Origin of the sequence: Mesorhizobium sp. CA4 (assembly GCF_020165075.1) — a bacterium.
Taxonomy (GTDB): domain Bacteria; phylum Pseudomonadota; class Alphaproteobacteria; order Rhizobiales; family Rhizobiaceae; genus Mesorhizobium.
The window spans coordinates 1-110,414 of sequence record NZ_JAIUHK010000004.1 but is presented as its reverse complement, the minus strand read 5'-3'; the positions used below and the strand labels follow the sequence as shown (position 1 = coordinate 110,414).

At 63.8% G+C, this 110,414-nt stretch carries 113 protein-coding genes, 1 tRNA gene and 2 pseudogenes (1 of these 116 running past the window's edge); 55 read left to right on the top strand and 61 right to left on the bottom strand.

All coding sequences use genetic code 11. From position 1 onward, the window contains the following. The 3 genes from LB528_RS04885 to LB528_RS04875 form a co-directional block, all read right to left on the bottom strand. On the bottom strand, positions 1-168 hold the beginning of the coding sequence (locus LB528_RS04885; RefSeq protein ID WP_224714021.1) for a phage holin family protein. The gene continues 291 nt to the left of window position 1, outside the view; 168 of the gene's 459 nt are visible here — the first part of the coding sequence; it begins with the start codon at positions 166-168; its stop codon lies beyond the left edge, outside the window. Positions 169-174: 6 nt separating this feature from the next. Then, positions 175-501, bottom strand: coding sequence for a YqjD family protein (locus LB528_RS04880; protein ID WP_224714020.1), 327 nt, complete (start codon positions 499-501; stop codon positions 175-177). Between the two features lie 76 nt (positions 502-577). Then, on the bottom strand, positions 578-1,339 hold the full coding sequence (locus tag LB528_RS04875; protein WP_224510985.1) for a Crp/Fnr family transcriptional regulator: 762 nt from the start codon (positions 1,337-1,339) through the stop codon (positions 578-580). Positions 1,340-1,494: 155 nt separating this feature from the next. Here LB528_RS04875 and LB528_RS04870 point away from each other — a divergent pair, with 155 nt between their 5' ends. After that, complete coding sequence (locus LB528_RS04870) at positions 1,495-1,875, top strand: response regulator (protein WP_224510615.1); 381 nt, start codon at positions 1,495-1,497, stop codon at positions 1,873-1,875. A gap of 34 nt (positions 1,876-1,909) precedes the next feature. Here LB528_RS04870 and LB528_RS04865 read toward each other — a convergent pair whose 3' ends face one another. Further along, positions 1,910-2,461: an RNA polymerase sigma factor gene (locus LB528_RS04865; RefSeq protein WP_040985057.1), complete on the bottom strand. Its 552-nt coding sequence runs from the start codon at positions 2,459-2,461 to the stop codon at positions 1,910-1,912. Between the two features lie 3 nt (positions 2,462-2,464). After that, positions 2,465-2,668, bottom strand: a complete 204-nt coding sequence (locus LB528_RS04860; RefSeq protein ID WP_224510616.1) for a NepR family anti-sigma factor — start codon at positions 2,666-2,668, stop codon at positions 2,465-2,467. A gap of 219 nt (positions 2,669-2,887) precedes the next feature. Here LB528_RS04860 and LB528_RS04855 point away from each other — a divergent pair, with 219 nt between their 5' ends. The 5 genes from LB528_RS04855 (at position 2,888) to LB528_RS04835 (ending at position 5,966) form a co-directional block, all read left to right on the top strand. Further along, a complete protein-coding gene (locus LB528_RS04855; protein ID WP_224510618.1) occupies positions 2,888-3,682 on the top strand; it encodes a response regulator in 795 nt (264 codons plus the stop codon). A gap of 167 nt (positions 3,683-3,849) precedes the next feature. Continuing rightward, entirely contained in the window at positions 3,850-4,014 is a 165-nt protein-coding gene (locus tag LB528_RS04850; RefSeq protein ID WP_224510619.1) for a DUF1328 domain-containing protein, read from the top strand. Between the two features lie 174 nt (positions 4,015-4,188). Beyond that, positions 4,189-5,220, top strand: coding sequence for a sensor histidine kinase (locus tag LB528_RS04845; RefSeq protein ID WP_224714019.1), 1,032 nt, complete (start codon positions 4,189-4,191; stop codon positions 5,218-5,220). Positions 5,221-5,354: 134 nt separating this feature from the next. After that, entirely contained in the window at positions 5,355-5,522 is a 168-nt protein-coding gene (locus LB528_RS04840) for a hypothetical protein (protein ID WP_224510623.1), read from the top strand. 198 nt (positions 5,523-5,720) lie between these two features. After that, a complete protein-coding gene (locus LB528_RS04835) occupies positions 5,721-5,966 on the top strand; it encodes a YMGG-like glycine zipper-containing protein (protein ID WP_224714018.1) in 246 nt (81 codons plus the stop codon). A gap of 97 nt (positions 5,967-6,063) precedes the next feature. Here LB528_RS04835 and LB528_RS04830 read toward each other — a convergent pair whose 3' ends face one another. The 4 genes from LB528_RS04830 to xylF all read right to left on the bottom strand — a co-directional run bounded on the left by LB528_RS04830 (position 6,064) and on the right by xylF (position 11,178). After that, entirely contained in the window at positions 6,064-7,686 is a 1,623-nt protein-coding gene (locus tag LB528_RS04830) for a CHASE domain-containing protein (protein ID WP_224714017.1), read from the bottom strand. 131 nt (positions 7,687-7,817) lie between these two features. Further along, on the bottom strand, positions 7,818-8,618 hold the full coding sequence (locus tag LB528_RS04825) for an ATP-binding cassette domain-containing protein (protein ID WP_224714016.1): 801 nt from the start codon (positions 8,616-8,618) through the stop codon (positions 7,818-7,820). A gap of 20 nt (positions 8,619-8,638) precedes the next feature. Beyond that, positions 8,639-9,991 (bottom strand): sugar ABC transporter permease, encoded by a 1,353-nt coding sequence (locus LB528_RS04820; protein ID WP_224714015.1) that lies wholly within the window; start codon positions 9,989-9,991, stop codon positions 8,639-8,641. Positions 9,992-10,137: 146 nt separating this feature from the next. Next, on the bottom strand, positions 10,138-11,178 hold the full coding sequence (xylF, locus tag LB528_RS04815) for a D-xylose ABC transporter substrate-binding protein (RefSeq protein ID WP_224714014.1): 1,041 nt from the start codon (positions 11,176-11,178) through the stop codon (positions 10,138-10,140). A gap of 264 nt (positions 11,179-11,442) precedes the next feature. Here xylF and LB528_RS04810 point away from each other — a divergent pair, with 264 nt between their 5' ends. Beyond that, positions 11,443-12,678, top strand: a complete 1,236-nt coding sequence (locus LB528_RS04810; RefSeq protein WP_224714013.1) for an ROK family protein — start codon at positions 11,443-11,445, stop codon at positions 12,676-12,678. 161 nt (positions 12,679-12,839) lie between these two features. On the opposite strand, the gene phoB is transcribed toward LB528_RS04810, so the two are convergent. The 7 genes from phoB to LB528_RS04775 form a co-directional block, all read right to left on the bottom strand. Next, entirely contained in the window at positions 12,840-13,529 is a 690-nt protein-coding gene (gene phoB / locus LB528_RS04805) for a phosphate regulon transcriptional regulator PhoB (protein ID WP_010911896.1), read from the bottom strand. 16 nt (positions 13,530-13,545) lie between these two features. Beyond that, the gene (gene phoU, locus LB528_RS04800) at positions 13,546-14,253 is read right to left on the bottom strand and encodes a phosphate signaling complex protein PhoU (protein ID WP_224714012.1); all 708 of its coding nucleotides are present in this window, start codon (positions 14,251-14,253) and stop codon (positions 13,546-13,548) included. A 20-nt stretch (positions 14,254-14,273) separates the two neighbouring features. Continuing rightward, entirely contained in the window at positions 14,274-15,077 is an 804-nt protein-coding gene (pstB, locus tag LB528_RS04795) for a phosphate ABC transporter ATP-binding protein PstB (protein ID WP_224714011.1), read from the bottom strand. Further along, on the bottom strand, positions 15,074-15,925 hold the full coding sequence (gene pstA, locus LB528_RS04790; protein ID WP_224714010.1) for a phosphate ABC transporter permease PstA: 852 nt from the start codon (positions 15,923-15,925) through the stop codon (positions 15,074-15,076). Before pstA ends, pstB begins: the two co-directional genes overlap by 4 nt. 3 nt (positions 15,926-15,928) lie before the next feature. Continuing rightward, entirely contained in the window at positions 15,929-16,915 is a 987-nt protein-coding gene (gene pstC, locus LB528_RS04785) for a phosphate ABC transporter permease subunit PstC (RefSeq protein ID WP_224714009.1), read from the bottom strand. A gap of 63 nt (positions 16,916-16,978) precedes the next feature. After that, on the bottom strand, positions 16,979-18,037 hold the full coding sequence (gene pstS / locus LB528_RS04780; RefSeq protein ID WP_224714008.1) for a phosphate ABC transporter substrate-binding protein PstS: 1,059 nt from the start codon (positions 18,035-18,037) through the stop codon (positions 16,979-16,981). A gap of 490 nt (positions 18,038-18,527) precedes the next feature. Continuing rightward, on the bottom strand, positions 18,528-21,884 hold the full coding sequence (locus LB528_RS04775; RefSeq protein ID WP_224714007.1) for a response regulator: 3,357 nt from the start codon (positions 21,882-21,884) through the stop codon (positions 18,528-18,530). A gap of 197 nt (positions 21,885-22,081) precedes the next feature. Between LB528_RS04775 and LB528_RS04770 the strand changes: the two genes are divergently transcribed. Both LB528_RS04770 and LB528_RS04765 read left to right on the top strand, forming a co-directional pair. Continuing rightward, positions 22,082-22,441 (top strand): hypothetical protein, encoded by a 360-nt coding sequence (locus tag LB528_RS04770; protein WP_224714006.1) that lies wholly within the window; start codon positions 22,082-22,084, stop codon positions 22,439-22,441. 185 nt (positions 22,442-22,626) lie between these two features. Beyond that, positions 22,627-22,842: a hypothetical protein gene (locus tag LB528_RS04765; RefSeq protein ID WP_224714005.1), complete on the top strand. Its 216-nt coding sequence runs from the start codon at positions 22,627-22,629 to the stop codon at positions 22,840-22,842. Positions 22,843-23,040: 198 nt separating this feature from the next. Here the strand turns inward: LB528_RS04765 and LB528_RS04760 are convergent, their stop codons facing one another. From LB528_RS04760 to LB528_RS04735, 6 genes are all read right to left on the bottom strand, one after another. After that, complete coding sequence (locus tag LB528_RS04760) at positions 23,041-23,406, bottom strand: hypothetical protein (protein ID WP_224714004.1); 366 nt, start codon at positions 23,404-23,406, stop codon at positions 23,041-23,043. 251 nt (positions 23,407-23,657) lie between these two features. Beyond that, positions 23,658-24,557, bottom strand: a complete 900-nt coding sequence (locus LB528_RS04755) for a glutathione S-transferase family protein (protein WP_224714003.1) — start codon at positions 24,555-24,557, stop codon at positions 23,658-23,660. Positions 24,558-24,580: 23 nt separating this feature from the next. Next, the gene (locus LB528_RS04750) at positions 24,581-25,162 is read right to left on the bottom strand and encodes a VOC family protein (RefSeq protein WP_224714002.1); all 582 of its coding nucleotides are present in this window, start codon (positions 25,160-25,162) and stop codon (positions 24,581-24,583) included. Positions 25,163-25,474: 312 nt separating this feature from the next. Continuing rightward, positions 25,475-25,549, bottom strand: a tRNA-Glu gene (locus LB528_RS04745). Between the two features lie 122 nt (positions 25,550-25,671). Further along, the gene (locus LB528_RS04740) at positions 25,672-26,085 is read right to left on the bottom strand and encodes a VOC family protein (protein ID WP_224714001.1); all 414 of its coding nucleotides are present in this window, start codon (positions 26,083-26,085) and stop codon (positions 25,672-25,674) included. Continuing rightward, positions 26,082-26,459, bottom strand: a complete 378-nt coding sequence (locus LB528_RS04735; RefSeq protein WP_224510657.1) for a fimbrial protein — start codon at positions 26,457-26,459, stop codon at positions 26,082-26,084. Before LB528_RS04735 ends, LB528_RS04740 begins: the two co-directional genes overlap by 4 nt. A gap of 26 nt (positions 26,460-26,485) precedes the next feature. Between LB528_RS04735 and LB528_RS04730 the strand changes: the two genes are divergently transcribed. Both LB528_RS04730 and rpoH read left to right on the top strand, forming a co-directional pair. Continuing rightward, positions 26,486-27,556, top strand: coding sequence for an RluA family pseudouridine synthase (locus tag LB528_RS04730; protein WP_224510659.1), 1,071 nt, complete (start codon positions 26,486-26,488; stop codon positions 27,554-27,556). A 215-nt stretch (positions 27,557-27,771) separates the two neighbouring features. Continuing rightward, positions 27,772-28,683, top strand: a complete 912-nt coding sequence (rpoH, locus tag LB528_RS04725) for an RNA polymerase sigma factor RpoH (protein WP_224510662.1) — start codon at positions 27,772-27,774, stop codon at positions 28,681-28,683. 231 nt (positions 28,684-28,914) lie between these two features. Here rpoH and LB528_RS04720 read toward each other — a convergent pair whose 3' ends face one another. From LB528_RS04720 to LB528_RS04710, 3 genes are all read right to left on the bottom strand, one after another. After that, positions 28,915-29,574 carry a peroxiredoxin gene (locus tag LB528_RS04720; protein WP_224510665.1) on the bottom strand — a complete coding sequence of 220 codons (660 nt, stop codon included), beginning with the start codon at positions 29,572-29,574 and terminating at the stop codon, positions 28,915-28,917. Between the two features lie 197 nt (positions 29,575-29,771). Beyond that, positions 29,772-30,137: a cell division protein ZapA gene (locus tag LB528_RS04715; RefSeq protein ID WP_140755654.1), complete on the bottom strand. Its 366-nt coding sequence runs from the start codon at positions 30,135-30,137 to the stop codon at positions 29,772-29,774. Positions 30,138-30,141: 4 nt separating this feature from the next. Beyond that, entirely contained in the window at positions 30,142-30,414 is a 273-nt protein-coding gene (locus tag LB528_RS04710) for a DUF4164 domain-containing protein (protein ID WP_023763725.1), read from the bottom strand. A gap of 261 nt (positions 30,415-30,675) precedes the next feature. Here LB528_RS04710 and tkt point away from each other — a divergent pair, with 261 nt between their 5' ends. From tkt to LB528_RS04680, 6 genes are all read left to right on the top strand, one after another. After that, the gene (gene tkt, locus LB528_RS04705; RefSeq protein ID WP_224714000.1) at positions 30,676-32,667 is read left to right on the top strand and encodes a transketolase; all 1,992 of its coding nucleotides are present in this window, start codon (positions 30,676-30,678) and stop codon (positions 32,665-32,667) included. A gap of 143 nt (positions 32,668-32,810) precedes the next feature. Next, positions 32,811-33,821, top strand: a complete 1,011-nt coding sequence (gene gap / locus LB528_RS04700; protein ID WP_224510669.1) for a type I glyceraldehyde-3-phosphate dehydrogenase — start codon at positions 32,811-32,813, stop codon at positions 33,819-33,821. A gap of 158 nt (positions 33,822-33,979) precedes the next feature. Continuing rightward, positions 33,980-35,869 carry a potassium/proton antiporter gene (locus LB528_RS04695; protein WP_224510670.1) on the top strand — a complete coding sequence of 630 codons (1,890 nt, stop codon included), beginning with the start codon at positions 33,980-33,982 and terminating at the stop codon, positions 35,867-35,869. Positions 35,870-36,029: 160 nt separating this feature from the next. Then, on the top strand, positions 36,030-37,226 hold the full coding sequence (locus tag LB528_RS04690) for a phosphoglycerate kinase (RefSeq protein WP_224713999.1): 1,197 nt from the start codon (positions 36,030-36,032) through the stop codon (positions 37,224-37,226). A gap of 117 nt (positions 37,227-37,343) precedes the next feature. Next, entirely contained in the window at positions 37,344-38,369 is a 1,026-nt protein-coding gene (locus tag LB528_RS04685) for a class I fructose-bisphosphate aldolase (RefSeq protein WP_224510676.1), read from the top strand. A gap of 257 nt (positions 38,370-38,626) precedes the next feature. Further along, positions 38,627-39,367 (top strand): DUF899 domain-containing protein, encoded by a 741-nt coding sequence (locus LB528_RS04680; RefSeq protein WP_224713998.1) that lies wholly within the window; start codon positions 38,627-38,629, stop codon positions 39,365-39,367. Positions 39,368-39,447: 80 nt separating this feature from the next. On the opposite strand, the gene LB528_RS04675 is transcribed toward LB528_RS04680, so the two are convergent. Continuing rightward, positions 39,448-39,627, bottom strand: a complete 180-nt coding sequence (locus LB528_RS04675; RefSeq protein WP_040985195.1) for a hypothetical protein — start codon at positions 39,625-39,627, stop codon at positions 39,448-39,450. 178 nt (positions 39,628-39,805) lie between these two features. Between LB528_RS04675 and LB528_RS04670 the strand changes: the two genes are divergently transcribed. From LB528_RS04670 to LB528_RS04665, 3 genes are all read left to right on the top strand, one after another. Next, on the top strand, positions 39,806-39,970 hold the full coding sequence (locus LB528_RS04670; protein ID WP_224510681.1) for a hypothetical protein: 165 nt from the start codon (positions 39,806-39,808) through the stop codon (positions 39,968-39,970). Between the two features lie 208 nt (positions 39,971-40,178). After that, positions 40,179-40,304, top strand: a complete 126-nt coding sequence (locus LB528_RS30155) for a hypothetical protein (protein ID WP_263483911.1) — start codon at positions 40,179-40,181, stop codon at positions 40,302-40,304. 18 nt (positions 40,305-40,322) lie between these two features. Further along, positions 40,323-41,042, top strand: a complete 720-nt coding sequence (locus LB528_RS04665) for a helix-turn-helix transcriptional regulator (RefSeq protein WP_224510683.1) — start codon at positions 40,323-40,325, stop codon at positions 41,040-41,042. A gap of 71 nt (positions 41,043-41,113) precedes the next feature. Here the strand turns inward: LB528_RS04665 and LB528_RS04660 are convergent, their stop codons facing one another. From LB528_RS04660 to LB528_RS04650, 3 genes are all read right to left on the bottom strand, one after another. After that, on the bottom strand, positions 41,114-41,812 hold the full coding sequence (locus tag LB528_RS04660; RefSeq protein WP_224713997.1) for a DUF1013 domain-containing protein: 699 nt from the start codon (positions 41,810-41,812) through the stop codon (positions 41,114-41,116). A gap of 255 nt (positions 41,813-42,067) precedes the next feature. Continuing rightward, complete coding sequence (locus LB528_RS04655) at positions 42,068-42,208, bottom strand: DUF1127 domain-containing protein (protein WP_071074868.1); 141 nt, start codon at positions 42,206-42,208, stop codon at positions 42,068-42,070. Between the two features lie 295 nt (positions 42,209-42,503). Then, positions 42,504-43,511, bottom strand: coding sequence for an NAD(P)H-quinone oxidoreductase (locus LB528_RS04650; protein WP_224713996.1), 1,008 nt, complete (start codon positions 43,509-43,511; stop codon positions 42,504-42,506). A gap of 111 nt (positions 43,512-43,622) precedes the next feature. Between LB528_RS04650 and LB528_RS04645 the strand changes: the two genes are divergently transcribed. The 3 genes from LB528_RS04645 (at position 43,623) to LB528_RS04635 (ending at position 45,465) form a co-directional block, all read left to right on the top strand. Next, complete coding sequence (locus tag LB528_RS04645; RefSeq protein ID WP_040998812.1) at positions 43,623-43,817, top strand: DUF1192 domain-containing protein; 195 nt, start codon at positions 43,623-43,625, stop codon at positions 43,815-43,817. 92 nt (positions 43,818-43,909) lie between these two features. Continuing rightward, a complete protein-coding gene (locus LB528_RS04640; protein WP_224713995.1) occupies positions 43,910-45,157 on the top strand; it encodes an MFS transporter in 1,248 nt (415 codons plus the stop codon). Between the two features lie 32 nt (positions 45,158-45,189). Then, positions 45,190-45,465 (top strand): ArsR/SmtB family transcription factor, encoded by a 276-nt coding sequence (locus LB528_RS04635; protein ID WP_040998815.1) that lies wholly within the window; start codon positions 45,190-45,192, stop codon positions 45,463-45,465. A gap of 65 nt (positions 45,466-45,530) precedes the next feature. Here LB528_RS04635 and LB528_RS04630 read toward each other — a convergent pair whose 3' ends face one another. The 4 genes from LB528_RS04630 to LB528_RS04615 form a co-directional block, all read right to left on the bottom strand. Then, positions 45,531-46,025, bottom strand: coding sequence for an SRPBCC family protein (locus LB528_RS04630; protein WP_224713994.1), 495 nt, complete (start codon positions 46,023-46,025; stop codon positions 45,531-45,533). A gap of 11 nt (positions 46,026-46,036) precedes the next feature. Then, positions 46,037-46,372 (bottom strand): ArsR/SmtB family transcription factor, encoded by a 336-nt coding sequence (locus LB528_RS04625; RefSeq protein WP_095767344.1) that lies wholly within the window; start codon positions 46,370-46,372, stop codon positions 46,037-46,039. A gap of 6 nt (positions 46,373-46,378) precedes the next feature. Beyond that, a complete protein-coding gene (locus LB528_RS04620) occupies positions 46,379-47,035 on the bottom strand; it encodes a glutathione S-transferase family protein (RefSeq protein WP_224713993.1) in 657 nt (218 codons plus the stop codon). 98 nt (positions 47,036-47,133) lie between these two features. Next, on the bottom strand, positions 47,134-47,961 hold the full coding sequence (locus LB528_RS04615; protein ID WP_224713992.1) for an alpha/beta fold hydrolase: 828 nt from the start codon (positions 47,959-47,961) through the stop codon (positions 47,134-47,136). Between the two features lie 87 nt (positions 47,962-48,048). On the opposite strand from LB528_RS04615, the gene LB528_RS04610 reads away from it, so the two are divergent. Then, entirely contained in the window at positions 48,049-48,567 is a 519-nt protein-coding gene (locus LB528_RS04610; RefSeq protein WP_224713991.1) for a winged helix-turn-helix transcriptional regulator, read from the top strand. A gap of 169 nt (positions 48,568-48,736) precedes the next feature. Here the strand turns inward: LB528_RS04610 and LB528_RS04605 are convergent, their stop codons facing one another. The 3 genes from LB528_RS04605 to LB528_RS04595 form a co-directional block, all read right to left on the bottom strand. After that, on the bottom strand, positions 48,737-49,138 hold the full coding sequence (locus tag LB528_RS04605) for a hypothetical protein (protein WP_224713990.1): 402 nt from the start codon (positions 49,136-49,138) through the stop codon (positions 48,737-48,739). A 230-nt stretch (positions 49,139-49,368) separates the two neighbouring features. After that, on the bottom strand, positions 49,369-49,551 hold the full coding sequence (rpmF, locus tag LB528_RS04600) for a 50S ribosomal protein L32 (RefSeq protein WP_006203806.1): 183 nt from the start codon (positions 49,549-49,551) through the stop codon (positions 49,369-49,371). Between the two features lie 154 nt (positions 49,552-49,705). Next, positions 49,706-50,413, bottom strand: a complete 708-nt coding sequence (locus LB528_RS04595; protein WP_224510703.1) for a transglycosylase domain-containing protein — start codon at positions 50,411-50,413, stop codon at positions 49,706-49,708. A 128-nt stretch (positions 50,414-50,541) separates the two neighbouring features. Between LB528_RS04595 and LB528_RS04590 the strand changes: the two genes are divergently transcribed. Both LB528_RS04590 and LB528_RS04585 read left to right on the top strand, forming a co-directional pair. Further along, positions 50,542-51,459 (top strand): polyprenyl synthetase family protein, encoded by a 918-nt coding sequence (locus tag LB528_RS04590; protein ID WP_411962097.1) that lies wholly within the window; start codon positions 50,542-50,544, stop codon positions 51,457-51,459. Between the two features lie 263 nt (positions 51,460-51,722). Continuing rightward, the gene (locus LB528_RS04585) at positions 51,723-51,941 is read left to right on the top strand and encodes a tautomerase family protein (protein WP_224713989.1); all 219 of its coding nucleotides are present in this window, start codon (positions 51,723-51,725) and stop codon (positions 51,939-51,941) included. 75 nt (positions 51,942-52,016) lie between these two features. Here LB528_RS04585 and LB528_RS04580 read toward each other — a convergent pair whose 3' ends face one another. Then, positions 52,017-52,991, bottom strand: coding sequence for an alpha/beta fold hydrolase (locus LB528_RS04580; RefSeq protein ID WP_224713988.1), 975 nt, complete (start codon positions 52,989-52,991; stop codon positions 52,017-52,019). A gap of 244 nt (positions 52,992-53,235) precedes the next feature. Here LB528_RS04580 and LB528_RS04575 point away from each other — a divergent pair, with 244 nt between their 5' ends. Further along, positions 53,236-53,808: an HXXEE domain-containing protein gene (locus tag LB528_RS04575; RefSeq protein WP_224713987.1), complete on the top strand. Its 573-nt coding sequence runs from the start codon at positions 53,236-53,238 to the stop codon at positions 53,806-53,808. Positions 53,809-53,825: 17 nt separating this feature from the next. Here LB528_RS04575 and LB528_RS04570 read toward each other — a convergent pair whose 3' ends face one another. Then, positions 53,826-55,829: a PAS domain-containing sensor histidine kinase gene (locus LB528_RS04570; RefSeq protein WP_224713986.1), complete on the bottom strand. Its 2,004-nt coding sequence runs from the start codon at positions 55,827-55,829 to the stop codon at positions 53,826-53,828. A gap of 94 nt (positions 55,830-55,923) precedes the next feature. Between LB528_RS04570 and LB528_RS04565 the strand changes: the two genes are divergently transcribed. The 3 genes from LB528_RS04565 to LB528_RS04555 all read left to right on the top strand — a co-directional run bounded on the left by LB528_RS04565 (position 55,924) and on the right by LB528_RS04555 (position 59,000). Further along, complete coding sequence (locus LB528_RS04565; RefSeq protein WP_224510714.1) at positions 55,924-56,247, top strand: hypothetical protein; 324 nt, start codon at positions 55,924-55,926, stop codon at positions 56,245-56,247. A 14-nt stretch (positions 56,248-56,261) separates the two neighbouring features. After that, complete coding sequence (locus tag LB528_RS04560; protein ID WP_224713985.1) at positions 56,262-56,480, top strand: hypothetical protein; 219 nt, start codon at positions 56,262-56,264, stop codon at positions 56,478-56,480. Positions 56,481-56,666: 186 nt separating this feature from the next. Further along, complete coding sequence (locus tag LB528_RS04555) at positions 56,667-59,000, top strand: response regulator (protein WP_224713984.1); 2,334 nt, start codon at positions 56,667-56,669, stop codon at positions 58,998-59,000. A gap of 100 nt (positions 59,001-59,100) precedes the next feature. Here LB528_RS04555 and LB528_RS04550 read toward each other — a convergent pair whose 3' ends face one another. The 5 genes from LB528_RS04550 to LB528_RS04530 form a co-directional block, all read right to left on the bottom strand. Further along, the gene (locus LB528_RS04550) at positions 59,101-60,237 is read right to left on the bottom strand and encodes a sterol desaturase family protein (protein ID WP_224713983.1); all 1,137 of its coding nucleotides are present in this window, start codon (positions 60,235-60,237) and stop codon (positions 59,101-59,103) included. A gap of 186 nt (positions 60,238-60,423) precedes the next feature. Continuing rightward, complete coding sequence (locus tag LB528_RS04545; protein WP_224713982.1) at positions 60,424-60,717, bottom strand: phosphotransferase-like protein; 294 nt, start codon at positions 60,715-60,717, stop codon at positions 60,424-60,426. Then, positions 60,617-61,459 carry a lytic transglycosylase domain-containing protein gene (locus LB528_RS04540; RefSeq protein ID WP_411962100.1) on the bottom strand — a complete coding sequence of 281 codons (843 nt, stop codon included), beginning with the start codon at positions 61,457-61,459 and terminating at the stop codon, positions 60,617-60,619. The genes LB528_RS04545 and LB528_RS04540 overlap by 101 nt, the downstream gene beginning before the upstream one ends. Before the next feature lie 23 nt (positions 61,460-61,482). Beyond that, positions 61,483-62,733: a flavodoxin-dependent (E)-4-hydroxy-3-methylbut-2-enyl-diphosphate synthase gene (gene ispG / locus LB528_RS04535; RefSeq protein ID WP_224713980.1), complete on the bottom strand. Its 1,251-nt coding sequence runs from the start codon at positions 62,731-62,733 to the stop codon at positions 61,483-61,485. A 242-nt stretch (positions 62,734-62,975) separates the two neighbouring features. Beyond that, entirely contained in the window at positions 62,976-63,155 is a 180-nt protein-coding gene (locus LB528_RS04530; RefSeq protein WP_149791894.1) for a YdcH family protein, read from the bottom strand. 242 nt (positions 63,156-63,397) lie between these two features. Here LB528_RS04530 and LB528_RS04525 point away from each other — a divergent pair, with 242 nt between their 5' ends. Beyond that, entirely contained in the window at positions 63,398-63,601 is a 204-nt protein-coding gene (locus tag LB528_RS04525) for a YdcH family protein (protein WP_126080812.1), read from the top strand. Between the two features lie 19 nt (positions 63,602-63,620). Here the strand turns inward: LB528_RS04525 and LB528_RS04520 are convergent, their stop codons facing one another. Continuing rightward, the gene (locus LB528_RS04520; RefSeq protein ID WP_224713979.1) at positions 63,621-64,421 is read right to left on the bottom strand and encodes an IclR family transcriptional regulator; all 801 of its coding nucleotides are present in this window, start codon (positions 64,419-64,421) and stop codon (positions 63,621-63,623) included. A gap of 122 nt (positions 64,422-64,543) precedes the next feature. On the opposite strand from LB528_RS04520, the gene LB528_RS04515 reads away from it, so the two are divergent. The 8 genes from LB528_RS04515 (at position 64,544) to LB528_RS04480 (ending at position 71,013) form a co-directional block, all read left to right on the top strand. Beyond that, positions 64,544-65,416: a transporter substrate-binding domain-containing protein gene (locus tag LB528_RS04515; RefSeq protein WP_411962096.1), complete on the top strand. Its 873-nt coding sequence runs from the start codon at positions 64,544-64,546 to the stop codon at positions 65,414-65,416. Positions 65,417-65,529: 113 nt separating this feature from the next. Next, positions 65,530-66,195, top strand: a complete 666-nt coding sequence (locus tag LB528_RS04510; RefSeq protein ID WP_224713978.1) for an amino acid ABC transporter permease — start codon at positions 65,530-65,532, stop codon at positions 66,193-66,195. Between the two features lies 1 nt (position 66,196). Next, positions 66,197-66,847 carry an amino acid ABC transporter permease gene (locus LB528_RS04505; RefSeq protein WP_224713977.1) on the top strand — a complete coding sequence of 217 codons (651 nt, stop codon included), beginning with the start codon at positions 66,197-66,199 and terminating at the stop codon, positions 66,845-66,847. Positions 66,848-66,851: 4 nt separating this feature from the next. Beyond that, positions 66,852-67,643 (top strand): amino acid ABC transporter ATP-binding protein, encoded by a 792-nt coding sequence (locus tag LB528_RS04500; protein ID WP_224713976.1) that lies wholly within the window; start codon positions 66,852-66,854, stop codon positions 67,641-67,643. A 36-nt stretch (positions 67,644-67,679) separates the two neighbouring features. Further along, the gene (locus tag LB528_RS04495) at positions 67,680-68,141 is read left to right on the top strand and encodes a RidA family protein (RefSeq protein WP_224510736.1); all 462 of its coding nucleotides are present in this window, start codon (positions 67,680-67,682) and stop codon (positions 68,139-68,141) included. A gap of 19 nt (positions 68,142-68,160) precedes the next feature. Then, entirely contained in the window at positions 68,161-69,366 is a 1,206-nt protein-coding gene (locus tag LB528_RS04490; RefSeq protein WP_224713975.1) for an aminotransferase class V-fold PLP-dependent enzyme, read from the top strand. A gap of 76 nt (positions 69,367-69,442) precedes the next feature. Further along, positions 69,443-69,940, top strand: a complete 498-nt coding sequence (gene purE / locus LB528_RS04485; RefSeq protein ID WP_224627836.1) for a 5-(carboxyamino)imidazole ribonucleotide mutase — start codon at positions 69,443-69,445, stop codon at positions 69,938-69,940. Beyond that, complete coding sequence (locus LB528_RS04480; RefSeq protein WP_224713974.1) at positions 69,937-71,013, top strand: 5-(carboxyamino)imidazole ribonucleotide synthase; 1,077 nt, start codon at positions 69,937-69,939, stop codon at positions 71,011-71,013. Before purE ends, LB528_RS04480 begins: the two co-directional genes overlap by 4 nt. A 4-nt stretch (positions 71,014-71,017) precedes the next feature. On the opposite strand, the gene LB528_RS04475 is transcribed toward LB528_RS04480, so the two are convergent. Beyond that, positions 71,018-71,440 (bottom strand): lysozyme inhibitor LprI family protein, encoded by a 423-nt coding sequence (locus LB528_RS04475; RefSeq protein WP_224713973.1) that lies wholly within the window; start codon positions 71,438-71,440, stop codon positions 71,018-71,020. A 244-nt stretch (positions 71,441-71,684) separates the two neighbouring features. Here LB528_RS04475 and ykgO point away from each other — a divergent pair, with 244 nt between their 5' ends. The 3 genes from ykgO (at position 71,685) to LB528_RS04460 (ending at position 73,791) form a co-directional block, all read left to right on the top strand. Beyond that, complete coding sequence (gene ykgO / locus LB528_RS04470) at positions 71,685-71,810, top strand: type B 50S ribosomal protein L36 (RefSeq protein ID WP_040974291.1); 126 nt, start codon at positions 71,685-71,687, stop codon at positions 71,808-71,810. Between the two features lie 145 nt (positions 71,811-71,955). Further along, a complete protein-coding gene (locus LB528_RS04465) occupies positions 71,956-72,579 on the top strand; it encodes a tetratricopeptide repeat protein (protein WP_224510747.1) in 624 nt (207 codons plus the stop codon). A 150-nt stretch (positions 72,580-72,729) separates the two neighbouring features. Then, positions 72,730-73,791: an alpha/beta fold hydrolase gene (locus LB528_RS04460; protein ID WP_224713972.1), complete on the top strand. Its 1,062-nt coding sequence runs from the start codon at positions 72,730-72,732 to the stop codon at positions 73,789-73,791. 198 nt (positions 73,792-73,989) lie between these two features. Here LB528_RS04460 and pyk read toward each other — a convergent pair whose 3' ends face one another. Then, positions 73,990-75,417, bottom strand: a complete 1,428-nt coding sequence (gene pyk, locus LB528_RS04455; protein WP_224713971.1) for a pyruvate kinase — start codon at positions 75,415-75,417, stop codon at positions 73,990-73,992. Continuing rightward, positions 75,414-75,935, bottom strand: coding sequence for a DUF1036 domain-containing protein (locus LB528_RS04450; RefSeq protein WP_411962099.1), 522 nt, complete (start codon positions 75,933-75,935; stop codon positions 75,414-75,416). The genes pyk and LB528_RS04450 overlap by 4 nt, the downstream gene beginning before the upstream one ends. 201 nt (positions 75,936-76,136) lie before the next feature. Here LB528_RS04450 and LB528_RS04445 point away from each other — a divergent pair, with 201 nt between their 5' ends. From LB528_RS04445 to LB528_RS04435, 3 genes are all read left to right on the top strand, one after another. Then, positions 76,137-76,934: an N-formylglutamate amidohydrolase gene (locus LB528_RS04445; RefSeq protein ID WP_224713969.1), complete on the top strand. Its 798-nt coding sequence runs from the start codon at positions 76,137-76,139 to the stop codon at positions 76,932-76,934. A 26-nt stretch (positions 76,935-76,960) separates the two neighbouring features. Beyond that, positions 76,961-77,269 (top strand): DUF1244 domain-containing protein, encoded by a 309-nt coding sequence (locus LB528_RS04440; RefSeq protein WP_224510754.1) that lies wholly within the window; start codon positions 76,961-76,963, stop codon positions 77,267-77,269. 401 nt (positions 77,270-77,670) lie between these two features. Continuing rightward, positions 77,671-78,879, top strand: a complete 1,209-nt coding sequence (locus LB528_RS04435) for an MFS transporter (protein ID WP_224713968.1) — start codon at positions 77,671-77,673, stop codon at positions 78,877-78,879. 54 nt (positions 78,880-78,933) lie between these two features. On the opposite strand, the pseudogene LB528_RS04430 reads toward LB528_RS04435, so the two are convergent. From LB528_RS04430 to LB528_RS04410, 5 genes and pseudogenes are all read right to left on the bottom strand, one after another. Beyond that, positions 78,934-79,089 (bottom strand): annotated as a pseudogene (locus LB528_RS04430) (LysR family transcriptional regulator); the annotation flags it as partial. A 258-nt stretch (positions 79,090-79,347) separates the two neighbouring features. Further along, complete coding sequence (locus LB528_RS04425) at positions 79,348-79,506, bottom strand: DUF3309 family protein (protein WP_040991775.1); 159 nt, start codon at positions 79,504-79,506, stop codon at positions 79,348-79,350. A gap of 96 nt (positions 79,507-79,602) precedes the next feature. After that, positions 79,603-82,779: an efflux RND transporter permease subunit gene (locus LB528_RS04420; RefSeq protein WP_224713967.1), complete on the bottom strand. Its 3,177-nt coding sequence runs from the start codon at positions 82,777-82,779 to the stop codon at positions 79,603-79,605. A 74-nt stretch (positions 82,780-82,853) separates the two neighbouring features. Then, a complete protein-coding gene (locus LB528_RS04415; RefSeq protein ID WP_224713966.1) occupies positions 82,854-84,041 on the bottom strand; it encodes an efflux RND transporter periplasmic adaptor subunit in 1,188 nt (395 codons plus the stop codon). A 354-nt stretch (positions 84,042-84,395) separates the two neighbouring features. Further along, a complete protein-coding gene (locus LB528_RS04410) occupies positions 84,396-85,817 on the bottom strand; it encodes a coniferyl aldehyde dehydrogenase (protein ID WP_224713965.1) in 1,422 nt (473 codons plus the stop codon). 305 nt (positions 85,818-86,122) lie between these two features. Between LB528_RS04410 and LB528_RS04405 the strand changes: the two are divergent. Next, positions 86,123-87,003: pseudogene (locus tag LB528_RS04405) on the top strand (GyrI-like domain-containing protein). A 95-nt stretch (positions 87,004-87,098) separates the two neighbouring features. On the opposite strand, the gene LB528_RS04400 reads toward LB528_RS04405, so the two are convergent. Both LB528_RS04400 and LB528_RS04395 read right to left on the bottom strand, forming a co-directional pair. Beyond that, the gene (locus tag LB528_RS04400) at positions 87,099-88,229 is read right to left on the bottom strand and encodes a patatin-like phospholipase family protein (protein WP_224713964.1); all 1,131 of its coding nucleotides are present in this window, start codon (positions 88,227-88,229) and stop codon (positions 87,099-87,101) included. Positions 88,230-88,430: 201 nt separating this feature from the next. Beyond that, positions 88,431-89,516: a citrate synthase/methylcitrate synthase gene (locus LB528_RS04395; protein ID WP_224713963.1), complete on the bottom strand. Its 1,086-nt coding sequence runs from the start codon at positions 89,514-89,516 to the stop codon at positions 88,431-88,433. A 90-nt stretch (positions 89,517-89,606) separates the two neighbouring features. Here LB528_RS04395 and LB528_RS04390 point away from each other — a divergent pair, with 90 nt between their 5' ends. Then, positions 89,607-90,773 (top strand): citrate synthase, encoded by a 1,167-nt coding sequence (locus tag LB528_RS04390; protein WP_224713962.1) that lies wholly within the window; start codon positions 89,607-89,609, stop codon positions 90,771-90,773. A gap of 198 nt (positions 90,774-90,971) precedes the next feature. Here LB528_RS04390 and phaR read toward each other — a convergent pair whose 3' ends face one another. Next, complete coding sequence (gene phaR / locus LB528_RS04385) at positions 90,972-91,565, bottom strand: polyhydroxyalkanoate synthesis repressor PhaR (protein ID WP_224713961.1); 594 nt, start codon at positions 91,563-91,565, stop codon at positions 90,972-90,974. Between the two features lie 305 nt (positions 91,566-91,870). Between phaR and LB528_RS04380 the strand changes: the two genes are divergently transcribed. The 6 genes from LB528_RS04380 (at position 91,871) to LB528_RS04355 (ending at position 100,004) form a co-directional block, all read left to right on the top strand. Then, positions 91,871-93,055 carry an acetyl-CoA C-acetyltransferase gene (locus LB528_RS04380; RefSeq protein WP_224510772.1) on the top strand — a complete coding sequence of 395 codons (1,185 nt, stop codon included), beginning with the start codon at positions 91,871-91,873 and terminating at the stop codon, positions 93,053-93,055. A 103-nt stretch (positions 93,056-93,158) separates the two neighbouring features. After that, entirely contained in the window at positions 93,159-93,881 is a 723-nt protein-coding gene (locus LB528_RS04375; RefSeq protein WP_224713960.1) for a beta-ketoacyl-ACP reductase, read from the top strand. Between the two features lie 719 nt (positions 93,882-94,600). Beyond that, complete coding sequence (locus LB528_RS04370) at positions 94,601-97,966, top strand: helicase-related protein (protein WP_224713959.1); 3,366 nt, start codon at positions 94,601-94,603, stop codon at positions 97,964-97,966. A gap of 151 nt (positions 97,967-98,117) precedes the next feature. Next, complete coding sequence (locus tag LB528_RS04365; protein ID WP_224510775.1) at positions 98,118-98,504, top strand: RNA-binding S4 domain-containing protein; 387 nt, start codon at positions 98,118-98,120, stop codon at positions 98,502-98,504. A 205-nt stretch (positions 98,505-98,709) separates the two neighbouring features. Continuing rightward, a complete protein-coding gene (gene fdxA / locus LB528_RS04360; RefSeq protein WP_095767304.1) occupies positions 98,710-99,048 on the top strand; it encodes a ferredoxin FdxA in 339 nt (112 codons plus the stop codon). Positions 99,049-99,422: 374 nt separating this feature from the next. Next, positions 99,423-100,004 carry a CarD family transcriptional regulator gene (locus LB528_RS04355; protein ID WP_040991750.1) on the top strand — a complete coding sequence of 194 codons (582 nt, stop codon included), beginning with the start codon at positions 99,423-99,425 and terminating at the stop codon, positions 100,002-100,004. 257 nt (positions 100,005-100,261) lie between these two features. Here the strand turns inward: LB528_RS04355 and LB528_RS04350 are convergent, their stop codons facing one another. From LB528_RS04350 to LB528_RS04340, 3 genes are all read right to left on the bottom strand, one after another. Further along, complete coding sequence (locus LB528_RS04350; RefSeq protein ID WP_224510777.1) at positions 100,262-101,056, bottom strand: amino acid ABC transporter ATP-binding protein; 795 nt, start codon at positions 101,054-101,056, stop codon at positions 100,262-100,264. Beyond that, positions 101,053-101,733, bottom strand: a complete 681-nt coding sequence (locus LB528_RS04345; protein ID WP_224713958.1) for an ABC transporter permease subunit — start codon at positions 101,731-101,733, stop codon at positions 101,053-101,055. Before LB528_RS04345 ends, LB528_RS04350 begins: the two co-directional genes overlap by 4 nt. A gap of 160 nt (positions 101,734-101,893) precedes the next feature. Then, positions 101,894-102,667, bottom strand: coding sequence for an amino acid ABC transporter substrate-binding protein (locus LB528_RS04340; RefSeq protein WP_224713957.1), 774 nt, complete (start codon positions 102,665-102,667; stop codon positions 101,894-101,896). A 305-nt stretch (positions 102,668-102,972) separates the two neighbouring features. On the opposite strand from LB528_RS04340, the gene LB528_RS04335 reads away from it, so the two are divergent. Together LB528_RS04335 and LB528_RS04330 are read left to right on the top strand one after the other, a co-directional pair. Continuing rightward, positions 102,973-103,836: an RNA polymerase factor sigma-32 gene (locus LB528_RS04335; RefSeq protein WP_224713956.1), complete on the top strand. Its 864-nt coding sequence runs from the start codon at positions 102,973-102,975 to the stop codon at positions 103,834-103,836. A 246-nt stretch (positions 103,837-104,082) separates the two neighbouring features. Continuing rightward, entirely contained in the window at positions 104,083-105,993 is a 1,911-nt protein-coding gene (locus LB528_RS04330) for a caspase family protein (protein WP_318012274.1), read from the top strand. A 164-nt stretch (positions 105,994-106,157) separates the two neighbouring features. Here the strand turns inward: LB528_RS04330 and LB528_RS04325 are convergent, their stop codons facing one another. From LB528_RS04325 to thiP, 3 genes are all read right to left on the bottom strand, one after another. Beyond that, positions 106,158-107,624: a M48 family metalloprotease gene (locus LB528_RS04325; protein WP_224510786.1), complete on the bottom strand. Its 1,467-nt coding sequence runs from the start codon at positions 107,622-107,624 to the stop codon at positions 106,158-106,160. Positions 107,625-107,777: 153 nt separating this feature from the next. Next, complete coding sequence (gene thiQ, locus LB528_RS04320) at positions 107,778-108,566, bottom strand: thiamine ABC transporter ATP-binding protein (RefSeq protein WP_224713954.1); 789 nt, start codon at positions 108,564-108,566, stop codon at positions 107,778-107,780. After that, a complete protein-coding gene (thiP, locus tag LB528_RS04315) occupies positions 108,563-110,179 on the bottom strand; it encodes a thiamine/thiamine pyrophosphate ABC transporter permease (protein WP_224713953.1) in 1,617 nt (538 codons plus the stop codon). Before thiP ends, thiQ begins: the two co-directional genes overlap by 4 nt. Between the last annotated feature and the right edge of the window lie 235 nt (positions 110,180-110,414).

The window sequence follows — 110,414 nt, the reverse complement described above, 5'->3', positions numbered from 1 at the left end:
ATAGCGCGCCGCCAGCCAGATATAGACGGCGCCGATGAGGAAGCCGACAGCGCACAAGGCGAAAACGGCGGCGACTCCGTAGAAGATTGCCGTCGTTTTTGCCTTTTGCAAAGCCGCCATCGCCTCGCCCGAGGCAAGGGCGGAGACCAGCGAGACAAGCATCCCCATCTGAGGTTAGCGGCGGGAAAGCAGGGCGAAGAGGAACCCGACGCCCGCCGCGATGGCCAGCGATGTCACGGGCTTCTCGCGCACCTTGGCTACCAGCTGCGCTTCAATGTCTTCGGCGCTGCTCCGCATGCTCTCGAAGGCTGCTTCACCTTGCGCGCGCAATTGTTCGACGCCCTCCGCAGCGGCATGGCGCGCCGCCCCATAACCGTGTTGACCGGTCTTGGCGAGCTGCTCCGTGAGTTTCTGGATGTCCACTTTCAATTGCTCGATATCGGCCTCTAGGTCGGCGGTGGTCGCTTCATCTGTTGCGGATCTGCCTGCGGCGGTTGCCATCTCTAACTCCCTGGGTTTGCTTGGATTTCAACGTCCGTTCTGTGTCAAAGTTCCCCTTTCAGCGGCTCCAACCGGCCTAGATCAGCGGACGGCGTTCCTCGCCGAGCCCCTCCCAGCGGGCGAGCTTCTTCAGTCCGTCATAGTCGACCACCTCGCAGCCGCCGTCTCGCCATAGGATGAGCTTGCGGTCCATCAGCTTGCGGATCGTCTTGTTGGTATGGACCAGCGAAAGGCCTAGGGTGTCGGCGATATGCTGTTGCGTGATAGGTATCCGCACCGGCGTCTGGCCGTTCACTCCGGCACTGCGCGCCCGGCTGGTGATAAAGGCGATGAGGTAGGCCGCTCGTTCGAGCGCGGTGCGGCGTCCGATGCTGAGCAGGTTCTCGTCCAGCATCCGTTCTTCGCGCGACGCGATCCAGGTGATATCGTAGGCAAGACCCGGATAATTGCGATAAAGTTCCTGCAGCTGTTCGCGCTCGAAGACGCACAACAGCATCGTTGACAAGGCCTCGACGGAATGCTGCATCTCGCCCATCAAGCTTCCCTGCAATCCGATGAGGTCGCCGGGCATGGAAAAATTGAGGATCTGCCGGCGCCCGTCAGGCAAGAGCTTGTAACGGAACGCCCAGCCCGACAGCACAGTGTAGAGATGCGCGCTGTGGCTGCCTTCGACCAGGACTGTCGCCCCCTTGTCGACGGCTAGCTCGCCACGCTTGAAAGTGCTTACGAACGACAGCTCCTGCGTGTCGAACGCGCGAAAGGCGGGCAACGACCGCAACGGACACACTTCGCAAGGATATTGACGACTCGCAGCTGGATGTGCGCTTTGGCTGGACATTTCGACCCCTCTTCGAAATCCCTGCCCTTTGTGGGCGCAGGGAAACGCTTGAGACCGGCAGGGGTTCCGCGAGACCGCGTCCCATGTCTTTTTTAAATGACATGGCAGCGAATTCCGCGCATCAGTGCGGCTCTGCCCCAGGAGAAAACCGAGAAGTGCCAGCATTGCTCGACGGACTGCGTATCCTCGTACTGGAAGATGAGTTCCTGATCGCACTGGACGTCGAGCAGCTTTGCCGCGACCATGGCGCCGCCGAAGTGACGATCGCCCGAGAGATCGCCGACATCGACGGAGAAGCTCTGTCTCCGCGCTTCGACGCGGCGGTGGTCGACCTGATGCTCGCAGGCGTCTCGACCCTGGATTTCGCCGCCCGGCTGCGCAGCGAGGGCCTGCCGTTCGTATTTGCCTCCGGCTATTCCGATTCGGACGAGATCAAGGACGCGTTCCCGGACATCCGCCTGGTCACCAAGCCCTTCTCGGGCGACGATCTTGTCGAAGCCGTGGCCCTGGCCTGCGGCCGGGCCGCCCCGGCCTGAGGTTACCCTTGCAGCCGCAATGGTAGAGATCGGCTCAAGCCGCGTTCGAACCTGTGACCTGCGCCGAGATCGCGTCAGGCCCGAACTCGTCTTCTCCGGAAATCTTGAGGATCTCCTGCAGCCTGGCGCGCGCCCGGCTGACGCGGCTCTTGATCGTGCCGACCGCGCAGCCGCAGATCTCGGCGGCTTCTTCGTAGGAGAAGCCTGAAGCACCGATCAGGATGATGGCTTCGCGCTGGTCCTCGGGCAGTTGCTCGAGCGCGCCGCGGAAATCCTTGAGGTCGAGCTGGCCGTGCTGGGCCGGGTGCACGGCAAGCCTGGCCGTCATGATGCCGTCGCTGTCCTGCACTTCGCGGCCGCGCTTGCGCATCTGCGAATAGAATTCGTTGCGCAGGATGGTGAACAGCCATGCCTTCAAATTGGTGCCGGGCTGGAAGCTTTCATGCTTGTCCCACGCCTTGACCAGCGTTTCCTGGACAAGGTCGTCGGCCCGATCGGCGTTCTGCGTCAGCGACACGGCGAAAGCGCGCAGGCTCGGAATCGCGCCGAGCAGCTCGGTCTTGAAGCTCTGGGATACGGCCGCCATGCCTCAGTCCTTTTTCTGGGCAGGTTCGGCCTGTTCCAGCTGGCTGAGCAACTGAGCGAAACGGTCCGGTACACGGTCCGAGACCAGCTCGTCATAATACTGTTTGAGCTTACGGGCGATTTCGGAGTTTGCCCCCAGCGGGTTGCCATCCCCGTTCCGATGCCTGCTTACGGCATCAGGCATTTGTTTTTTTGACATTTCTTTCATATTAGCCCTAGTTTCCAGCACCCGAACCGCTCTTCAGCTTCAAACCACAACGCAAGCGGAACCCCTCGTCTGGTTGCCCATCCCGAAGTCCCGAAACGCCCGCCTTGTAATTTAGTTCCCAAGCCGGCGGAACTTTTTCCGGAAGCCTGCGTTTGAAATCCGGGGTGCGTAGTCGGTTTAGTCTCGAAAATGCAACGTCATCTGAGGGAGACGTCAATAATGAGTTTGTCAGCTACCATCGCTCCGCATCTTCCGTTCCTGCGCCGCTTCTCGCGGGCAGTAACGGGCTCGCAGGAGAGCGGTGACGCGCTGGTCGCCGCGATGTTAGAAGCCATTATCGCCGACACCAATATCTTCCCCGAAGCCTCGAGTGACCGCATCGCGCTCTACAAGGTCTTCGCCAGATTGTTCACCTCCGTCGCCATCCGCGTGCCGCAGGAACAGGCACAGACCGCCTGGGAGCAGCGGGCTGCGGCCAATCTGAATGCGCTCGCGCCCCGTCCGCGGCAGGCTTTCCTTCTGGTTGCCGTCGAGGGCTTCAGCGAGGACGAGGCGGCTGAAATCCTCGACGTCGAGGAAGAAGAATTCTCGGAGCTGCTGGCCCAGGCAAGCAACGAGATTTCCCGCCAGGTGGCGACCGACGTGCTGATCATCGAGGACGAGCCTCTGATCGCCATGGATATCGAGGAAATGGTCGAAAGTCTTGGCCACCGCGTGGTCGGCACGGCGCGCACCCATGCCGAGGCGGTGGCCTTGTTCGGCAGGACGCGGCCGAAAATGGTCCTGGCCGACATCCAGCTCGCCGACGGCAGCTCGGGTATCGAAGCCGTCAACGAGATTTTGTCCTCGACACCGGTGCCGGTGATCTTCATCACCGCCTTTCCGGAACGCCTCCTGACCGGCGAGCGCCCGGAGCCGGCCTTTCTGGTCACAAAGCCTTTCAATCCGGACATGGTCAAAGCTTTAATCAGCCAAGCTCTGTTCTTCGACCGCCAGGCCAAAGCCGCCGCCTGAGCCTGCGGAAGCTAAGCTCTTGGACCGCCAGGCGAGGCTTTTCGCCGCGTGTGGCGCGTCCCTGTTTGCGACTTGAAAAGCCCTTCAAGGGATCGTCTTTTTCGGCAAATGGTGGAACAAACGAAACCGAGCCACGTTCTTTCCCCGACAGAAGAAGGAGACGCATCATGCTGTACTGGGCGCTCGTATTTCTCGTAGTTGCGATCATCGCTGGTGCGCTTGGGTTCGGCGGCATCGCCGGTACATCGGCGGGCATCGCGCAGATTCTGTTCTTCATTTTCCTCGCTTTCCTGGTGATCTCGCTCATCGCCGCCCTCTTCAGGAGAGCTTGACCGCAACACTGGAAGCCGCACCCCTCAAACGGTTTCCAGCCACCGCCGGGCGGCGCCTCGAAAGAGCACCGTCCGGCGGACCGCTTTTGAAGAGCACTGCGAATTTCGGGAGGTCACTCGGGCGGAACCAGTTTGCGGATTGAGCCGTTCATGGACTAGCGCGGGATGTTTCCAATGCCTTCCGAGGGTTTTACGAAAGACGGCGGCAAGAAGCAGAACGGCGAAGTGATCGCGATGCATTCCTCGGAGAGTGGGATGCAAGTCGGGCGGGCCTTGCTTCATGCTCTGCACAATGCCGGGATCTCGGTTCTCTACCAAGACCGGCAGATGAAGACTGTCTGGGCGCGTAATATGAACGCGCCCTGGGCGTCCGAAACGGCCGACGGCAAGGATTTGCTTTCGCCGGCGCAGGCCGAGCGCATACAAGCCGCCAAACTCGGGGTGATCGAGTCCGGCAATGCGGATCAGCTCGAGCTCAGCATTCCGGGAAGCCATGGCGTCCGCTGGTTCCAGCTTTGGATCGACGCCGACCGCGGGGAAGCCGGCGACGTCCTCGGCGTCGTTACCACGATGGTGGAGACGACGGAGCAGAAACGCCGCGAGCAGACGCTGAAGGCATTGCTGCGCGAAGTCAGCCATCGATCGAAAAATCTCCTGGCCATTATCCAGAGCATCGCCACGCAGACCGGGCGCTATACGGAGACGCTTGGCGACTTCCTGGCGCGGTTCCGCGGCCGCCTGCAATCGCTCGCTTCCTCGCAGGATCTGGTCACTTCCTCCAACTGGCGGGGTGCCGCACTGCGGGAACTCGTATCCGGCCAGGTCGGCCGCTATAGCAGCGATCTGGCTAAAAGCCTGCGGTTCATGGGCGAAAATCCTTATCTCAATCCCAACGCTGCCCTGCATATCGGCCTGGCCATGCATGAGCTGGCCGTGAATTCCGTAAGCTATGGCGCGTTGTCCCGGCCGGAGGGCCATGTCGAGGTGCGCGCCAGGCTCGATCCCGAAAACGGAACCTCGCCTAAGCTTTTGCTGACCTGGACCGAAACGGTCGGCGACGCGCGGCGCAATGAGAAGCGCTTCGGCAGCGTGGCGCTGGAACGCGTCGTGCCGATGTCGCTGAACGGTTCCGCGACGCTGGAAATCGGCGAGGATCGGATCGAATATCGCCTCACCGTTCCGCAAGGGAACTTCGAGACGGATTGATCGTGCCGCCGATGGCGTTCCAGCTTTTCCGGTGACGGGCTTTAACCGGCTGTTCACCATAAAGTTCGATTCTGTACTCCCGGCTACAATGCGCCGGAAACCCGTCCGCGCCGGCGCGACCTGGGAGACTGACGATGGTTCCGGACATGAACAGGCTGGAGCAGGCCGCCCGCATCTCCATGAGCGGCTTCCAGGAAGCCGAGCCGCCACCGGCGCCGCGATCGTCGCATTTTTCGCCCCGCATGGGCGCGTTTGCGCTTCTGGCCGCCATGGCCTTGGTCGCGGCCTGGCAATTGTTCTGACCCGGGCAGGATCAAGACAGAACTTTGAAGCGCTGATCGCATCCCTGGGGGTCTCCGGCGTGCTTGTCGCGTCGGATGGCGCGCGCCCCGAAAAGGCTGCGTTAGGCAACAGTGAAATCTGGCAGGCAAAGCGTGTTTTTTCATGCTAAACGGCTGGTGGCACTGCCGAAAGTGAGGACAAAAGTGAGGAGCAATTCTATGCGGAAGATGATCATTGCCATGGTTGCCGTGGTCGCCGTCAGCGGCTGTACCACGACCGAGCAGGACGTCGTCGGCGGCGGCCTGATCGGCGCTGGTGTGGGCGGCCTGGTCGGCGGCGGCAAGGGTGCGCTGATCGGCGCGGCCGTCGGTGCCGGGTCGGGCCTTCTGGTCCGCAACCTGCGCAACGGCTGGTGCGTGTATCGCCACCGTGACGGCACGACCTACCGGGCTCGCTGCAACTAGTTCAGTACGGAAAGGACCGGAGGCCGGCTGCCGGCCTCCTGTTTTTTCAATTCGAAAACGTCCAGCTAATGATTCGCCCGCTCCGGAATTTTGGCGCTCACACTGCCAGCGGGATCCTGATTTCCACCTTCAGTCCATCGTCGCGGTAGTTACGCGCGATCGTGCCGCGCAATTCGCGTGTGACATTGAGGTCTATCAGCTTGGTGCCGAAGCCGGTCTTGGCCGGTGCTTCCAAGTCCTTCTGGCCCGTTTCGCGCCAATTCAAAAGCAGCGTCCGCTCGCGACCGCGCCCTTCAATGCTCCAGTCGACCTTGAGGGCGCCCACCGAACTGCCGGCTTCGCCATATTTCAGCGCGTTCGTGGCGAGTTCGTGGAAGGTCAGCCCGAGCGCTTGCGTCGTCGTCTCGTCGAGCAGCACCTCAGGCCCCGACAACACCCCTTCGGGAAGATCCTTGCCGAACACCTGCCCAAGTTCAATGCGCAGCAGGTCGCCAAGATCGGCCTTCTGCCAGCGCGAGCGCGTCAGCATGTCCTGTGATGCGGCCATGGCCTGCAGGCGCGCCGAGAACGAAGCCGAAAACTCCTTGACGTCGGTGGCTTGCGAGGCCGTCTGCCGCGCGATCGCCAGCACGCGGGTGATCGAATTCTTGATGCGGTGTTTCATCTCCTGCAGGATCAGGTCCTTTTCCAGCAGGCTCTTTTCGGTCGCCTCGTGCAGCGCCGACTTTGCCTCATAGGCGCGCTCCTGATAGCGCGCCACCAGCGCGATGGCCCCTGCAAGCAAGAGGCCGAACAGCCCGAGCATCACCGGAATGGCGCGCGAGGACGGCGGCTCGAAGGCGCTTGTCGGCCTGAACAGCACGGTCCAGGGCCGGCCCGCGACAACGATATCGCGACGCGCCAGAAGCGTCGCCCCGATGCGTTCTGCCGGCGGCGCCTCCGAACGGAACAAAAGATTGCCGTCCTCGGGCTTGCCGTCATAGACCTCGACATTGACCGGCAGCAGCGGCGAACGGCTGAGCGCGACCTGGAACAGGTCCTGCGCGCGGAAGGCAGCGTAGAGAAAGCCGGCCGTGGAGGAGCGGCTTGCATTGATCACCTCGGGCGCGGTTTCGACGTTCAGTCGCACAAAAACCAGGAACCCGGTGAAGGTCTGCGTCACGCCGGCACCCTGGCCGAGTTGGACAACGCCGCTCGCATGCTGCTGGTCGTCGGCCATCGCCTTTTCGATCGCCGCGCGCCGTACCGGCTCGCTGAACATGTCGAAGCCGATGATCGACTGGTTGGACGTATCGAGCGGCTCGAACAGCACGATTGGCGCGCGCCATGGCTCGGTTGTCGCGGGGTAGATCGGGTGCTCCGACCCCAGGTCGTGCAGGATATCGCGTTCGACCGCCGCCTCGTCGCCGGTCTTTGCCAGTCTCAGGAAGCCGATACCGCGAAGCCCCGCGAAATTGTCGGCTATGTCGAGGGCGGTGAAGAAGGCTTTGAACTCGCCGCGCGTGATGTCGCCGTTGCGGGCATCGAACAGCGCCTGCGTCGATCGCAGCAGCGACAGATGCAGGTCGATGCGGCTTTCGATGCGGTTCAACGCGTCATCGGCGGTGCCCTCGAACTTGATCCGAGCCGCCTCCTGCGTCGCGAAATAAGCGAACCCTGCCATCGTCAGGCTGATCAGCGCGACGGCGACAAAGGCAACGATCGGAAAGAGCTTCTTCAATTCAAAGATGCGGCCCGTGGATGGTCAACGATCTTTATGGGCAAGTCTCCCCGCCAATACAATGGCGCGGTCAAATCATCACCGCGGTTGGTACATCACGTACCGTTAATTAGCCGGCTATCTGTCAGTTTTTATGCCGCGATCTTCAGCGCGCCTGGACCCGGAATGGCGCCCGGCGGGCATTTGCCCAAAATGATCATGCCGAGCACCTCGTCCTGGGTGACATCGGTGGTGCGCGCGGTGCCGACCACTTGGCCGTTCTTCATCACGCAAACCCGGTCGGCGAGATCGAAAACGTCGTGGATGTCGTGGCTGATCAGGAAGATGCCGATGCCTTCAGCCTTGAGCTGCTTGACCAGTTCGCCGACCTGCGCCGTCTCCTGCGGGCCGAGCGCCGCCGTCGGCTCGTCCATGATCAGGATGCGGGCGTTAAACAGGATTGCGCGCGCGATCGCTACCGATTGCCGCTGTCCGCCCGACAGCTTGATGACCGGCTCCTTGAAGCGCTGGAAACGCGGATTGAGCCGGCCCATCACCTTGCGCGCCTCGGCTTCCATGGCGACGTCGTCCAGCGTGCCCCAGCCCGTCATCAGCTCGCGGCCGAGGAAGAGATTGGCCGCGGCATCGACATTGTCGGCCAGCGCCAGCGTCTGGTAGATCGTCTCGACGTCGTATTTTTTGGCGTCGCGCGGATTGGAGATCGAAGCCTCCTCGCCATTGATGAATATCTGCCCGCTGTCGCGCTTATAGGCGCCGGACAGGATCTTGATCAGCGTCGATTTGCCGGCGCCATTGTGGCCGAGCAGCGCCATCACTTCGCCGGGGAAGAGATCGACCGACGCATCGTCGACGGCGCGGATGCCGCCGAACGCGATCGAGATGTTGCGCATGTCAACCAGCGGAACGCCGGCGGGAGCGGTCTTGTCGGCCATGATCCTTTTCCTCCCGTTGCTCACACGCGCTTGCGATAGAGGGTGTCGAGCCAAACCGCCACGACCAGCACGGCGCCCACCACGATGCTCTGCAACGGCGAGTCGACGCCGAGCAGCACCATGCCGGACTGCAGCGACTGCATCAGAAGCGCGCCGAGCATGGCACCGAGCACGGTGCCCGAACCGCCGGCAAGCGAAGTGCCGCCGATGACGGCCGCGGCAATGACCAAAAGTTCGTCCAGCGTTCCGAGCGCATTGGTGGACGAATTCTGCCTGGCGGATGAGATCGCAGCCGCGATCGTCGCCAGCACGCCCATGATCATGAACACCTTCATGGTGATCCAGCGCGTGTTGATGCCGGCGAGGTTGGCCGCTTCCGGATTGCCGCCGATGGCAAAGACATAGCGGCCGAAACGCGTGCGCTTGGTGACGAAGGTCATGATCAGGCCGACGGCAACCGCCATCAGCACCGGAATGGCGATGCCATGCGCGATGAACAGCCCGCCTTCGGGGATGGTGATGTTGTTGGCGGCGGCGTAGCGGTTCACGATGCCGACGGGCCATGGATAGGAGTTGGCGAGCCACACGGCGCCGAGGATGATCGCGCAGGTGACCGTGGCAAGCAGCGTCTCGGCCCAGACCGGGCGCAGCGGGAAGCGGAAGCGCTTGCGCTGCACGCGGCCGTTGAAATGCATGAAAATGACCGCCAGACAGGCGACGATGCCGACGGCCCAGCTCCATTTGGCGCCGATCGAGCCTGCCGGGCCGCCGCCCATCAGCTGGAAGGTGGCGTCGAGCGGCGCAACGGTCTGGCCGCTGGTGACCCACCAGGCGGCGCCCCGCCATACCAGCAACCCCCCCAGCGTGACGATGAAGGCCGGCACTTCGAGATAGGCGATGACGAAGCCCTGGAAGGCGCCGATGATGAGGCCGAGCGCCAGGCCGATCAGTAATGCCAGGACCCAGATCCACGGGTTGCCGAGCTCAAGCCCGACAAAGCGAACCAGGAAATGCACCTGGGCAAAGCCCATGACCATGCCGATCACCCCTTCGGCTGATCCAACGGACAGGTCGATGTTGCGCATGACGATGACCAGCACCATGCCGGAGGCCATGATCGCCACGGCCGACGTCTGCACTGACAGGTTCCAGAGATTGCGCGGCGTGAGGAAGGTGCGGCTGTCGAAGTCGAGCGGGTTGACGCCGAGCCGCAGGCTGGAGATCACATGCAGCCCAACCCAGATCAGGAGCAGCGCGCCGATCATGCCCAGCATGCGGGTGTCGAGCTCGGTCGCCTTCAGGAACCGGGCCACAGTGCCGAATTCCGACGCGCGCGCGGTGTCCGCCGGTTGGGTAGACGTCGTGTCGGTCATGATTTCCTCCCGCCGGCTTGCTGTCTGGGGCGGATGCCGGAACTCAGCCTAGAAGCTAGCCGCCTGAGGCGGAACCGCAATCTTTTGAGAAAACCCCGCGGCTTTCAGGCCGCGGCGCAATTCGTGAGATCGAATGTCGGCAAGGCTTAGTTGCAGACCGTGACGCTGCCGGCGGCAACGCCCGCGCAGACCTCGTCCTTCTTGATCCAGCCGGCGTCGATGACGACGTTGAGATTGTCCTTGGTAATCGCGACCGGCGTCAGGAAGAGCGACTTGACGGTGTTGCCGCCAGGCGTCGTGAAGTCCTTGGCGCCGGCGATGTCGCCCATCTTCTTGCCATCGGCGAGCTGCGAAGCGATCTCGGCGGCGTTCTTGCCGAGCTCGCGCGCGTCTTTCCACACGGACACCGTCTGCGTGCCGAGCGCGATGCGGTTGAGCGCCGCATGGTCGCCGTCCTGGCCGGAGACCGGCACGGTGCCGGCCAGCCCTTGCGCCGTCAGCGCCGCGACGACGCCGCCGGCAGTGCCGTCATTGGCCGCCACGACCGCGTCGACCTTGTTGTCGTTGGCTGTCAGGAATTGTTCCATGTTCTTCTGCGCGTTGGCGGGCAGCCAGCCGTCGGTATAGGCCTCGCCGACATTCTTGATCTTGCCGCTGTCGATCGCGTCCTTCAGCACTTCCATGGAGCCCGCGAAAAGGAAGTCGGCATTCGGATCGGAGCCCGAGCCCTTGATGAAGACGTAGTTGCCTTCCGGCTTCACCTTGAACACCTCGCGGGCCTGCATGCGCCCGACTTCCTTGTTGTCGAAGGTCAGGTAGAACACGTCCTTGTTCTCGATCAGGCGGTCGTAGCCGACGACCGGGATGCCTTCGTCGAGCGCCTTCTGCACCGCCGGACCGATCGCCGAGGCATCCTGCGCCAGGATGATCAGCGCGTTGGCGCCCTGCGAGATCAGGCTTTCGACGTCGGTCAGCTGCTTGCCCGGATTGGACTGCGCGTCGGCCGAAATATACTTGTCGCCGGCGGCCTCGATGGCGGCCTTCATCGCGGCTTCGTCGGTCTTCCAGCGCTCTTCCTGGAAATTCGACCACGACACGCCGATCACCTTGTCCTTCGCCTCGGCGACCGACGCCAGCGTCAGCGACATGGCAACGCCCGCCAGAATGGCGGCTGCGAATTTCTTCATGATATCCTCCCTGCGCCGTGCGGCGCGACCCTGACTGGCCCGAAGGCCGGCACAGAGGCTTTTTTTCGAGCCTCAAAAAAATATTGGTCCAGCAAAACGACCCTGTCAACTGCGATTTTGATGGGTTTTGATGGGTCCAGGCATTTTTTCGACGTCCGCAATAATAATGACATGGACCTTGGCTTCTGCCACAATCCCTAGCGTGTCAGCGACAGGCCATGGCATCATCACAAGGCCGCGATGACCGGGAGGACGTGCAGGACAATGTCGGTCGGAATCCGTCACGACGATTTGCGCCGGCGCAACCGCGCCATGGTGATTTCGGCGGTGCGCCGCGCCGGCCAGCCATCGCGGACGGAGATTGCCGCCACCACCGGGCTCAGCCACTCGACCATTTCGGCGATCTCCGCCGATCTGATCCAGGAGGGCATCCTCGCCGAAAGCAAGGCCAGCGAGCCGACGGCGTTGAAACGCGGCCGGCCGCAGGTCGGCCTGGCGCTGAACCCCGAAGCCGCCGCGGTGCTGACCGTGGTTTTGTCGCTGAACTTCCTGTCGGTTGCCGTCATCGACTATGCCGGCCAGGTGGTTTCCGAGGAGCAGCATCGCCTGGACACGCTCGTCATGCCGCGCGATGAGCTGATCGGCGAATGCATGGCGATTGTCCGGCGCCGGCTGCAGGATCCCGACCTCGACGTGGGCAGCGTCGCCCGCATCGCCATGGGCATTCAGGGCATCACCGATACCCATTCACGCGCCATGCTGTGGTCGCCGATCACGCCGCTGACCGATATCCCCTTTGCCGATCTCCTCGAGAAGGAATTCGGCATCCCGGCCACCACGGAGAACGACTGCAACATGATGGCGGTGGCGCTGCAGTGGCGCGATCCCGAGCGCTATCGCGACGACTTCATCGCCATCCTCTTGTCGCACGGCATCGGCATGGGCCTGGTGTTGAAGGGCGCGCTGTTCACCGGCACGCATTCCTCGGGCGGTGAGTTCGGCCATATGATCCATCGTCCGGGCGGAGCGCTTTGCCGCTGCGGCCGCCGCGGCTGCGTCGAGGCCTATGCCGGCAATTATGCCATCTGGCGCAGCGCCATGGGCATAAGCGAGGATGCCACGCCGACCGATGTCGGCGACGCCGACATGCGCGCGCTTGCCGCAAAGGCGCGTCAGCAGGATGGCCCCGAGCGCGAGGCCTATCGCCGGGCCGGCGAGGCGCTCGGCTTCAGCCTCGGCAGCCTGTTCGCCCTCATCGATCCGGCGCCCGTCGCCATGGTCGGCGTCAGCGCGGCCGCCTTCGACCTGATCGAACCGGCGCTGCGCGAGGCGATCGCCCAGACGGCCGGCGGCCAGCACTCCGAATCGATCTCCTTCGACACTGAGCCGAACGAACTGCCGCTGATCCGCGAAGGCTGCGCCATGCGCGCGCTGACCTTCGTCGACCAGGAGATTTTCGCGCCGGGAGGCCAGGCAAGAGCGGGCAAGCACGTCGAATAGCGGCGAGCCAGATGCCGGGATACGCTGAGATTCAGGTCAGGCCGAGTCGAGAATGGTGGGTTCCGAGAACCGGAACGGAGCGTACCTTAGGCACGTGAGTACCGGAGGCGCAGGAAGTCGCCGTTCGCCGGCCGGCCTCACCTGAATCTCGGCGTATCCCCCTAATCTTCCCTGATCGCGTAACCCGCCCCGCGGATGGTGCGGATGACGTCCGGCATGCGGCCGTTGTTGACGGCCTTGCGCAGGCGTCCGACATGGACGTCCACGGTGCGCTCGTCGATATAGATCGTCTCGCCCCAGACATTGTCGAGCAGCTGGCTGCGCGAGAACACGCGACCGGGGTGGCGCATCATGAATTCGAGCAGGCGGAACTCGGTCGGGCCGAGCCTGATCTCGCTCTTCTTGCGGTAGACGCGGTGCGACTCGCGGTCGAGCACGATGTCGCCGACCTTGAGCACGCTGGACAGCACCTCCGGCTTGGCGCGGCGCAGCAGCGCCTTGACGCGCGCCATGAACTCCGGCGTCGAGAACGGCTTGACCAGATAATCGTCGGCGCCGGTCGAGAGGCCGCGCACGCGGTCGCTTTCTTCTCCGCGCGCCGTCAGCATGATGATCGGCAGCCGCTCGGTCTCGGGCCGCATCCTCAGACGCCGGCAGAGCTCGATGCCGGAAACCGCCGGCACCATCCAGTCGAGCACGAGCAGGTCGGGAACGTTTTCCTGAAGGCGGATTTCGGCCTCGTCGCCGCGGGTCACCACTTCGACCTGGTAACCCTCGGATTCGAGATTGTAGCGGAGCAGCACCCCCAGCGGCTCCTCGTCCTCCACCACCATGATGCGTGGCGCGATCATCTGGCAGTTACCCCTGTCAGGCCGCCGGCGCCGACATTGCCGTCTCGTCCTGCTTGGGGCGGTTGGCGGGCAATTGCGTGCCGGTCAGCACATAGTAGGCGTTCTCGGCGATGTTGGTCACATGATCGCCGATGCGCTCGAGATTCTTGGCGCAGAACAGAAGATGCGTGCAAGCGGTGATGTTGCGCGGATCTTCCATCATGTAGGTCAGGAGCTCGCGGAAGACGGATGTGTATTTGACGTCGATGCGCTCGTCGTCGTTGCGAAGCTTGGCCAGCGCCGTGGCGTCGCCCACCGTATATTCCTGGATCACGGCCTGGACCTGGATCAGCACCATCTGCGCCATGGAATCGATCGAATGCGTGAGGTCGCGCGGCGCGGCGCTGACGCCGACCGAGCCGACGCGCTTGGCGATGTTCTTGGCGAGATCGCCGATGCGTTCGAGGTCACCCGCCATGCGGATCGAGCCGACCACGTTGCGAAGATCATCGGCCATCGGCTGGCGCTTGGCGATCAGCGTAATGGCGCGGTCGTCGAGTTCGCGCTGACGCGCGTCCATGATGGCGTCGTCGGAGACGACGCGCTGCGCCAGCGCATTGTCGGTCTCGAGCAGCGCCCTGGTCGATGCGCCGACCATGGAGGCGGCGAGATCGCCCATGTCATTGATGAGCCGGCTGATCTGCCTCAGATCTTCGTCGAAGGAAGCGACGGTATGTTCGGCCATGATGATGTCCTCGTATGAGCTCAGCCGAAGCGGCCGGTGATGTAGTCCTGGGTGCGCTTCTCGCGGGGCGAGGTGAAGATCTTCTCGGTCCGGTCGAACTCCACCAGCTCACCCAGATACATGAACGCCGTCTGCCGCGACACGCGCGCCGCCTGCTGCATGTTGTGGGTGACGATGACGATCGTGTAGTCGACCTGCAATTCGTCGATCAGTTCCTCGATCTTGGCGGTCGACAGCGGATCCAGCGCCGAGGCCGGCTCGTCGAGCAGGATGACCTCGGGCTTCACTGCCACGGTGCGGGCGATGCACAGGCGCTGCTGCTGGCCGCCCGAGAGGCTGAGGCCGCTGGCGTTGAGCTTGTCCTTGACCTCGTTCCACAGTGCCGCGCGCTTCAGCGCCTGCTCGACGCGGCTGTCCATCTCGGCCTTGCTGATCTTCTCATAGAGCCTGACGCCGAAGGCGATGTTTTCGTAGATCGACATCGGGAACGGCGTCGGCTTCTGGAACACCATGCCGATCTTGGTCCTGAGTAGGTTGAGGTCCTGCGAGCGGTCGAGGATGTTCTTGCCGTCGAGCAGCACCTGGCCCTCGGCGCTCTGCTTCGGATAGAGCTCGTAGATGCGGTTGAGCACCCGCAGCAGCGTCGACTTCCCGCAGCCCGACGGGCCGATGAAGGCCGTCACGCTGCGCTCGGGCAGGGACAGGTTGATGTCCTTCAGCGCTTTCGACTGGCCATAGTAGAAATTGAGGTTCTTGACCTCGATCTTGGCCTTCTCGACGGTCGTCTCGGCTGCGTTCAGGTCGGTGGACAACATCGGTTTCATCTGTCCTCTCTGCGTCCGGTTAGGCTGCGGGCGATGATGCTCAACCCGAGAACCGTCAGGGTGATTATGAGTGCGCCCGTCCAGGCCAGCTGCTGCCATTCCTCGTAAGGGCTGAGAGCGAACTGGAAGATGGTCACCGGCAGGCTGGCCATCGGGGCATTGAGATTGCTCGACCAGAACTGGTTGTTGAGCGCGGTGAAGAGAAGCGGCGCCGTCTCGCCGGAGATGCGGGCGATCGCCAAAAGGATGCCGGTGACGATGCCGGACAGCGCCGCGCGGTAGGCGACCGAGCGGATCACCACCCAGCGCGGCGCGCCGATGGCGGTACCGGCTTCGCGCAGCGCGTTGGGCACGAGATTCAGCATGTCTTCGGTGGTGCGCACCACCACGGGGATCACCAGGATCGACAGGGCGACGGCGCCGGCGATCGCCGAGAAGTGCCCCATCGGCCGCACCAGCAGCTCATAGACGAACAGGCCGATGATGATCGACGGCGCCGACAAGAGGATGTCGTTGATGAAGCGCACGATCGTCGTAAGGCGTGAGAAGCGCCCGTATTCGGCCATGTAGGTGCCGGCCAGCACGCCGATCGGCGTGCCGACGACGATGCCGATGATCGTCATGACGATGCTGCCGTAGATGGCGTTGAGCAGGCCGCCGGCATCGCCGGGCGGCGGCGTCATTTCCGTAAACACGGCCGGCGACACCCCGGAAAGCCCCTTGTAGAGCAGAGCGCCGAGGATCAGCGCCAGCCAGGCCAGGCCGATGCCCGCTGCGGTCACGCACAGCGTCATCATCACGGCATTCTTGCGTTTGCGGCTTTGGTGAAGCGATTGGGCCGTCGACATCGGTCAGGCTCCCGTACGGCTATCGATGCGCAACAGCATGCAGCGTGCGAGCGCGAGGATGATGAAGGTGATGATGAACAGGATCAGGCCGAGCGACACCAGCGAGGATGTGTAGAGGTTGCCATCGGCTTCGGTGAATTCGTTGGCGATAGTCGCCGAGATTGTCGTGCCCGGCGCGAACAGCGAGGCGCTGATGCGGTGCGCGTTGCCGATGACGAAAGTAACGGCCATCGTCTCGCCGAGCGCGCGGCCGAGGCCCAGCATGACGCCGCCCATGATGCCGACGCGGGTATAGGGAATGGTCACGCGCCGGGTCACTTCCCAGGTTGTGCAGCCGATGCCGTAGGCCGATTCCTTCAGCACCGCCGGCACCGTGTCGAACACGTCCTTGGTGATTGAGGTGATGAAGGGCAGCACCATGATGGCAAGGATCAGCGACGAAGTCAGCAGGCCGATGCCGTAGGGCGGACCGGCAAAGAGGCTGTTGAGGCCGGGGATGCCTTTGAACAGCCAGATGACCAAGGGCTGGACCGTCGTCTGCAGGAACGGCGCGAAGACGAACAGGCCCCAGATGCCGTAGATGATCGAGGGAATGCCGGCGAGCAGTTCGACCGCAATGCCGATCGGTCGCCTGAGCGGGCGCGGGCAAAGCTCGGTCAGGAAGACGGCGATGCCGATGCCGATCGGCACGGCGATGAGTATGGCGATGGCCGAGGTGACGATGGTGCCGTAGATGGGCGCAAGCGCGCCGAAATTCTCGGTGACCGGGTTCCAGGCTTCTGTGGTCAGGAAGGAGAATCCGAACTTCGACAGCGCCTCCCACGAACCGGCGATCAGCGAGATCGCGACGCCGCCGAGGAGAACCAGCACGAGGATGGCGGAAAGGCGCGTGGCCGTCCGGAAGAGCATGTCGGTGAGGGCGAAGCGGCGCACCGTCGCTTCCCTGGTCCGCATGGCGGATGATGTCGCAGCTTCGGAAACGGCCGTCATTAGCCCCTCGCATTTCGAAAGAGACAGGAGGGCGCCAAAGACGCCCTCCTTATTCCGCGATAATTACATGCCGGAGTAGAGCGGCTTGCCGTTCGCGTCGACGATGTCCTTGCTCCACATCTCTTCGACGCTCTTCACGACCGCGTCCGGCATCGGAACGTAGTCCAGGCTGGAGGCCAGTTCGTCGCCCTTGGCATAGGACCAGGCGAAGAATTTGAGCGCTTCGGTCATGGCCGCCGCGTCGTCGGGTTTCTTGTAGACGAGGATCCAGGTGGCGGAGGTCATCGGCCAGGATTCGGCACCGGCCTGGTTGGCCAGGATGACGCCATAGCCCGGCTGCGAGCTCCAGTCGGCATTGGCCGCGGCCGCCGAGAAAGCGGCGGCGGTCGGCTCGACCTTCTTGCCGTCCTTGTTGATCAAGTCGGTGTAGGTCAGCTTGTTCTGCTTGGCATAGGCATATTCGACATAGCCGATCGCGCCGCCGGTCTGCGAGACGTTGTTGGCGACGCCTTCATTGCCCTTGGCGCCGATGCCCACCGGCCATTCGAGCGCGGTGTTGACACCGACCTTCGACTTCCAGTCGGCGCTGACGTCGGCCAGGTAGTAGCTGAAGTTGAAGGTGGTGCCGGAGCCGTCCGAACGGTGCACGACCGCGATCGCCTGGTCGGGCAGCTTGACGTCGGGGTTGAGCTTCTTGATCGCTTCGTCGTTCCAGTTGGTGATCTTGCCGGCGAAGATGTTGGCCAGGGTCGGACCGTCGAGCACCAGCTCGCCCGGCTTGACGCCTTCGAGGTTGACGACCGGAACGATGCCGCCCATCACCATCGGGAACTGCGCGAGCCCGGTGGCGTCGAGATCCTGGCCCTTCAGCGGCGCGTCGGAGGCGCCGAAGGTGACGGTCTTGGCCTTGATTTGCTTGATGCCGCCGCCGGAGCCGATCGACTGGTAGTTGAGACCGATGCCGGTCTCCTTCTTGTAGGCGTCGGCCCACTTCGCGTAGATCGGATAGGGGAAGGTGGCGCCGGCGCCGGAAATGTCGGCTGCCATCGCGGCGGCCATGCTAAGGGTTGATGCCGCAGCCATTGCAATCGCAACGGCCGCCGAGCGGATGAAATGTCTCATGTGGCCTGCTCCTGTTCGGAAGATGGTCTTTCGGCACCCGTTCTATCGGCGCCCGTGAGCGCAATAGCCCTCGATTATTACAGTCGCATGACAGTTTCGTGTCAGCCCCGTAACGTCTGAAAGGGGATGTCTGGGGAAGTCGGCGGCGGCCCCGAAGGACCGGCCGGAGTTTGCCGTGGAAATCAGCGACTTGTCTGGCTTCTGAAGCAAAATTTATCCCGGCGGCCGGATCGCGGCCGCCGGGAAATAAAATCCGGACGAGAGCGCGTTGCCTGAGCACCAGAGCGGATCATGGCGTGGCCATCGCCGAAAACAGGGTCCGTTGGGGTAGAGTCGACGCTGTTTCTTGTTGGCGGTCGCTGCTCCCGCCCGTAACCGAAGAGCGGAATCAATGCCAACATTGTCCGAGCTTGGCGTTTGCTTTGGTATGGTGCGATCGCGCCATACGCGTGCGTCAGCCTCTTGCCGCCGTCCTGCCGTCAAATTCGTTCTAACCGGCGTTGCGCCGAGTCTCGACGTCCGGTCCCAGCCAGCGCTCGAGCTTTTCGAGCAGCGCCCGCGGGCTGATCGGCTTCGGCAGGTAATCGTTCATCCCGGCTTCCAGGCAGCGTTCGCGGTCGCCCTTCAGCGCATGCGCCGTGACGCCGACGATCGGCACATGCGTGCCCATGTCCTCCTCGAGCCGGCGGATGGCGCCCGTCGCCTCCAGCCCGTTCATTTCCGGCATCGATACATCCATCAGGATCATGCGCGGATTGAGCCTGCCGAAGGCGTCGAGCGCCTTGCGGCCGTTGCCGACGATCTCGAAGCGGTAACCGGTCTCGCCTAGGATCTGCGTGAACACCATCTGGTTCACCTCATTGTCCTCCGCGACTAGGATGTCGAGCCCGCGCTCCGCCTCGGCTGGGCGTGGACGCGCCCGCACCGGCGGCGGCTGCAGCATGGCGCGGTCCGATGCCGCCGCCTGCGCCGGCGCGGCTTGCGGGGGGCTGCTGCCTGCGGCGGGTTGCGCCGCGGCGCTGCTGTGGCGATGGCGCTGGATGGTCGCAACCAGCGTTTCCAGGAGAATGGAGGAGCGCGCCGGCTTGATAAGCTGCGCATCGATGCCGAGGTCGCGATAGGTGGTGTTGGCAAGCGACTGGTCGACCGAGGTCAGCATGATGATGGGTGTATGCGCCAGGCCCGCCGTGCTGCGCATGATACGCGCCATCTCGGCGCCGTTCATGCCGGGCATCTGGTAGTCAAGCACCACGCAGTCGACCGGCACGCCATAGGCGGCGGCGGCAATCAGCACCTTCAACCCCTCGGCGCCGCTTTCGGCCGCGCAGGAATCGAACGTCCACGACGCCATCTGCTCGCTCAGGATCGAGCGGTTGACGGCGTTGTCGTCGACAATGAGCACGCGTGCGCCGGTGACGTCGACCGGCATGATGCGCTGTCCGCCCTGCTCGGCCCTGGGCAGCGTGACCGTGAACCAGAAGGTCGAGCCCTTGCCCTCGGCGCTGTCGACGCCGATCTCGCCGCCCATCATCTCGACCAGCCGGGAGGTGATGGCAAGGCCAAGTCCGGTGCCTTCGTGCCGCCTGGTCGAGGACGTATCGACCTGGCTGAATTTTTCGAACACCAGCTTCAGCTTCTCTTCCGGAATGCCGATGCCGGTGTCGGTGACCGAGATGGTGAGCCTTGTTCCCGCCGGAGCCCGCTCGCCCGTGACGTCGACCAGCACATGGCCCTTGTCGGTGAACTTCACCGCGTTGCCGAGCAGGTTGGTGACGATCTGCCTGACGCGGCCGACATCGCCGACGAATTGGCCGTCGAGCCCCGGCTGGATGCGGACGATGAGCTCGAGGTCCTTCTCCTTGGCGCGCGTCGATACCAGCGTCGCCACATCCTCGATCGCCTCGGCGAGATTGAAGGGCGCCGGATCGAGCACCAGCTGACCGGCGTCGATCTTGGAGAAGTCGAGAATGTCGTTGATGATGGTGAGCAGCGCGTTGCCGGATTTGACGATGATGTCGGTGAATGTCTTCTGCTTCGGATCGAGGTCCGACTTCGCCAGCAGTTCCGCCATTCCAAGGACCCCGTTCATCGGCGTGCGGATCTCGTGGCTCATATTGGCGAGGAATTCCGATTTGGCCCGGTCGGCTAGCACGGCGCGCCGGCGTGCTTCGCTCAGCTCGGCCTCGCGCTGCTTGAGCTCGGTGATGTCGGTGGTGGAGCCGATGAGGTAGAGCGAGCCGTCCGAGGCGATCATCGCGCCCTTGCGCGCGAACTGGTGCCTGACGGTGCCGTCCGGCATCGTCACCGTCTCCTCGATCTCCTGCGTTTCGCCGGTGCGCAGCACAGCAAGATCGCCGGCGACGAAAGCTTCGCCGTCAGCGCCGAAGATCTCGACATCGGTCCTGCCGACCGCTTCTTCCCTGCTGAAGCCGGTGAGATCGCACCAGCCCTTGTTGACGTAGAATTGCCTGAGGTCCGAACGCTTGGCGTAGATCGACACCGGCACATTGTCGATGAGGCTGCGGAACACCTCGTTCTCGCTCATGCTTTGCCGCAGCGCCTGTTCGCGCGCCTTGACGTCGGTGATGTCGGTGCTGGAGCCGACCAGATGCACGGAGCCGTCGATCGCCACCAGCCGGCTCTTGCGCGTCATCAGCTGCCGCACCGTGCCGTCGCGATGGGTGACGGCCTCCTCGACCTCGCGCCCCACACCGGTCGCTACGACTTCGGCGTCGTCATTGCTGAAACCATCCGCCTCTTCCGTCGCGAAAAGCTCGCGATCGGTCTTGCCGAGGACCTCGTCCTTGGCGAGGCCGGTCAGCGCGCACCAGGCCTTGTTGACGAATTCGATGCTGAGGTCGTCCGCCTTGATGAAGGCGGCCACGGGCAGCTCGTCCATCACATGCCGATAGAGGTCGATCTGGCGCATGGAGTCGCGCAACGCCTTCTCGCGCGCCTTGATGTCGGTGATATCGACACGCACGCCGATGAACGTTCCGTCGTCGGTGCGCATGTCATAGACCTGGTACCAGCGCCCGTCGGCGTTGAGGCGTTCGTAGGCCGAGCTCGGCAAACGGTAGCGCTCGAGCATTGCGTCGAGCCAGCGCTCGGTGTCGACGCCATGCAGGCCGTCGATTTCGGTGTCGCCGCTCGAGCGGAAGTAGCCGACCGAATGGCCGAGAGCCAATGCCTCGCGGAATGTGCGGCCCGGCTGCCAGACCGGCTTCAGCGCCGGCAGCGTATCTTGCAGCTTGCCGTTGGCGAAAACGAAGCGGTTGTCCCGATCGTAGATGATGACCCCCGCGGGCAGCGACTCCAGCACGGTGGCGAGGTTCTTGCGCGCGTCCTCCGCCTCGGTCTCGCGCTGTTTCATATCGGTGATGTCGACATAGGAGATCAGTTTTTTGCCGCCGGGAAGAGGCGCCAGCGAGGCGATCAGCGTGCGGCCGTCCTTGCGCGACAATTGCCTGGAGCCTGCGTCGCCAGCCCGGATTTCGGCTTCGCGGTCGGCCACATGGCTTTGCCATGCCTGTTCCTCGCCGCCGAACGGGTCGGCGTCACGGCTGGCTTCCATCAGGTCGCGAAAGCGGCTGCCGGCCGGAGCGCGCCGCGGGTCGATCTGCCAGAAGTCGTAGAATGCCCGGTTGACCACCTCCGCCCGCAATTCGGCATCGAGAACGATGACGCCGATCGGCATCGAGTCGACCATCAGGCTGAGATTGGCGAGCGCTTCCGAGGTTCCGGCCATATTGTGGACGTCACCGAGAACGGCGCCGGTGCCGTGCATATCCGCCTTGCTCGAATCCCGCGCGCTGTCCGCCTCGACAGTTCCGTTCGTATCCGCCATTCCTACCCCCAAGGCCGAACCGTGCCCGTTCGTCGGTGGAATGTGCCCGACAAGCATTAACGATCCGATAACCATAATGATTGCAACGCCTGCCGCCCGGTGCCGTTGAGGCAGATCCGATCCTGGCGCCGGCTGCGTTAATCCGCCCGTTGGCGATCCCGGCAACGAAGCATTATAAGGTGCCTGAGGTGTTGCTAATGTTTCGTCGAATCATGGCTTTTGTCCTGTGCCCGGCGCTGCTTGCGGCGGGTGGCTGCGCGCGCAGCGACGATGGCACGGTGATCGTTCCGAGCCGGATGGACGTCAGGCGTGTCTGGGACAAGGCGCCGCCGGGAACGACCGCGTCGCGGCAGATCGCGTCGGACGTGTTTCCCTTGCCTCCGAGCCCGCCACAGGGCCTGCCGCAGAGCCCCGCTGCGCGGCGCCATTCCAGGTCCGCTCCGGCGAGGCCTTCCTACAACCAGGGTCTGCCTGATCAGTCTTCCGGCAAGCAGACCCCCCTCACCTGCAGGAATGTCGGCGAAAGCGGCAAGCGCTACCGCGTCGTCTGCGAGTAACTTTGCCTCAATCCGCCGGCCGATGCCGGCTGGATCCGCTGACCGGATTGAGAAAGACAAACCGACTGGTTCAGGCGGGCGGTGGCCGAATACTCGACGCAATCACGCATCGCTGATGAAACCTTGGCCGGCGCCGGGCGTTGTTGGCTTTGATGCGATCCGCGCAGCGCAGAGGGAGACCGAAGATGTCCTTGCACTTCACCGTCTCTGGCCTGACCAGGAACCTGATTCATTCACTTGGGCTGGATCATGAGCACGCGCTGAGACCCCTTACCCCCGAACAAAGCCTTCTGCTGGATTGTTACCTGGCCGGGCAGATCCCGGACTCCGCCTGGAGCGACTATGTCTTCGAGATGCCGGAACTGGAAAAGCACGCCCAGGTCAGGCGCGGTTTGACCTGAGAGCAATTCCGGAAAAGCGCGACCACGGTTAAAGCATGTCTCCCGAAAGTGGGAACCGGTTTCGGGATAGAGACATGTGCAAATCAAGAACCTGAAGCGCATGGAGCGAATCTGAAGATCGCGACGTGCTCAAGGCTCGGCGCTTTTGCCGTGACCTTCCTCCGGAATTTGCCCAAAACAAATAGTCAGGCCGGCCGCCTACTTCTTCGGCGAGTTGAACTGCAGTGTGAAGACGTTTCCGGCAATGCCTTGCGCCAGCGAGGGCGAAAGGCTGAGCGGCAGACAATCGTTCAGGGCCTTGGTCGCAGCGTCGACATACGCCTTACGCGCCTTGTCGTCGCCGCTGACATGGATAGCGGTTGTTTTCGGCGGCCCGATCAGCGTGCCGTCGCGTTTGAAGCTGAAGCTGAGCGTGACTGAGGAATTGTCGGAATTGGCCGGCGGCGTCCAGCAGGCGAGCAGGGCGGCGCCGACCTCGTTCATACCATTGAGCGGTGCGGCGGCCGATGGAAAAGGCACAACCGACAGCGCGCCCGCTATCATCAGAAATCTTGCTGTGTTCATCGCAGGTCCTCGTCGCCGTCGCTTCGCCCCCTGGCGGTATCGTACGATCCAGGACGAAGATGACAATAGCATTTCGGCCCGCCCATCGGCGTACCGTCGTGATTGCGGCGCGATGGCCCGCGAAAAAGCAAAAGGCCGGCACGCAGCCGACCTTTCCCTTGCCTCGTCATGGCGCCAGTACATCCGTGGTCGCGGCGAGGACTGGAACCAGTAGACAGGCCTTAGGTAAATGAAACCTTAACGCCGAGGACTTACTGCGCTGTGGCCTGCGATTTCACATGCGCGATGTAGCCGCGCACGTCGCCGGCCGGCTCCGAATAAGCCTTGCCGAGCTTCTTCTCCATGGCCGCCATGTATTCCTTCGCCCAGCTGGGCAGCGCGTAGTCGACCACCGCCAGGAATTCGAGCGTTGCCGCCAGCCTTATATCGGCGATCGACGGGTTGTTGCCGCCGATGAACGGTTTGCCGTTGCGGAAGAAGGAGTGAAACACCTCGAGCGGCTCGGCGATCGCGGCCATAGCCGCCTTCTGCGCTTCCGATTTCTTGTCGGGATGGGCGTCGCTGTGGCCGACCTCGCCGGCATACTGCGGAAAGCCGAGCGCCGGATATGTCGCGCGCGCGACATAGGGATAAAGCGTGCCGACAAGGTAGAACATCGCGCTGTCGATCATCGCCCGCTTTGCCGGCGCCTTCGGATAGAACTTATCCAGCCCGTGCTTGTTGGCGAGATACTGCATGATGGCGCAGCTTTCCCACAGCACGCCGCGCGGCAGGCCCTTGTCCTCGATCATCGGCGTCAGATGCGCCGGATTGCGCGCCAGGAATTCGGGCGAACGGGTAAGGCCCCAGGCATCGGTCTCTGCCGGATCGAGTCCGGCCGCGCGCGCGAACACCCGCACCGCCATGTTGTTGACGCTCGGCCGCAGCATGCTGAGCTTCACGCCGGGCATCCTGGCCGGCTTCGCTTTGGCCTTGGGCGCGGGCTTCGCCGTCGCGCTGGTCGCGGCCTTTGCCGTCGCGGCGTTTGCTGTCGCTTTAGGCGCAGCTTTTGCTGTCGCCTTCGGCGCGGCTTTCGTATTCACCTTCCCGGCCGTTTTTGCCGCGGCCTTAGCCGCGGGTTTCTTCGCGCTCCTCGTTGCAGCCTTTGCCATATTGGTCCCTCCCTTTGACCCGGTTAATAAGGATTTTTCGGCGTCCTGCTTTCGGACAATGTTTCGCGTGACCGCTCGACCAGCGCCTGGATGGCATCGGCCAGATGCAGTTCGGCGATGTTGTAGTCGCCGCGCGCCACACGGATCTTGTGCGCTTCCATCAGCACGTCGGCATGGGTGAAGCCGGCCGGCGGCTCGAAGCGGTAGGAAGCAAGCTCGATCAAAAGTCCCAGCGGATCCTCGAAATAGATCGAGTCCATGAAGCCGCGGTCCTTGACGCCGCTGTGCTTGATGCCGCGCTCGTCGAGCCGCGCGACCGCCTGCAGGAAGGTGACCCGCGACACCGAAAACGCGATGTGGTGGACGCAGCCGATATCGGTCGGTGTCCGCCGCTTGACCGGGGTGCGGCTCTCGTCGGTGAAGACGGTGATCAGCCGCCCGTCGCCGGGATCGAAGTAGAGATGGCTTTCGCTCGCCTTGTCGAGATTAGGCTGCTCGAAGATGAAAGGCATGCCGAGCACGCCCTCCCAGAAGTCGATCGAGGTCTGGCGCCCGGCGCCGACCAGCGTCATGTGATGAACGCCTTGCGACTGCAGCTTCCGCATTGCTCCTCCCCGCCTGCGCTCGCTTGCCGGCTGACGAATTAAATGCCCAGCCGCCCTGAATCAGCGCTTGGCACGCGACCGCCGCCCGGTTCGCGGATCGCGGTCGGAGGCCGATGAGTGGATGCTAATTCAATCCGAGGCGCTGCGCCAGAAGCACGGACCTTCACTGCACTTCCGAGGCATCGCCGTCTTCGGCGATAATGCGAGCCATGATGGCGAGCCGTCCGGCGACCGCTCAGGACTGACGCTCGCGAACATACGCACGCCGCATGACGCTTGGCGTTCGTGTGACATGGCGACGTATTAGAAGCTTGGTACGCCCAAGGGGAATCGAACCCCTGTTCCCGCCGTGAGAGGGCGGTGTCCTGACCGCTAGACGATGGGCGCGCTCAAGAACCGGCTACATAGGCTGGCGGCCGCGAAAAAGCAACCAAGCAGATTCCGGAAAAGTGTCGTACGGTTTTCCGACAAGAATCTGCGACAAAACAAAAAGGCCTAAGCGGGTGCGGTCAGCCCTTTTGTTTCGGCTCGATCAGGTCCCAAAGATTGCCGTAGAGATCGGCAAAGACAGCCACCGTGCCGTAGGCCTCATAGCGCGGCGCCTCGCGGAATTCGACGCCCTGGGCGAGCATCGCCTGATGGTCGCGGGAAAAATTGTCGGTCTCGAGGAACAGGAAGACCCGGCCGCCGGTCTGGTTGCCGATGCGGCTTGCCTGCTCTTCGCCGGATGCTTCCGCCAGGAGTAGCCGCGCTCCTTGGCCCTTGGCCGGTGCGACCGTGACCCAGCGCTTGCCGCCGCCGAGATCGACATCCTCGCTCAGCACGAAGCCGAGCCGTTCGACATACCAAGCGATCGCCTCGTCGTAATTGGCCACGACGAGCGCGACGGTCGCGACGCTGCGGCCGTCGGCAAAACCGCTCATTTGTTGCGGATCGCGAATTGGCCGATCATGCGGCGCTCGGCGATCTCGTAGACGAAGATCGAATGGCTGCCATCGGTAAGCTCGGCATCGATCGACAGGCGGTTGCCGGAGAGCGACTGGCTGATCACCTTGGCGCCGACCGGCAGCACGATGTCGCCGGAGAGCGGCGCACCGGCCGGAGCCTGGACATCGCTGGCGGGCGCCGCCACCGGCGCATTGCGGGCTTTGTAGACAAGCGCCCCGATCACCACCATAAGGGCGAGGAACAGAAGGCCGAGATTGACGATCATGAAACGGACGAGCTTGCGGCGCACATTCTCGGCCGCGGGATCGAGCGGCTTTTCCTCATCTTCTTCGGCGATCGGCCGGGCCATGGCTAAACAATCCGCAACGGGTTTCGATGAGCGCTCATAACGAAGAGACCCCGATATTGATAGAGGACGAATTGGCGGACGAGGAATCGGCTGCCGGCGACGCTGTCGCGCTGGAAGCCGGCGCCGATGCCGCCGGCCAGCGTCTCGACCAATGGCTTGCCGCCAAGCTCGGTCCGGAGCTCTCGCGCAGCCGCGTGCAGGCTCTGATCAAGCAAGGCGCGGTCTCCATCGCCGGCAAGGCGGTGCTGGAAGCCAAGCGCAAGCTGACGGCCGGCGAGCAGATCGAAATTCTGGTACCCGCGCCCGAACCAGCCGAGCCGCAGGGCGAGGACATTCCCCTCGACATCCTCTACGAGGACGACGAACTGATCGTCATCAACAAGCCGGCGGGACTGGTCGTCCATCCCGGCGCCGGCAACTGGACCGGCACGCTGGTCAACGCGCTGATCCATCATTGCGGCGACAGCCTGTCCGGCATAGGCGGCGTCAGGCGGCCGGGCATCGTCCACCGGCTGGACAAGGAAACCAGCGGCGTCATGGTCGTGGCCAAGACCGACCGGGCGCACAAAGCCCTGTCGGAGGCCTTTGCCGACCACGGCCGCACCGGCGATCTCGAACGCGCCTATCTGGCGCTGGTCTGGGGCATCCCGCAACGACCGACCGGCACCATCGACGCCACCCTGGGTCGCGCCGCCGACCGGGTGCGCCGCGCGGTGGTGCCGGAAGGCCGCGACGACGCCCGCCATGCCGTCACCCATTTCAGCGTCGTCGAGCGCTTCGGCGAAGCACAGCAGGCTTTTGCCGCCGCAAGCCTCGTCGAATGCCGGCTGGAGACCGGGCGCACCCACCAGATCCGCGTCCACATGGCCCATATCGGCCACCCGGTGGTCGGTGACCCGGATTACGGGCAGGCCTTCCGCACCAAGGCCAACCGGCTGCCGGAACCCTTGAAAACCAAGGTCAAAGCCTTTCCCCGGCAGGCCCTGCACGCCTGGCTCCTTGAATTCCGGCACCCGACCACCCATCTGACGATGAGGTTCGAAGCGCCGATACCGGGAGATATGGAGGAACTCGTCGGCGACTTCCGAAAACTTTGAACCGGCCCGCCACGAACAAGCTGCAAACCAGCCATCAAAAAACCTGACCGGCGTTGTTCACTTCAGCGTGACAGACTGTTTAACGTTGAACAAATGCCTGTCTTTTCTGGTTTTGTTCCTATATATACAGGTTGTCGCGGATGAGCCTTTGGCATCCGTGACGCGTGCCCGCCGCGTTTAGGGGGCATTCACTCCAAAGAGAGAGGGGCGCTATCATGGCCCAATCATTACCCAGTATCGTTTCCGGTGAAGGCGGTCTCGCCCGTTACCTGGAAGAAATCCGCCGCTTTCCGATGCTTCAGCCGCAGGAAGAGTACATGCTCGCCAAGCGTTATGCCGAGCATCAGGACACGTCGGCTGCCCACAAGCTCGTCACCAGCCATTTGCGGCTCGTCGCCAAGATCGCCATGGGCTATCGCGGCTACGGCCTGCCGATTGGCGAGGTGATCTCGGAAGGCAATGTCGGCCTCATGCAGGCCGTGAAGAAATTCGAACCGGAGCGTGGCTTCCGGCTCGCCACCTATGCCATGTGGTGGATCAAGGCCTCGATCCAGGAATACATCCTGCGCTCCTGGAGCCTGGTCAAGATGGGCACCACCGCCAACCAGAAGCGTCTGTTCTTCAACCTGCGCAAGGTGAAGGGCAAGATCCAGGCGCTCGACGAAGGCGATCTGAAGCCCGAGCAGATCAGCGAGATCGCCACGCGCCTCAATGTTTCCGAGGCCGAGGTGGTGTCCATGAACCGCCGCCTGTCGGGCGACGCTTCGCTCAATGCCCCGATCCGGGCGAGCGAAGGCGAGTCCGGCGAATGGCAGGACTGGCTGGTCGACGACCATGAAAGCCAGGAAGAGATGCTGATCGAGCAGGACGAGCTGGAAAACCGGCGCTCCATGCTGTCGGGCGCTCTGTCAGTGCTCAACGATCGCGAGCGGCGCATCTTCGAGGCGCGTCGCCTGGCCGAAGAGCCGTTGACCTTGGAAGAGCTGTCGGCCGAGTTCGACATCAGCCGCGAGCGCGTGCGCCAGATCGAGGTGCGCGCCTTCGAGAAGGTGCAGGACGCGGTCAAGGCCGCCGCCAAGCGCCAGACCCAGGCGCTGCGCACCATCGAGGCGCAGCCGGCGGCGTAACAAGCTCGAAATCGAAAGAAAGAGGCGGCGCATTGGCGTCGCCTTTTTTTATTTGGCGAAAGCGGCGACCAGCCCCTTTCTCCGCGGGGAGAAATGTCCGGCAGGACAATGAGGGGCAGCGCCGACGCTGCAAGGTTGTGGTTCAGGCAACAATCGCTTCAAAGGGCCGGCGCGCCGCCCCTCGTCCGCCCTTCGGCACCTTCTCCCCGTGGAACGGGGAGAAGGAAAGGCTCAGGCCGTCGGCTGCTTGGTCTTCCTGAGGTAAGGAAGAACCGTCTCATACGCCCCGAAACGCTTGATCGCATCCTCATTGGAGACGGCGGCGGTGATGATGACGTCGTCGCCCTGCTTCCAGTTGGCCGGCGTCGCCACCTGGTGCTTGGCAGTCAGCTGGATGGAATCGATGACGCGCAGGATCTCGTCGAAGTTGCGGCCCGTGGTCATCGGATAGGTCAGCGCCAGCTTGATCTTCTTGTCCGGGCCGATGACATAGACCGAGCGCACGGTGGCGTTGTCGGCCGGCGTGCGGCCCTCCGAGCTGTCGCCGGCGCCCGCCGGCAGCATCTCGTAAAGCTTGGCGACCTTGAGGTCTTTATCGCCGATCAAAGGATAGTTCACCGTCTGGCCGGTAGCGGTCTTGATGTCGGCCTGCCACTTCTCGTGGCTCGACACCGGATCGACGGAAATGCCGATGATCTTGACGTTGCGCTTTTTGAACTCGCCTTCCAGCCCTGCCATCGTGCCGAGCTCGGTCGTGCAGACCGGCGTGAAGTTCTTCGGGTGGCTGAACAGCACCGCCCAGCCGTCGCCGATCCATTCATGGAAATTGATCGTCCCTTGCGTGGTCTCGGCCGTGAAGTCCGGCGCAATATCGTTGATACGAAGGCTCATGACGTGTTCCCTACCCTTGTGACATGCCGCCGGCATGGGCCAACCCCATCGGCGGCTTAGCCTTCTATACCGCCGCACGGTCCAGTTCAAAAGACTTGTGTCTGTCAGCGTGATCGAGGGAGCGGAAAAATTTCGTCTTTTCCTGGAAATGACACGCGGAATTTCCGCGACGATGCTGGGAGGCTGGATGAAGCGGCTTAAGCCTTCTTTATCGCCAGCGTTGCCGTGAGGTCTTCCATGCGCTGCGCAAGCGCCGCGAGCGCGGTGGTGAGCACGCTGTCGCTCTTGTCGGCCTTAGTCAGCGCCTCGTCGCGCGTCTTGCGCAAGGTGAGCACCTCGCTCTCCATGCCCTTGACGCGCTTGGTGAGCTCAGAGAGCTCGTCCATAACCATGATACCTGCCATGACGGTAAGCCTCTGGTCGCCGATCTCGCCGAAGGAATCCTTCAGGTGCGAGACATAGCGGTCGAAGCGCTCGGCAAGGTCGATCAGATGCTCTTCCTGGCCCTCGTCGCAGGCCATCCGGTACTGTTTGCCGTCGATGGAAACGGTGACCTGTGCCATTGCCTTACCTGTCCAGAACCGCGCGGATGGTTTCCATGGCGGTCACCAGCCGCCGCGACACTTCCTTGTTGGCATCTTCCAGCCGCTCGGCGCGCGCTTCGGAATTGTCGAGCTCCTGCGCCAGGCGCGAACGGTCGGCGTTCATGCGCTGCACCTCGGCCTCGGCTTCCGAATAATCACGCTCATGCTCTAGCTTCGCCGCAACGGCGTTTTCCAGCCCTTCCATGGCCTTGCCCAGCCTGGCGATGACTTCCTTGAGGGTCGTTTCCCCGGTCATGGCCTTCGTCCTATGCCCTGCCCATCACCGAATCGCACGCGTTCAGAACGCGTTACCTCGGAAAGATTAGGCCCCGGGTGAAGGGCGCGTCAACAAAGCTCTCGCGACTGTCCCCCGCTATCGCTAATGTAGACGCTCGATGCCATCACAAGCCCGGCAAAATCCGTCCCGATTTGTTGACTAAAAGGCCGCGCCTGCTATGTGTCGCGGCATCCTTTTCCAAGGGTTCTCCCCAGGCTCCAACTCACTTCCGGAGGAAGCATGACCTCGCGTGAACAACATGATCGGATGGCCAACGCGATCCGTTTCCTTTCCATGGACGCCGTCGAGAAGGCGAATTCCGGTCACCCTGGCCTGCCGATGGGCTGCGCCGACATCGCCACGGTGCTGTTCAGCCGATTCCTGAAATTCGACGCCAAGGCGCCGCATTGGGCCGACCGCGACCGCTTCATCCTGTCGGCAGGCCACGGCTCGATGCTGCTCTATTCGCTCCTCTACCTCACCGGCTATGAGGACATGACGATCGACCAGATCAAGAGTTTCCGCCAGCTCGGCTCCAAGACCGCCGGCCATCCCGAATACGGCCATGCCGCCGGCATCGAGACCACCACCGGCCCGCTCGGCCAGGGCCTTGCCAACTCGGTCGGCTTCGCGCTCGGCGAGCGCATCATGAACGCCGCCTTCGGCAACGAACTCGTCAACCATTATACCTATGTGCTGGCCGGGGACGGCTGCCTGATGGAAGGCGTCTCCCAGGAAGCCATCGCGCTGGCCGGGCATTTGAAGCTCAACAAGCTGATCGTCTTCTGGGACAACAACAACATCTCGATCGACGGCCCGGTCTCGCTGGCGGACAACACCGACCAGGTCGCCCGCTTCCAGGCCTCGGGCTGGAACGCCAGCCACATCGACGGCACCGATCCGGAAGCGATCGCCTATGCTATCGAGGCGGCGCGCCATTCCGACAAGCCGACGATGATCGCCTGCAGGACCACCATCGGCTTCGGCGCCCCGACCAAGGCCGGCACCAACAAGGCGCATGGCTCGCCGCTGGGCGCCGAGGAAATCGCGGGCGCGCGCAAATTCTTCAACTGGGACTCGCCGCCCTTCGAAATTCCGGCCGACATCCTCGAGGCCTGGCGCGCCATCGGCAAGAACGGCGCCAAGGCGCGCGCCGACTGGGAAGGCCGCCTGGCCACGGCCGAGCCGAAGCTCAAGGCCGAGTTCGAGCGCCGTCTTGCCGGCAAGCTGCCCTCCAACTTCGACGCCGTCATCGGCGACTACAAAAAGAAGCTGTCGGCCGACAAGCCGAAGGTCGCCACCCGCAAGTCGTCGGAAATGGCACTGGAAGTCATCAACGGCGCGGTGCCGGAAACCATCGGCGGCTCGGCCGACCTCACCGGCTCCAACAACACCAAGACCAGCCAGACCAAGAACATCACGCCCGACGATTACGGCCAGCGCTATGTCCATTACGGCATCCGCGAGCACGGCATGGCGGCTGCGATCAATGGTCTCACGCTGCATGGCGGCCTGATCGCCTATGGCGGCACCTTCCTGTGCTTCTCCGACTATGCCCGCCCGTCGATGCGCCTGGCCTCGCTGATGGGCATCCGCTCGATCTTTGTCATGACGCATGATTCGATCGGCCTCGGCGAGGATGGCCCGACCCACCAGCCGGTCGAGCATCTGGCCGCACTGCGCGCCATCCCGAACCACAATGTCTTCCGTCCGGCCGACGCAGTCGAAACCGCCGAGTGCTGGCAGATCGCGCTCGAATCCGAAAAGACGCCCTCGACCCTGGCGCTGACCCGCCAGAACCTGCCGACCGTGCGCACCGAGCATTCGGCAAGGAACCTCTCCAGCCAGGGCGCATACGAGCTTGCCGCCGCCAGCGGCGAGGCCGTGGTGACGATCTTCGCCACAGGCTCCGAGGTCGAGATCGCGCTTGGCGCGCGCGACCTGCTCGAAAAGCACGGCCATCCGACCCGGGTCGTCTCGGTGCCCTGCTTCGAGCTGTTCGACCGGCAGAGCGACGATTACCGCAAGAAGACCATCGGCAACGCCAAGGTGAAGGTCGCGATCGAGGCCGGCATCCGCCAGGGCTGGGATCACCTGATCGGCACCGACGGCATTTTCGTCGGCATGCACGGTTTTGGCGCCTCCGGCTCGATCGAGCAGCTCTATCCTCATTTCGGTATCACTGCCGAGGCCGCGGCCAAGGCGGTGGAAGCCCGCCTGCACGGCAACTAGGAATTGGCTCAGCCCGGATCGTCGATTGACGATTTGCCGGGCTGGACCAACCTAATCGATTTAAATGCGACCTTCTGCGGCTGGATTCTTGCGCCTTCCGCCGTTATGAAACTGCGGACCCATCCGCCCCAAGGGAGAGAACAATGACCGTCAGAGTTGCCATCAACGGATTTGGCCGCATCGGCCGCAACATCCTGCGCGCCATCCATGAATCCGGCCGCAAGGACATCGACGTGGTCGCCGTCAACGACCTCGGCCCGGTCGAGACCAATGCGCACCTCTTGCGCTACGACAGCGTGCATGGCCGCTTCCCGCATGAGGTGACCGTCGACGGCGACCAGATCTCAGTCGGCAAGGAGAAGTTCAAGGTCACCGCGATCAAGGATCCGACCCAACTGCCCTGGAAGGAGCTCGGTGTCGACATCGCGCTCGAATGCACCGGTATCTTCACCGCCCGCGACAAGGCCGCCGCGCATTTGACCGCCGGCGCAAAGCGTGTGCTCGTCTCGGCCCCGGCCGAAGGCGCCGACCTCACCGTCGTCTACGGCATCAACCACGACAAGCTGACCAAGGACCACATCGTCATCTCGAACGCGTCCTGCACCACCAACTGCCTGGCGCCGCTGGCGGCCGTGCTGCACGAGACCGTTGGCATCGAGAAAGGCATGATGACGACGATCCACTCCTACACCGGCGACCAGCCGACGCTGGACACCATGCACAAGGACCTCTACCGCGCCCGCGCCGCGGCGCTGTCGCAGATCCCGACCTCGACGGGTGCCGCCAAGGCGATCGGCCTTGTCCTGCCCGAGCTCAAGGGCAAGCTCGACGGCATTTCGATCCGCGTGCCGACCCCGAACGTCTCGGTCGTCGACTTCAAGTTTATCGCCAAGCGCTCGACCACCGCGCAGGAGATCAACGAAGCGGTCATCGCCGCATCCAATGGCAAGCTGAAGGGTGTTTTGTCGGTCACCCATCACCCGAACGTGTCGATCGACTTCAACCACGACCCGCATTCCTCGATCGTGGCGCTCGACCAGACCAAGGTCATGGACGGCAACTTCGTTTCGGTCCTGTCCTGGTACGATAACGAATGGGGCTTCTCGAACCGCATGGGCGACACCGCCGTCGCTTTCGGCAAGACCATCGCCTGATCCAGGGTTCATTCGGAGTTTTGAAACGCCCGGCTTGGCCGGGCGTTTTTTGTTGGCCGGCTGAGCCAAAAAACATCCTGCTGCCTTGCACTGGTCATGTCTTCGCCCCACTCTCCCGTAAATCGAGAAATGAGAGGGACTTGGAGGGGCAATAGCGGATGGAGCATGCGATATATCTCGTGACGCTGGTCGGCACGGCGCTCATTGTCGCCGCCGCGTTTTCGAGCCTGATCGCCTTCCGCTTCGGCGCTCCTTTGCTGCTCCTCTTCCTCTGCATCGGCCTTGCCACCGGCGTCGACGGGCTCGGCATCGAATTCGACAATGCGCGGCTGGCCTATTTTGCCGGCTCACTGGCCTTGGCCATCATTCTATTCGATTCCGGTTTCGGCACGCCGCTCAACGCGCTGCGCCAGGCGGCCGGGCCGGCGCTGTCGCTGGCCACGATCGGCGTTATCCTCACCACCGGCATCTTCAGCGTCGCCGCTTCGTATTTCCTCAACCTCAGCTGGCTGGAATCCTCTCTACTTGGCGCCGCTGTCGCGTCCACCGATGCGGCCGCCGTGTTCTTCCTGCTGCGCGCCGGCGAAATCCATCTGCGCGAGCGCGTGCGCTCGACCCTCGAAGTGGAATCCGGCACCAACGACCCGATCGCCATCTTTCTCACCATCACGCTGGTCGAGAGTATCGCCGCGCATGCCAACCCGGAAGCCAATGTGCTGGCCACCAACCTTTTGCTCGGTTTCCTCGCCAATATGGGGCTCGGCGCCATTATCGGCGTGCTCGGCGGCTTTGGCATCGTGCGCCTTGTCGAGCGGCTCAATCTCGACCACGGCCTGTTGCCGATCTTCGTGCTGACGCTCTCGCTGATGGTGTTCGCGGCGGCCGGCGCCATCGGCGGCTCGGGCTTCCTCGCCGTCTATCTTGCCGGGCTGATCGCCGGCAATTCCGACATCCGTGCCGTCACCATCCTGAAGCGCTTCCAAGACGGCATGTCGTGGCTGGCGCAGATCATCATGTTCCTGATCCTCGGCCTGTTCGCCACGCCCTCGCAATTCCCCGAAATCCTCGTGCCGGCGGTCCTGCTCGGCCTGTTCCTGATCTTCGTGGCGCGGCCTTTGGCCGTCTGGCTCTGCCTGATCCCGTTTCGCCTGCCGCGTCCCGAAGTCGCCTTCGTCTCGTGGGTCGGCCTGCGCGGCGCGGTCTCGATCCTGCTCGCCATCACGCCGTTGCTTGGCGGGCTCGAGCATGGCCGGCTGATCTTCAATGCCGCCTTCATCATCGTGCTTGTCTCGCTGGTGGTGCAGGGCTGGACGGTCGGGCCGCTGGCGCGGCGCCTCGGCCTGATCGTTCCTGCGCGGCTCGGGCCGCTGGACAAGGTGGAGCTCGAATTGCCGGGCTCGGCGCATCACGAGCTGCTTGCCTATCGCGTCGCCCCCGGCAGCCCGGTGGCGCGCGGCGAGCGCATCCCGCGCTGGGCAAGGCCTTCGCTGGTGCTGCGCGACGGCCGTTCCATGCGCTTCCAGGACATGGGCCGGTTGGCGGCCGGCGATCAGGTCTACATCTTCGTGCCGGACCGCTACCCGCGCCTGCTCGACAAGCTTTTCGCCAGCCGCGCCGTGGTCGATCCGGAGGATGCTGACTTCTTCGGCGCCTTTGCCGTAGATCCCGCTCGATCGGCGGCGGAGCTGGAAGCCGCCTATGCACCGGGGCTGACCGAGGCCGAACAGAAGCTCACCGTCGCCGCGCTCGTCACCGAGCGGCTCGGCGGCCACGCCGAATATGCCGACCGCGTGATGATCGGGCCGATCGAGCTGATCGTGCGCGATGTCGACGAGAAAGGCAGGATCACCGGGCTTGGCCTGTCCTTCGAGCCAACCGCGCCGGTGGCTCGCGTGCCGGTTTTCCTGAGCGCCGGCGAGATCGCCGATCGTATAGCCGCAATGATCCGCGGCTGGCGTAAGCCGGCGGAACAACAGCCGGCCGAGGACGTGCCGAGCGACAGCGTGGCGCCTGGACCGGACGCACAGAAGGCAACCGGCGAAAGCTGATGTCTCACGCCGACATCATTTTTGCGCGCGCGCTGCAACGCGGCCCTTGCATCGTCCCCGGTGCCGGGTAAGGTCGCCGCGTTTTCGCTAAAGCAATTCCAGGAAAAGTGTGGGCGGTTTTCCGTCCGGAATTGCGTCAAGGCACCAGGAAGGAACGACCATGGCCGGCTTCAAGACACTCGATGATATCGGCGCCGTCGGCGGCAAGCGCGTGCTGGTGCGCGTCGACCTCAACGTTCCCGTCGCTGACGGCAAGGTGACCGACGCCACCCGCATCGAGCGCATCGCGCCGACCGTCGCCGAACTCTCGAAAAAAGGCGCCAAGGTTATCCTGCTGGCGCATTTCGGCCGCCCCAAGAATGGACCGTCGGCCGAGTTCTCGCTGGAGCCGATCGCCCGCGCGACGGCGGAAGTGCTTGGCCGCCCTGTCGGCTTTGCCGCCGACTGTATCGGCGACAAGGCTGCCGAGGCCGTCGCCGCCATGAAGGACGGCGACGTGCTGCTGCTCGAGAACACCCGCTTCCACAAAGCCGAGGAAAAGAACGAACCGGCCTTCACCGAAAAGCTCGCCGCCAATGGCGACATCTATGTCAACGACGCCTTTTCGGCCGCGCATCGCGCGCATGCTTCGACCGAAGGCCTGGCGCGCCACTTGCCGGCCTATGCCGGCCGCACCATGCAGGCCGAGCTCGACGCGCTGGAAAAGGGCCTCGGCAATCCGGTACGGCCGGTGGTGGCCATTGTCGGCGGCGCCAAGGTCTCGACCAAGATCGACCTTTTGATGAATCTCGTGAAGAAGGTCGACGCGCTGGTGATCGGCGGCGGTATGGCCAACACCTTCCTGGCCGCGCGCGGCACGGACGTCGGCAAGTCGCTGTGCGAGCATGACCTCGCCGGCACCGCCAAGCAGATCATGATCGAGGCGGCCGAAGCCGGCTGCGCTATCATCCTGCCCACTGACGGCGTGGTCGCCAAGGAATTCAAGACTGGCGCGCCCAGCGAGACCGTCGCCATCTCGGACGTGCCGGCCGACGGCATGATCCTCGACGTCGGCGCAAAGACCGTGCAGAGCGTCAACGACTGGATCGACCGCGCCGCGACGCTGGTCTGGAACGGTCCGCTCGGCGCCTTCGAGATCGAGCCCTTCGACCGCGCGACGGTGGCGGCGGCAAAGCATGCGGCGGCGCGCACCAAGGCAGGCAAGCTTGTCTCGGTCGCCGGCGGCGGCGACACGGTGGCCGCGCTCAACCACGCCGGCGTCGCCGACGACTTCACCTATGTCTCGACCGCCGGCGGCGCCTTCCTCGAATGGATGGAAGGCAAGCCGCTGCCCGGCGTCGAGGTGCTGAAGCGGTAAACAGTCCGAGACCGGGCAAAGCCCGCGCGGCTTTCAATCGATTCTAGCTTTCCGGCGTCATTCCTTTGGCGGTAGTGTTCTGCTAGCGCGGAATAAACGCAGCGTAGGAGAGCACCCATGAGCGAACGTCTCGAAGATATCGCCGCCGCGATGGTGAGCGGTGGCAAGGGCCTTTTGGCCGCCGATGAGAGCTCCGGCACCATCAAGAAGCGTTTCGACGTCATCGGCGTCGAGTCGACCGCCGATAACCGGCGCGACTATCGCGAGATGATGTTCCGCACCAAGGAGGCAATGACGAAATACATCTCCGGCGTCATCCTCTATGACGAGACCATCCGCCAGAAGGCCGCCGACGGCACGCCGCTGGTCGACATCATCAAGGCGTCCGGCGCCATTCCCGGCATCAAGGTCGATCTCGGCGCCAAGCCTCTCGCCGGCTTTCCCGGCGACACTATCACCGAGGGTCTGGACGGGCTGCGCGAGCGGCTCGCCGACTATTACAAGCTCGGCGCCCGCTTCGCCAAATGGCGCGCCGTGATCGACATCGACACCGGCAAGGGCGTGCCCTCGGCCAATTCGATCGCCTCGAACACCCACGCGCTGGCCCGCTATGCCGCGCTCTGCCAGGAAGCCGGCATCGTGCCGATCGTCGAGCCGGAAGTGCTGATGGACGGGGCGCATTCGATCGACACCTGCTACGACGTCTCCAAGGCGACGCTGGTCAAGCTCTATGACGAACTCTACGCGGCACGTGTCGTGCTCGAAGGGTCGATCCTTAAGCCGAACATGGTCATCTCCGGCAAGAAGTCGGGCAAGACCGACGCGCCTGAGGAAATCGCCGAAAAGACGATAAAGCTGTTCCGCGAAGTGGTGCCGGCGGCAGTGCCCGGCATTGCGTTCCTCTCCGGCGGCCAGGAGGACGAGGAGGCGACCGCGAACCTCAACGCCATCAACGCCATCGGACCGCACCCTTGGAAGCTCACCTTCTCCTATGGCCGCGCGCTGCAGGCCGCGCCGCAGAAGGCGTGGAGCGGCAAGGCCTCGAACATCGCCGCCGGCCAGGCCGCCTTCACCCACCGCGCCCATATGAACCATCTGGCGGCGCTCGGGAAATGGCAGCCGGCACTGGAAAAGGCCGCCTGACGCCAGCCTTTCGCATCACACGCAAAGCCCGGGCCAGCGGCCCGGGTTTTGTTTTTTGCCGACAGGATTCCTACCTGATGCAGCGAAACGGCGGCGGCCGATGCATGTCGCCCAAAAGCGCGTGCCGGTTTGGGAATACGACATGCATAAAAACGAAAACATAAAGCGCGTCGCCTGAATTCCTTTCAGCGCGACGGGCTTTATGTCGGATCGCGCCCATGTCGAACGTCCTTGGCAGGAGAGGACAGGAGATGGTCATGCAACGCAATGCCGTGGTTTCGCGCGAAGACTGGTTCGAGGCGCATCGCAAGCATCTGGAACGCGAGAAGGAACTGACAAAGTTCCGCGACCTTATTGCCGCCGAACGGCAGCAACTGCCCTGGTTCAAGCTGCGCAAGGATTATGTCTTCGAGAGCGAGGCGGGGCCGAAACGCTTGGCGGAGCTGTTCGCGGGCAAGAGCCAGCTCATCGTCTATCATTTCATGATGACGCCGGGCTCCGACCACCGCTGCGAGGGCTGCTCGTTCCTCGCCGACCATATCGACGGCGCAAACCAGCACCTGAAGCATCATGATGTTTCATTGGTCGTCGTCTCGCGCGCGCCGTTGGCCGAGATCCTGCCCTATAAGCGGCGCATGGGCTGGAAGTTCGACTGGATGTCGTCCTATGCCTCAGACTTCAACTTCGACCTGCAGGTCTCCTTTACCGACAGGCAGATTGCGGCGCGCGAAACCACCTACAATTTCGAGAAGCGCCCGTTGCGGTCGAAGGACCTGCCCGGCACAAGCATCTTCTATCGCAACGAGTGCGGCGACATCTTCCTCACCTTCATGTCGCGCGCCCGCGGCGGCGACGCGCTGATCGGTGCTTATCATTATCTCGACATGACGCCCAAGGGCCGCAACGAGACCGGCCCCTATCACGGACTGATGGACTGGGTGCGTCTGCACGACGAATACCAGGACAAGGCCAAGAACCGGCCGGACTGCTGTGCGTGACCGCATCGTTCACGTCAGCCCAAACGTGCGCTAGGTCAGGACGCGCCACTCGCGGGCCGTGCTGACCCGAACATGGAGGCCTACGCCCAGTGCCCAAGCACCGCCGCCAGCGAGATCGCTGCCATCGCCAGCAGCGCCAGCTTCCAGAAATCGCCGCGCCGCTTCAGCCCCGGCCAGCCCAGCGGTTTGATGACCTGGATCAGCATGATGCCGATGATGACTAGGGCGAGCAGTTTCGTCATGCCGCCTTTGACCAGCATCGACGGCGGCTGTCAAAGCTGTTCTCAAGGCACACCTCGGTCGGAACAGAAATCGGGTTGATTTGCACCCTTCGAGAGGCGCCACACCGCTTTCTTCGGCACCCTGCCAACCTCCTGACAGACTGCTGTCAGGAGAGGTGTGAGATACTCTTCTCATCAAAAAGAGAGGAGTGAGGTCATGAACGGTTTTACCATTCTGCGTAGCGTGCAGCACTATGTCGGCAGGATCCGCACCGTGCGCAACGAGATCCGCACCCAGCGTTTCCTGAACAACTTGCCGGCGGACATCCGCAAGGACATTGGCTGGCCGGACCTTTACACCGGCCGCATACGCGAAAACTGAAATTTTGCCGCCGCGACTTGGATTGTGGCGCTGCCGCGCCCAGATGTAATGCCGCCTAGTGATGTCGAGTTCAGGGAATGAAGCCTTGTTTGCTGATGGTTTCGCCATAGCCTCCTGACAGTATGTTGTCAGGAGGCCTGCGATAATTAGAACGGCTTCGATCCTGACAACAACGAATATGATCCCGACGATCCGGAGTAATCCGCGTATGGTGAAAAGCTGGAACGACACGCTGAACACGCCGGGCATCAACGGCATCAAGCCGTCGCCGCGACTGTCCTTCGGGACGAAATTCGTTGCCGCGCAGCGCAAGCGCGAAGGGCTGAAGCCATAAACCCCGGGGGAGAAATCGATGCGCCGCGCCGACAGGCTTTTCCAGATCGTGCAGCATTTGCGGGGTGGCCGGCTGGTCACCGCGCAGAAGCTCGGCACGTGGCTCGAGGTTTCCGAGCGCACCATCTACCGCGACATAGCCGACCTGCAGTCGACGGGCGTGCCGATCGATGGCGAAGCGGGCGTCGGCTACATGATGCGGGAGGGTTTCGATCTTCCGCCGCTGATGTTCACGCGTGACGAGATCGTGGCGCTGGTTGCCGGCGCCCGCATGGTGCGCGCCTTCGGCGGCGCCGCGATGGCGAGGGCCGCCGACGAGGCGCTGGTCAAGATCGGCGCCGTGCTGCCCGACTCGGAAAAGGACCGCATCGCCCGCACCGAGATCCACACGCCGATGTGGGTGGTGAGCGACGCCGCGCGGGAAGCGATCGACCTGATCGAGCGCGCCATCGAGAAGCGCCAGGTACTGACCATCGACTATTCGGACGAAGCCGGCCGCGGCACCGCGCGCGATATCAGGCCGTTGGGTCTGTGGTTCTGGGGCAAGGTCTGGACCCTGGTTGCCTGGTGCGAGATGCGCGATGATTTCCGCGCCTTCCGCATCGACCGCATCGCCTCGGTCGTCATTGCCGGCCGCATCTTCAAGCCGGAGCGCGGCAAGCAGCTCGCCGATTTCTACCGCGCCGTCGAGCGCAGCGAGGATTACGGCATGGCGCCCGACCGCGCCGCGCGGACGTGACTTCCTCCCAAGCCACTGTCCAATAAAAAAGCCCGCTTCGAGCGGGCTTTTTTATTTGGACGCCGGGAGGCTTACTCCTGATCGTCGTCTTCGTCCTTGTCCTTCGACTTGAGCGCCGAGAGCTTGGCGAAGACGGCGTTGGCGTCGAGCTCCTGATCCTCGTCCTTCGGCTTCTCGGGCGCGGGCACCAGCCGTTCGGTGAGCGCGGCGGGCAGCAGCGTGTCGCCGGCGGGCTGCGGCTGCTCGCGGCCGCGCGAGGCGCGGTTGACCTCGAGGTCGAGATCGATCTGCGAGGTGAGGCCGAGCGTCACCGGATCCATCGGCTGCAGATTGGCCGAATTCCAGTGCTTGCGTTCGCGGATCTGCTCGATCGTCGACTTGGTGGTGCCCACGAGACGGGCAATTTGCGCGTCCTTGAGCTCGGGGTGGTTGCGCACCAGCCACAGGATGGCGTTCGGCCGGTCCTGGCGCTTCGACAGCGGCGTGTAGCGCGGGCCCTTGCGCTTTGATTCCGGCACCCGCACCTTCGGCTCGGACAGCTTCAGCCGGTAATTGACGTCCTTCTCGCCGCGCGCGATCTCGTCGCGCGTCAGCTGCCCGGTGATGATCGGGTCCATGCCCTTGATGCCCTGCGCCGACTCGCCGTCGGCGATCGCCTTGACCTCGAGCGGATGCAGCCCGCAGAACTGCGCGATCTGCTCGAAGGAGAGCGCGGTGTTGTCGACCAGCCAGACGGCGGTCGCCTTAGGCATCAGCAGCGTATTGGCCATATCAAAAATCCTTCTCGTTCGCCCGCGTTCCCGCGCGGGCGGTGGTTTTAGAGCCACCAAAATGGGAAATTCGCGGCCTGTATAAACGCTCCCTCCAATTTTCGCAATGTTTTTGGGAAGGGCCCGATTCACGGCCCTAAAAAGACAAAGCCCGCTGGACGAGGTCCAGCGGGCTCGGAACCGGAAACGAAGCAAGCGTCTCGACGGCTCTGGCTTGCATGTCCCAGCCCGGCCTTGCGGTCGGGCTGCGTCTGATTACACCGCCTGGCGGGCGATGCGCTCGATGTCGGCACGGTTGATGCCGAGGTCGCTCAGCTGGCGGGCGTTGAGCTTGTTCAGCTCGCGCACGGTCTCGTTGTACATGCGCCACTTACGGAAAGCACGGATCGGGTTCATGATAGTTTCTCCAGTCGTTGGTTAAATCGTTTGATGCCGCGTAAATAGGCATGTCTGCCCACAAATTGAACGGACGCTTTTGCATGGCCGCAATGCGTTTTGTGCATTGCACCATTAAGCCTTTATTCAGTTACCCAAAAGGCACGCGGGCGCCGCAGGATGTGCGGAGATTCAGGTCAGGCCGAGACGAAAATGGCAGCTTCCGAGAACCGGAGCGGAGCGTACTTAAGTACGTGAGCACCGGAAGCTCAGGAAGCTGCCATTTGCAGGCGCCTCACCTGAATGTGCGCACATCCTAGCCGACGTCGAGGACGATCTTGCCTATATGCTCGCCCTCTTCCATCCGCTCATGCGCCCGCCAGGCTTCGGTCAGCGGAAAGATCATATCCATGACGGGGGCCACCTTGCGCGTGCCGAGCAGCGGCCACACCTGAGCCTCGAGCGCGGCCGCGATCGCCGCCTTGAACTCGACGCTACGCGGCCTGAGCGTCGAGCCGGTGTGGGTCAGGCGCTTGACCATGAGCGTTGCGAAATTGGTGCTTGCGACAGCGCCGGCCTGCACGGCGATCTGGACGATGCGCCCCTCGACGGCCGCGGCTTCGTAGTTGCGCGCGACATAGTCGCCGCCGACCATGTCGAGGATGACCTCGGCGCCCTTGCCGCCGGTCGCATCCTTGACCGCGGCGACGAAATCCTCCTCGCGATAGTTGATCGCCCGGCCGGCCCCGAGCTTGAGGCAGGCGTCGCATTTCTCCTTGCTGCCGGCGGTGGTGATCACATAAGCGCAGAATGCCGCGGCGAGTTGGATGGCGGTGGTGCCGATGCCGGACGAGCCGCCATGGACAAGCAGCGTCTCGCCCTTCTTCAGGCCGCCGCGCTCAAACACATTGTGCCAGACGGTAAAATAGTTCTCCGGCACGGCGGCGGCTTCCGAATAGGTGAAGCCGGCCGGGATCGGCAGCACGCTGCCGGCATGAACCCTGACATACTCGGCATAGCCGCCGCCCGGCGTCAGTGCGCAGACCCGGTCGCCGATGCGCCAGCGCGATATCTCGTCGCCGAGCACCGCGATTTCGCCGGCCACTTCGAGGCCGGGCAAGTCCGAAGCGCCGGGTGGCGGCGGATAGGCGCCCTTGCGCTGCTGGACATCCGGCCGGTTGACGCCGGCCGCATGCACGCGGATCACCACCTCGCCTGGACCAGGCGCCGGCACGTCGCGCGTTTCCGGCTTGAGCACTCTTGGCCCACCGGGCTGCGAGATCGCGATGGCTGTCATGGTCGCCGGAATCTTCTGACTTGCCATGGCTTGCCGTCTCCTTATGTCGATCTGTTCTCGGCCGTTTGCATCGGCGCCCCTGCCCTATGTATGCTGATTGCCAAATCAGGCAAATGGCCAAGCAAGGGAGAAGCGACGATGGCGATCTTCGACGACGAACCCAGGAAGAAGCCGCGCCCGCACGAGATCGGCCAGGACCTCTCGCTGCTTTCGGTCGACGAATTGTCCGAGCGCATTGCGATGTTGCGCGACGAGATCGCCCGGCTGGAAGAGGCACGGGCCGCCAAGGGAGCCACCAAATCCGCGGCCGAGGCGCTGTTTCGCAGAGGATAGTTCCGCCGGCGCGCCAGTCCGCCCCGGAAAAGCCTGATTGCGACTGCCAGACGCTGAAACACCTGCGCCCGAAATTCCAGCCGGATCAGCCCATGTTTGCAACCTACAGACCGATCCTCTCGCTGCTGCGCGGCACGGCGTTCCTGCTCGCCGCCTCCGGCCTGCACGGGCTGCTCCTGCCGCTGCGCGGCCAGGTGGAAGGCTTTTCGACTGCATCGCTCGGCCTGATGGGCACGGCCTGGGCCGGCGGCTTCGTCGCCGGCTGTTTCTTCGCGCCCCGCCTTGTTCGCCGTGCCGGCCATGTCAGGGCTTTCGGCGCCTTCGCCGCGTCCGGCGCGATCATCGCGCTGCTCACCGGCCTCATCATCGACGAATATGTCTGGATCCTTTTGCGCGCCTTCACAGGCTTCACCATGGCCGGCGCCTTCATGGTGATTGAGAGCTGGCTCAACGAGAAGGCCACCAACGAGAACCGCGGCACCGTCTTCGGTCTCTACATGATGGTCACCTATGCCTCGATCATGGGCGGTCAGATGATCGTCGCCGGCGGCGATGTGCGCTCAGCCTCGCTGTTCATGATCACCGGCATCCTGTTTTGCCTGTCGCTCATTCCGACCGCCGTGTCGACGCAGTCGCATCCGAAGCCCCTGCAGGACGTCAAGCTCGACGTCAAAGGCCTCTACGCCAATTCGCCGGTGTCGGCGGTGGCCTGCCTCCTGATCGGCATCGCCAACGGCGCCTGGGGCACGCTCGGCGCCGTCTATGGCGCCCGCATCGGCATCTCCACCGCCGAGATCGCGCTGATGATGAGCCTTGTGGTCATCGCCGGCGCCGCCATGCAGCTTCCGGCTGGGCGTCTCTCGGACACCACCGACCGCCGCTTCGTGCTGGCCGGCGCAGCCTTCGGCGCGGCGCTGGTCGCGGTGCTGATCTTCCTGTTCGCGCCGCGTTCGGGCGTCTTCGTCATCGTGCTGACCGCCGCCTATGGCGCCTTCGCCTATACGCTCTATTCAATCGCCGTCGCGCATGCCAACGACCACGCGCGCGCCGAGGACTTCGTCAAGGTTTCCGGCGGCCTGTTGCTGCTCTACGGTTTCGGCACGATGATCGGCCCGCTCCTGGCCGCGGCCTTGATGGGTTCGGTGCGTCCGGAGGGCCTTTTCCTTGCAACCGCGCTCGCCCATCTCAGCCTCGCCGGCTACACGCTGCTGCGTATCCGCGCCCGCGCGCCGGTGCCGATCGAAAACCGCGATGCCTTCAAGACGCAACCCGCGGACCGCGCGGTCACGCCCGAGGCAACGCGGCTCGATCCGCGCAGAAAGGTTGAAACCAATGGTTGAGATTCGGAAGACTTTGCCTCACAAATAAAGGCATGATGTTTTCTGACGCCTTCGTGGCGATAGCCGATCCCAATCGGCGCTACCTCTTGGAAGAACTCCGGCGCGGCCCGAAGACGGTGAACGAATTGGCGGCCGGGTTGCCTGTTTCACGCCCGGCGGTCTCCCAGCATCTGAAGGTCCTGCTCGATGCCGGCCTGGTCAACGCCAAGGCCGAAGGCACAAGGCGCGTCTATACCGTCAGCAGCGCCGGCTTCCTCAGGCTCAATATCTGGCTCGACCAGTTCTGGGAAACAGCGCCTGGGGAATAGTCTCTGGCGATTGATGGATGTCGCTCAGAGTGTGCAGCGGTTCTGAGACGAGACAAGGACAGGCATCAAGCCCCAAAGCGCGATGCGCTTTGGCCGGAGCCCTCAGTTCTCAATGCCGTGCCGAGCGCGTCGAGCAATTCGCCGGTGCCGTGCTCGCGGGTGGCCGGTGAGTCGATGTCGTCGAAAAAGGCGCCCTGTTCCGTCAGGATGAGCCGCGTTCCCTTGCCTTCGGCGATGAGCTCGATCGTCGCAAGCGACACGGAGACCCGGGTTTCGCCGAACAAGAGCTCATAGCTGTAGACGATGCGCCGGTTGGGCACGATATCGTGAAAGACCGCGCTGTAGAAATGCATCTGTCCGTCGCTGGGACAGCCGGCATTCACCTCCTTGCCGCCGACCCGAAAATCCATCTCATGCCGGCTGGGCATGGGGTTGTCGGGGTCGAAGAACCAGCGCTTCTTCGCCGTCGGATCGCTCAGTGCGAAATAGACCTTTTCCAGCGCCGTCGGATAGACGCGCTCGATGACGAAGGTGGAATGGACGACGGATCGTTCGCTCATGACAAGACCCTTCAGGTTTCATCTTTCGTTTCAGCGAGGAAATCGCCGAGGCGGTCGAGCCGACGCTCCCAGGCGAGCCGCCGCTCGTTGATCCAGTGCTCGGCCGCCCGAAGCGCCTGTGGCTCGATCCGGCAGGTCCGCACCCGGCCAAGCTTTTCGGTCCGCACCAGGCCGCTTGCCTCGAGCACGTTGAGATGCTGGACGACGGCCGACAACGACATCGCCAACGGTTCAGCCAGCTGGCTGACCGACGCCGGCCCGCGCGACAGACGGTCCACCATCTGCCGCCGCGCCGGGTCGGCTAGCGCCTGGAACATCAGGTCGAGCTGGGCGGGATCGTGGAGCATCTCGCTCTAGCCGTTATTGTACGGAAAGAGCTTGAAGTAAGGTCGCGCTTCCTCGATCACCCGGGCGAAGGACGGGCGCGCGAGCAGCCGGTCGTGGTAGCGTTTCAAGGCCGGGAATTTTTCGCCGAACGGCTCGACCTTGTTGGCGTAGAACAGCGCCGGCGAGGCGGCGCAGTCGGCCATGGTGAAGCTTTCGCCTACGGCCCAGGTTCTTGCCGCCATCTCCTCGTCGACAATGGCGTAGGAGTTGCGCAATTGCGCGCGGGCCTCCTCGACCCCGAACGGATCGGTCTTGTCCGTCGGCCGCAGCCTGTCGCCGACGATCTTCTGCATCGGATGCTGCACGTAGAAATCGTAGAAGCGGTCTGCCTGGCGGACCTGCAGGGCGAGATCGATATCGGCGGGAATGAGCTCGACCGGCCCGGGGTAATGGGCGGCGAGATATTCGACGACGATGGTCGACTCCAGCACCGTGCGGTCCCGCGCATCGTCACGCAGCGCCGGCATCTTGCCGGTCGGCGACACCTTCAGGAAGGCGGCGCGGGAAGCCTCGTCGCCGAGGTCGACAATGACCGGCTCGAACGGCGTGTCGTTCTCGTAGAGCGCGATCAGCGGCTTCCAGCAGAACGAGGCCAGCGGGTGGAAATGCAGCGTCAGGGACATTCCGGTTCTCTTTCGCATTCGGGTAATCGGAGCGATACTGAAGTAATTACTTCACTATTGTTGCGGACGGCTCGAGTCAAGCCGGCGTCTTGCCGGCGCTAGCCGTGTGCGGCGATGGCCTCGATGATCTGCGGCCAGTCGTTGCGGTGCAGTTCGTGGCCACCGCCTTCGACCTTGACCAGTTCTGCGCCGAGAACAGCCTTGGCGAGCGCTTCGCCATGTCCGATCGGGAAGAGCGGATCGGCGCTACCGTGGATGACGAGCAGCGGCACGCGCAGATCCCGCACCGTGCGCTGGGGGCCGCCGCCTTTGAGCAGGAAATGGTTGGTCGCGCTGGCGAGACCGCCGGAGCGGTCGTAATCCTGCTCCATCATCTTGCGCGTCCGCCCCTCATCGAACGGATGGCGAGTGCTGGCAATGGCGCGGGCATCCTTGACCATGAAGTCGAGCACCTGCTCCCGCTTCGACCAGTCGACGTTGCCGCCTTCGGCCGAGTGCTCTTTGTAAGCCTCGGTCGTTCCGGGCAGGGCGGACGTATCGACGCCGAGCGGCGAACAGGAGATCAGGGTGAGCGCGCTGACGCGTTCGGGATATTTCAGCGCCACGCTTTGCGCGAGCATGCCGCCCATCGACATGCCGGCGACATGCACCCTGGCGACGCCATGGTCGTCGAGCACGCGCATGGCGTCGTCCACCATGTCCTCGAACGTGTAGGGCGGCGCGCCCGGTGGATATTTCGTCGACAGGCCGGTGTCGCGGTTGTCATAGCGGATGACGAAGCGGCCGCGCGCGGCAAGTTGCCGGCAGAAGGCTTCCGGCCACCACAGCATCGAGGCCATGGCGCCCATGATCAAGAGGATCACCGGATCTTTCGGGCTACCGAAGCTTTCCGAAACGATGTCGGGGCGCCGCGCCGCGTTGGTCATCTGCTCCTCCTATCCGATTGCATTTTGCAATCAGTTGCACGATAATCAAACCGATATCATAATGCAACTGGTTTTCTGGAGAGTACCATGAGCATCGACCGTCGGTCCGGCTGCCCGATCAATCTGTCGCTCGAAGTCTTTGGCGACCGCTGGAGCCTGATCATCCTGCGCGACATGATCTTCGGCGGCCGGCGCCATTTCCGCGAGTTGCTCAACGGCTCGCTGGAAGGCATCGCCTCCAACATCCTGGCCGACCGGCTGAAACGGCTGATGGAGCTTGGCCTGCTGACCAAGGCCGACGACCCCAGCCACAAGCAGAAGGCGATCTACAGCCTGACCGAGATGGCGATCACCCTGGTGCCCATCATGGCGCAGCTCGGCGCCTGGGGACGCGTCTGGCTGCCGGTCACCGAAGAATTGTCGATCCGCGCCGAGCTGCTCGAAAAAGGCGGTCCGCCGCTATGGGAGCAATTCATGGACGAACTGCGCCATGAGCATCTCGGTGCGCCGTCGAAGACGCCGCCGGGCACGCCAACCGTGCGCCAGCAACTGCGGGCTACCTACGAGGAAGTGGTCGCGCGAAAGGCTGAGGCCGTCACGGCGTGAACACCGCCTATAGCCACAGCGCTGTGGGAGGTGCCGCGATTCAGGTCAGGGCGAGTCGAGAACGATGGCTTCCGAGAACCGGACCGCAGCGTACTTTGAGTACGTGAGCACCGGAAGCGCAGGAAACCGTCGTTCGCAGCCCGGCCTCACCTGAATATCGGCACATCCCTCAGTTTAGGTTTATGTCCCGGCTGGCCGACCGCATCGACACCGAGAAGCCGGCCAGCACGTCGAACAGCGCGATGATCATCAGCGTGAAGAAGACGGAATGCGCCGCGCCCTTCACCAGCAGGAATTCGACCAGAAAGGCGATGAAGACCAGCGTCGACAAAAGATGATCCAGGATCGATGCATTGGTCGTGCGCACCGATTTCGAGATCTCGACGAACAGGAAGATCAGGCCGATCAGCACCATCAGGTCGCCCAGCGTCATCGAGAACACGCCGCCCGACATCATGCGGAAGGAGAACATCTCAGTCATCCACGGATCGTCGCCGCCGCCGAACAATCCCAGCAGGCCGAGATTGTAGAGGACGAAGGGCAGTATCAGCAGCGGAACAGCACCGAACATCTGGGCGACTCCAAGGGAATACCCTTTTGTAAAATCCGCGGCAGGCGCGTCGTCAAGGTTTTTCGCTGGCGCTGGCGAACACGCTATAAGACCTAATGAAATAACGATGTCAGCCGGTTGCCCGATTTTTCTGCAAGGTGCGCAACTCAGGCCTCCATCGACCAGGGCCAGACGCAAAAAGACCGGCCAAAGGCCGGTCTTTTGAAACGTCAGAAACCCTCGGAAGCTTCTCAGCTTTCCTTCGGCTCCAGAACCTGGCGGCCGCGATACATGCCGGTCTTCAAGTCGATGTGATGCGGGCGGCGCATTTCGCCGGAATTCTTGTCCTCGACATATGTCGGGGCCTTGAGGGCGTCGGCCGAGCGGCGCATGCCGCGCTTCGACGGAGAGGTTTTTCTTTTTGGAACGGCCATGGATATGCTCCACTACATGGTCAAAATGCCCCGGCAACCCTCGCGAAAGGGCCGCATCGAGGCCATAATCTGAGAAAGTCGGGTGCCTATACACGCCTTGCGCCGTTTTGGCCAGCGCTGGCCGCGAATTTTTTTGAGCCGGCGACGCTTCGTCCTAGTCCAGGCACCCGACATAGGCGCCTGAGCGACTGGCGCGCCGCTCGATCAGCGAGGCCAGCCGCCGCAATCCCGGACCCGGCCTGGCCGGATTGCGCGCGATCGGATTGGGCAGGCTGACGGCGAGCAGCGCCGCCTGTCTTCGCGACAATTGCTTGGCCGAGACGCCGAAATGGTGCCGGGCGGCGGCCTCGATGCCGTAGATGCCCGGCCCCCATTCGGCGATGTTGAGATAGATCTCCATGATCCGCCGCTTCGACATAACCGCGTCGAAATAGACGGCCAGCGGCAGCTCGACCACCTTGCGCACGCTGCCCAGCGGCCGCGACCACAAAAAAAGGTTCTTGACCGTCTGCATGGTGATGGTGGAGGCGCCGCGCGTCGCCTCGCCGGCCAGCGCGTCGTCAACCACGCCGCGCAATTCGCCGAGATCGACGCCGCGATGAAAGCAGAACTGCCCGTCCTCCGACATGATCACCGAATGCGCCAGCACCGGTGCCACGTCGTCGATCGACACCCAGCGCCGGTCGTAGTCGGAAAAAGTCACGAGGTCCTTGAGCATCAGCGTCGAGACCGGATGCACGAAGGGTGGCAGATAAAGGAAGGTGAGCACGACCGGGATCGCCGCCAGCACGAGCGCGACTACCAGGCAGCGCCGGGCGATGCGCTTCACACCGGCGCGGTTCAGGCGCCGACGTCGCGCCATGTCCAGCCCTTCGCTTCCATGTTCGACGATCGGTTCCGTCAAGCCGTCCCACCCGTGCCTCGCCCCCATCGGCATAAAGGCGCACGCCTGCTTGCGCAATGTCTGAGTGTCGGCTACCGCTCCCGGCCATGAGCAAAGACGACCAGATCGCCTTCGAAACCGCGCTTTTCATGCGCGCCGCGGCTGTCGAGACCGAGCTGCGCCGGATCCTCGACGCGCGTCCGCTTTCCGGCGAGATCGCGCGGCCGGAGCGCCTGATGGCGGCGATGCGCCACGGCGTGCTCAACGGCGGCAAACGGCTGCGGCCTTTTCTGGTCGTGGAAAGCGCAGCTCTTTTCGCCACCGATGGCGAGGCAGCGCTCCGCGTGGCGGCGGCGCTTGAATGCGTGCATTGCTATTCGCTGATCCACGACGATCTGCCTTCCATGGACGACGATGATCTGCGCCGCGGCCAGCCGACGGTGCACAAGGCCTTCGACGAGGCGACCGCGATCCTTGCCGGCGATGCGCTTTTGACTTTGGCCTTCGACATCATCGCCGACGACGCGACGTTGCTGCCGGCGGAGCGCCGCGCCACCCTGGTCCTCGCACTTGCCCGCGCGGCCGGCGCCGGGGGCATGGTCGGCGGCCAGACGCTCGATCTCGAGGCCGAGCGCAAACGGCCGGACGAAGCCGGTATCATCACCTTGCAGGCGATGAAGACCGGCGCGTTGATACGCTTCGCATGCGAGGCCGGCGCGATCCTTGCCGGCGCGCCGCCCGCCGACCGCGAGCGGCTGGCGGAGTTCGGTTCGGCGATCGGCCTTGCCTTCCAGCTCGCCGACGACCTGCTCGACCTGACGGCGGATGCTGTCCAGATGGGCAAGGCCACCAACAAGGATGCCGCCGCCGGCAAGGCAACGCTTGCTTCGCTGCACGGCCTCGACTGGGCGCGCGGCCAGCTCCACGGCCTGATCGAACAGGCGCATGCGCTGCTCGACCCCTATGGCGAAGCGGCTGAGCTGCTCAAGCAAGCGGCGACTTTCGTGGCGACGCGCAGCAACTGAACGGTGGCGCAGGCCGGCGGCCAATGCCGAGCGATGCGCGCTCCAGGAAAGCGTGGCCGCAAAGCGAGCTGCCGGCGCTGCGGGTAGAGCCGGCAAAGGGTCGGATTGTTCGCTCTACCCGAATACTGCTGTCGATGGCCGGGTGATTATCCCGCATCCGCAGCAATCTATATGCGCTCCAGGACAATGAACGGAGATCGGTTCGGTCGACCACGCTTCGCCGGCCATCCAGCCGTGAAATCCAACCTGAAAGGAACCTGGAAATGCCCTTTGCCAACTTCAAGATGCCCGAGGCCGCCCTCACAAGAGCGCAGAAGGAAGACCTCGTCCACAAGACGACGCAGATGTTCGTCGACTGTTTCGGCGAAGGTGTACGCCCCTACACCATGGTGCTGATCGAAGAAGTTCCCGACGGAGGTTACGGCCGCGCCGATGAGGTCTTCATTCTTCCCGACGCCTACCGGGCCGAGGATAGTGCCTGACTTGAACCGGGCGAGTCGCTTGCCGAGCGGCACGCCCAACTTTCCGTGTCGGAGCCGATACTCGTTTCCCTTGGATCAGCCCCGGTTCGGCAAGCTCCGCAGGAAATCGATCATCGCGGCGTTGACCTCGTCCGGGCGCTCCTGCTGGGTCCAATGCCCGCAGCCGGGCAGCATCAGCGTATCACGGATTTGCGGGACGAAGTTCCTGAGATTTGCCAACAGTTGATCCATGCCGGGGAAGGCGACCACAAGGTCACGGTCGCCCGCTGCGTAGAGAGCGGGAACCTTGATCCGCGCGCCGGCAAAGGGCGCCATCAGTTCCCAGTTCCGGTCGATGTTGCGGTACCAGTTGAGACCTCCGGTAAAGCCGGTGCGCTGGAATTCGCCGGCGTAGAAATCGCTGTCGCTTTCACTGAGCCAGTGCGGCAGACTTGCAGGAATCTCGGCGGCTTGCAGGAGGCCTCCGCCGTGCGGGACCATGGCAATTCTGGCGCCGCCGTCCGAAGCGTCTCCCGACAAAGCGGAAAGGATGGCGCGCACCGTGGCTCGCGGGTCTCGTTCCAGCTCCGCCTCGGCAATGCCGGGTTGCTGGAAATAGAGCTGGTAGAACTGGGACTCCGCCGTTCGCGGCATGAGGCTGGTCGGACGCGCTTTGCCGCGCGGCCGGAACGGCACGCTGAGGCCGACGACGGCATGGAAGCGGTCCGGCCGTAGCAGCGCGGCATGCCAGGCCACCACCGCACCCCAGTCGTGGCCGACGATGACGGAGCTGGGGACCTCGAGGGCGTCGAGAAGACCCACCATGTCGCCGACCAGATGAAAGAGCGTGTATTGGTCGATCGCTTCCGGCCGGTCGCTCTTGCCGTAGCCTCGCATGTCGGGGGCGACGGCACGGAAGCCCGCCACTGCGAGCGCGCCCAACTGATGCCGCCAGGAATACCAGGATTCAGGGAAGCCATGGCACAAAAGCACCACCGGCCCTTCGCCCTGCTCCGCGACATTGAGGCGGATGCCGTTGGTCTCAACTATCCGCTGTATAGGTTCGCTCACGGCCGCTTCTCATGCTCGCGTTCCACCTCTGATCAATGGCGAAAGCCACACGCCGCAACGGGTGGCCGAAGCCAGCGGGGTGCCAAGTTTTAGAGGCGCGCATCTTCCATTGACTGTCTCAGGGGCGGTCGCGGCAGTCAATATCCGACATGGTCACGTAGCGCCACGGCGTCCACGCACTTGAATAGTTATGACGATGCGCGTCCATTTGTGCAGGATCGCTGACTGAGGAGGCCGGGAACCGATGCTCAAGCTGCAAGCCTGGCTGGCCGATTATTGGGTCATTGGTGCAGGGTTCATGGCAGCATCGCTTATAGCGGCCGCGCCGGTCGTACCGCTTCCGCTGCCGGTGTTCCTGATTTTCCTGCACAGCCCGTTTTACATGATCCATCAGGTCGAAGAGCACACCGGCGGCCGATTCCGCAAATTCGCGAACGAAAATGTTTTCGGCGGCCGTGACGCCCTTACCGTTGCTTCGGTTCTCGTCATCAACCTGCCGTTTGTCTGGGGCATCAACCTGCTGGCTCTTTATGCGGCGTTCTTGTGGGGACCCGCTTGGGGCCTGGTTGCCCCCTATGTCATGATCGTGAACGCGCTCGCGCACCTCGTCACATCGGCGCGGCTCGGCAAATACAATCCCGGCCTCGTCACCAGCGTCATTTTGTTTTTGCCGCTGAGCGTCGTTACGATCTGGATGATCGGCCGGACGGGAGGTCTTGTCCCGCAATTGGTCGGTGCATCTCTCGCGATCCTGCTTCACCTGGCGATCATTGCGGTGGTGACCCTTCGACACCGCTCTCTCGTCGTCACCTCATAGCATCCGCGGCGACGTCATCAGTCTTGATCGCCGGCAAAACGGCCCTTTGTCCTCAACGGCACCACATTTGCGCTGGCCGGCTGTTCCGGCTCCAGGCTCTGCGCGGCGGCTGCCATATCGGCCCGCGGCAGATAGATCGTCACCGTCGTGCCCTTGCCGACTTCGCTGTCGACCGTGACCGCGCCGCCGGACTGCTGCGCGAAACCGTAGACCTGTGCGAGGCCGAGGCCTGTGCCCTTCTCGGGCCCTTTGGTCGTGAAGAACGGCTCGAAAACCTGCGGAAGCACTTCTGGCGCAATGCCGATGCCTGTGTCGGTCACCCGTAGCGCGACGAACTCACCTTGCAGGCCGGCTGCGTTATCGCCGCTCGACAACAGCATGTTCTCCGCCGTGATCGTTACCAAGCCACCGTCAGGCATGGCGTCCCGCGCGTTGAAGGCAATGTTGACGAGACCAAGCTCCAGTTCGCCGGGATCGACCTTCACCGGCCAGATTTCTGGTCCGACAGCGGCGACCAGTTTCACCGATTTGCGCATGGAGCCGGCTATCATTGCGCGGACGGCTTCCACGCGCTCTGCCAGCGAGACGACCTCGGCGCGGGCAGCCTGCTTGCGCGAGAAGGCCAGCAACTGGCGTGTCAATGCGGCGCCGCGCTGGAGTGCAAGTTCCACGGATTCGGTCGCCCGTTTCATTTCGGGATCGGCGCCGACTTTCTTCCCCAGTCGAACAAAGCTTTCGACCACCGTCAGGAGGTTGTTGAAATCATGCACGATGCTGCCGGTCAGTTGGCCGAGCGCATCCATTTTCTGGGCATGAACGCGTTGCGCTTGCGCCTGCCGCAGTGCGATCTCCGCATCGCGTCGATCGGTAATGTCGCGCGTAATCTTGGCGAACCCGATCAGCTCTCCTCGCTCGTCGCGGATCGGATCGATCACGACATTCGCCCAGAACAGCGTTCCATCCTTGCGGACGCGATGGCCCTCGGTTTCGAAGCGTCCATCCCGTGTTGCCGTATAGAGCGCGCGGCCAGGTAAACCGGCGGCACGGTCATGCTCGGTGTAAAAACGTGAGAAGTGCTGACCGATGATTTCTTCGGCCGCATAGCCCTTGATGCGCTCCGCACCGGCGTTCCAACTGGTCACCAGCCCGTTGGGATCAAGCATGTAAAGCGCATAGTCGGTCACGCCGCTCACCAGAAGGCGGAACTGGCGCTCGCTTTGACGCAAAGCTTCGTGTGCCGCACGGCGTTCGGTGACGTCGCGCGTAACCTTGGCGAATCCTTCGAGCTGGCCTGCGTCGTTATGGATCGGGGTGACGACAACCGATGCCCAGAAACGGCTGCCATCCTTGCGTACGCGCCAACCCTCGCCTTCATACCGCCCGTTCTGCACGGCTGCTTCAAGGACGCGGAGCGGCGTGCCTTTTGCGCGTTCTTCACGAGTATAGAATTTGGAAAAATGCTGGCCCACGATTTCCTCGGCAGCGTAGCCTTTCAGCCGCTCGGCGCCGGCGTTCCAATTGGTGACAATGCCGCTTGGATCGAGCATGTAGATGGCATAGTCGGTCACACCGTCGACAAGGATGCGGAAGCGCCGCTCGCTCTGCAGCAGCGACTGATGCGCGGCCACGCGCTCGGTGATGTCTCGCGTGATCTTTGCGTAGCCGAGAAGAACGCCGTTGCGGTCCAGCACCCGTTGGACAAGGCCGCTCGACCAGAACCTGGTTCCGTCCTTGCGCACCCGCCACCCTTCGGCCTCGTATCTTCCCTCCGCCTTTGCCGCGGCAAGCATCTTGCTCGGGAGGTCCTTCGCCTGATCTTCGGCTGTGAAAAATCGGGAAAAATGTTGCCCCAGGATTTCCGAAGCCGCGTAGCCCTTTATCTTCTCGGCGCCGGCATTCCAGCTGGTGATGAAGCCATCTGCATCGAGAGTGTAGATCGCATAGTCGGCAACAGCGTCGATGAAGAATTCGAGGCGATGGCTGTCGGAAAGATGTTGCGCGTCCGTTGTAGTCAGTGGCATTGTCGAACCCGCATTTTACGCTCGCATTAAGCAGTTCGTCCGGTGACGCTTCAGCATAGGCTCGGCTATCCGGCATAGCAACAAGCTTGGACCAATGGCGACATATTCATCCGCTCTCGCATCCAACCTGACAAACTCGGGCTACTTGTATAGCTTTGCTCCGGAAAATGAGCCCGGAGACGATGAGGAGAACCCCATCGCGCATGGACTCGGCTCTGCCGAGCACGACGAACTGCCCTATAAGGTCGAGTTGTGGAACGCCGCCAAGATTGGCGTCGAACAGGTCCTCGCTGTCACGGCAAATGCCAGCATCGGCTACGCTGCCTATTATGCAGCGACCCGTGAGCATCCGGACCGCTACGTCACCTTGCGGCATAAGAACAATTTCGTTTCGAGATGGAACGGTCCGACGAATTAGGCAGAGGCCTGTCTATGACACGGAGCGCCAACTCTTTCCGTTCGGCCGAAGCGCTGCCCTACCGTATCGAACTCTGGCGCGCCGACAGCCATGAGATCATCGAACGGGTTCTCGCACGCGCCGTTACGGCCCAGCTTGCCCGCGCCATTTTTCAAGCCGCAAGAGACGAGCATCCTCAACGGCGGGTCACGCTGCGCAAGGGAAACCGTATCCTCTCCGATACGACGGATTGACGATCTGCCGTCCGGTTTCAAAGCGCTGTCCGGAAGTCCGGTGCGCTTAACCTGTCTGTCGCGGACAGCGATACGTCGCCTCTGCATCAAAAGCTGCGACAAGGCCAGCCTCTCTCCAACGAAATCTTAATGTAAATCAAGCCTAATCCCGACTGTTAAAATTGTGCGTATGTGTTGGGGTTGCGCATGCCGGAATATTCTTCCTTCCTCCGGTCGATCCGGATCCGTTACATTTCGGGATTGCTTGTCTTCGCGTTGGCGTCGGCTGCCATCATGTTCGCGCTCAATCGTGTGAATTCATACCGTCACGAGGTTGATGCCCTCAGCGGCAATTTCGTCATCTTCGCCCGAGACCTGCGCAACGCCACCAATTTCGCCGAGACCACCGGCACCGCCTGGCGCAGCGAGACGCGCGATGCGCTGACGACCGCCGCGCGCGGCCATTCCGAACGCCTGATGGGCGAGATTGGCATCCTGAGCGCCCAGCTTGCCGCGATCAGGCCGCGCCTGTCGAAGAACACCGTCAACGCGCTGGACACCGCTTCGGTCAATGGCGACCTGTTCTGGTCGGCGCGTGACATGGTGCGCAACTTCAACCTGATGGCGGTCGCCCAGAAGGTCGACGAGTGGAACTACCGCGAGATCCGCAACCAGAACGACCTTTTCGCTCAGCCGATGCTGGTGAAGGTGCGCACCGCGCTCGACGAGGAGCGCCGCCTCGGCGATGCTTCCAGCGACCGGCTGCTCCTGTGGGCGAGCGGCCTTTTGTTCGCCGTGCTCGCCATCGCGGCGTTTCTGATCTTCCGGCCGATGGAGAATGCGATCCGGCGCGCCTTCGCCGAGACCGCTGCGTCGTTGTTCAAGGCCGAGGCCGCCGACCGCGCCAAGTCCGAATTCCTCGCCAATATGAGCCATGAGATCCGCACGCCGATGAACGGCGTGCTCGGCATGGCCGAGCTGCTCGCCAAGACGGAGCTTACACCGCGCCAGAAGACCTTCACCGACGTCATCGTCAAATCCGGCAACGCGCTGCTCACCATCATCAACGACATCCTCGATTTCTCGAAGATCAATGCCGGCCAGCTGACGCTCGACCCCGCTCCCTTCCGCCTGGCGGAAGCGGTCGAGGACGTGGCGACGCTGGTGTCGGCGCGCGTTGCCGAAAAGAACCTCGAGCTCATCGTACGCGTCGACCCGCGCCTGCCGGCCTTCGTCGTCGGCGACGCCGGGCGCTTCCGCCAGATCGTCACCAACCTGCTCGGCAACGCCGTGAAGTTCACCGAGAAGGGCCATGTCCTGGTCGATGTCGGCGGCGATGTCGTCGACGGCGTGGTCCAGCTCAAGGTCCGTGTCGAAGATACCGGCATCGGCATCCCGGCCGAGAAACTGCAAAACGTGTTCGAGAAATTCGCCCAGGTCGACGGCTCCTCGACCCGCCGGCACGAGGGCACCGGGCTTGGCCTGGCGATCGCGGCTCGTCTCGTCGATCTGATGGGCGGCAAGATCGGCGTCGAGAGCGAGATCGGCCGCGGTTCCGTGTTCTGGTTCGCCGTGCCGTTGCCGGCGCATGACCAGCAGTCGCGCGACAAGCTCGTGCCGGTCGACGTCACCGGCGCCCGGGTGCTGGTCATTGACGACAATCCGGTCAACCGCGAGATCCTGCTGGAGCAGCTCAGGAGCTGGAGCTTCGACTGCGCGGCCGCAGAAAGCGGCGCCGTCGGCCTCGCCTTCCTCGACCGCGCCTGCCAGCTCGGCGCCTCGGTCGACTGCATCATCCTCGATTACCAGATGCCCGGCATGAACGGCGCCGATGTCGCGCGAGCCATCGCCGCCGACAGCCGGCTTTCCTCCATTCCGGTCGTGCTGCTCACATCGGTCGACCAGGTCGATTTCGGCAGGATGGTCATCGATTTCGGCATCGTCGCCCATCTCACCAAGCCGGCGCGTTCGGCGGTGCTGCTGGGCACCGTGATCTCCGCCATCCAGAAGGCGCGCACGCAAAACGCCAAGGCGCATTTCGTGCGCGAGCCGATCGCGCCGCAGGCGGCCCCGCCGGCTTTGACCGTCATCCGCGGCCCGTCGGTGCCCGTGCCGGCGGCGCCGGAATCGACGGCAGCACCGAGCGGCCCGATCGATATCCTGATCGCCGAGGACAATGACGTGAACCAGCTGGTCTTCGGCCAGATACTCAACGGTTTCGGTCTCAGCTACCGCATTGCCGGCAATGGCCGCACCGCTGTCGAGATGTACCGCTCGCTGCGCCCCCGCCTGGTGCTGATGGACGTCTCCATGCCGGAGATGAACGGCTATGAGGCGACCCGCGCCATCCGCGCCATCGAAGCGCAGAACGGCGATCATACGCCGATCATCGGCGTCACCGCGCATGCGCTGAAGGGCGACCGGGAAAAATGCATCGAGGCCGGCATGGACGACTACCTGCCGAAACCGGTCTCGCCCGACCGCCTCGGCGCCAAGATCGGCACCTGGCTCAGCGAGACGGTGGCGGCGAAGACGGCTTAAGCGCTTTGCCGAACGAGGACGGCTCTCGATAAAGATCGACCTGCCGAGTTCCCGCCAACCCCTCTGTCCCGCCGACTCTGAACCAGCTCTTTCCGAGCCTTCAGCCCCGCCGGAACGGATAGAGGAATTGCCGCCAATATCCTTTCGGCACCGGATGGCCGTGAATGCCGTAGCCCCTCGGCCAGCGGCCCTCGGGCAGATGATAGGCGCCGAACAGCCGGTCGAGCAGCGGGAAATGGATGGCGAAATTGACGTCGATCGCCTCTTTCTCGAGGCCATGATGCCAATGGTGGAAGCGCGGCGACACGAGCACTTTTTCGACCGGACCGAAACTGGTTCCGATGTTGGAATGGATGAAGGACGAATAGACGTAGACGATCAGGATATAGGCTTGGATCGCCGATTCATCGAAGCCGAGCACGAACATCGGCGTCGCCGTCAGGCTGCGAAGGACGATGATTTCCAGGAAATGCATCCGCGCGCCGGCAATCCAGTCCATCGACTTGGCCGAATGATGCACGGCATGAAAATTCCACAGGAACGGGATGCGATGGAAGGCCCGGTGCACCCAATATTGGGCAAGATCGGTCAGGAACATCACCGCCAACAGTTGCACGACCCAGGGCAGATCGTGGACCCAGGCGCGCAGCGAACCGAGACCGGCTTGCCCATTGACGAAATTGGACGGCGCGAGCGTCAGGTAGGTCAATATCTGCACCAGCAGCGACGAGACCAGGTAATAGAACAGGTCCTCGCGCCATTCGTCGCGGAACACGGTCTGGCCTTTGTTGCGGGCAAAAATGCGTTCGAGCGGGACGAACAGCACGCCCATGAACAGGACATTGAGAATGAAGAAATCAAGGCCGAAGAACACGCCGTCGACATGCAACTCGTGACGCACCGGGAGCATGCCGATGAGCGAGGCCGACAGCACCGTGACCATGGCCGCCACGCCGAGCGTCTTTTCCTTGCGCAGCATCATGCTCAGGATGGCCAGGACGTAGCCCGAGATAAGCACGAAATAGAGGACCGGCTTGAAGAACAGCATCTGGTGGATCGGAGCAAGGTCCGGCATCGAGGTCAGCGTCGGGTAGCGCAATACGATGACCATGAGGAGGCCGGTGATCCCGGCAAGCAATGCGATCGAGCCGGACAGCCAGCCGGACCCGAACGGCCGCTTGGTGCGCGGTGCTTCGAGCTCACCGATAACCCTTTTAAGGAAATTCCCCTCCGGCATGATGCTCCCCCTATGTGATCCGAATAAAAACGCGCCGTGGAAATACTGAACCCGCTCTTACTATGGCAAAGCGCATTAAGATTTAACCGCCACCGCCTGGCAAGCGGATTCTCCTCGCAACATTAGCATTGGCTATCGGCGTTGTTGAGGACCGGGAAGCTCGAGCCACAGCAAGAATGCAGGTCGCTACAATTTAAATCGCTGCTGGATGAGGCGGGCGCATTCGGCCGGCATCAACCGGCTGGTGTCGAGCTCAAGATCGTAAGCGACGCCCTTATGCAGGCGTCGAATTGCCAGCGTGCAAATCCGGGCAGTCGGTCTGCACGCCGGCTTTCGCGCGTTTCGAGCACCTCTTGCGGCCCCCTGTCCTGGCGTTGCGTCACCGATTGCGCAACACCACGCAGGCGCCGCCGACGCTTTGCAGCCTGGTGCAGATGCCGTTGGCCTCGCCGCGCGAGTCGGCGCCGATCCTGACCGCATAGATGCCGCGGCGGCCGATCGGCGTGCGCACCCGGCTCACCACCGGATCACGGCTGGCGAGCAAGGCCGGGAACCGGCTTTTGACCCTCAGCCATTGGCCGATCGCTGCCGAGCGGCGGAAGTTGCCCGCCACCTGCACGCCCCACGGCTTGACGTTGATCGAGGCCATGGCGACGGTCCGCGACATGATCACAGGCAGCCGGCGGCAGGCGACCGCGAAACTCATCTTGGGATCGAGCGGCTGGACGGTGCCGGCATAGGATTTGTCGGCAAACTTGTCGACGGGCTCGCCCATGATGTCGAAGACGTAGCTTTCCGTCTCCATCGGCAGGAAGCCGCCCGAGGCGAGCCAGCGCGACACTCGGTTCTCGCCGGCATTATAGGCCGCCGCCGCGAGGCCGAGATTGCCGTAGCTTGCCTTCATCTCGGCGAGATACTTCGCAGAGGCGGGAATAGCCTGCCCGATGTCGAAGGAGTTGGCCAGGCCACGCATCTTGGCGGTGCCCGGCATGAATTGCGCGATGCCTTCGGCGCCGACCGGGCTTACCGCGTTCGGATCGAAGCGGCTCTCCTTCCAGATCAGCCGGGCGAAGAAATCCTTGGGCAGGCCGTTCTGTTGGGCCTGGGTTTCGATCAGATCGCAGACGCGGTTGATCAGCCGTTTCGCAGCCGACTTCGACTGAGGCGGATCGGCCAATGCCGGACCGGCGGCGATCAGCGTGCAAGCGAGAAGCAGCGTCATCTTCACGAAACGCTGCATCCCGCTCATTCCGCGGCGGCTTTGCCGTGTCCGTACCGCTGCTCGATGTAATCGGCGACCATCTTTTCGAAATCCTGCGCGATCGAAGAACCGCGCAGCGTCGCCGCCTTCTTGCCGTCGATGAAGACCGGCGCCGTCGGCGTCTCGCCGGTGCCGGGCAGCGATATGCCGATATCGGCATGCTTGGATTCGCCCGGACCGTTGACGATGCAGCCCATCACCGCGACCTTGAGGCTCTCGACGCCGGGATATTTCTCGCGCCACACCGGCATGTTCTTGCGAATGTCGGCCTGGATGCTCTGGGCAAGTTCCTGGAATACGGTGGACGTGGTGCGCCCGCAACCGGGGCAGGCCGCGACGATCGGCACGAACTGCCGGAAGCCCATGGTCTGCAGAAGTTCCTGCGACACCTGCACCTCGCGGGTGCGGTCGCCATTCGGCTCCGGCGTCAGCGAGATGCGGATCGTGTCGCCGATGCCCTGCTGCAAGAGAATGCCCATCGCTGCCGAAGAGGCGACAATGCCCTTGCTGCCCATGCCGGCCTCGGTGAGGCCAAGATGCAGCGCATGGTCGGAGCGGGTGGCGAGCTCGGTGTAGACGGCGATCAGGTCCTGCACGCCGCTGACCTTGGCCGACAGGATGATCTTGTCGCGGCCAAGTCCGATCTCTTCCGCCATCTCGGCCGACAGGATCGCCGACTGCACGATCGCCTCGCGCGTCACCTCCTGCGCGGTAAGCGGCGAGCCTTGGGCCTGATTGTCGTCCATCAACCGGGTCAGCAATTCCTGGTCGAGCGAGCCCCAGTTAACGCCGATACGCACCGGCTTGTCATGTCTGATCGCCATTTCGACGATGGCGGCGAACTGGCGGTCCTTCTTTTCCTTGAAGCCGACATTGCCGGGATTGATGCGGTACTTCGCCAGCACCTCGGCGCAGGCCGGATGATCGGCGAGCAGCTTGTGGCCGATATAGTGGAAGTCGCCGACCAGCGGCACGTCGATGCCGAGCCGCAGCAGCCGCTCATAGATGCGCGGAACCGCGGCCGCGCTCTCGTCGCGGTCGACCGTGATGCGCACGATTTCCGAGCCGGCGCGGTGCAGCGCCGCGACCTGGGCGACCGTCTGGTCGACATCGGCCGTATCGGTGTTGGTCATCGATTGCACGACGACCGGGGCGCCGCCGCCGACGATCACGCCGCCGACCGAGACGCCGACCGACATTCGCCGCGGGAAGGGTGAGGAAAAATATCCGGTCATGCCGGCCGCCTTCATCTGAAAGTTCCGGGCATGAGGTGGCGGAGCAAAGATGGCTTGTCAATGGCAACCGGCAGGCAACGCCGGCAAATCCGCCGCTCCCGATCGGCCGCCATGCGGCTCAAAGGCCACAAGATGCACGCCCAAACGGTCAGCAGATTCAGTGTAAAGCACCGAGCCGGCGGCATTCTTGCCACCGGGAAGGTGCACCGCGGCGGGAGCGGTGATGGTGTCTAAAAGGAGCTTCAGTGTGCGGTCGGTTTCGCCTTCAGCTTTTCAATCTCGTCCTTGATTGCCAACTTGCGCCGCTTGAGAGTGGCGATCTCGAGGTCGTCTACCGAAGGATGGTTCATCGCATCGACAAGTTCACGCTCGATATCGCCGTGCTTTCGCTGCAGCTCATCAAGATGGGATGCAAGAGACATGATTGGTTCTCCCTTTCATGGTTTCCTCGATTGCAGCCGTCGCAGGCTCGTCCACCGCAGGTTGCGACTGTGACGGCATGATGACAGTTTGCCACCAACCGATCTCGATGTCGAATGCCACGTGGTAGCATTCCACGACAAAGTGAAATGTGATATCAGCGGCGCGCCGGTCACAAACAGACAGATCCGACCGGCCCCGCCCAGACAGCCCGATTGGGCGATGCATACGCAGACGGTAGATAATGTCCGAACAGGAACAGGCTGAAATACGCCTCGAATATTCCCGGCTCAAACAAGAACACGCCGATTTCGACGCCGCCATAAACGCGATGATCGCCACGGGCTGCGACCCGCTTCAGATCCAGCGCATGAAGAAGAAGAAGCTGATCCTGAAAGACCGGCTGTCGGCGCTGGAAGACCGTATCATCCCGGACATCATCGCCTGAGCGGATCGCCTCGGCACCGTCAAGAGATCGATAGCAGCGCCGCGCGCTCGCGCAGCAGCGCAAGAAGTTCGCCGGTCCGTTCTTCGGACGTGTCGATCGGCACGACAAGGCACATCGTCGCCTCGACCTTGCCTGGCGCAGAGAACACTGGTGCCGCAAGGCATTTGGTGTAAGCGTCGACCAGGCCTGACGTGACGCAATAGCCGGTGACGCGCGCCCGCGCGATATCGTCGATGAAATCATCGAGTTCGAGTTTGCGGCCGTCCGGCAGCACGAGATCGTCTTCAGTGACCATCGCTTCGATCCCGCCGCGATCGAGGCCGGCAAGCAGCAACCGGCCGGAAGCTGTCCAAGGCAGCGGGATCTGCAGGCCGGTGGCCGAACTGATGCGGAACGGCCTGGTGCCCGGGCTCGAATGGACGATCGTGTAGCGGCCGCTCTGCAGCATGCAGAGCTCGGACGTCTCGCCGGTCTCGCGCGACAGCATGTCGACCTCCTGGCGCCCGCGCCTGAGCAGGTCGTTGCCGCGCATATAGGCCATTCCATAGAGATAGAGCTTCTTGCCGAAATAGACGCGGTTGCCGTCGCCGGCCATTTCCAAGAGCCCGGCTTCGACCAATTCGCGCACCAGTGTGTAGGTCGTCGAGCGCGGCGCGTCGAGCCCCTTGGCCAGGTCGCCGATGCCGATCGCGCGCTGGTTGGCGTGCAGGAATTCCAAGATGTTCAGGGCCCTGTTGAGGCCCTTCTCGCGCGAGCCCGCCGGCCGCTCTTCATCCGCACCCTCGCTCGGCCACTCGGTCAGCATTTCACCATCTTGCATTGTCGATTCCTGATGCTAGTATCTGTCCTGTACAGGATACACATGTCTCTTGTAAGAGACAATCGCCGATTGCGATGCGTATCTCTGCTGCATTGGGGAACAAACCATCAAAGGAGGTCGCCGTGAACGACACATCCGGTAGACGTGATTTTCTGAAACTGGGAATGGCGGGCCTAGCCACCGCCGGCGCGCTCACCGCCATCAGCGCAGAGAAGGCGGCGGCGCAAGCCGCATCCGACAGCGTGCTGCGCACTGCGCTCGATCGCGGCAAGCTGATCGTCGGCACCGGCAGCACCAATGCGCCGTGGCATTTCGAGAACGATGCCGGCGAGCTGGTCGGCATGGACATCACCATGGGCCGCATCCTTGCCAAGGGCCTCTTCGACGACCCGACCAAGGTCGAGTTCGTCATGCAGGACCCCGCCCAGCGTATTCCGAACGTGACGACCAACAAGGTCGACATCACCATCCAGTTCATGACCATGACGGCGCAGCGCTCGCAGCTGATCCACTTCTCGCGGCCCTACTATGTCGAAGGCGTCGCGCTGCTCACGCTGCCCGGCTCCGAAAACAAGACCTTCGACAAGCTCTTGGCGAACGGCGCCAACACCCGCGTCTCGATCCTGCAGAATGTCGACGCCGAAAGTTCGGTGCATTTTGCCTTGCCGCAGGCGCAGGTGCTGCAGATCGACACCCAGGCGAACGTTCTGCAGGCGCTGGAATCCAAGCGCGCCGATGCCGCCGCCGTCGATCTGTCGACCGTGCGCTGGCTGGCCTCGCGCAATCCCGACAAGTATTTCGACGCCGGCAAGAGCTGGTATTCGATGCTTTACGGCGCCGCGGTCCGGCAAGGCGACCTCGATTGGCTGACCTTCGTCAACCAGACCTTCACCATCGCCATGTTCGGCCATGAAACGGCGCTCTACGATGCCGCCTTCAAGGAATATTTCGGCCAGGAGCCGCCGCCGCGCCATCCGGGCTTCCCGGTCATCTGACGCGCCACACGATCAAGCCGGCGGAAGGACCGGTCCTTCCGCCTGTTTTTCCTCGACCCCGGCGCGAGGGCGGCGAATCCTATCCGTCGCACCGCGGCCATTGAGACGGACGCATGGGCTATACGCTCAATTTCAACCTGATCTGGCGGCATTTCGACAAGCTATGGGGCGGCCTGCTGCTCAGCCTCGAGCTTGCCGTGATCTCGATCGCCATCGGCATCGTCATCGGCCTGGTGCTGGCCGTCTGGTATGTCTCGGCCGGACGCGTGGTGCGCGCCACCATCGCGGCCTATGTCGAATTCATCCGCAACGTACCGCTGATCCTGCTGGTCTATTTGGTCTTTTACGGCCTGCCGACGGTCGTCGATCTTGCCTACAGCGCCCCCACCTCCTTTGTCCTGACCCTATCGGTCTATAGCGGCGCCTATCTCGTCGAGGTGTTCCGCTCAGGCTTGGAAGCGGTGCCCCGCGGCCAGCTCGACGCTGGCAAGGCGATCGGCCTTACCCCATGGCAGCGCCTGATCCACGTACGCCTGCCGACGATGCTGCGCATCACGCTGCCGGCGCTGTCCAACACCTTCATCTCGCTGTTCAAGGACACCTCGATCGCGTCGGTGATCTCGGTGCCCGAGCTCACCTACGGCGCCCAATGGATCAACTTCAACACGTTCCGCATCGTCGAGGTCTATCTGGTGACGACGGCGATGTATCTGGTGACCGGCTATACCTTGCTGTTTGCGCTGCGGCTGGTCGAACGCCGTTTCAGGGCGGCGCGCTGAGATGCTGAGCCAGATCCTCTACGCGCTGCCGTTCCTTGCCGAAGGCTTCGCCGTGACCTTATGGGTCTCGCTGCTGGTCGTGGTCCTGTCCTTGGTCGCCGGGGTCCTGCTGGGCGTCGGCCTTGTCTATGGGCCAGCGCCGCTGCGTTGGGCGGTGCGCATCTTTTCGGACACCATCCGCGGCATCCCGATCCTGGTGCTGATGTTCTTCGTCTATTACGGCCTGCCCGCTGTCGGCGTGCACCTTCAGTCCTTCTGGGCGGCGGTGCTGGCGCTGACCTTGTTCAAGACGGCGCAGGTCGTCGAGTATGTGCGCGGCGCCGTCGCATCGATCCCGAAAGGCCAGTCGGAAGCGGCGATGGCGATCGGCCTGACCTTTCGCCAGCGTCTCACCTCGGTGATTTTCCCGCAGGCTTTCCGCCGCTTCCTGCCACCCTGGATCAACGGCGTCACCGATGCCGTGAAGGGCAGCGCACTGGTTTCGCTGCTCGGCATCACCGATCTGATGCAGGCGATCAACCAGATCATCGGCCGCACCTATGAGGCGATGCCTCTCTATATCCTTGGCGCCCTCATCTATTTCGCCGTCAACTATGCGCTTTCCTATGCCAGCCGGCGGCTGGAACGGCGCTTCGCTTTCATCCGGGATTAACGCGATGGCCAGTTCGAACGACAACCCAGCGCTTCTCGATATTGCCGAGGTTTCGAAATCCTTCGGCTCGGTCAGCGTGCTGCGCTCGGTCAGCTTGCAAGTGGCCAAGGGCGAGGTTGTGACCATCATCGGCCCTTCGGGCAGCGGCAAGACCACGCTGCTGCGCTGCGTGAATTTCCTGGAAAGCTATGACAGCGGCTCGATCCGCATCGACGGCAAGGAAGTCGGCTTTCGCGACGGCGGCGCGCGCCAGCGGCGCAGCGAACGCGATTTGGCAACCATGCGCGCCGAGACCGGCATGGTGTTCCAGAGCTTCAACCTCTTCCCGCATCTGAGCGCCGCCGGTAACATCATGCTCGGACTGACCAAGGTGCGCGGCAAGAGCAAGACGGAGGCGCGCTCGATCGCCGAGCATTGGCTGGGTCGCGTCGGCCTCGCCCACAAGGCGGACAGCCTGCCCGCCGAACTTTCGGGTGGCCAGCAGCAGCGCGTCGGCATTGCCCGCGCCGTCGCTATGGAGCCCAAGATCCTGCTGCTCGACGAGATCACCTCGGCGCTCGACCCGGAGCTCGTCGGCGAGGTGCTGGCGGTGGTGCGCAGCCTTGCGGAGGATGGCATGACCATGGTGATGGTGACGCACGAGATGGCCTTCGCCCGCGATGCCTCCAGCCGCATCGTCTTTATGGCCGATGGCGGCGTCTCGGCCGTCGGGCCGCCGAAAGAAGTGCTCGCGGCGGAGACGACCAACGAGCGCCTCCGCACATTTCTGGCGCGTTTCCGCGCCTCGCATTTCTGAAGCGGATGGCTTTGGCCATCCAGGGAGTACCCTTTCATGTCGCCTTACACACGGCTCGCCGAACTCGGCCTGACGCTGCCCGAGCCGCCCACGCCCATCGCCAATTTCGTCACCCATGCCGAGAGCGGCCGGCTGATCTTTCTTTCGGGGCAGGGGCCGCTGCGTGCCGACGGCACGCTTTGCACCGGCAAGGTCGGCGACGACGTGACCGTCGAGCAGGCCTATGAGCATGCCCGCCTCACCGGCCTCAATCTGCTCGCCGTCATGCATGCCGCGGCGGGCGACCTCGGCCGCATCGTGCGAGTGGTGAAGCTGCTCGGCTTCGTCAACGCCACGCCGACCTTCAGCGACCACCCCAAAGTGGTCAATGGCTGCTCGGATCTCTTCGCCGATGTCTTCGACAAGACCGGCGGCCATGCGCGCTCGGCGATCGGCGTCGGCTCGCTGCCACGTAACATCACTGTCGAAATCGAAGCGGTCGTCGAGATCGCCGCCTGATTTAACGGAGTCCACTCGCATGAAAACCTATTCCGACGCCGGCTCCAACACCACCATCCGCGAGCGGCTGGGCTTGAGGCCAATCATCAATGTCTCGGGCACGATGACGGCGCTGGGTGCCTCGATCATCGTTCCCGAAGCGATCAGCGCCATGGCCGAGATCGCCTCGCAATGGGTGGAGATGGATGATTTGCAGCGCGCCGCGAGCGCGGTGGTCGCGCGCCTCACCGGCGGCGAGGCCGGCTTCATCACCGCCTGCTGCGCCTCGGGCATCACCATGGCCATCGCCGGCGCGATGACAGGCACCAACCTTCTCGCGATCGAACGCCTGCCGGACGACACCGAAGGGCTGAAGTCCGAGGTCGTCATCCAGCTCGGCCACATCGTCAACTATGGCGCGCCCATCGACCAGTCGATCCGCGTCGCCGGCGCCAAGGTCATTCCGGCGGGCACCGTCAGCGTCACCCAGGACTACCATGTGCGCGAGGCAATCAATGAGCGGACGGCGGCGGCTCTCTACGTCGTCGCCCACCATACGGTGCAGTACGGCATGCTTTCGCTGGAGGAATTCTGCGAGATTTGCCACGCCAAGGGCGTTCCGGTGATCGTTGACGCCGCGTCCGAATATGACCTGCGCAGCTTCCTGGGGCGCGGCGCCGACATCGTCGTCTATAGCGGCCACAAATTCCTCAGCGGTCCGACCAGCGGCATCGTCACCGGCCGCAAGGACCTGGTACGCGCCGCCTATCTGCAGAACCGCGGCGTTGCGCGCGCCATGAAGGTCGGCAAGGAAAGCATCGCCGGCACAATGGCGGCGCTCGACGCCTGGGAGAAGCGCGACCATGCCGGCATCCGCCGGCGCGAGGAGGCGGCGCTCAATCTGTGGAAGGATTCACTTCAAGGCATCCCCGGCATCGGTGCTGAGATCATTCCCGACCCGACCAACAATCCGCTCGACCGCCTGCAGGTCTTCGTGCGTCCGGAAAGCCGCTTCACCGCCGCTGGCCTCGCTTCCGCTTTGGCTGCCGGCTCGCCGCAGGTGATCGTGCGCAATCACGAAGTCGAACGCGGCCATTTCTTCCTCGACCCGTGCAACCTGCATCCCGGCGAAGCCGAGATCGTCGCCGAGCAGTTGCGCGCCGTGCTGACGGCCAACGAGCGTCCGGCCGATGCGATGAAGGTGGCGCGCAAGGACTCTTCGGGCTCCCTGCGCTGGCCGGATTAGCTCGGTGCGCATCGACAATCTTGCGGCTATCGGCGAATTCCGCTAAGGCGCGCCTTTGCCGCCGGGGAGCGAAGCCTTGACCGATCAGCGTGCCGACGTCGCCATCATCATGGGCAGCCAGTCCGACTGGGCGACGATGCGTCAGGCCGCGGAAACGCTGGAGGCGCTGGGCATCCCGCACAGGAGGCTGATCGTCTCCGCGCACCGCACCCCCGACCGCCTCTATGAATTCGCCAAAGGCGCCAAGGCGGCCGGCTACAAGGTGATCATCGCCGGCGCCGGCGGAGCGGCGCATCTGCCCGGCATGACGGCGGCGATGACGCCGCTGCCCGTCTTCGGCGTTCCGGTGGAATCCAAAGCTCTGTCGGGCCAGGATTCACTGCTCTCCATCGTGCAGATGCCGGCCGGCATTCCGGTCGGCACGCTGGCGATCGGAAAGGCGGGCGCCGCCAACGCCGCCCTTCTCGCCGCTGCGGTCCTGGCGCTCAACGACGACAAGCTCGCTGCCCGGCTCGACGCCTGGCGCGCGGCGCAGACCGCCAAGGTCGCCGCCGAGCCGACGGACACGCCGTGAGCCTGGCGCCCGGATCGACCATTGGCATCATCGGCGGCGGCCAGCTTGGCCGCATGCTGGCGATGGCCGCGGCGCGGCTCGGCTACCGTATCATTGTGCTGGAACCGCAGGCCGACTGCCCGGCCGCGCAGGTCGCCAACCGCCAGATCGTCGCCGCCTATGACGATCCGGCGGCGCTCGCCGATCTGGCCAGCGCCAGCGCGGTCATCACCTATGAATTCGAGAACGTCCCGGTCAGCGCGGCGGAAACGCTGGCTGCAACGGTCCCGGTCTATCCGCCGGCCCGCGCGCTCGAAGTCGCGCAGGATCGCCTCACCGAGAAAAGCTTTCTCAACAGCATCGGCATCCCGACGGCGGAGTTCTGTCCGGTCGACAATGACGACCAGCTGACCGAGGCCTTGAGGAAGTTCGACGGCAGCGGCGTGCTGAAAACCCGTCGCATGGGCTATGATGGCAAGGGCCAGCGCGTCTTTCGCAACATGCAGACCGGCGGCTTTGCCGGGGTCTGCGAGGCGATGGGCAATGTGCCGCTGATCCTGGAATCGCTGGTCGCTTTCGAGCGCGAGATTTCGGTGATCGCCGCGCGTGGGCTGGACGGCTCGGTCGCGGCTTACGATCCGGCCGAGAATGTCCACCGCGAAGGCATCCTGCGGACCTCGACCTTGCCGGCCGCCATCCGCCCGGAAACGGCCGCCGCCGCCAAGGATGCCGCCGCGAAAATCCTTTCCGCGCTCGGCTATGTCGGCGTCATCGGCGTCGAGTTCTTCGTGCTGGCCGACGGCGCGCTTCTGGCCAACGAGCTGGCGCCGCGCGTGCACAATTCCGGCCACTGGACGGAGGCTGCCTGCGTCGTCTCGCAGTTCGAGCAGCATATCCGCGCCGTCGCCGGGCTGCCGCTGGGTTCGCCCGCCAGGCATTTTGACTGCGTGATGGAAAACCTGATCGGCGACGACATGCTGAAAGTGCCGGCGCTGGTGGCTGAGCCCGACCTGATGTTGCATCTCTACGGCAAGGCCGAGTCGCGCCCCGGCCGCAAAATGGGCCATTTTACGCGCCTCATCAGGTCGCGATAACGCCCTATTGCATATCCTGGTTGTCGCCCGCTTCCGAGCCGGCGCAGCTCGGATCGCTCAGCTTGCAGCTGGCGTCGGAGGTGAGCTGCTTTATGCGCTCGTTGGTGAGCTTCGTCAGGCACTGCGAAACCTCCATCGGGTGAATGGAGCCGCCCGCGCTGTCGGCGGTCGAATAGGCGCATTCGGCATCGCGAAAGGCGATCCAGGCGCGTTGCGCCGTCTGCAACAGCTTGTTCGAGGCCTGATCGTTGCTGCCGACGATATTCTTATAGGCTGCGTTGAGCTTGGCGTCGGCCGCCTGGTGGTCGGCATCGGCGCAGATGTTCAGCATCGACTGGCTGTCGTCGTTGCGGTCGCATTCCTGCGCCCGGGCGGCCGGTGCCGTCGCAAGCAAGACCAGACAGGCAGGCAGAAGCAGGCGGCGCATGTGCAATCTCCGGTCGTTCGCGCAGACCGCACCATTCCAGCCGCCTTTGAGTCGCGCAATGCAGCTTCGCCGGGATGGCGAATATTTGATATGCCGCGCCACTTGCGGCATTCGGACACGCGCATGTGGTTGACACGGGCAAGCCTCCTCGTTTATGAGCCACGCAAGTTCAAAAGGGCGCGCTTTTTCCGGGCGCGCCTTTAAAATTCGGCCCGGGACGGGCCCTGACCGAACAGGCAAGACCATGAAGATCAAGAATTCGCTCAAGGCGCTCAAGGCGCGTCACCGCGACAACCGGTTGGTTCGCCGCAAGGGACGCATCTACATCATCAACAAGACCGCTCCGCGCTACAAGGCGCGCCAGGGCTGAGCCTTGCGCGCGGCCTGATGCATGTCGCCCGAAAAGGAAGCGACATGCAAAGAGACCAGGCCGCGCTGATGTCGAATGCCGGTTCGCCGGCGCTCTCACGCTAAAATCACTTTGACGATCCGCCGTCCGGGACTAGATTCCGGCGATGCGGATTCTTTTTGCATTTTTCACCGCCTTTTTGCTTTCCGGCACGGCTTTGCCTGCAGGAGCTGAAGAGGTGCCCGGCGCGCTGCCTCCAGATGCCGCGCCGCTAGCCGCCGCTACGCCGCCGCCGGCCGCTCCGACCAAACAGGGCCGCCTCGACCAGCTCTTCACCGAGTTGAAGCGCGAGCGCAATGAAAAGGCGGCCGAGCGCATAGCCGGCCGCATCTGGAACGAGTGGAACCAGTCGGGCAGCGCCTCGATCGACCTGATGATGCAGTGGGCGCAAAAGGCGACGGAAGACCAGAAATTCGACGTCGCACTCGACTTCCTCGACCAGGTCGTGACCTTGCAGCCTGATTATGCCGAAGGCTGGAACCGCCGGGCCACCGTGCATTTCCTGATGAAGAATTACGGGAAGTCGATGGCCGACATCGACCGCACCCTGCAGCTCGAGCCGCGCCATTTCGGCGCGCTCTCTGGCCTCGCCCAGATCATGGCCGAAACCGGCCACAAGCAGTCCGCGTTGGAAGCCTGGCAAAAGGTGCTGGCGATCTACCCGATGATGCGCAGCGCCCAGAACCAGGTTTCGACGCTCTCGGAAGAGTTGGCCGGCGAGGGTATTTGAACTAGGGCAGTAAGGGAGTAGGGCAGTAAGGCAGTAGGAAACGAGCACACCTACTGCCCTACTGCCCTACTGCCCTACTGCCCTACTGCCCTACTGCCCTACTGCCCTACTGCCCTACTGCCCTACTGCCCTCCCTCCGTATCTCTCCGCATGAACCTCGCCTGCGCCACCCTCCTCTTCCTCGTCGCGCTCCTCTTCGCCCTGGCCGGTGTCACCCGCGCCGGCGTCTGGTCGATCGAGCGCCGCAACCCGCCGGACGGGGCGTTCGCCGAGATCAACGGCGCGCGCATCCATTACGTCCATATCCCGGCGCCGGCCGGCGCCGACCTGCCGCCGGTCGTCTTCATCCATGGCGCCAGCGCCAATCTCAGGGACCAGATGCTGCCGCTGAAGTCCTTGCTCGAGGGCCGCGCCGAGATGCTGTTCTTCGACCGCCCGGGTCTCGGCTCGTCGGAGCGCGGCGACAATGAGACGCTTGCCGCGCAGGCGGACACGATCGCCGCGCTGATGGACCGCATCGGCATCGAAAAGGCAGTCGTCGTCGCCCATTCCTTCGGCGGCGCGATCACAACGGCCTTCGCCCGCCAGCATCCTGAGAAGACCCGTGGCCTCGTTTTCCTTGCACCCGCCACGCATCCCTGGCCGGGCGGCGCGACCGCTTGGTACTACAGGCTCACCGCCACGCCGGTGATCGGCTGGCTGTTTTCCGAAACGCTCGCTTATCCGGCGGGCATGCTGCGGATCGGCGATGCCACCGCTTGCGTCTTCTCGCCCAACAAAGTGCCGCAGGGCTATGTGGACGACGCCTCGATCCCGCTGGTGCTGCGGCCGCCCGCCTTCCGCGCCAACGCCCGCGATGTCGCCCAGCTCTACGACTATGTCCGCGTCGCCGCGCCTGCTTACCGCGAGATCAAGGCGCCGGCCGTCGTCATATCGGGCGATCGCGACAAGGTGGTCTATGCCACGATCCACTCCGTCGGCCTGGAGCGCGACATTCCCGGCGCCGAGCTGGTCTGGGTCCGCAATCTCGGTCACAAGCCGGACTGGATCGCACCCGACCTCGTGGCCGGTGCCATTGCGAAAGTGGCCGGCGCGCCGATCGACCTGCAGGCGATGGCCAAGACCGTGGAAGGCCGGATCGCAGGCGATGCGCAAGGCGCCGGTAGATGTCCTGAGCTCCGAGTGCCTGACGCAGAACTCGCGCCGGGCTGAACTCGAAAGTTCAAGCGCCAAGGGCGTGTTGAGATTCCGGTCAGGCCGAGTCGAAAATGCGGGTTCCGAGAACCGGCCTACGCCGGCCGTAGCCTTAACTGCTACGTCACTCTCCTAAATGCATGCTTCGGCCGGCGAAGGCCGGAAGCGCAGGAAGCCGGCATTTGCAGGCCGGCCTCACCCGAATATCAACACGCCCTAATGCGTCTCCGACCCAACATACGCAATGCGCAGCATATTGGTCGAGCCGGGCGTCCGCAGCGGCACGCCGGCGGTGATGATGACGCGGTCGCCCGGCTTGCCAAAGCCTTCTTCCAGCGCGATGCGGCAGGCACGGTCGACCATGTCGTCGAGGTCGGTCGCGTCCGGCGAGACGACGCAATGCGTGCCCCATAAGAGCGACAGCCGGCGCGCCGTGTTGAGGATCGGCGACAGCGCCACGATCGGCACCTGCGGGCGCTCGCGCGCGGCGCGCAGACCGGTGGTGCCCGACGCGGTGTAGGAGATGATCGCCGACAGTTTCAGCGTCTCGGCGATCTCGCGCGCGGCCAGCGAAATGGCGTCGGCCCCGGTGGCCTCGGGCTCCGAGCGCTGCGCGTTGATGATGCCGGCATAGGTCGGGTCGGTTTCGACCTTGGTGGCGATGCGGTTCATCATGGCGACCGCCTCGACCGGATAGGCGCCGGCCGCGGATTCGGCCGAAAGCATGATCGCGTCCGCGCCTTCGAAGACGGCGATCGAGACGTCGGAAACCTCGGCGCGGGTCGGCACAGGTGCCGTGATCATCGATTCCAGCATCTGCGTGGCGATCACCACCGGCTTGCCGGCACGGCGCGCCGCGCGGGTGATCTGCTTCTGGATGCCCGGCACGGCTTCGAGCGGCATCTCGACGCCGAGATCGCCGCGGGCGACCATCAGCGCGTCGGAGAGCTCGATGATCTCGGCAAGCCGCGCCACCGCCTGCGGCTTCTCGATCTTGGCCATGATCAGCGCGCGGCCGCGCGCGATCTTGCGGGCCTCGGCCAGGTCCTCCGGCCGCTGCACGAAGGACAGCGCCACCCAATCGACGCCGGCGGCGAGCACCGCGTCGAGATCGGCCCGGTCCTTCTCGGTCAGCGCGCCGACCGGCAGGTCGGTATCGGGCAGGCTGACGCCCTTCTTGTCGGAAATGCCCGAGCCGGCGACGACCGTGCAGGTGATCGACTTGCCGTCGCTCTTCTGCGCCTTCAGCTCCAGCTTGCCGTCGTCGATCAAAAGTCGGTGACCGGCCTCGACCGAGCTCAGGATTTCGGGGTGCGGCAGATACACCCGCTTCGACGTGCCGGCTTCGGGATTGTCGTCGAGTGTAAAAGTCTGGCCGACAGTCAGCGCTTCCTTGACGTTGGCGAATTTGCCGACCCTGAGCTTCGGCCCCTGCAAATCGGCGAGGATGCCGATCGGCCGGCCGACGGCCGCCTCGACCGCACGGATACGCCCGACCAGCGTGCGCATCAGCTCGTGGTCGGTATGGCTCATATTGATGCGGAAGACATCGGCGCCCGCTTCGAAAAGCTTCTTCAGCATCTCCTCGGAGGAGGAAGCCGGACCGATGGTGGCGAGGATCTTGACCTTGCGGTTACGTCTCATTGACTGTTTGTTCCCGGAGCGGGGGCCGCTGCTGGCGCGCCTCCCGTTGCGGGCTCGTCGGTCAGCTGGACCATCCAGCTGGCCTGCTCGCCCGTGTCATATTCCTGAAAACCGGCGCGCTGGAAGCCCCGGGCGACGCAATCATTCACGCCGGCGATCTTGAACTCTTTTTCGGCCACGCACATGTTGATCGGGCCGTCCCAGCGCCCGCCACGTTCGGCGTCTTCTGCATAAAGATAGTAAAACCTTGATGACAGCGGACCCTCGATCAGCGTCTTGCAGGTCGATCCCTCGATGTGCCACCAGCCTTCGGTGATCCAGCCGGCCTTGGCGCGATAGCCGATGCCGACGCCCACCAGATTTTGCGTCGCGTTGCAAACGCGGAAGTCGGCCCGGGCCGGCGAGGTCGCGGCTATGGCGAAAAATCCCGCGCCGATGATCAGCAACGGCACGGCCAGGCGCATGCGCAACCGGCCGGCAAAACCCATCGCAGATCCCCTTGCGAACCACATTTGCATCTCTCGAAGCCCCTTTTCAGCAAACTCCGGTCGCATGTCAACGCGCCGTTCTGTTGAATTCCAATCGATTTAGAATGGCCCGTCGCGCGAATTCTCCCGCGGCCGGGGATTTTTTGCGGAAACCTTGGCCAAACAACGGCATTGCGCCGGCGTCCTCTTCGTGGAATGACGATACCACAGCCGCCATCCCCTTTTCAGCCGATGACCCGATCCACAGTTTTCACGCCGTTCGACATTGTCGAGGGCGACCGCAAGAAAGGCGTCGTGCTGCTGGCCGACCATGCCCGCCGCGATCTGCCGGAGGAGTATGGCAGTCTCGGTTTGCCGGCGTCCGAATTCGATCGTCACATCGCCTATGACATCGGCGTCGAGACGGTGACGCGCGAACTTGCAGCAGCGCTCGACGCGCCCGCCGTGCTGGCCGGGTTCTCGCGGCTGTTGATCGACCCCAACCGGGGCGAGGACGACCCGACCATGATCCGTCAGCTCTATGACGGCACCGTGGTGCCGGGAAATTATCCGATTGCCCGGGAGGAACGCGAGCGGCGGCTCGGCCGCTTCTACCGACCCTATCACGACGCCGTCGGCGCGATGATCGCCTCCGTGGCGCACGCCTCGGGCAAGGCGCCGTTCATCTTCTCCGTGCATTCCTTCACGCCGGCGATGCAGGGTTTTGTGCGCCCCTGGCATGTCGGCGTGCTGTGGGACCGCGACGACCGCGTAGCGCGGCCGCTGATCGACATGTTGGCGCAGGACAAGTCCCTCGTCGTCGGCGACAACGAACCCTATGACGGCGCGCTGCGCGGCGACACCATGTTCCGCCACGCCATCGTCAACGGCTACGCCCATGCGCTGATCGAGATCCGTCAGGACCTGATCGCCGAACGCGCCGGCGCCCTGGCCTGGGCCGAACGCCTGGCGCCGATCGTTGACGCCATCGACCGGCGCCCCGATATACATCAGGTGAAAATGTTCGGTTCGCGCACCGGACCCGTGTGACGAGACCGACAGCCGGGAGTTCCCCAATGACCGAACTCAGCGACGACCAGAAACGCGATTTCGAGGCAGCCGCTTTCCGCCGGCTGGTGGCGCATCTGCGCGAACGCGGCGACGTCCAGAACATCGACCTGATGAACCTCGCCGGCTTCTGCCGCAACTGCCTGTCCAACTGGTATCGCGAAGCCGCCGACGCCGACGGCGTGACGCTGTCGAAGGACGAGTCGCGCCAGATCATCTACGGCATGCCCTATGCCGAATGGCAGGCGCTCAACCAGACCGAGGCGTCGGAAACCAAGAAAGCCGAGTTCGAAGCAAAGCGGCCGAAGGATCATTGATAGGACAAGCGCCTGCGCGACTTCGTCATTCCAGGGCGGAGCAAGGAGCGAAGCGACGCGCGCAGACCCTGGAATCCATGCCGTTACGCCTGCCGAAGAATGCCGCGGCCCAGAATGACCATGACGGTGCAACGGTCAGAGAACATTCTGCACCGCAGCGGCGCTCTCGGGTAACGGAATGGATCCTCGGGTCTGCGCGCGTCGCTTCGCTCCTTGCTCCGCCCGTGGATGACGAAAGGAGAGGCGCTTTTGCCAAACCTACAAAGCGGCAGCCTGCCACGAACAACGTCGCGCCCTCGGTCGCGCTTCTTGGTCCAAGCACTTCCACAATGCGGTTCTTGACTACAAATTGAATCGATCTAATTTGCCGCGCGAATCCTTTGCATGGCGGATTTCAGACCATGAGCGTGAAAACCACGATGCAGGCCGCGACGCGCGGCCGCTGGGCCGTCGCCGGCATTTTCCTCGCCAATGGTTTCTTGACCGGCAGCTGGGCGCCGCAGATCCCGGTTTTTCTCACCCGGCTCGACATCACCCGATTCACCCTCGGCCTGCTGATCCTCCTGTTCGGCGTCGGCGCTGTGATTTCCATGACTTGGTGCGGGCATCTGATCTCCCGGCATGGCTCGCGCAGCGTGACGCGCTGGTCCGGCGTTTGCGGCAGCTTCGGCCTGCTGATCGTGGCGCTCGCGCCCAACGTTCCCCTGGCGGCCATCGCCATGCTCATCTTCGGCGGGTCGATCGGTGGCATGGATGTCGCGATGAACTCGAATGCCGTCGTGGTCGAAAGAAGGCTTTCGCGGGCGATCATGTCATCGTCGCATGGCTTCTGGAGCCTCGGCGGCTTCGCCGGCGGCGCGCTCGGCGGGTACTCGATCCAGAACTACGGTTATCTTCCCCATGCCGTCGCGGTGACGGTGATCGCCTTTGCCGTGATCGCCTTTGCCATTCGCTACCTCATCGCCGAGGACCGGCCGCAGGCGGTCGAGCACCGGAAATTCACGCTGCCACGGCACACGGCCGTCTATCTGGTCGGGCTGATGGCGCTTCTCACCATGATTTCTGAGGGCGCGGTGCTCGACTGGGCGGCACTCTTCCTGCATCAGGAGCTGGGCGCCGATCTCGCGGTCGCCGGCCTCGCCTATGCCGCCTTCTCCGGCGTCATGGCGCTGATGCGTTTCCTGGGCGACGGCGTGCGCAACCGCTTCGGCGCCGTGGCGACGCTGCGCGGCTCGGCGCTGGTCGCCGCCGCAGGCATGCTGGTCGCCGGGCTTTCGCCCTCGCCTTACCTTGCCATCGCCGCCTTTGCCTTCTGCGGCTTCGGCATCGCCAATATGGTGCCGATCATCTTTTCGGCCGGCGGCAACCAGGAAGGCATGTCGTCGGGCACCGGCATGAGCGTCGTCACCACCATGGGCTATTCCGGCATATTGGTGGCCCCGTCGGCGATCGGCTTCGTCGCCGAGCATTCGAGCTTCGGCCCGATCTTCGTGGCGCTGTCCGCACTGCTGGTCATCGTGCTCTTGATGGCCGGCCTCGCTCACCGGGCCGAATTCGCCCCCGAGCCGGATGATTTCGGGTCGGATCGACCTGAAATCATCCGGCTCTAAGATCAGCAGCATGATGTCGTCCGAAAACCGCTTCACACTTTTCGGCATCATGCTCTAGCCGGCGCCGGCGGAGTAGCTTTTCAGCTCCTCCTGCAGGAAGTCTGCCACGCGGCGGATGCGCATGCTGGTGCGCACGTCGCGATGCATGGCGAGCCAGACCGGCAGAACCGGCGGGGGCAAATCGGGCAACAGCTTTTTCAGGTTCGGATCGGCATGCCCTGGTGGGTGCTGCGCGCAGGCAGCCCGTTCGTGGCCATGTGGCGCAAGATCGTCTCGATATCCTATCTGCAACCGGCTGGTCTCGACGCGGCTGGAGCGGGTCACCGGCGAAATCACACGCCGCTCGACCAAGCGGTGAAGGAGGCTGCAGGACATCGGCATCGCCGTGGGCCGTGGCGCCTCGCCGCCTGATCAAGACAGATCAGAAATGAACCGGCCGGGCTCAAGCCCGGCCGTAACTCGTTTGGATCAGATCCTGCCCATCAACAAGAGGATCAGCAGCACCACCAGGATAACGCCGACAATGCCGGACGGGCCGTAGCCCCAGGATCGCGAATGCGGCCATGCCGGCACGGCGCCGATCAAAATCAGGATCAGGATTATTACGAGAATTGTACCGATCGTCATGAAAAACCCTCGCCGTCTGGTTGAACTACGAGAAAATAATGCAAAAAGCCGCCCGGGAGTTCCCTGGCGGCTTTTGCATTGGGCTCCGAAACGGCTCTATTCCGCGGCCTTCGGGAAGGCGACTTCCGGCTCGGCGCCGGTCTCCTTGGCTGGTTCGTCGGTCGCGATCTTGCCTTTGCCGCGCCGGAACAGGCGACTGAACCAGCCGCGCCGCTGGCCGGGTTTCACCTTGGCACGGGTGAACACCATCAGCATGGACGGCGTCACCACCAGCGTCAGCAGGGTGGCGAAGGACAAGCCGAAGACGATCGCCGAGGACAGCGAAATCCACCATTGCGTCGACGGCGCGTTGATCGTCGTCTCGTGATGGAAGATTTCGAGACCGAGGCCGAAGGCGATCGGCAGCACGCCGAGGATGGCCGACACCGCGGTCAGCACCACCGGACGGGCGCGCTCGCGGCAGGTCTGCAGCACCGCGTCCATCTTGTCCCAGCCTTCCTCGCGCAACCGGTCGTAGGTGTCGATGAGCACGATGTTGTTGTTCACCACCACGCCGGCAAGCGCGATGACACCGATGCCCGACATGACGATGCCGAAGGCCTCACCCGTCAACAGCAATCCGAGGAACACGCCGATCGTCGCCATGACCACGCAGGACAGGACGAGCCACACGCTGGTGAACTTGTTGAACTGCGCAAGCAGCACCAGGAAGATCAGGAAGATCGCGGCGCCAAAGGCCTTGCCGAGGAAGGCGCTGGCTTCCGCGCTGTCCTCGTTGGAGCCGGCGAGCTTCCAGCGGATACCGCTGCCGAGATCCATATCGGCGACCGCCTTGGTGACTTCCGCCTGCACGGCCGCCACCTGCGCGCCGGCGCTGACATTGGCCTGGACGACCACGGTGCGCGCGCCGTCGATGCGGTTCAGGATGCCGACCGTGGGCTCCGGCTTGCGCACGACGAAGTTCGAGATCGGCACCGACCCTTGCGAGGTCTGCACGCGCAACTCGTCGAGCGTCGAGAGCGTGCGGCGGTCTTCCGGCAACCGCAGCCGGATGTCGACCGCGTCGTCGGCGCCGGCCGGCCGGTACTCGCTGAGCTTCAGGCCGTTGGTCACCAGTTGCACCACCGTGCCGACCGAAGTCGGGCTGATGCCGTATTGCGCCGCCTTGGCGCGGTCGACCTCGATCGCCCAGTCGACGCCGGGCGGCGGCAGGCCGTCCGAAATGTCGATGACATTGGGGATCTTGGCGACGCGCGCCGCGACCGCTCGCGCCTTGTCGTCGAGCCCGGCCGGATCGGCGGCGGACAGCCGGATCTGGATCGGCTTGCCGGTCGGCGGGCCGGCTTCCGGCACGCGCACCTCGACATCGACACCGGGAATGCCGGCCATCACGCCGCGCAGATCGTCGAGGATCTGGTTGGCGGACTTGCGCTCGCGCCAGTCGACGAACTCGTACTGGATAACGCCGACCACGTCTTCGGGGATGTCCTGGCCTCCGCCCTGCGTCTTGCCGACGCGCGTGTAGACCGACTTCACGCCGGGCCAGCCGAGCAGGCGGTTTTCCGCCGTCTTGGTCGCCGCGTCCATTTCGGCCAGCGAAAGATTGCCGCGGGCATGAACATAGAGCAGGCCGTAATCCGGCTCGACGCTGGGGAAGAATTCGACGCCCGCGCCATATTTCGAATAGGCCAAGCCGACGCCGACCAGAAGCCCGACGGTGAGCAGGATCACCGTGATCGGGAAGCGCACCGCCTGCTTGACCACGGCCATGTACCAGCCGTCACGGTTGTCTTCCTCGTGATGCTCCGGCGCCTTGGCGAAGATCGCGCCCAAAGTCGGCGCGAAGACCAGCGCATAGAGCATCGAGGCCGACAGCGTCACGATGAGCGTGATCGGCATGTACTTCATGAAGTCGCCGATGATGCCGGGCCAGAAGAGCAGCGGCGAGAAGGCGGCGATGCGCGTCATCGTCGCCGCGATGACCGGGCCGGCCATGCGCTTGGCGGCGAGCGCGAAGGCGTCGGCCTTCGGCATGCCTTCGCTCATGCGCCGTTCCGCGAATTCGGTGACGATGATGGCGTCGTCCACCAGCATGCCGACGGCCAGGATGAGGCTGAACAGCACGATCATGTTGATCGTGTAGCCCATCATGGCGAGCAGCAGGATGCCCATCAGGAACGATGATGGGATGGCAAGGCCGATGAGCAGCGAGGCCCGTCCCGACAGCGCGTAGAGGATGACGATGAACACCAGGATAACGGCGATCATCACATGGTTCTGCAGATCGCCGAGCAGCTGGTTGACGAAGACCGACTTATCCTGCGTGTAGGTGACGTGCATGCCCTCGGGCATCGTCTTGATGAAATTGTCCGACACTTCCCTGACATGGGTCAGCGTGTCGATCAGATTGGCACCGATGCGCTTCTTCACTTCGATCGCGATGGCCGGCCTGCCGTCGAGGCGCGTCACTGTCTCGGCGTCCTTGAAGGTCGAGCGTATGGTTGCGATGTCCTTGGCCTGGACCACGGCATTCGGCGTGGCGACCACCGGCAGGTTGGCGACATCCTCGGGCTTCTCGATCAGCGACGGCACCTTGACCGCGTATTTGCCTTCCGAGCCTTCGAGATTGCCGGCCGCCACGAGACTGTTGGAGGAAGCGACGCCCTGGATCACCTGGTCGAGCTGCAGCCCGTAGGAGGAAAGCTTCACCGGGTCGACGACCACCTCGACAAGGTCGTCGCGCGCGCCCTGCAGCGAGCCTTCGAGCACGCCGGGAACTTCCTCGATACGGTCGCGCAGCTCGCGCGCGGCCGACGTCAGCACGCGCTCCGGCACGTCGCCGGAAAGCGTGACGACGAGAACCGGGAATTCCGAGACATTGACCTCGTTGACCGTCGGCTCCTCGGCGGCCTGCGGCAGGTCGGCCTTGGCGTCCTGCACCTTGCTGCGCGTATCCTGCAGCGCCGTCGCGAGATCCGTCTGCGGCTGGAATTCGACCAGCACATAGCCGCCGCCCTGGAAGGCGGCCGAACGCATCTCCTTGAGCCCCTTGAGGCTCTTGAGCCGGCTTTCCATCGGCCTCAGCAGCAGGCGCTCGGAATCCTCCGGCGAAATGCCCTGATAGATCAGGCTGACATACATCATCGGAATCGGAACGTCGGGCTCCGCTTCCTTGGGCGTCGACTGATAGGCGACCCAGCCCGCGACGACCAGGAACAGCAGCGCCGAAATCGTGAGGCGGGCATTGTTGATGGCGAGTCTGACGATATCCATGACTTCGGCCTGTAATGCTTCGGGGGCTGCGGACTGCCATCGCCGGATTGGTCCGGCGACAGACGCGTCCTGCTTTACTGCGTGCCGGCGGTGGCTTCGCCGATCAGCTTGTTGATGGTCGCCTGGTCGGCCTCGACGGGCTTCACCAGGTCGCCTTCCTTCACCAGCTCCTGGCCGGCGACGATGATGCGCGCATCTTCCGGAATGCCGCCCAGCACCAGGCCGTGCGGCGTGTCGTCGACCAGGTCGATCGGGAAGAACGCCACCTTGTCGTCCTTGCCGACGGCGCGGATGCCGAGGTCGCCTTTGTCGCCCAGCGTCACCACCGAGCGCGGCAGCATGGCCGCATTGGTCGGCTCGGCGCTGAGCGTGATCTCGGCCGTCATGCCGGCGGGAATGGAGCCGTCGGCATTGGGGATCGCCACCTCGACGCAGAAGGTGCGGGTCTGCGCCGAGGCATCGCGGCTGATATAGCGAACCGTGCCGGTGACCTTCTGGTCGTTGACCAGGCGCACATCGGCCTGGTTGCCGATCTTGACGTAGCGCAGGTCGCGCTCACTGATCTCGCCGCGGGCGATCACCGGATCGAGCTTCAGGACCGTCGCCACCTCGCCGCCCTGCATGACCGAGCTGCCGAGCTCGACCGGGATGCGGTCAATGACACCGTCGAACGGCGCCTTGACCTCGTTGCGGTCGAGTTCGGCCTGCGCGGTGTCGAGCTGCGATTGCGCCTGCGTCAGGTTGGAGCGGGCGGTGTCGAGTTGCAGCTTCGGCAGGTTGCCGGTCTTGGCCAGGCGCTCGGCGGCGTCGAGCTCCGCCTTGCGCTGCACCAAGAGCTGCCTGGCGTTCTCGACATTGGAGATCTTCTCCTCGGCCGCGAGCATCAGCACGAGATCGCCGGTCTTGACGCGGTCGCCCTGCTTGACCGGCAGCTTTTCGATGACGCCGGCGACACGCGTCGCGAGCACGGCGCGCTTGTCGGCTTCGGTCAGGCCGGAGATGCGGATCGCTCGCGCATAGGTCTTGCGCGGCGGCGTGACCACCGCGACGGTGCGAGGCGCAGCCTTCGGCTCGGCCTTGTTCGGCTTGGCGGCCTCCGGCTTGCCGGCGTCAGCCTGTTTGTCGGTGGTAAGCGACTTGTCGGTGGTGACCGACTTGTCGGCAGCGCTGCCGACGGACGAAAACTCGCCCGTTCCCATCCAGGCCGCGAAACCGATGAGCACGGCAATGGCTGCAAGCTTGTGAAACCTGATTTTCGGCATCGTCGTTTTTCCGTTGCAGGACCTGGCGAGGTCGGCGCTTTCAAACCCAGGCGCGGCCGATATGGGTGTGCGCGGGGCCTAGTTCAATTTGCCGTGATCGGCAGACGCGCGCTTCTACCTCAAAGTTGCGGCGCAATATAGTCGGAAAAGTTGCAGGAACATTGCGGTGTGCAATCCTGTGCCTCGACAAAGACGGGCTTTTCTGCAAGCCGGCTGGCGCATTTGCGGGCGCGCCGACAGGTTTCCCCAAGGTTACTGGCAGCAGCCGTCAGCATGATGCGAGAAATCTTCCATAAGCGGCGGCAACCACCCGCTTGGAGGCAGTCACGCCGCGCCATGCTCGGGTTGAAGCTGTCAAGTGATGAAGTTGAGCAGCCGGAAGATCCGCTCAAATGTCCTGCCATAGGGCGGGCGCAGCAAGCCGCCTGCGCTGAGCTTCGACTGGATGAAGATCGGCTTTTCCTTACTGAAGGTGCGGAACCCCCATTCGCCGTGATAGGCGCCGGTGCCGCTCTCGCCGACGCCGCCGAAGGGCTGTCGCTCCTGCACCAGATGCAGCATGCAGTCGTTGATCGTGACGCCGCCAGCCACCGTTTCGCGCATCACCCTTTGGCGGTTGGCGCTGTCACTGCCGAACCAGTAGAGCGCCAGCGGCCGCTCGCCCCGGTTGACATGCTCTATGGCCTCGTCGACCGCGCCATATTCGACGATCGGCAGGATCGGCCCGAAAATCTCCTCGCGCATCAGCCGCAGAGTCTCGCCGGCGTTGCGCACCAGCACCGGCGCCATCTTGCGGTCGCTGACGCCGAGCTTCTCGTTGGCCGGGTTGACCTCGATGATGTCTGCGCCGCTGTCGCGCGCCTCCGCGACCATGTCGCTCAGCCGCCGGTGATGCCGCTCGCTGACGATCGCCGTGTAGTCGGGATTGTTGCCAAGGCGCGGATAGAGCTTGGCCATTGCGACCGCGACCTTCGCCGCGATCGCCGCGCCCTTCCCTCGCGGAACCATCAGATAGTCCGGCGCGATGCAGGTCTGGCCGGCATTGAGCAGCTTGCCATAGGCGACGCTGGCAACCGCCGCGGGGAGGTCGCAGGACGGATCGAAGATCGCCGGCGACTTGCCGCCGAGCTCGAGCGTCACCGGCGTCAGATTGGCAGCGGCGGCCAGGGCCACCTGGCGGCCGACGGCGGTCGAGCCGGTGAACAGGAGATGGTCGAAAGGCAGCGACACGAATGCCTTGCCGACCTCCGCGTCCCCGATCATCACGCTGACCTCGTCGGCGGCGAAATATTTTTCGACCAGACTGGCGAGCAGGTCCGAAAATTTCGGCGTCAGTTCCGACGGCTTGATCATAACCCGGTTGCCGGCAGCGAGGGCCGCGGTCGCCGGCGCGACGGCAAGCTGGAACGGGTAATTCCAGGGCGAGACGATGCCGACGACGCCGAGCGGCTGCGGCAAGAGGCGGTTGCGTCCAGGCAGGAAGGGCAGGCTGGTGGCGACGCGGCGCTCGCGCATCCAGGCGCTAAGATGCGACAGCGCGTGCCTGATGCCGGCGCGCACGACGAACAATTCGGCAAGCCGCGTTTCCCCAGCCGAGCGGGCGGAGAAATCGCTGTCGATCGCCGCGCAGATCTCGGCCTCGTGCTTTTCGGTGAGCGCCAGCAGGCGCTTCAGCCGGTCCTTGCGCACGTCCAGCGTCGGGAACGGCTCCTTCTCGAAGGCCCTGCACTGCGCTTCAAACCTGACCCCGAGAGCGTTCTGTCTGGTCTGCAGCACCGCGACCTCCCCTTTACGTTCAGGTAAGCTACATCGCCCCGACAACCGAATCCAGCATTGCCCCGGTTCCGCTGGGGAATGATGAGGCAATCGCCCCATCCAAGCGCCTCAAATATGCCGCTTGGCACCTGTCAACCACATAGGAACGCCGTTGGTCCGCAATCAGCCCTTTTCGCTGTTCATGCATTCATTGGGCGTGCGTAAACGGTCTTTGACGATGGTGCGGCTCGTGACAAAAACCGCAAGATCGGTCGAGCGCCTCATGTCCGCGCGGCTTAGCTGGTGCTGCCACGGAGAATAAAATGATGAAGGCGGCGGTTCATAACCACCATGCCAGGATGCAGCGGGTGCTGGATCACATAGACCGGAATCTGGACGACGATTTGGACCTGGACGCGCTGAGCGGAGTCGCAGCCTATTCGAAATATCATTTCCACCGGCAGTTCACGGCGACCTTCGGACTGTCAGTGCATCGTTACATCCAGCTCGCCCGCATGAAGCGCGCTTCATCCCGGCTGGGCTATGTGGACGCCGAAAGCGTCACGGATATAGCGATGGATGCCGGCTACGACGCACCGGATGCCTTCGCCCGCGCCTTTCGTCAACGGTGCGGGCAATCGCCTTCGTCGTTCCGGAAATCTCCCGACTGGGGGTCGTGGCTGATGGCCTTCGGGCCTCTCGACAACGCCAGGAGAAAGCTCATGCAGATAATCTTTACATCGGAAGACGTGACGATCAGGGACGTGCCTCCCACCCCGGTGGCGATCATGGAACATCGCGGCGATCGGGCGACGCTCGGCGACACGATCCAGCGGTTCATCGCCTGGCGCAAGGCAGCCGGCCTGTGGCCCGAGACAAACCCGACCTTCAACATCTTCCGGTCCGAGAGATGTCCCGCTGTCGCAGCCGACTACAGCATGGACATCTGCGTCGGCACCGACCAGCCGATCGACGCTGGCGACAAGCAGATGAAGGCCGGCGTGATTCCCGGCGGACGCTGCGCCGTGCTGCGCTACCCCGGCAACACCAACAATCTGGAGCCGGCAGCACTCTACCTTTATCGCGAATGGCTCCCGGCCAGCGGCGAGGAAGCACGCGATTTTCCGATCTATTGCCAGCGACGGCTGTCCTTCCGGAGCTCTCGGTGCCCGAGATCGTCGTCGAGCTCTTTCTGCCACTGAAATAGCACCGCCTCTGACAGCGGCCTGTCCCCTGCGATCGCAAGGAACGGACCGGCCGCTGTCCACCCTGTCTCGGCCTCGCAGGTTCAAGACCTTGCAATCAGGCGCGGCGGCGCGCGGATTCCGGCTTGAGGCGCGCTGCCAGGAATTCCTTGACGCGGCGCCCCGGCGCCGGGCCGCGCAGCGGCTTGAAGCCGTCGTCGAGCTCGCCTGAAAGATCGAGCGTGGCATGCTGGCCGACGGCGTCGTAATTCTCTTCCAGCCAGTCGCTGGCCGCGCTGCGGCCGAGGTCGCGCAGATAAGCGATGAAAGCCCATTCGGCATTGATCTTGGACGACGCGGAGAGGTCCTTGAAAGCCTCGTCGGCATCGATGCGGTGCATGCGGATATCGCGATATTCGCCATGCGGCAGGCGTCCGGCCGCGATCAGTTCCTTGACGAAGGCGATCGAGCGGAATTCACGCAGCAGTCCGGCGTTGAAGGTGATCTCGTCGATGCGGTTCTGGATTTCGTTGGCGCTTTTCGGCGTGCCTTCGCGCACGACCGGATTGATCTGCACCATGAGCACGTCCTCTGTCGCCGCCGTCTTGAAGAACGGATAGAGCGCCGGATTGCCGCCATAGCCGCCATCCCAATAGGGCACGCCCTTGATCTCGACGGCGCGGAACAATTGCGGCAGGCAGGCCGAGGCCATCACCGTGTCGAGGTCGATCTCGCCGTCGGAGAAGACGCGCAACTGTCCGGTTTCGACATTGGTCGCCGAAATGAACAGCTCCATCGACTTGCAGGCGTGCACATTGCCGAAGTCGATCTCCTTGGCCACCACATCGCGCAGCGGGTTGAGGCCGAGCGGATTGGCGACATAGGGCGAAAACACCCGCGACATCGTGTCGAAGAAGAAATAGCCGGGCGTATTCTCGATCGACCAGTTGCCCCAGACCACGTCCCACGGCATGCGCTGCACCGGACTGAAACGCCCCTTCGAGGCCACCGCGCGCCAGAAATCGTCGAGCTTCTTGCGCGCGCCTTCCACACCGCCCCGGACATATCCGTCGGCCAGCGCCACCGCGTTCATGGCGCCCGCGCTGGTGCCGGACACCGCCGCGATCTCCAACCGCCCATCCTCCAGCAGCCGGTCGAGCACGCCCCAGGAAAAGGCGCCATGCGAGCCGCCGCCCTGCAGCGCGATGTTGATCTTCTTCTTTTCCTCCGCCTTGCCGTTCTTCGCCATGGCGTTCCTTGTCTCGATGCGCCGGCCTACCGCTGCCTCATTTTGCACGGAGACGGCGCAGTCAGCCTATGTTGCAGTGCAGCATATAGGGGCGGACCAAGGCAAGAACACGAACACACAAGCGTGATCGGATGAAATTTCGGAGAGATCTTTCCTCGCCCTACGAAGTGGGACCGCTTTGCGGGGGCGAAGAACTGCTTCTCAGGCCACGAGATCGGGCACCGGCCCGACATAGCGCGACTGCGGCCGGATGAGCCGTCCGGTCGCCTGCTGCTCGCGGGCGTGCGCGATCCAGCCGGCAACGCGGCCGGCGGCAAAGACGTTGGAGAACGCCTCTTTCGGGAAGCCGACCGCTTCCAGGAGAAGCGCGGTATAGAACTCGACATTGGTCTGGATCGAGCGCTGCGGCTTGGCGATCCTCAGCACCTCAAGCGCCGCCTGCTCCACAGTCTCCGCGAGGGCCAGGCGGCTGCCGGTTTCGCTGCGTGAGCCGAGTTGCCGCACCACCGTCTTCAGCGCGTCGGCGCGCGGGTCGCGCACGCGGTAGACGCGATGGCCGAAACCCATGATGCGCTCGCCATGCGCGATCTCTTTACGCAGCCAGGCCGTGGCGTCGCCGCTGGCCTCGATGGCGTCCAGCATCTCGATCACCGGCCCGGGCGCACCGCCATGCAGCGGCCCTTTCAGTGCGCCGAGCCCGGCCAGGATCGCCGAGGTCAGCCCGGCCTGGGTCGACGCCACTACGCGCGTCGCGAAGGTTGAGGCGTTGAGCCCGTGGTCGCAGACCGTCACCAGATAGCTGTCGAGCGCCTTGGCAAGCGCCGGCGAAGCGGTACCGGAGAGCATCCGTAGCATATCGCCCGCATGATCGGCTTTTTCGTCGGGGACGACCGGCGTCTCGCCCCGGCCAAGCTGCAGCAGCGCCGGCGTCAGCACCGCCGGCGCCGCGATCAGCCTGAGCGCATCGGCAAGACTATCGCCATCCGGCAGGACGGCCATGCCGGCCCTCATGCCGCTGTAGATGTCGAGCGGCGCAAGCTGGGCAAGCATCGGCTGCACGCGATCAAATACTTCAACCCGCGCCTTGCCGATCGCCTTCTCCAGTTCGGCATCGCTCGGAAGGTCGTCGAAGAAGCCGTCGAACAGCAGCCGCACCACCTGCGCGTAGCGCCGGCGGCCGGCGAGTTCCATCAGCGAATGGCCGCGGATGGTGAGGTGCCCGCCCACACCATCGACATCGGAAAGCACTGTCTCTGCCGCCACAACATCGTCGAGCCCATTTGCCATGATCGTCTCCTTGATCTTTTGTGCATGACAATTAATGCTGTGCAATCAATGCATCAATCTTGATCAAGATAATCAATGTAAGGCGGGCAAATGACGGAATGGCTGACGCGGGATGAGGCGCTTGAGCGGCTCAACGTCCGTCCACAGACGCTTTATGCCTATGTCAGCCGCGGCCGCATCGGCATGAAGCCGGACGACGCAGACCCGCGCCGCAGCCAGTACCGCGCCGACGACATCGCCGCGCTCGCCACGCGCCGCGACCGCGGAAGGAGCCCCCAGGCGATCGCCGAAAGCGCCATCGCCTGGGGCGAGCCGGCGATTCCCACGTCAATCTCCACGGTGCTGCATGGCCGTCTCATCTATCGCGGCAAGGATGCGGTGGAGCTTTCGGCGACGGCGACACTCGAGGAGACCGCCGGACTGCTGTGGGCCTCCGACCGTCCGGTATCGTTCGCCTCGCTGACCTCTTCGGCCGCCCGGCAAAGCGGCACGCCGACCGCCTTCGCCAGGCTCTCGGCGCTCGCCGCCGGAGGCTGGTCCTCGCTCGGACGCAGGCCGGCCATGCTGCAGCAGGACGGCGCCGCCGCGACCAGCGCGCTGGCAACCGCGCTCGGCGCGGCGCCGGGTTCCGAACCCGTGCATATCAGGCTGGCGCAGGGCTGGTCGGTGGAAGCCGCCGGCGCCGATCTCATCCGCAAGGCGCTGGTGCTTTTGGCCGATCACGAGCTCAACGCCTCGACCTTCGCCGCCCGCGTCGCGGCCTCCACCGGCGCGCCGGTCGCCGCCTGCCTGCTCGCAGGCCTTGCGACGCTGGCCGGCCCGCGCCATGGCGGCGCCGGCGCGGCGGCGATCACGCTTGTCGAGGATGCCGAGCGGCTGGGTCCGGACGAGGCGATTGCCCGCTGGCTCGCCCATGACCGGCCGCTGCCAAGCTTCGGCCACCCGCTCTATCCGGAAGGCGATCCGCGCGCCCAAGCACTGCTGCCCGACCTGGAGATCGATGACGGGATCGTACATCTTCGCGACGCCGTGCTCGCCGCGACCGGGCTGCATCCGAACATCGATTTTGCGCTGGCCGCGATGACGCGCAGCCTCAGCCTGCCGGCCGATGCACCGTTCCGCCTGTTCGCGCTTGGCCGCAGCGTCGGCTGGACGGCGCATGCCGTCGAACAGGTGACCAGCAACAGGCCGATCAGGCCGCGCGCCTGTTACGACGGGCCGGTCGGGAATAGAGGCAGACCGATAACAAACATTTAGCGCCTCGCCGTCGGGGTGAAGCGCTTGGCGCTTCGCCTTTAGGTGAAACGCGATAGGGTGTGTCGAGATTCAGGTCAGGCCGAGTCGAGAACGATGGCTTCCGAGAACCGGAGCGGAGCGTACTTGAAGTACGTGAGCACCGGAAGCGCAGGAAGCCGCCGTTCGCAGGCCGGCCTCACCTGAATATCGGCACACCCGTCAGGACATCGTGTCCAGCTTGCGCTGCATCGCCGCAATCTGCGCCTTCAATTCCTGCAGATCGTCGGATTTCTCTTCCTTCTTCGGCGGCTCGGCCCGGGCCGCGGAATTGCCGCCGGCGGGCGGGAACGGCGTGAACATACGCATGGCGTTCTGGAACATCTCGACATTGCGGCGCGTCTGTTCCTCGAGCGCCTTGATCGGCGTCTTCATCATGTCGATCGGTGTCTTGCCGAAGGCGCCTTTGAGCTGCTCGCGGAACCGCTCCTGCTCCTTGGAGAAGGCGATCATCGACTGTTCGAGGAAGCTCGGCACGATCATCTGCATCTGATCGCCATAGAAGGAGATGAGCTGGCGCAGGAACGGGATCGGCAGCATGTTCTGCCCGTCCTTGTTCTCCAGCTCGAAGATGATCTGCGTCAGCACCGGATGGGTGATGTCGTCACCTGTCTTTGCGTCCTGGACCGTGAACTCCTCGCCCTTCTTGACCATCTCAGCCAAGTCCTCGAGCGTCACATAGGTGCTCGTGCCGGTATTGTAGAGCCGGCGATTGGCATATTTCTTGATGACGATCGGGTCGTCTTTTGCGGCCATCCGTATCCTCCCCAGGACACCGGCACCTTTAGGAGTAAGCGGCCGGTAACGATTGCGCCCTTTATCGAGGATACGCGCAAAAGCGTCACAATTCCAAGCGGTTTGTGCACTGCGGCATCATTTAATGCTGCATGGCCATGACAAAATCCGCCGCGCGGTCAACGGCATGTTACCGCAACCGGCGCGGACGCTGCTTGCCGCGCATGGCGGCCATGCCCATTTCCGGTTTGACTCGGCTGCTTGAACCGGCAAGAAAGTCTCCAAGGATAGCCTAAAACACGACACCTCGAAGTCTGGAGAAGAAAATGTCCGCTTCCAATTCCATCGTCGTCGCCAGTGCCGCCCGCACCGCGGTCGGATCCTTCAACGGCAGTTTCGCCGCCACGCCGGCGCATGAGCTCGGCGCCGTCGTCATCAGGGAATTGCTGGCGCGCGCGAAGGTCGAGGCGGCGGAAGTCGACGAGGTCATCCTCGGCCAGGTGCTGACCGCCGCGCAAGGCCAGAACCCGGCCCGTCAGGCCTCGATCAATGCCGGCCTGCCGAAGGAGACCACGGCCTGGGGCCTCAATCAGGTTTGCGGCTCGGGCCTGCGCGCCATCGCGCTCGGCATGCAGCAGATCGCCACCGGCGACGCCAAGGTCATCGTCGCCGGCGGCCAGGAATCGATGTCGCTGTCGCCGCATGCCGAGCACCTGCGCGCCGGCGTCAAGATGGGCGACTACAAGATGATCGACACCATGATCAAGGACGGCCTGTGGGATGCCTTCAACGGCTACCACATGGGCAACACCGCCGAGAACGTCGCCCGCCAGTTCCAGATCACCCGCGAAACCCAGGACGAGTTCGCGCTCGCCTCGCAGAACAAGGCGGAAGCCGCGCAGAAGGCCGGCAGGTTCAAGGACGAGATCGTCGCCTTCACGATCAAGGGCAAGAAGGGCGACACCATCGTCGACCAGGACGAGTACATCCGCCATGGCGCGACGCTCGACGCCATGACCAAGCTGAAGCCCGCCTTCGACAAGGACGGCACGGTCACCGCCGCTAATGCTTCCGGCATCAATGACGGCGCCGCCGGCGCGCTGCTGATGACCGAGGCCGAGGCCGCTAGACGCGGCATCACCCCGCTGGTGCGCATCGCCTCCTGGGCGACCGCCGGCGTCGATCCGGCGATCATGGGCACGGGTCCGATCCCGGCTTCGAAGCGGGCGCTGGAAAAGGCCGGCTGGTCGGTCAAGGACCTCGATCTCGTCGAGGCCAACGAGGCCTTCGCCGCGCAGGCTTGCGCCGTCAACAAGGGCATGGGCTGGGATCCCTCGATCGTCAACGTCAATGGCGGCGCCATCGCCATCGGCCATCCGATCGGCGCCTCCGGTGCCCGCGTCTTCAACACGCTGATCTATGAGATGCGCCGCCGCACCGCCAAGAAGGGCCTCGCCACGCTGTGCATCGGCGGCGGCATGGGCGTCGCCATGTGCGTGGAAGCGCTCTGAGAAAAGCGTGAATGGTGAATGGGAAATGGTGAATGGCGGATAGGTTGACCGTCTCGACCATTCACCATTCACTATTGACCATTCACCAGGGAGGAGGAACTTCATGTCCAAAGTAGCAATCGTCACGGGCGGATCACGCGGCATTGGGGCTGCGATATCGGTCGCCTTGAAAAACGCCGGCTATTCGGTCGCGGCCAACTATGCCGGCAATGACGAGGCGGCTCAGAAATTCAAGGCCGAGACCGGCATCCCCGTCTACAAATGGTCCGTCGCCGACTACGAGGCCTGCGCCGCCGGCATCAAGCAGGTCGAAGCCGATCTCGGTCCGGTCTCCGTGCTGGTCAACAATGCCGGCATCACCCGCGACGCCATGTTCCACAAGATGACGCCCGCGCAGTGGAAGGAAGTGATCGACACCAACCTCTCCGGGGTCTTCAACATGACGCATCCTCTGTGGAGCGGCATGCGCGACCGCAAGTTCGGCCGCGTCATCACCATCTCCTCGATCAACGGCCAGAAGGGCCAGATGGGCCAGGTCAATTATTCGGCCTCGAAAGCCGGCGACATCGGCTTCACGAAGGCGCTAGCTCAAGAGGGAGCTCGCGCCGGCATCACCATCAATGTCGTCTGTCCCGGCTACATCGCCACCGACATGGTCATGGCCGTGCCGGAAAAAGTGCGGGAGTCGATCGTCGCTCAAATCCCGGTCGGCCGCCTCGGCGAGCCGCAAGAGATCGCGCGCTGCGTCGTCTTCCTGGCGTCCGACGAGGCCGGCTTCATCACCGGCTCGACGATCACCGCCAATGGCGGCCAGTATTTCGTCTGACGCTCCGGTACTTCGCCCGACACCCCATTGTCGCCAAGGCGGCTCCTGCACCGGAGCCGCCTTTTCTGTCCTTCGGCAAGGCCGGCGCGACACCTTGCCTCAATTCGGCACGCAAAAGTTAACGGCCGAGATCAGCTCTGTGCACAACCCCTCTGACCAGCTGTGAATCCTCGGTGGGCAAGCTGTGGATAACACCATATCTAGCGGCGAACAAACCGGGAAACTTTGTGCATCTCTGATTCGTCGCCGATTCGTTCTGGCTTTGACCGAAAAGTTAATTGCAAAGGCCGAAAACCTCACCCAAATCGTTAAAAGCCGCTAAGAAAGATCAACAATTTCATGATTTTGGCGGCGCCCTCGGGTCCACCGCGACCGCTCGCCGGCAAAGGTAATGACGGCACGGCTTCAGCGGAGGCCACGCATGAATCGGGCCAATCTCCCGATTCAGCATGTGGTGAGACTCATCGTCAAAAAATCCACATGTAGCCGTGAACAAAACCTGAATCAGACCGAGTCACCGATTCGTCGCTGATTCGTTCCAGACTCGTTCCAGCTATTAACGGCAGCCGGTTTTGACCGGCTCGTCCACTCCTGTCAGCTCCCAAAAAGAACATTCCGCTTTCGCTCGGCGCCCTAAATCCCTATGTGTCGGCTGTCACACGCGGCGGCGCCCGGCGCGCCTCCGACCAAAAGCGGCAGAAACACTTATTTCCGAGCCGATGAACATCCAGCCGAAACACTCCCAGCCGCTGATCCTTTCGGGCCGCGACGTGACGGCCGTGTTGGGTCCCACCAATACCGGCAAGACCCATCTCGCCATCGAGCGCATGGTTGCGCATGGGACCGGCATCATCGGCCTGCCGCTGAGGCTGCTCGCCCGTGAGGTCTATGCGCGCGTCTGCGAGAAGGTCGGTGCCCACAAGGTGGCGCTGATTACCGGCGAGGAGAAAATCGTGCCTTCCGGCGCGAAATATTCGGTCTGCACCGTCGAGGCGATGCCGCGCGAGACCGACGCCGCCTTCGTCGCCATCGACGAGGTGCAGCTCGCCGGCGATCTCGAGCGCGGCCATATCTTCACCGACCGCATCCTGCATCTGCGCGGCCGCCAGGAGACGCTGCTCCTGGGCGCCGCCACCATGCACGGCATCCTGCAGAAACTGCTGAAGGGCGTATCCGTGGTGACGCGGCCGCGGCTTTCGCATCTCGCCTATGCCGGCTCGAAGAAGCTCACCCGGCTGCCGCGGCGAACCGCGATCGTCGCCTTCTCGGCCGACGAAGTCTATGCGATCGCCGAGCTGATCCGCCGCCAGCAGGGGGGTGCTGCCGTCGTGCTCGGCGCGCTCTCGCCGCGCACCCGCAACGCGCAGGTCGAGATCTTCCAGTCCGGCGACGTCGACTATCTCGTCGCCACCGACGCCATCGGCATGGGGCTGAACCTCGACCTCGAGCACGTCGCTTTCGCCCAGAACCGCAAGTTCGATGGCTATCAATACCGCAACCTGACCGCCGCCGAGCTCGGCCAGATCGCCGGCCGCGCCGGCCGCCATCTGCGCGACGGCACGTTCGGCGTCACCGGCCAGGTCGATCCGTTCGACGAGGACCTGGTCAAAAAGATCGAGGCGCATGATTTCGACCCGGTGAAGGTGCTGCAATGGCGCACCGCCGATTTCGACTTTTCCAGCCTGGATGCGCTGAAGCGCTCGACCGAGTCCAATGCGCCGGTCGAAGGCTTGACCCGTGCGTTGCCGGCGGTGGATGCCCAGGCCCTGGAGCACCTGTCGCGCGATGGCGACATCCGCGCTTTGGCCACCGGCAAGGAGCGCGTGGCGCTGCTTTGGGAAGCCTGCGCGCTTCCCGACTACCGCAAGATCGCACCGGCGCAGCATGCCGACCTCATCGCCTCCATCTATATGGACCTTGCGCGGCATGGCCATGTCGATGAGAATTACATGGCCGAGCAGGTGCGGCGCGCCGACACGACCGACGGCGATATCGACACCCTGTCGCACAGGATCGCCCAGATCCGCACCTGGACTTTCGTTTCCAACCGGCCGGGCTGGCTGGCCGATCAGCTACACTGGCAGGAAAAGACGCGCGAAATCGAAGACAGATTGTCGGATGCGCTGCATGAGCGGTTGACGAAACGCTTCGTAGACCGCAGGACTTCCGTCCTCATGCGGCGCCTTAGAGAAAATACCATGCCTGAAGCCGAAATCAGCCCTACCGGAACCGTCCTCGTCGAAGGCCACCACGTCGGCGAGTTGCAGGGGTTCTGCTTCACCGCCGACCAGAGCGTCGGCGGCGAGGACGCCAAGGCGGTGCGCACCGCCGCCCAGAAGGCGCTCGCGGCCGAGTTCGACGCGCGCGCCGAACGCTTTGCCGCCTGCGCCAATGGCGACCTGGCGCTCGGCTCCGACGGCGTGTTGCGCTGGATCGGCGCGCCGATCGGCACGCTGGTCGCCGGCGACGAGGCGCTGAAGCCGCGCCTGGTCCTGCTCGCCGACGAGCAGCTGACCAGCCCTGCCCGTGACAAGGTCGCGGCGCGCGCCGCGCGTTTCGTCAATTTCCAGATCGAGTCGCTTTTGAAGCCGCTGGTCGACTTGAAGAACGCCGACCAGATCACCGGCATCGCGCGCGGCATCGCCTTCCAGCTGGTCGAGCATTTCGGCCTGATCAACCGCCGCGACATCGCGGAAGAGATGAAGTCGCTCGACCAGGAAGGCCGTGCCGCATTGCGCCGCCTCGGGGTGCGCTTCGGCGCCTACCATGTCTTCGTTCCTGCGCTGATCAAGCCGGCGCCGGCGGGACTGGTGACGCTGCTCTGGGCGCTCAAGAACGACGGCAAGGACAAGCCGGGCTTCGGCGACGTGGTGCACGCGCTGGCCTCCGGCCGCACCTCTGTGGTCATCGACCCGGCCTTCGACAAGACGTTCTACAAGCTCGCCGGCTACCGCAATCTCGGCCGCCGCGCCGTACGCGTCGATATCCTCGAGCGGCTTGCCGACCTCATCCGCCCGGCGACCAATTGGAAGCCCGGCCTCGGCCAGCGTCCGGACGGCGCCTATGACGGTCACTCCTTCATGGTGACGCCGCCGATGATGTCGATCCTCGGCGCCACGGCCGACGACATGGAGGAGATCCTGAAAGGTCTCGGCTATCGCTCGGAGGCCAAGCCGGCCGCCGAGGTGAAGGCGAAGCTCTACGCGCTGGACGCCGCCGCCCGCGAAGCGGCCGCGGCCAAGCTCGCCGCGGAAGAAGCGACGCGCGCTGCGCAGGCGACGGAGGCGCAAGCCGCGGCAACTGATACGGCCGCGGAGGCAACGGTCGAGGGCTCGGAGCCGGCTGCCGCCGAAGCTCCGGCTGAAGCCACCGCGGAAGTGGCAGCGGAATCTTTCGCGGGAGAGCCGGCAGAAGTTCCGGCCGAGGTTACGGAAGAGGCTCCCGCGGTGGAAGACATCGCAACGGTGGACATTACGGCAGCGCCCGAAAGCGCCGACGCCCTTACCTCCCCCTCGATGGGGGAGGTCGCGGCGCGAAGCGACGCGGGTGGGGGTGATAGCGCCGACCTTCCCCAGGAGGGCGAGGATAGTGCCGGCGAGGCGCCAGCCGAAGCTGAGGAACCAAAACCTGTGCTCCTGTGGCGTCAGGCGCGTTTCGACCATCAGCGTCCGCGTCACCGTCATGACAACCGCCGCGACAATCGTCCGCGCGGTGGCCAGCCCGCACGCGAGGCAGGCGCCGGAGGCGACCAGCCCGGTGACAAGCCGGCGCATGAGGGTCGCGACGGCGCCGGCAAGCCGCGCTTCGACCGCTCGAAGTTCAAGCCGAGGCCGGATGCAGGCGACCGGCGCGAAGGCAGGCCGCAAGGCGAGCGCCCGGATCGCCACGAGGGAGGCCGCCGTGAGGGCCGGCCCGACTGGAAGGGCAACAGGCAGGGCGGCAAGGGTAACGCTCAGAGCGGTAGCAACGCTTCTGGCGGGAAGCCGGCCTTCCAGGGCAAGCCGCGCGAGGAGCGCCCGCAGCGCTTCGATCCGGATTCGCCCTTCGCCAAGCTCGCCGCCTTGCGCGACCAGCTGAAGAAATAGGTTCGAGCATGATCCCAAAAAGTGGGAACCGGTTTTCGGGCAAGATCATGCTCCAACAAAAAGACAGCATGATCCCGAACCGAGCGACCGCATCAGCGAAAAGTGGGAACCGGTTTTCGGATAAGATCATGCTCCAACAAAGCTAGCCGCGATGGTTGGAGAAGGCCGCCAGCGCATCGACAAATGGCTGTTCTTCTCGCGCGCGGTGAAGTCGCGCTCCCTGGCGGCGAAGGTCGTCGTCGCCGGACGCGTGCGGATCAATCGCGACAAAGCAGCGCAGGCCTCGGATCTGGTCAAACCCGGCGACGTGCTCACCATCACGCTCGAGGGCCGTATCCTGGTCTGGAAGGTGGTGAATTGCGGCACGCGACGCGGCCCGGCCGACGAAGCGCGGCTGCTTTACGAGGACATGTCGCCGGCGCCGACACCCAAGGGCGAGGCAGTTCCGGACGCCATTCCGGCGCTGCGCGAGGCCGGTAGCGGCCGCCCGACCAAACGCGAGCGCCGGCAGACCGACCGTCTGCTCGGCGATGATTGAGACATGATCGGCCCGGGTGGCGCGGCCGGAGCAATTCCAGGAAAAACGCGCAAGGGTCAGGCTGGGTGCCCTCAATGTGCCCTTCCGGCCGGAATTCCATTCCGGACCGCCCGGCTCCGCCGGCAATCCCTGCCCTTGCATGCGGCGGGCAAAGGCGTTACCTCAGCCAAAAAGCCCAACAAAATGGGACGTTCCGGAGCCTGCAATGACCTATGTCGTGACCGACAATTGCATCAAATGCAAATATATGGACTGCATCGAGGTCTGTCCGGTCGACTGTTTCTACGAGGGCGAGAACATGCTCGTCATCCATCCCGACGAGTGCATCGACTGCGGCGTGTGCGAGCCCGAATGCCCGGCCGACGCGATCAAGCCGGACACCGAGGGTGGTCTCGACAAATGGTTGCAGATCAACTCGGAATACGCCGAGAAATGGCCCAACATCACCGCCAAGAAAGAGCCGCCGGCCGACGCCAAGACCTTTGACGGCGAGACCGGAAAGTTCGAAAAGTATTTTTCGGCGGAGCCCGGCGAAGGCGATTGATATTGCGGCCAGCAACACCGGCATGACGCGACGTGACGGGACCGATACAATTGCTGCCTTGACAGGCAGCGCTGCCGCTTGCCGTTAGCGAATGCAGCAAAACCTTGATTCTTCCGACTTTTTGTGTTATATCAACCAAACATGCCGGTGACACAACGTCGATTTATGGCGCTAACGCCCCAAATCACTGAAAGGTGAGCTTTTAGATCCGGACCAGAGCGATCTGGGGCAGGCGGTCGCATTCGTGCGATATGCCGGTCCCTGCTTTTCCGGTGGGTTCATCCCTGTTGCGCGGCTATTGGTCGGCTATCGCCGGCCCCATGGGTTTCGAGTCGGCATGATGCCGGCTGCACAACTAAGGAGTTCAGGGCGTAATGGCAACGATCACCCCGCAGAAGAAGTCCAACGCGGCCCGCCACGGGTTCAAGACCGGCGAATTCATCGTCTATCCGGCGCATGGCGTCGGTCAGATCGTGGCGATCGATGAGCAGGAAGTTGCGGGTCACAAGCTGGAACTGTTCGTCATCGATTTCCAGAAGGACAAGATGCGTCTGAAGGTGCCGGTCGCCAAGGCGACCTCGATCGGCATGCGCAAGCTGTCGGAAGAGGACTATGTCGACCGCGCGCTCAAGGTCGTGCAGGGTCGCGCCCGCATCAAGCGCACCATGTGGTCGCGCCGCGCCCAGGAATATGATGCCAAGATCAACTCCGGCGACCTGATCTCGATCTCGGAAGTGGTGCGCGACCTCTATCGCGCCGACAACCAGCCCGAGCAGTCCTATTCCGAGCGTCAGCTCTACGAAGCCGCGCTCGACCGCATGGCCCGCGAGATCGCCGCGGTGAACCGCATGTCGGAGACCGAGGCGGTGCGCCTCATCGAGGTCAACCTCAACAAGGGCCCGAAGCGCGGGGCCAAGGCCGACAACGAGGAAGCCGAGCAGGAAGAAGCTGCCTGAGCCTTTCGCTTTTGAGTTTGCGAAGAACCCGGCCTCGCGCCGGGTTTTTTGTGTCCGGAGCACTGTTAGAAGTCAGCGCCGCCCCTCATGCGCCTGCCGGCACTTTCTCCCCCACAGTGACGGGAAGAAGGGAGATGCTGCAGCCTCGGCGCTCATTCTGCACGTCGAGAGTTGGCAAAATCATTGGTGACGGCGTTTTTCTCCCCGTCACTATACGGCGAGAAAGGCCCGGCAGGGCAATGAGGGGCAGTGCAAATCTACGAAGAAATCGCACCTGATCCCTCGCCGCCGGACTCCTTCTGCGCCTCTTCTTGCCTCAGCGAAGCTATAAATCGCTTGGTCCGCTCGCGCTCCGGATTGTCGAAGACAACCGAAGCCGGGCCCTTCTCCACGATCGAGCCGGCATCGAGGAAGACGACCTCCTGTGCGATCTTGGAGGCGAGCCTCAGATCATGCGTGGCCATCACCATCGTCGTGCCTTCGCGGGCTAGCTGCCCAAGTACGTCGACCACTTCCTGCGCCAGCTCGGGATCGAGCGCCGAGGTCGGCTCGTCGCAGAGCAGCACGCGCGGCGATGGCGCCAACGCGCGGGCGATCGCTACGCGCTGCTGCTGGCCGCCGGACAGCGTCGCCGGCCAGGCGTCGGCCTTGTGCACCATGCCGACCTTTTCGAGAAGCGCCAGCGCCCGCTCGCGCGCTCTCGGCTCGGGCCATTTCAGCACCGTCACCAGCCCTTCCATGACATTCTCGATCGCTGTGCGGTGCGGGAAGAGCTGGAAATTCTGGAAAACCATGCCGGTCTGCAGGCGGATGCGCTGGATATCCTTGGCCGGCACTTTGACGCCCGGATGGAACGCAAGCGTCTCATCGCCGATGCGCAAGGAACCGGAGGTCGGGATTTCCAGCAAGTTGATGCAGCGCAAGAGCGTGCTTTTGCCGCCGCCCGATGGGCCGACCAGCGCCGTAACGCTGCCCTCGTCGAGGCTGACGGTGACGCCTTTTAGAACCAGATTGTCGCCGAAGCGCTTTTCGATGTTGGTGAGGCCGATCATGCGTTGGCCTCCAGGAACCCGCCATAGCGGTTGAGCCGCACTTCGAGCCGCGCCTGCAGTGCCGACAGCACCGAGCTCAACGCGAGATAAAGCGCCGCCGCTTCGACATAGAGGATCAGCGGCTCATAGGTGGTGGCGACGATGCGCTGCGCGGCCTGGAACATCTCGGGCACCGTGATCGCCGCCGCCAGCGAGGTGTCCTTGACCAGCGAGATGAAGGTGTTGGAGAGCGGCGGCACCGCGACGCGGCCGGCCTGCGGCAGAATGGTGCGCCGCATCGCCTGGCTCCAGGTCATGCCGATCGAATAGGACGCCTCCCACTGGCCCTTCGGCACCGAGCCGATAACGGCGCGGATGATCTCGGAGCTGTAGGCGCCGATGTTGAGCGTGAAGCCGATCAGCGCGGCGGGAAAGGCGTCGAGCAGGATGCCGACCGACGGCAGGCCGTAGAAGATCAGGAACAACTGAACGAGCAGTGGCGTGCCGCGAAAAATCCAGACATAGAAACGCACCAGCGCGACCAGCGGCTTCGGACCGAACAGCCGGATCAGCGCCGTCACCAGTCCGGCAATGAGCCCAAGCGCGAAGGACGAAAGCGTCAGCGGCACGGTGAAGATCAGCGCCGCCCATAGCAGCGTCGGCAACGATTCCAGCATCAGTTGCAGCCAGTGCGGCACGGGGCGCTTCTCCCTTCCAGATACGGCGGCGCGTTCCCCCGTATGGACTGACTATCATGCAAAAACCGACAGGCCGTCAAAGACGGCCCCGACAATGTCGTGCAAAAAATGGCAGCCGTCTTAGACGGCCCGCCGGTTTGCGAGCAAAAGGACGATTGCCTTACTTCGAGACGTCCTGACCGAAATATTTATCGGCGATCTTCTGATAGGTGCCGTCGGCCTTGATGTCGGCCAGCGCCTTGTTGATGGCCGCGACCAGCTCCGGATCACCCTTGCGCACGATGACGCCGGAATAATCGGCATTCTCTTCCTGCGCGGCGATCTTCACATTGGCGTCAGGCTTGTGCTTCTTGAAGTCGAGGAAGGACAGGCTGTCGTTGATGGTGGCGTCGGCACGGCCGGTGAGCAGAAGCTGGATAGACTGGTCGAAGCCGTCGGTGCCGACGAGCTCGGCGCCGTTCTTCTCGGCGAGCTTGCCGAAATTCGAGGTCAGCGACTGCGCGGCCTTCTTGCCCTTGAGGTCGGCGAAGGTCTTGATGTCGGTGTTGTCGCCGCGCACGATCAGCACCGCCTTCGAGGCGATATAGGGATCGGAGAAATCATACTTGGCCTTGCGGGCATCGGTGATGCCGACCTCGTTGATGACGGCATCGTAGCGGTTGGCGTCGAGGCCGGCGATCAGGCCGTCCCACTTGCCTTCGAGGAACTGAACCTTGACGCCGAGCTTGTCGCCGATGGCCTTGGCGATCTCGACGTCGAAGCCGACCAGCGCGTTGGACTCATCGTGATAGGTGAAAGGCGCATAGGTGCCTTCAGTGCCGACCTTGAACACGCCGGCCTGCTTGATCTGGTCGAGATTGGCGCCGGCATGGCCGGCGGTGATCGCCAGAACCTGCAGCGTTCCGGCGATAAGAAGCGGTTTGAGCCATTTCATTTTTCTGTGATCCCGTTTTGACCGGTGCCCCGGCGCGATTGTACGAGCCGGAAATTGGCAGATAGGAGGCTGCGAAATAAGGAACCAGATTTCAAAAATCGGCTCAGCCAGAAATCTGGTTCTCAAAACCAGCCAGGAATCCGCCAAGCGGCGTTTCCCGGCAGATAACAAAATGTTTTCGTCGGCACCATCTGCCCCCTCGGGCGGCGGAACCATCCATGCGCCTGACACGTTGCATGGCTGTTGTAGGGCGCGGCGGCATCTTTTCAACCGCCATACGCGCAATCGTCGCAAAAGGAGCCGGCATGATCGAGGACGCGGCAGGACGGACATTGGTCCGGGCGGCAATGAAGGCTCCCTACCTCGAGCGCGACGAGGAGCATGTCCTTGCGCTCCGCTGGAAGGAAGAGAACGACCAGCACGCGCTGCACAGGATCACCGTCGCCCATATGCGGCTGGTCATCTCAATGGCCTCGAAATTCCGCCATTACGGCCTACCGCTCGGCGATTTGATCCAGGAGGGCCATGTCGGCCTGCTCGAGGCAGCGGCCCGCTTCGAGCCCGCGCGCGAAGTGCGCTTCTCGACCTATGCCACCTGGTGGATTCGCGCCTCGATGCAGGACTACATCCTGCGCAACTGGTCGATCGTGCGCGGCGGCACCAGCTCGGCGCAGAAGGCGCTATTCTTCAACCTCAGGCGCTTGCGAGCACGGCTGGCCAACGGCACCGAGCCGCTCTCCAACGCCTCGCTCTATCGCGAGGTCTCGGCGGCGCTCGGCGTGCCGGAAGCCGACGTGGCGATGATGGATTCGCGCCTGTCCTCGCCCGATAGCTCGCTCAATGCGCCTTTGGCCGACGAGAACGGCGTCGCCGAGCGAATGGATTTCCTGGTCTGCGAAGACCCGCTCCCCGACGAGATCGTCGGCGAAAGGATCGATGTCCAGCGCCGGGCCGTCTGGCTGAAGAGCGCGCTCGGCGCGCTCAACGCCCGCGAGCTTCGCATCATCGAGGAGCGCAGGCTGAGCGATGACGGCGCCACGCTGGAATCGCTTGGCGAACAGCTCGGCATCTCCAAGGAGCGCGTCCGCCAGATCGAGGCCCGCGCCATGGAAAAGCTGAAGCTGGCGCTAGTGAAGCAGAATCCGGAATTTCTGGCGGAAGCCGCCTGAAGCTGGCCCGGGCCAAGCTCAAAGGTAAGAAATTTATTAAACAAGAATACATCCGCCATCAAGGCAATTTTCCTCGGGTAATAATGAGGATTGTGAGGTCTTTAACAGACCGTCGCGCCGCAATCGGCTTTTTGACTCCTCCAGATCACAACACATGGGGGATTTGCCATGCTGCGATGCTGCGCGCTCCTTACAGCCTTGATCCTCGTGGGTCTCACGACATTCCAAGCGCATGCCGATCGAAGGGTGGCCCTCGTGATCGGCAATTCGCAATACCGCGAAATCCCGGCCCTCAAGAATCCCGACAAGGACGCCGAGGATGTATCGAAGACATTCCGGCTGGCCGGCTTCGAGGTGTTCGCGGCCAGGGACCTCACCAAGCTTCAGTTCGAAGAGAAGTTCCGCAACTATCTGGCGGCGGCGGACGGCGCCGATCTGGCGGTCGTCTATTATTCCGGCCACGGCTTTCAGATCGGCGGGGAGAATTTCCTGATCCCGGTCGATGCCTCGTTGAAAGATGCAGCCGACATGGAAGTCCAGGCCGTCAAGGTCGACGACATATTGCGGCAGCTGCGCTCGAGATCGAAGGTCCAGATGATCATCCTCGACGCCTGCCGCAACGATCCTTTCCCGCGCAAGGACTATTGGCTGCGCGACCAGTTGATCGTCGCCGGCGGCAGCGGCCTTGCGCAGGTGACAGGCTCGCAGAACACGCTGATCGCCTTTGCCACGGAACCTGGCGCCGTCGCCTATGACGGATCCGGCGACCTCAGCCCGTTTTCATCGTCCTTCTCCCGCCGCGCGCTGGCGCCGAACCAGGAAATACGCGCGGTGATGGCGGCCGTGCGCCGCGATGTGGTCAAGGCGACCAACGGCAAGCAGGTTCCGTGGGAGAACTCCTCGCTGATCGACGACGTCGTATTGATGCGCGGGACGGAGCAACCCGCGCCGCCGCCGGACGCTGAGCAGAACCAACAGGTGACCGAGCGTGGAATCCAAATCGGCGATGTCGCCGAAGCGATTGGAAGTCGCGACATCCCCGTCCCGCTCGGCGTCGGCCCGGTTCCGCTGAACCTGGATTTCCCGGCCAAGGATGCCTCGCTCGGCCTCACGCTTGCGAGCTACCCGGCAACCGGAACGCTGTCCCTGCCGGACCGCGTGCTTTCGCCGCAATCGAGCCTGACGGCCGCCGAGGTCGACAAGCTGCGCTACGAGCCGCAGATCGGCTCGGCCGCTCCCGTGGCCGTCGGCTTTCAGATCCGCGTGGGCAATGCCGCGAGACAGGCGACGGTGAAACTGTCGCCGAACGTCGATCCCTGCGACCAGGCCGCCGGCGAGCCGCTCGACCTGCAGGGCGTCGTCCCGGGCCGCTTGCCGAACGAGATCGGCGGCGGGGCTGTCGAAGCCTGCGAGGCGGCGGTGAAATCCTATCCCGGCATTGCGCGCTTCCGTTACGAGCTCGGACGGGCGCTGCTGGCATCGGGCAGGATCGACGAAGCCAGGCGGGCGATCCAGCAGGCTGCCGACAAGGGACATATCCGCGCCCTGTTCGCACTCGGCTCCATCGCCTCGTCAGGAATCGGGACGGCTGCCGACACATCGGAGGCGAATGGTCTCTATTCGAAAGCGTCCGACAAGGGAGACCTCTACGCCATGGCCGCCTGGGGCCGCGCTTTGTTCAACGGCCTCGGCGTCGAGCGCGATACCGGCAAGGGGCTGGACCTTTTGCTCCAGGCGGCGGCGATGGGGCACATCGATGCCATGAAGGAGCTTGCGGTGATCTTCAAGGAGGGCCGCAACGGCGTGCCTGCCGATCCGGCCCGCGCCCTGGCTTTCCTGAAGGCAGGCATGGAGCGGCAAGACGTGTACTCGATGGGCATCCTGGGTCTTCCCGCGCGAAGCACCCCCGTGGTCATGGCGTGCAAGGCCCCGAAGGTCATCACGAAGATAAAGGTGGTCCGCGTGCCCGTGTCGAAACCGAAGTCCGTCACACCGACGGTTTCGGGAAGACCTGGGATCAAGCCGGCGCCAACGGAAACCGGGAGATCACCTTGGAGTGGCAGTGGCGCCACTCGCACCGGCGGCGACAGTAACGGCGGCGGCAGTACCGGCGGTGGCCAAAGTGAAGGTGGCGTGACCGGTAGCGACGGCTTGTGACGACAACGGCTCCTCGACCCGGGCGATTGTTCAATAGCGGGCGGATCGACTGAACGCGCCAGAGCGTTTCACCGTTTCACGGAAACGGCGAACCGCTCTATCCCCTTTGTTTGCGCAATTCCGGACGGAAAGCCGCTCACACTTTCCTGGAATTGCTCTGGTCCCTACTTGTCGGTGACGATCTTGACCTTGTCGCCGGCCGATACGCTGGCGCCCGGCGACATGGCGTTGAGCACGCGGAACAGATCGAGCTTGCGGTCGACGCCGACCATCTGCGCGGCGAGCGAGCCCATGGTCTGGCCGGCCTGGACGGTGACGACGCGGATATGCAGCGGCTTCAGCGCCGCCTTCTCGGCCGGGCTCAGCACGCGGAAGGAGCCGCTGACCGAGCGCGCCACCGGGTCCAGCGAAGTGCTGGCTGAGGGCGCGGCCGTCAGCAGCCTGTAGACCTGCCCGCCGGCGCGGATCACCGCGATGTCGAACTGCCATCCTTGCGCGCTGGCATGCGCCGTCGCCGCATCGTTGCCGTTGATCGTCTCCTGGCGCACGCTGGCGTCTTCCAGCCCCGCCACCCAGCCGCTGCGGATGTAATCGGTGAGCGAGACCGACTTGTCGATCGCCACGCCGTCGAAGCGGATGGCGATGTCGCCAGGCCCGGTCGCGGTGACGGCGGCCGCCGAATTGTCGATGACGAAGCCGTCCGGCACGGTGAAGGAGACGCCGAGATTGGGATGCATGAAGGTCTGGCCGCGCACATAGCCTTCTTCTGGCGTGTCGCCGTAAAGCAGGCCGTCTATGCCGGCCAGAAATGCGTCGCGGTCGCGCGTGCCGACGCCGGGCAGGCCGAAATTGCGCGCAAGGCGCTGCGCCAGCTCGATACGCTGCGGCGTGTTTGGGTGCGTCGCCAGGAAGTCGAGGCTGGCGTCGGTGGCGCCGCTCACCGAGCGGAAATCCGTGTAGGCAGACATCGATTGCAGGAAGCGGCCGGCGGCATAGGGATCATAGCCCGCCTCGCCGATCGACTTGATGCCGATGGCGTCGGCCTGCAGTTCCTGGTTGCGCGAGAATTGCGCGAGCCTGAGCTTGCCGCGGATGAGCGCCGCCTTGGCGGTCGGGCTGTCGCCGAGCACGTCGGAAACCACCTTGGTCGCCAGGCCTTCCTCGGCCTCGAGCTGCTGCCGCTGCAGTCCGTGATTGGCGGTGACGTGGCCCATCTCATGCGCGATGACGGCGGCAAGCTCGGAGGAATCGTTGGCCAGCGCCAGCAGCCCGCGCGTCACATAGAGATAGCCGCCCGGCAGCGCGAAGGCGTTGACGTTGGGCGAGTTGAGGATGGTGATGCGATAGGTCTGGGTCGGGTTGGCCGACACCACCGTCAGATTGCCGACGACCTTGGCCACCATGCGTTCCAGCTTGGGGTCGGAATATTCGCCGCCATAGGTCGCCAGGATGCGCGGATGCTGCGCCTTCGCCATTTCGGCGAGCTTGGCGTTGGCGACGACATTGTCGACGGTGATCGGCTTGTCGGAAGGCTGGAAGCCGCTCTCCTGCACGTCCGGCGGCGTGAACATCTGGCAGCTCGCAAGCAAGGCAACGCTCGCCAGCGCGAAAAATCGTGCCAGCGGCTTCATCCATACCTTCTTAGCGCCGCTCGACAGGTCGGCTTCCTTTCCAAATCTTTCGGCAAATCACGGCCCAGCCGGACCAGCATGGCCGGACCTAGCCATACTCCCCCGGACAAGGCAAGGAAACGCCGGATCGCCCATTGCCGGTTTGGCCATAAATTATGTCCGCTTCCGGGCAATATGTTGTGATCCGGCAACGGTGCCGCCTCGATCGCCGATATAGCGCCTGAACGCATCCGGTCCAGACCGATCGAAGAAATCGTCGGCCGGCCCGGTCGCCGCGATCATGCCTTCATCGAGAAATGCCACGTCCTGGCCGATGCGGCGCGCGTCTTCCGGCTGATGCGTGACGAAGAGGACCGTCATTTTGCGCTCGGCGTGGATGCCGGCGACAAGGTCGAGCATGTCCCCGCGCAGCGCCGGGCCGAGCGACGCGAAAGGCTCGTCGAGCAGCAAAACCGGCCGGTCGCGCAGCAGCACCCTCGCTAGCGCCACGCGCTGCCGCTCGCCGCCGGAAAGCTCGCGCGGCAGCCGCTGTTCCTTGCCCGCCAGGCCAACCCGCGCCAGCGCCTCGGCGACGGCAATGCGATCGGCGTCGCTGAGTTTCAGCGATGGCGAGCGACCGAGTCCGACATTGGCTGCGACGGAAAGATGCGCGAACAAATTGTTTTCCTGGAACACCATCGACACCGGTCGCGCCGAAGGCGGCGTATCGCCGATATCGGTGCCGCCGATCAGCACCTTGCCCGTGTCGGGCGTCTCGAAGCCGGCTATCAGATTGAGCAACGTCGACTTGCCGGAACCGCTCGGCCCCATGATGGCGGTGATCCTGCCGGCCTGGAATTCGACATTGAAGCGAAACGAAGACTCGCCATAGCTGAACGAGACGTCATCCAGCGCGACGGTGAGGCGCTTTTGCGTGGCGGTGCCCTTAATGGTCGTCGTCATCGCTTTCCTTCCCGCCCCAGCCGGTCGGCGGCGACCACCAGCATCAGGCAGACCAGGCCGAGCAGCAAGGCAAGTCCCGCGGCGTCGGCTGTCCGGTAGCTGCCCATGCGCGCCAAAAGCAGATAGGGCAAGGTCTGCACGGAATCGCTGCCGAAGAGCGCGATCACGCCGAGATCGCCGAGCGACAGCGCCATGGCGAAGGCGAAGCCGGTGGCCAAGGGCCGCCTCAGCGACGGCCAGTCTATCAGGCTGAGCCGGTTCCAGCCGGCTATGCCGAGCGCCAGGCAAAGCCGCTCATGGCGTTCGCTCGCCGCGTCATAGGCCGGGCGAATGGCGCGGATGGCGAAGGGCATCGCCATCACCGCGTTGACGGCGAGGACCATGACCGGCGCGACGGCGAAGACATCGGTGACATGGCGCAGCACCAGGAACCAGCCGGCGCCAAGCACGATCGGCGGCACGACGAGCACGAAGCCGGCGCCGGTGTCGGCGGCATGTTCGAGCAGCGACATGGTGCTCCCCGAGCGGCGGCGCAGGGCCAGCGCGCGCCGTGCCCCAATCAACGCCAGCGACAACGTCACGCTGAGCAGCGCCGCGAGGAAAGCGAGGCCGGCGCTGGTGAGCGTCGCGCGGCGCACCGCTTCCTCGCCCGCCAGCCGGCCAAGATCGGCCTCCAGGCCTGAAAGCAGCGTCGCCGCCATCGGTCCGGCAACGAACAGCAGGGCAAGCGCGATGAGGCCGGCATTCAGCGCGGTTTCGAGCCGGCCTGCCGAAAGGTAGCGGCGCGGCGCGATCGGCAGATTGGCGTCGCCGACCGTGTTGGCGCCGAGCCGTGTGAGAGCGACGACCACGATGAAGGTGAGCGCGATCTGCAGCAGCGTCAGCACCACGGCGCGCGCGGGATCGAGATCGAAGCGCAGCGCCTGGTAGATGGCGACCTCCAACGTCGTCGCGGCCGGACCGCCGCCCAGCGTCAGCACGATGGTGAAGGAGGTGATGCAGAGCATGAAGACCAGCCCGGCAATCCCCGGCAAGGCCGCGCGCAGCACCGGCCATTCGATGAGCCGGAAGGCCGGCCGGGCACCCATGCCGAGCTGGCTCGCCAGCCGCCACTGGTCGGCGGGGACGGTGCCGAGCGCCTCGAGGAACAGGCGGGTCGCCAGGGGCAGGTTGAAGAAGACATGCGCGACCAGGATGCCGGAGAGGCCGTAGATTCCCGGCCACTCTCCGGCGCCAAGCCTGGCGAAAGCGCCGGCAAAATATCCGGCGCGACCGTAGAGTGCCAAGATGCCGAGTGCGGCGACGATGGCGGGCAATGCCAGCGGCACGGTGAACAATTGCAGGATCAGGCCGCGACCTGGAAAGGCCGGATGCCTCGACAGAGCGCGCGCCACGAGCAGCGCCGGCGCGACCGAGAGCAGCGTCGAGAGAGCCGCCTGCCAAAGTGTGAAGCGGGCGACGCGCAGGAGGTAGCTGTCGAAGGCGGCGGCAGCGCCAGAGAGATCCTGCGCGCCTTCAACGGCGAGGCCGGCGAAGGCGCCGCCGATGAGCAGCGCGATGGCCGCCAGCGCGATGACGCCGGCGGTGATGCGGGAGTCACGCGCGGCGTGCACGCAGCACCATTCGGGTTCGAGCTAGCGAACGCCGCGTTCCTTCGCGCCCCCCTCTGTCCTGCCGGACATCTCGCCCTCTCGGGGGGAGATTGGCGGTTTCGGCGCCCCGCTCAATACTGCAACCTTGGCGATTGGCGAAAGCTAACGCGAAGGCTGATCTCCCCCCTAGAGGGGGAGATGTCCGGCAGGACAGAGGGGGGCGCCGTAGAGCAATCATCTTGGACGGATAATGGCC

What these genes read in the sequence shown, in the direction of transcription:
- LB528_RS04880 (WP_224714020.1), bottom strand. Translation starts at nt 501, where the DNA reads ATGGCAACCGCCGCAGGCAGATCCGCAACAGATGAAGCGACCACCGCC.
- LB528_RS04875 (WP_224510985.1), bottom strand. Translation starts at nt 1,339, where the DNA reads ATGTCCAGCCAAAGCGCACATCCAGCTGCGAGTCGTCAATATCCTTGC.
- LB528_RS04865 (WP_040985057.1), bottom strand. Translation starts at nt 2,461, where the DNA reads ATGGCGGCCGTATCCCAGAGCTTCAAGACCGAGCTGCTCGGCGCGATT.
- LB528_RS04860 (WP_224510616.1), bottom strand. Translation starts at nt 2,668, where the DNA reads ATGAAAGAAATGTCAAAAAAACAAATGCCTGATGCCGTAAGCAGGCAT.
- LB528_RS04855 (WP_224510618.1), top strand. Translation starts at nt 2,888, where the DNA reads ATGAGTTTGTCAGCTACCATCGCTCCGCATCTTCCGTTCCTGCGCCGC.
- LB528_RS04850 (WP_224510619.1), top strand. Translation starts at nt 3,850, where the DNA reads ATGCTGTACTGGGCGCTCGTATTTCTCGTAGTTGCGATCATCGCTGGT.
- LB528_RS04845 (WP_224714019.1), top strand. Translation starts at nt 4,189, where the DNA reads ATGCCTTCCGAGGGTTTTACGAAAGACGGCGGCAAGAAGCAGAACGGC.
- LB528_RS04840 (WP_224510623.1), top strand. Translation starts at nt 5,355, where the DNA reads ATGGTTCCGGACATGAACAGGCTGGAGCAGGCCGCCCGCATCTCCATG.
- LB528_RS04835 (WP_224714018.1), top strand. Translation starts at nt 5,721, where the DNA reads ATGCGGAAGATGATCATTGCCATGGTTGCCGTGGTCGCCGTCAGCGGC.
- LB528_RS04825 (WP_224714016.1), bottom strand. Translation starts at nt 8,618, where the DNA reads ATGGCCGACAAGACCGCTCCCGCCGGCGTTCCGCTGGTTGACATGCGC.
- LB528_RS04820 (WP_224714015.1), bottom strand. Translation starts at nt 9,991, where the DNA reads ATGACCGACACGACGTCTACCCAACCGGCGGACACCGCGCGCGCGTCG.
- xylF (WP_224714014.1), bottom strand. Translation starts at nt 11,178, where the DNA reads ATGAAGAAATTCGCAGCCGCCATTCTGGCGGGCGTTGCCATGTCGCTG.
- LB528_RS04810 (WP_224714013.1), top strand. Translation starts at nt 11,443, where the DNA reads ATGTCGGTCGGAATCCGTCACGACGATTTGCGCCGGCGCAACCGCGCC.
- phoB (WP_010911896.1), bottom strand. Translation starts at nt 13,529, where the DNA reads ATGATCGCGCCACGCATCATGGTGGTGGAGGACGAGGAGCCGCTGGGG.
- phoU (WP_224714012.1), bottom strand. Translation starts at nt 14,253, where the DNA reads ATGGCCGAACATACCGTCGCTTCCTTCGACGAAGATCTGAGGCAGATC.
- pstB (WP_224714011.1), bottom strand. Translation starts at nt 15,077, where the DNA reads ATGAAACCGATGTTGTCCACCGACCTGAACGCAGCCGAGACGACCGTC.
- pstA (WP_224714010.1), bottom strand. Translation starts at nt 15,925, where the DNA reads ATGTCGACGGCCCAATCGCTTCACCAAAGCCGCAAACGCAAGAATGCC.
- pstC (WP_224714009.1), bottom strand. Translation starts at nt 16,915, where the DNA reads ATGACGGCCGTTTCCGAAGCTGCGACATCATCCGCCATGCGGACCAGG.
- pstS (WP_224714008.1), bottom strand. Translation starts at nt 18,037, where the DNA reads ATGAGACATTTCATCCGCTCGGCGGCCGTTGCGATTGCAATGGCTGCG.
- LB528_RS04775 (WP_224714007.1), bottom strand. Translation starts at nt 21,884, where the DNA reads ATGGCGGATACGAACGGAACTGTCGAGGCGGACAGCGCGCGGGATTCG.
- LB528_RS04770 (WP_224714006.1), top strand. Translation starts at nt 22,082, where the DNA reads ATGTTTCGTCGAATCATGGCTTTTGTCCTGTGCCCGGCGCTGCTTGCG.
- LB528_RS04765 (WP_224714005.1), top strand. Translation starts at nt 22,627, where the DNA reads ATGTCCTTGCACTTCACCGTCTCTGGCCTGACCAGGAACCTGATTCAT.
- LB528_RS04760 (WP_224714004.1), bottom strand. Translation starts at nt 23,406, where the DNA reads ATGAACACAGCAAGATTTCTGATGATAGCGGGCGCGCTGTCGGTTGTG.
- LB528_RS04755 (WP_224714003.1), bottom strand. Translation starts at nt 24,557, where the DNA reads ATGGCAAAGGCTGCAACGAGGAGCGCGAAGAAACCCGCGGCTAAGGCC.
- LB528_RS04750 (WP_224714002.1), bottom strand. Translation starts at nt 25,162, where the DNA reads ATGCGGAAGCTGCAGTCGCAAGGCGTTCATCACATGACGCTGGTCGGC.
- LB528_RS04740 (WP_224714001.1), bottom strand. Translation starts at nt 26,085, where the DNA reads ATGAGCGGTTTTGCCGACGGCCGCAGCGTCGCGACCGTCGCGCTCGTC.
- LB528_RS04735 (WP_224510657.1), bottom strand. Translation starts at nt 26,459, where the DNA reads ATGGCCCGGCCGATCGCCGAAGAAGATGAGGAAAAGCCGCTCGATCCC.
- LB528_RS04730 (WP_224510659.1), top strand. Translation starts at nt 26,486, where the DNA reads ATGAGCGCTCATAACGAAGAGACCCCGATATTGATAGAGGACGAATTG.
- rpoH (WP_224510662.1), top strand. Translation starts at nt 27,772, where the DNA reads ATGGCCCAATCATTACCCAGTATCGTTTCCGGTGAAGGCGGTCTCGCC.
- LB528_RS04720 (WP_224510665.1), bottom strand. Translation starts at nt 29,574, where the DNA reads ATGAGCCTTCGTATCAACGATATTGCGCCGGACTTCACGGCCGAGACC.
- LB528_RS04715 (WP_140755654.1), bottom strand. Translation starts at nt 30,137, where the DNA reads ATGGCACAGGTCACCGTTTCCATCGACGGCAAACAGTACCGGATGGCC.
- LB528_RS04710 (WP_023763725.1), bottom strand. Translation starts at nt 30,414, where the DNA reads ATGACCGGGGAAACGACCCTCAAGGAAGTCATCGCCAGGCTGGGCAAG.
- tkt (WP_224714000.1), top strand. Translation starts at nt 30,676, where the DNA reads ATGACCTCGCGTGAACAACATGATCGGATGGCCAACGCGATCCGTTTC.
- gap (WP_224510669.1), top strand. Translation starts at nt 32,811, where the DNA reads ATGACCGTCAGAGTTGCCATCAACGGATTTGGCCGCATCGGCCGCAAC.
- LB528_RS04695 (WP_224510670.1), top strand. Translation starts at nt 33,980, where the DNA reads ATGGAGCATGCGATATATCTCGTGACGCTGGTCGGCACGGCGCTCATT.
- LB528_RS04690 (WP_224713999.1), top strand. Translation starts at nt 36,030, where the DNA reads ATGGCCGGCTTCAAGACACTCGATGATATCGGCGCCGTCGGCGGCAAG.
- LB528_RS04685 (WP_224510676.1), top strand. Translation starts at nt 37,344, where the DNA reads ATGAGCGAACGTCTCGAAGATATCGCCGCCGCGATGGTGAGCGGTGGC.
- LB528_RS04680 (WP_224713998.1), top strand. Translation starts at nt 38,627, where the DNA reads ATGCAACGCAATGCCGTGGTTTCGCGCGAAGACTGGTTCGAGGCGCAT.
- LB528_RS04675 (WP_040985195.1), bottom strand. Translation starts at nt 39,627, where the DNA reads ATGCTGGTCAAAGGCGGCATGACGAAACTGCTCGCCCTAGTCATCATC.
- LB528_RS04670 (WP_224510681.1), top strand. Translation starts at nt 39,806, where the DNA reads ATGAACGGTTTTACCATTCTGCGTAGCGTGCAGCACTATGTCGGCAGG.
- LB528_RS30155 (WP_263483911.1), top strand. Translation starts at nt 40,179, where the DNA reads ATGGTGAAAAGCTGGAACGACACGCTGAACACGCCGGGCATCAACGGC.
- LB528_RS04665 (WP_224510683.1), top strand. Translation starts at nt 40,323, where the DNA reads ATGCGCCGCGCCGACAGGCTTTTCCAGATCGTGCAGCATTTGCGGGGT.
- LB528_RS04660 (WP_224713997.1), bottom strand. Translation starts at nt 41,812, where the DNA reads ATGGCCAATACGCTGCTGATGCCTAAGGCGACCGCCGTCTGGCTGGTC.
- LB528_RS04655 (WP_071074868.1), bottom strand. Translation starts at nt 42,208, where the DNA reads ATGAACCCGATCCGTGCTTTCCGTAAGTGGCGCATGTACAACGAGACC.
- LB528_RS04650 (WP_224713996.1), bottom strand. Translation starts at nt 43,511, where the DNA reads ATGGCAAGTCAGAAGATTCCGGCGACCATGACAGCCATCGCGATCTCG.
- LB528_RS04645 (WP_040998812.1), top strand. Translation starts at nt 43,623, where the DNA reads ATGGCGATCTTCGACGACGAACCCAGGAAGAAGCCGCGCCCGCACGAG.
- LB528_RS04640 (WP_224713995.1), top strand. Translation starts at nt 43,910, where the DNA reads ATGTTTGCAACCTACAGACCGATCCTCTCGCTGCTGCGCGGCACGGCG.
- LB528_RS04635 (WP_040998815.1), top strand. Translation starts at nt 45,190, where the DNA reads ATGATGTTTTCTGACGCCTTCGTGGCGATAGCCGATCCCAATCGGCGC.
- LB528_RS04630 (WP_224713994.1), bottom strand. Translation starts at nt 46,025, where the DNA reads ATGAGCGAACGATCCGTCGTCCATTCCACCTTCGTCATCGAGCGCGTC.
- LB528_RS04625 (WP_095767344.1), bottom strand. Translation starts at nt 46,372, where the DNA reads ATGCTCCACGATCCCGCCCAGCTCGACCTGATGTTCCAGGCGCTAGCC.
- LB528_RS04620 (WP_224713993.1), bottom strand. Translation starts at nt 47,035, where the DNA reads ATGTCCCTGACGCTGCATTTCCACCCGCTGGCCTCGTTCTGCTGGAAG.
- LB528_RS04615 (WP_224713992.1), bottom strand. Translation starts at nt 47,961, where the DNA reads ATGACCAACGCGGCGCGGCGCCCCGACATCGTTTCGGAAAGCTTCGGT.
- LB528_RS04610 (WP_224713991.1), top strand. Translation starts at nt 48,049, where the DNA reads ATGAGCATCGACCGTCGGTCCGGCTGCCCGATCAATCTGTCGCTCGAA.
- LB528_RS04605 (WP_224713990.1), bottom strand. Translation starts at nt 49,138, where the DNA reads ATGTTCGGTGCTGTTCCGCTGCTGATACTGCCCTTCGTCCTCTACAAT.
- rpmF (WP_006203806.1), bottom strand. Translation starts at nt 49,551, where the DNA reads ATGGCCGTTCCAAAAAGAAAAACCTCTCCGTCGAAGCGCGGCATGCGC.
- LB528_RS04595 (WP_224510703.1), bottom strand. Translation starts at nt 50,413, where the DNA reads ATGGCGCGACGTCGGCGCCTGAACCGCGCCGGTGTGAAGCGCATCGCC.
- LB528_RS04590 (WP_411962097.1), top strand. Translation starts at nt 50,542, where the DNA reads ATGAGCAAAGACGACCAGATCGCCTTCGAAACCGCGCTTTTCATGCGC.
- LB528_RS04585 (WP_224713989.1), top strand. Translation starts at nt 51,723, where the DNA reads ATGCCCTTTGCCAACTTCAAGATGCCCGAGGCCGCCCTCACAAGAGCG.
- LB528_RS04575 (WP_224713987.1), top strand. Translation starts at nt 53,236, where the DNA reads ATGCTCAAGCTGCAAGCCTGGCTGGCCGATTATTGGGTCATTGGTGCA.
- LB528_RS04570 (WP_224713986.1), bottom strand. Translation starts at nt 55,829, where the DNA reads ATGCCACTGACTACAACGGACGCGCAACATCTTTCCGACAGCCATCGC.
- LB528_RS04565 (WP_224510714.1), top strand. Translation starts at nt 55,924, where the DNA reads ATGGCGACATATTCATCCGCTCTCGCATCCAACCTGACAAACTCGGGC.
- LB528_RS04560 (WP_224713985.1), top strand. Translation starts at nt 56,262, where the DNA reads ATGACACGGAGCGCCAACTCTTTCCGTTCGGCCGAAGCGCTGCCCTAC.
- LB528_RS04555 (WP_224713984.1), top strand. Translation starts at nt 56,667, where the DNA reads ATGCCGGAATATTCTTCCTTCCTCCGGTCGATCCGGATCCGTTACATT.
- LB528_RS04550 (WP_224713983.1), bottom strand. Translation starts at nt 60,237, where the DNA reads ATGCCGGAGGGGAATTTCCTTAAAAGGGTTATCGGTGAGCTCGAAGCA.
- LB528_RS04545 (WP_224713982.1), bottom strand. Translation starts at nt 60,717, where the DNA reads ATGCGGTCAGGATCGGCGCCGACTCGCGCGGCGAGGCCAACGGCATCT.
- LB528_RS04540 (WP_411962100.1), bottom strand. Translation starts at nt 61,459, where the DNA reads ATGACGCTGCTTCTCGCTTGCACGCTGATCGCCGCCGGTCCGGCATTG.
- ispG (WP_224713980.1), bottom strand. Translation starts at nt 62,733, where the DNA reads ATGACCGGATATTTTTCCTCACCCTTCCCGCGGCGAATGTCGGTCGGC.
- LB528_RS04530 (WP_149791894.1), bottom strand. Translation starts at nt 63,155, where the DNA reads ATGTCTCTTGCATCCCATCTTGATGAGCTGCAGCGAAAGCACGGCGAT.
- LB528_RS04525 (WP_126080812.1), top strand. Translation starts at nt 63,398, where the DNA reads ATGTCCGAACAGGAACAGGCTGAAATACGCCTCGAATATTCCCGGCTC.
- LB528_RS04520 (WP_224713979.1), bottom strand. Translation starts at nt 64,421, where the DNA reads ATGCAAGATGGTGAAATGCTGACCGAGTGGCCGAGCGAGGGTGCGGAT.
- LB528_RS04510 (WP_224713978.1), top strand. Translation starts at nt 65,530, where the DNA reads ATGGGCTATACGCTCAATTTCAACCTGATCTGGCGGCATTTCGACAAG.
- LB528_RS04505 (WP_224713977.1), top strand. Translation starts at nt 66,197, where the DNA reads ATGCTGAGCCAGATCCTCTACGCGCTGCCGTTCCTTGCCGAAGGCTTC.
- LB528_RS04500 (WP_224713976.1), top strand. Translation starts at nt 66,852, where the DNA reads ATGGCCAGTTCGAACGACAACCCAGCGCTTCTCGATATTGCCGAGGTT.
- LB528_RS04495 (WP_224510736.1), top strand. Translation starts at nt 67,680, where the DNA reads ATGTCGCCTTACACACGGCTCGCCGAACTCGGCCTGACGCTGCCCGAG.
- LB528_RS04490 (WP_224713975.1), top strand. Translation starts at nt 68,161, where the DNA reads ATGAAAACCTATTCCGACGCCGGCTCCAACACCACCATCCGCGAGCGG.
- LB528_RS04475 (WP_224713973.1), bottom strand. Translation starts at nt 71,440, where the DNA reads ATGCGCCGCCTGCTTCTGCCTGCCTGTCTGGTCTTGCTTGCGACGGCA.
- ykgO (WP_040974291.1), top strand. Translation starts at nt 71,685, where the DNA reads ATGAAGATCAAGAATTCGCTCAAGGCGCTCAAGGCGCGTCACCGCGAC.
- LB528_RS04465 (WP_224510747.1), top strand. Translation starts at nt 71,956, where the DNA reads ATGCGGATTCTTTTTGCATTTTTCACCGCCTTTTTGCTTTCCGGCACG.
- LB528_RS04460 (WP_224713972.1), top strand. Translation starts at nt 72,730, where the DNA reads ATGAACCTCGCCTGCGCCACCCTCCTCTTCCTCGTCGCGCTCCTCTTC.
- pyk (WP_224713971.1), bottom strand. Translation starts at nt 75,417, where the DNA reads ATGAGACGTAACCGCAAGGTCAAGATCCTCGCCACCATCGGTCCGGCT.
- LB528_RS04450 (WP_411962099.1), bottom strand. Translation starts at nt 75,935, where the DNA reads ATGCAAATGTGGTTCGCAAGGGGATCTGCGATGGGTTTTGCCGGCCGG.
- LB528_RS04445 (WP_224713969.1), top strand. Translation starts at nt 76,137, where the DNA reads ATGACCCGATCCACAGTTTTCACGCCGTTCGACATTGTCGAGGGCGAC.
- LB528_RS04440 (WP_224510754.1), top strand. Translation starts at nt 76,961, where the DNA reads ATGACCGAACTCAGCGACGACCAGAAACGCGATTTCGAGGCAGCCGCT.
- LB528_RS04435 (WP_224713968.1), top strand. Translation starts at nt 77,671, where the DNA reads ATGAGCGTGAAAACCACGATGCAGGCCGCGACGCGCGGCCGCTGGGCC.
- LB528_RS04425 (WP_040991775.1), bottom strand. Translation starts at nt 79,506, where the DNA reads ATGACGATCGGTACAATTCTCGTAATAATCCTGATCCTGATTTTGATC.
- LB528_RS04420 (WP_224713967.1), bottom strand. Translation starts at nt 82,779, where the DNA reads ATGGATATCGTCAGACTCGCCATCAACAATGCCCGCCTCACGATTTCG.
- LB528_RS04415 (WP_224713966.1), bottom strand. Translation starts at nt 84,041, where the DNA reads ATGCCGAAAATCAGGTTTCACAAGCTTGCAGCCATTGCCGTGCTCATC.
- LB528_RS04400 (WP_224713964.1), bottom strand. Translation starts at nt 88,229, where the DNA reads ATGGCGAAGAACGGCAAGGCGGAGGAAAAGAAGAAGATCAACATCGCG.
- LB528_RS04395 (WP_224713963.1), bottom strand. Translation starts at nt 89,516, where the DNA reads ATGGCAAATGGGCTCGACGATGTTGTGGCGGCAGAGACAGTGCTTTCC.
- LB528_RS04390 (WP_224713962.1), top strand. Translation starts at nt 89,607, where the DNA reads ATGACGGAATGGCTGACGCGGGATGAGGCGCTTGAGCGGCTCAACGTC.
- phaR (WP_224713961.1), bottom strand. Translation starts at nt 91,565, where the DNA reads ATGGCCGCAAAAGACGACCCGATCGTCATCAAGAAATATGCCAATCGC.
- LB528_RS04380 (WP_224510772.1), top strand. Translation starts at nt 91,871, where the DNA reads ATGTCCGCTTCCAATTCCATCGTCGTCGCCAGTGCCGCCCGCACCGCG.
- LB528_RS04375 (WP_224713960.1), top strand. Translation starts at nt 93,159, where the DNA reads ATGTCCAAAGTAGCAATCGTCACGGGCGGATCACGCGGCATTGGGGCT.
- LB528_RS04370 (WP_224713959.1), top strand. Translation starts at nt 94,601, where the DNA reads ATGAACATCCAGCCGAAACACTCCCAGCCGCTGATCCTTTCGGGCCGC.
- LB528_RS04365 (WP_224510775.1), top strand. Translation starts at nt 98,118, where the DNA reads ATGGTTGGAGAAGGCCGCCAGCGCATCGACAAATGGCTGTTCTTCTCG.
- fdxA (WP_095767304.1), top strand. Translation starts at nt 98,710, where the DNA reads ATGACCTATGTCGTGACCGACAATTGCATCAAATGCAAATATATGGAC.
- LB528_RS04355 (WP_040991750.1), top strand. Translation starts at nt 99,423, where the DNA reads ATGGCAACGATCACCCCGCAGAAGAAGTCCAACGCGGCCCGCCACGGG.
- LB528_RS04350 (WP_224510777.1), bottom strand. Translation starts at nt 101,056, where the DNA reads ATGATCGGCCTCACCAACATCGAAAAGCGCTTCGGCGACAATCTGGTT.
- LB528_RS04340 (WP_224713957.1), bottom strand. Translation starts at nt 102,667, where the DNA reads ATGAAATGGCTCAAACCGCTTCTTATCGCCGGAACGCTGCAGGTTCTG.
- LB528_RS04335 (WP_224713956.1), top strand. Translation starts at nt 102,973, where the DNA reads ATGATCGAGGACGCGGCAGGACGGACATTGGTCCGGGCGGCAATGAAG.
- LB528_RS04325 (WP_224510786.1), bottom strand. Translation starts at nt 107,624, where the DNA reads ATGAAGCCGCTGGCACGATTTTTCGCGCTGGCGAGCGTTGCCTTGCTT.
- thiQ (WP_224713954.1), bottom strand. Translation starts at nt 108,566, where the DNA reads ATGACGACGACCATTAAGGGCACCGCCACGCAAAAGCGCCTCACCGTC.